93 protein-coding genes, 4 tRNA genes and 3 pseudogenes (2 of these 100 only partly in view) are annotated in these 115,343 nt (G+C 63.4%); 49 read left to right on the forward strand and 51 right to left on the reverse strand.

Translation table 11 applies throughout. The annotated features are described in order from the left end of the window. Window positions 1-869, reverse strand: the 5' portion of a protein-coding gene (gene tssC, locus OU800_RS11600; protein ID WP_268183953.1) for a type VI secretion system contractile sheath large subunit. 610 nt of this gene lie to the left of the window's left edge; 869 of the gene's 1,479 nt are visible here — the first part of the coding sequence; it begins with the start codon at window positions 867-869; its stop codon lies beyond the left edge, outside the window. Between the two features lie 29 nt (window positions 870-898). Continuing rightward, window positions 899-1,450, reverse strand: coding sequence for a type VI secretion system contractile sheath small subunit (gene tssB / locus OU800_RS11605; RefSeq protein WP_268183954.1), 552 nt, complete (start codon window positions 1,448-1,450; stop codon window positions 899-901). A gap of 206 nt (window positions 1,451-1,656) precedes the next feature. Between tssB and OU800_RS11610 the strand changes: the two genes are divergently transcribed. Genes OU800_RS11610 through tssA form a run of 5 tightly spaced genes read left to right on the forward strand, consistent with a single transcriptional unit; the run spans window position 1,657 to window position 9,166 of the window. Further along, the gene (locus tag OU800_RS11610) at window positions 1,657-2,130 is read left to right on the forward strand and encodes a type VI secretion protein (protein WP_268183957.1); all 474 of its coding nucleotides are present in this window, start codon (window positions 1,657-1,659) and stop codon (window positions 2,128-2,130) included. A 46-nt stretch (window positions 2,131-2,176) separates the two neighbouring features. Further along, entirely contained in the window at window positions 2,177-3,502 is a 1,326-nt protein-coding gene (gene tssK / locus OU800_RS11615) for a type VI secretion system baseplate subunit TssK (RefSeq protein WP_268183959.1), read from the forward strand. Between the two features lie 26 nt (window positions 3,503-3,528). Then, window positions 3,529-4,299 (forward strand): DotU family type IV/VI secretion system protein, encoded by a 771-nt coding sequence (locus OU800_RS11620; RefSeq protein ID WP_268183961.1) that lies wholly within the window; start codon window positions 3,529-3,531, stop codon window positions 4,297-4,299. Further along, window positions 4,296-8,108 (forward strand): type VI secretion system protein, encoded by a 3,813-nt coding sequence (locus OU800_RS11625; protein WP_268183962.1) that lies wholly within the window; start codon window positions 4,296-4,298, stop codon window positions 8,106-8,108. Before OU800_RS11620 ends, OU800_RS11625 begins: the two co-directional genes overlap by 4 nt. Next, window positions 8,105-9,166, forward strand: coding sequence for a type VI secretion system protein TssA (gene tssA / locus OU800_RS11630; protein WP_268183964.1), 1,062 nt, complete (start codon window positions 8,105-8,107; stop codon window positions 9,164-9,166). The genes OU800_RS11625 and tssA overlap by 4 nt, the downstream gene beginning before the upstream one ends. 489 nt (window positions 9,167-9,655) lie before the next feature. On the opposite strand, the gene OU800_RS11635 is transcribed toward tssA, so the two are convergent. Next, complete coding sequence (locus OU800_RS11635; protein ID WP_268179870.1) at window positions 9,656-10,630, reverse strand: IS110 family transposase; 975 nt, start codon at window positions 10,628-10,630, stop codon at window positions 9,656-9,658. A gap of 936 nt (window positions 10,631-11,566) precedes the next feature. Between OU800_RS11635 and OU800_RS11640 the strand changes: the two genes are divergently transcribed. Both OU800_RS11640 and galU (OU800_RS11645) read left to right on the forward strand, forming a co-directional pair. Next, the gene (locus tag OU800_RS11640) at window positions 11,567-12,928 is read left to right on the forward strand and encodes a UDP-glucose dehydrogenase family protein (RefSeq protein WP_268183965.1); all 1,362 of its coding nucleotides are present in this window, start codon (window positions 11,567-11,569) and stop codon (window positions 12,926-12,928) included. A gap of 108 nt (window positions 12,929-13,036) precedes the next feature. Continuing rightward, complete coding sequence (gene galU, locus OU800_RS11645) at window positions 13,037-13,876, forward strand: UTP--glucose-1-phosphate uridylyltransferase GalU (RefSeq protein WP_268183966.1); 840 nt, start codon at window positions 13,037-13,039, stop codon at window positions 13,874-13,876. Window positions 13,877-13,924: 48 nt separating this feature from the next. Here galU (OU800_RS11645) and OU800_RS11650 read toward each other — a convergent pair whose 3' ends face one another. Next, window positions 13,925-14,347: a VOC family protein gene (locus OU800_RS11650; RefSeq protein ID WP_268183968.1), complete on the reverse strand. Its 423-nt coding sequence runs from the start codon at window positions 14,345-14,347 to the stop codon at window positions 13,925-13,927. Window positions 14,348-14,427: 80 nt separating this feature from the next. Here OU800_RS11650 and gorA point away from each other — a divergent pair, with 80 nt between their 5' ends. Next, complete coding sequence (gene gorA, locus OU800_RS11655; protein ID WP_268183970.1) at window positions 14,428-15,783, forward strand: glutathione-disulfide reductase; 1,356 nt, start codon at window positions 14,428-14,430, stop codon at window positions 15,781-15,783. 9 nt (window positions 15,784-15,792) lie between these two features. After that, entirely contained in the window at window positions 15,793-16,416 is a 624-nt protein-coding gene (locus OU800_RS11660) for a trimeric intracellular cation channel family protein (protein ID WP_268183972.1), read from the forward strand. A 15-nt stretch (window positions 16,417-16,431) separates the two neighbouring features. On the opposite strand, the pseudogene OU800_RS11665 reads toward OU800_RS11660, so the two are convergent. Then, window positions 16,432-16,920: pseudogene (locus OU800_RS11665) on the reverse strand (hypothetical protein); the annotation flags it as partial. Between the two features lie 248 nt (window positions 16,921-17,168). Here OU800_RS11665 and OU800_RS11670 point away from each other — a divergent pair. From OU800_RS11670 to OU800_RS11700, 7 genes and pseudogenes are all read left to right on the forward strand, one after another. Then, window positions 17,169-17,660: a hypothetical protein gene (locus OU800_RS11670; protein WP_268183973.1), complete on the forward strand. Its 492-nt coding sequence runs from the start codon at window positions 17,169-17,171 to the stop codon at window positions 17,658-17,660. Window positions 17,661-17,670: 10 nt separating this feature from the next. Then, window positions 17,671-18,114, forward strand: a complete 444-nt coding sequence (locus tag OU800_RS11675; RefSeq protein ID WP_268183974.1) for a DUF421 domain-containing protein — start codon at window positions 17,671-17,673, stop codon at window positions 18,112-18,114. 146 nt (window positions 18,115-18,260) lie between these two features. Next, window positions 18,261-18,407 (forward strand): annotated as a pseudogene (locus OU800_RS11680) (general stress protein); the annotation flags it as partial. A 280-nt stretch (window positions 18,408-18,687) separates the two neighbouring features. Further along, window positions 18,688-19,551, forward strand: coding sequence for a UTP--glucose-1-phosphate uridylyltransferase GalU (galU, locus tag OU800_RS11685; RefSeq protein ID WP_268183975.1), 864 nt, complete (start codon window positions 18,688-18,690; stop codon window positions 19,549-19,551). A gap of 15 nt (window positions 19,552-19,566) precedes the next feature. Further along, a complete protein-coding gene (locus OU800_RS11690; RefSeq protein WP_268183977.1) occupies window positions 19,567-20,421 on the forward strand; it encodes an SDR family oxidoreductase in 855 nt (284 codons plus the stop codon). 343 nt (window positions 20,422-20,764) lie between these two features. Beyond that, window positions 20,765-20,935, forward strand: coding sequence for a general stress protein (locus tag OU800_RS11695; protein WP_268183978.1), 171 nt, complete (start codon window positions 20,765-20,767; stop codon window positions 20,933-20,935). A 92-nt stretch (window positions 20,936-21,027) separates the two neighbouring features. Next, on the forward strand, window positions 21,028-21,498 hold the full coding sequence (locus tag OU800_RS11700) for a hemerythrin domain-containing protein (protein ID WP_268183979.1): 471 nt from the start codon (window positions 21,028-21,030) through the stop codon (window positions 21,496-21,498). Between the two features lie 34 nt (window positions 21,499-21,532). Here the strand turns inward: OU800_RS11700 and OU800_RS11705 are convergent, their stop codons facing one another. Together OU800_RS11705 and OU800_RS11710 are read right to left on the reverse strand one after the other, a co-directional pair. Continuing rightward, complete coding sequence (locus OU800_RS11705; protein WP_268183980.1) at window positions 21,533-22,492, reverse strand: N5-glutamine methyltransferase family protein; 960 nt, start codon at window positions 22,490-22,492, stop codon at window positions 21,533-21,535. A gap of 14 nt (window positions 22,493-22,506) precedes the next feature. After that, window positions 22,507-23,892 carry an iron-containing redox enzyme family protein gene (locus OU800_RS11710; protein ID WP_268183981.1) on the reverse strand — a complete coding sequence of 462 codons (1,386 nt, stop codon included), beginning with the start codon at window positions 23,890-23,892 and terminating at the stop codon, window positions 22,507-22,509. Window positions 23,893-24,050: 158 nt separating this feature from the next. Between OU800_RS11710 and OU800_RS11715 the strand changes: the two genes are divergently transcribed. The 3 genes from OU800_RS11715 to OU800_RS11725 all read left to right on the forward strand — a co-directional run bounded on the left by OU800_RS11715 (window position 24,051) and on the right by OU800_RS11725 (window position 26,060). Beyond that, window positions 24,051-25,214: a carboxylate-amine ligase gene (locus tag OU800_RS11715; RefSeq protein WP_268183983.1), complete on the forward strand. Its 1,164-nt coding sequence runs from the start codon at window positions 24,051-24,053 to the stop codon at window positions 25,212-25,214. Window positions 25,215-25,289: 75 nt separating this feature from the next. Continuing rightward, the gene (locus OU800_RS11720; protein ID WP_268183984.1) at window positions 25,290-25,640 is read left to right on the forward strand and encodes a YgaP family membrane protein; all 351 of its coding nucleotides are present in this window, start codon (window positions 25,290-25,292) and stop codon (window positions 25,638-25,640) included. A 60-nt stretch (window positions 25,641-25,700) separates the two neighbouring features. Continuing rightward, window positions 25,701-26,060 (forward strand): hypothetical protein, encoded by a 360-nt coding sequence (locus OU800_RS11725; protein ID WP_268183985.1) that lies wholly within the window; start codon window positions 25,701-25,703, stop codon window positions 26,058-26,060. Between the two features lie 4 nt (window positions 26,061-26,064). On the opposite strand, the gene OU800_RS11730 is transcribed toward OU800_RS11725, so the two are convergent. Next, window positions 26,065-26,439: a Rho termination factor N-terminal domain-containing protein gene (locus OU800_RS11730; RefSeq protein WP_268183986.1), complete on the reverse strand. Its 375-nt coding sequence runs from the start codon at window positions 26,437-26,439 to the stop codon at window positions 26,065-26,067. Between the two features lie 155 nt (window positions 26,440-26,594). Between OU800_RS11730 and OU800_RS11735 the strand changes: the two genes are divergently transcribed. Further along, window positions 26,595-27,086 (forward strand): MgtC/SapB family protein, encoded by a 492-nt coding sequence (locus tag OU800_RS11735; RefSeq protein ID WP_268183988.1) that lies wholly within the window; start codon window positions 26,595-26,597, stop codon window positions 27,084-27,086. A 998-nt stretch (window positions 27,087-28,084) separates the two neighbouring features. Here the strand turns inward: OU800_RS11735 and OU800_RS11740 are convergent. Beyond that, window positions 28,085-29,455: a substrate-binding domain-containing protein gene (locus OU800_RS11740; protein ID WP_268183991.1), complete on the reverse strand. Its 1,371-nt coding sequence runs from the start codon at window positions 29,453-29,455 to the stop codon at window positions 28,085-28,087. A 251-nt stretch (window positions 29,456-29,706) separates the two neighbouring features. Then, window positions 29,707-30,519: an exodeoxyribonuclease III gene (gene xthA, locus OU800_RS11745; protein WP_268183993.1), complete on the reverse strand. Its 813-nt coding sequence runs from the start codon at window positions 30,517-30,519 to the stop codon at window positions 29,707-29,709. Window positions 30,520-30,682: 163 nt separating this feature from the next. Here xthA and OU800_RS11750 point away from each other — a divergent pair, with 163 nt between their 5' ends. The 8 genes from OU800_RS11750 (at window position 30,683) to OU800_RS11785 (ending at window position 47,441) form a co-directional block, all read left to right on the forward strand. Then, a complete protein-coding gene (locus OU800_RS11750; RefSeq protein ID WP_268183995.1) occupies window positions 30,683-31,327 on the forward strand; it encodes a GNAT family N-acetyltransferase in 645 nt (214 codons plus the stop codon). A 65-nt stretch (window positions 31,328-31,392) separates the two neighbouring features. After that, window positions 31,393-33,120, forward strand: a complete 1,728-nt coding sequence (locus tag OU800_RS11755) for an autotransporter assembly complex protein TamA (protein WP_268183998.1) — start codon at window positions 31,393-31,395, stop codon at window positions 33,118-33,120. A gap of 47 nt (window positions 33,121-33,167) precedes the next feature. Further along, window positions 33,168-36,797, forward strand: a complete 3,630-nt coding sequence (locus tag OU800_RS11760; RefSeq protein WP_268184289.1) for a translocation/assembly module TamB domain-containing protein — start codon at window positions 33,168-33,170, stop codon at window positions 36,795-36,797. A 1,015-nt stretch (window positions 36,798-37,812) separates the two neighbouring features. Beyond that, window positions 37,813-38,313 (forward strand): thiol peroxidase, encoded by a 501-nt coding sequence (tpx, locus tag OU800_RS11765; RefSeq protein ID WP_268184000.1) that lies wholly within the window; start codon window positions 37,813-37,815, stop codon window positions 38,311-38,313. Window positions 38,314-38,487: 174 nt separating this feature from the next. Further along, entirely contained in the window at window positions 38,488-39,714 is a 1,227-nt protein-coding gene (locus OU800_RS11770; RefSeq protein WP_268184002.1) for an MdtA/MuxA family multidrug efflux RND transporter periplasmic adaptor subunit, read from the forward strand. Next, window positions 39,711-42,803, forward strand: a complete 3,093-nt coding sequence (locus OU800_RS11775; RefSeq protein ID WP_268184004.1) for an MdtB/MuxB family multidrug efflux RND transporter permease subunit — start codon at window positions 39,711-39,713, stop codon at window positions 42,801-42,803. Before OU800_RS11770 ends, OU800_RS11775 begins: the two co-directional genes overlap by 4 nt. A gap of 94 nt (window positions 42,804-42,897) precedes the next feature. Then, window positions 42,898-46,002 (forward strand): multidrug efflux RND transporter permease subunit, encoded by a 3,105-nt coding sequence (locus tag OU800_RS11780; RefSeq protein WP_268184006.1) that lies wholly within the window; start codon window positions 42,898-42,900, stop codon window positions 46,000-46,002. Next, window positions 45,999-47,441 carry an efflux transporter outer membrane subunit gene (locus OU800_RS11785; RefSeq protein ID WP_268184009.1) on the forward strand — a complete coding sequence of 481 codons (1,443 nt, stop codon included), beginning with the start codon at window positions 45,999-46,001 and terminating at the stop codon, window positions 47,439-47,441. Before OU800_RS11780 ends, OU800_RS11785 begins: the two co-directional genes overlap by 4 nt. Window positions 47,442-47,481: 40 nt before the next feature. Here OU800_RS11785 and OU800_RS11790 read toward each other — a convergent pair whose 3' ends face one another. Next, window positions 47,482-48,489, reverse strand: a complete 1,008-nt coding sequence (locus OU800_RS11790; RefSeq protein WP_268184010.1) for a TRAP transporter substrate-binding protein — start codon at window positions 48,487-48,489, stop codon at window positions 47,482-47,484. 298 nt (window positions 48,490-48,787) lie between these two features. On the opposite strand from OU800_RS11790, the gene tam reads away from it, so the two are divergent. Together tam and OU800_RS11800 are read left to right on the forward strand one after the other, a co-directional pair. Next, entirely contained in the window at window positions 48,788-49,549 is a 762-nt protein-coding gene (gene tam, locus OU800_RS11795) for a trans-aconitate 2-methyltransferase (RefSeq protein WP_268184012.1), read from the forward strand. Window positions 49,550-49,606: 57 nt separating this feature from the next. Continuing rightward, the gene (locus OU800_RS11800) at window positions 49,607-50,638 is read left to right on the forward strand and encodes a GlxA family transcriptional regulator (RefSeq protein ID WP_268184014.1); all 1,032 of its coding nucleotides are present in this window, start codon (window positions 49,607-49,609) and stop codon (window positions 50,636-50,638) included. Between the two features lie 147 nt (window positions 50,639-50,785). On the opposite strand, the gene nuoN is transcribed toward OU800_RS11800, so the two are convergent. From nuoN to OU800_RS11925, 25 genes are all read right to left on the reverse strand, one after another. After that, window positions 50,786-52,270 carry an NADH-quinone oxidoreductase subunit NuoN gene (gene nuoN, locus OU800_RS11805; protein ID WP_268184017.1) on the reverse strand — a complete coding sequence of 495 codons (1,485 nt, stop codon included), beginning with the start codon at window positions 52,268-52,270 and terminating at the stop codon, window positions 50,786-50,788. Between the two features lie 19 nt (window positions 52,271-52,289). Beyond that, window positions 52,290-53,819 (reverse strand): NADH-quinone oxidoreductase subunit M, encoded by a 1,530-nt coding sequence (nuoM, locus tag OU800_RS11810; protein WP_268184019.1) that lies wholly within the window; start codon window positions 53,817-53,819, stop codon window positions 52,290-52,292. Between the two features lie 13 nt (window positions 53,820-53,832). Further along, window positions 53,833-55,683 (reverse strand): NADH-quinone oxidoreductase subunit L, encoded by a 1,851-nt coding sequence (gene nuoL, locus OU800_RS11815; protein ID WP_268184022.1) that lies wholly within the window; start codon window positions 55,681-55,683, stop codon window positions 53,833-53,835. Beyond that, window positions 55,680-55,988 carry an NADH-quinone oxidoreductase subunit NuoK gene (nuoK, locus tag OU800_RS11820; RefSeq protein ID WP_003460477.1) on the reverse strand — a complete coding sequence of 103 codons (309 nt, stop codon included), beginning with the start codon at window positions 55,986-55,988 and terminating at the stop codon, window positions 55,680-55,682. Before nuoK ends, nuoL begins: the two co-directional genes overlap by 4 nt. Then, window positions 55,985-56,494 (reverse strand): NADH-quinone oxidoreductase subunit J, encoded by a 510-nt coding sequence (gene nuoJ, locus OU800_RS11825; protein WP_017360843.1) that lies wholly within the window; start codon window positions 56,492-56,494, stop codon window positions 55,985-55,987. The genes nuoK and nuoJ overlap by 4 nt, the downstream gene beginning before the upstream one ends. A 67-nt stretch (window positions 56,495-56,561) precedes the next feature. Then, window positions 56,562-57,110: an NADH-quinone oxidoreductase subunit NuoI gene (nuoI, locus tag OU800_RS11830; RefSeq protein WP_017677093.1), complete on the reverse strand. Its 549-nt coding sequence runs from the start codon at window positions 57,108-57,110 to the stop codon at window positions 56,562-56,564. A gap of 11 nt (window positions 57,111-57,121) precedes the next feature. Then, complete coding sequence (gene nuoH, locus OU800_RS11835) at window positions 57,122-58,114, reverse strand: NADH-quinone oxidoreductase subunit NuoH (protein WP_100547129.1); 993 nt, start codon at window positions 58,112-58,114, stop codon at window positions 57,122-57,124. Continuing rightward, window positions 58,111-60,819, reverse strand: a complete 2,709-nt coding sequence (gene nuoG, locus OU800_RS11840; RefSeq protein ID WP_268184026.1) for an NADH-quinone oxidoreductase subunit NuoG — start codon at window positions 60,817-60,819, stop codon at window positions 58,111-58,113. The genes nuoH and nuoG overlap by 4 nt, the downstream gene beginning before the upstream one ends. A 58-nt stretch (window positions 60,820-60,877) precedes the next feature. Continuing rightward, entirely contained in the window at window positions 60,878-62,224 is a 1,347-nt protein-coding gene (gene nuoF, locus OU800_RS11845) for an NADH-quinone oxidoreductase subunit NuoF (RefSeq protein ID WP_268184291.1), read from the reverse strand. Window positions 62,225-62,238: 14 nt separating this feature from the next. Then, window positions 62,239-62,739, reverse strand: a complete 501-nt coding sequence (gene nuoE / locus OU800_RS11850) for an NADH-quinone oxidoreductase subunit NuoE (protein ID WP_268184297.1) — start codon at window positions 62,737-62,739, stop codon at window positions 62,239-62,241. Continuing rightward, the gene (nuoC, locus tag OU800_RS11855; protein ID WP_268184027.1) at window positions 62,736-64,517 is read right to left on the reverse strand and encodes an NADH-quinone oxidoreductase subunit C/D; all 1,782 of its coding nucleotides are present in this window, start codon (window positions 64,515-64,517) and stop codon (window positions 62,736-62,738) included. Before nuoC ends, nuoE begins: the two co-directional genes overlap by 4 nt. A 63-nt stretch (window positions 64,518-64,580) precedes the next feature. After that, the gene (locus OU800_RS11860; protein ID WP_268184028.1) at window positions 64,581-65,258 is read right to left on the reverse strand and encodes a NuoB/complex I 20 kDa subunit family protein; all 678 of its coding nucleotides are present in this window, start codon (window positions 65,256-65,258) and stop codon (window positions 64,581-64,583) included. 10 nt (window positions 65,259-65,268) lie between these two features. Further along, window positions 65,269-65,682, reverse strand: a complete 414-nt coding sequence (locus OU800_RS11865; protein ID WP_024308132.1) for an NADH-quinone oxidoreductase subunit A — start codon at window positions 65,680-65,682, stop codon at window positions 65,269-65,271. A 779-nt stretch (window positions 65,683-66,461) separates the two neighbouring features. Beyond that, the gene (locus OU800_RS11870; RefSeq protein WP_268184029.1) at window positions 66,462-68,465 is read right to left on the reverse strand and encodes a PhoX family protein; all 2,004 of its coding nucleotides are present in this window, start codon (window positions 68,463-68,465) and stop codon (window positions 66,462-66,464) included. Window positions 68,466-68,731: 266 nt separating this feature from the next. Next, a complete protein-coding gene (locus OU800_RS11875) occupies window positions 68,732-70,327 on the reverse strand; it encodes an isocitrate lyase (protein ID WP_268184031.1) in 1,596 nt (531 codons plus the stop codon). A 561-nt stretch (window positions 70,328-70,888) separates the two neighbouring features. Beyond that, window positions 70,889-71,698, reverse strand: a complete 810-nt coding sequence (locus OU800_RS11880; protein WP_268184032.1) for a secretin N-terminal domain-containing protein — start codon at window positions 71,696-71,698, stop codon at window positions 70,889-70,891. Further along, window positions 71,695-72,336 (reverse strand): DUF7931 domain-containing protein, encoded by a 642-nt coding sequence (locus OU800_RS11885; RefSeq protein ID WP_268184034.1) that lies wholly within the window; start codon window positions 72,334-72,336, stop codon window positions 71,695-71,697. Before OU800_RS11885 ends, OU800_RS11880 begins: the two co-directional genes overlap by 4 nt. A gap of 8 nt (window positions 72,337-72,344) precedes the next feature. Next, complete coding sequence (locus OU800_RS11890) at window positions 72,345-72,770, reverse strand: GNAT family N-acetyltransferase (protein ID WP_268184035.1); 426 nt, start codon at window positions 72,768-72,770, stop codon at window positions 72,345-72,347. Beyond that, on the reverse strand, window positions 72,763-73,929 hold the full coding sequence (locus OU800_RS11895) for a ribosomal protein uL16 3-hydroxylase (protein WP_268184038.1): 1,167 nt from the start codon (window positions 73,927-73,929) through the stop codon (window positions 72,763-72,765). Before OU800_RS11895 ends, OU800_RS11890 begins: the two co-directional genes overlap by 8 nt. Before the next feature lie 77 nt (window positions 73,930-74,006). After that, complete coding sequence (gene purB, locus OU800_RS11900; protein WP_268184040.1) at window positions 74,007-75,377, reverse strand: adenylosuccinate lyase; 1,371 nt, start codon at window positions 75,375-75,377, stop codon at window positions 74,007-74,009. Window positions 75,378-75,559: 182 nt separating this feature from the next. After that, a complete protein-coding gene (locus tag OU800_RS11905; RefSeq protein WP_268184043.1) occupies window positions 75,560-76,456 on the reverse strand; it encodes a DMT family transporter in 897 nt (298 codons plus the stop codon). Beyond that, window positions 76,457-77,077 (reverse strand): high frequency lysogenization protein HflD, encoded by a 621-nt coding sequence (gene hflD / locus OU800_RS11910; protein WP_268184045.1) that lies wholly within the window; start codon window positions 77,075-77,077, stop codon window positions 76,457-76,459. It lies immediately after the preceding gene. Beyond that, complete coding sequence (gene mnmA, locus OU800_RS11915) at window positions 77,074-78,186, reverse strand: tRNA 2-thiouridine(34) synthase MnmA (RefSeq protein WP_268184048.1); 1,113 nt, start codon at window positions 78,184-78,186, stop codon at window positions 77,074-77,076. Before mnmA ends, hflD begins: the two co-directional genes overlap by 4 nt. 187 nt (window positions 78,187-78,373) lie before the next feature. Next, entirely contained in the window at window positions 78,374-78,814 is a 441-nt protein-coding gene (locus OU800_RS11920) for an NUDIX hydrolase (protein ID WP_268184049.1), read from the reverse strand. 94 nt (window positions 78,815-78,908) lie between these two features. After that, window positions 78,909-81,137, reverse strand: coding sequence for an NADP-dependent isocitrate dehydrogenase (locus OU800_RS11925; RefSeq protein WP_268184051.1), 2,229 nt, complete (start codon window positions 81,135-81,137; stop codon window positions 78,909-78,911). A gap of 361 nt (window positions 81,138-81,498) precedes the next feature. On the opposite strand from OU800_RS11925, the gene icd reads away from it, so the two are divergent. Continuing rightward, the gene (gene icd / locus OU800_RS11930; protein ID WP_268184052.1) at window positions 81,499-82,755 is read left to right on the forward strand and encodes an NADP-dependent isocitrate dehydrogenase; all 1,257 of its coding nucleotides are present in this window, start codon (window positions 81,499-81,501) and stop codon (window positions 82,753-82,755) included. A 69-nt stretch (window positions 82,756-82,824) separates the two neighbouring features. Here icd and cspD read toward each other — a convergent pair whose 3' ends face one another. Then, window positions 82,825-83,094, reverse strand: coding sequence for a cold shock domain-containing protein CspD (cspD, locus tag OU800_RS11935; RefSeq protein ID WP_268184053.1), 270 nt, complete (start codon window positions 83,092-83,094; stop codon window positions 82,825-82,827). A 239-nt stretch (window positions 83,095-83,333) separates the two neighbouring features. On the opposite strand from cspD, the gene clpS reads away from it, so the two are divergent. After that, window positions 83,334-83,696: an ATP-dependent Clp protease adapter ClpS gene (gene clpS, locus OU800_RS11940; protein ID WP_268184055.1), complete on the forward strand. Its 363-nt coding sequence runs from the start codon at window positions 83,334-83,336 to the stop codon at window positions 83,694-83,696. Between the two features lie 29 nt (window positions 83,697-83,725). Then, window positions 83,726-85,996, forward strand: a complete 2,271-nt coding sequence (clpA, locus tag OU800_RS11945; protein ID WP_268184056.1) for an ATP-dependent Clp protease ATP-binding subunit ClpA — start codon at window positions 83,726-83,728, stop codon at window positions 85,994-85,996. 252 nt (window positions 85,997-86,248) lie between these two features. On the opposite strand, the gene infA is transcribed toward clpA, so the two are convergent. The 4 genes from infA to trxB all read right to left on the reverse strand — a co-directional run bounded on the left by infA (window position 86,249) and on the right by trxB (window position 89,167). Beyond that, window positions 86,249-86,467 carry a translation initiation factor IF-1 gene (gene infA, locus OU800_RS11950; protein ID WP_002553999.1) on the reverse strand — a complete coding sequence of 73 codons (219 nt, stop codon included), beginning with the start codon at window positions 86,465-86,467 and terminating at the stop codon, window positions 86,249-86,251. A gap of 191 nt (window positions 86,468-86,658) precedes the next feature. Further along, window positions 86,659-87,366 (reverse strand): arginyltransferase, encoded by a 708-nt coding sequence (locus OU800_RS11955; protein WP_268184058.1) that lies wholly within the window; start codon window positions 87,364-87,366, stop codon window positions 86,659-86,661. 114 nt (window positions 87,367-87,480) lie between these two features. Continuing rightward, window positions 87,481-88,161, reverse strand: a complete 681-nt coding sequence (gene aat, locus OU800_RS11960; protein WP_268184060.1) for a leucyl/phenylalanyl-tRNA--protein transferase — start codon at window positions 88,159-88,161, stop codon at window positions 87,481-87,483. 55 nt (window positions 88,162-88,216) lie between these two features. Further along, entirely contained in the window at window positions 88,217-89,167 is a 951-nt protein-coding gene (gene trxB / locus OU800_RS11965) for a thioredoxin-disulfide reductase (protein WP_268184062.1), read from the reverse strand. A gap of 203 nt (window positions 89,168-89,370) precedes the next feature. Here trxB and OU800_RS11970 point away from each other — a divergent pair, with 203 nt between their 5' ends. The 6 genes from OU800_RS11970 (at window position 89,371) to cysG (ending at window position 97,123) form a co-directional block, all read left to right on the forward strand. Continuing rightward, on the forward strand, window positions 89,371-91,782 hold the full coding sequence (locus OU800_RS11970) for a DNA translocase FtsK (RefSeq protein WP_268184063.1): 2,412 nt from the start codon (window positions 89,371-89,373) through the stop codon (window positions 91,780-91,782). Window positions 91,783-91,872: 90 nt separating this feature from the next. Further along, entirely contained in the window at window positions 91,873-92,499 is a 627-nt protein-coding gene (gene lolA, locus OU800_RS11975) for an outer membrane lipoprotein chaperone LolA (protein ID WP_268184064.1), read from the forward strand. Window positions 92,500-92,502: 3 nt separating this feature from the next. Then, window positions 92,503-93,828, forward strand: coding sequence for a replication-associated recombination protein A (locus tag OU800_RS11980; protein ID WP_268184065.1), 1,326 nt, complete (start codon window positions 92,503-92,505; stop codon window positions 93,826-93,828). Further along, window positions 93,825-94,205 (forward strand): fluoride efflux transporter CrcB, encoded by a 381-nt coding sequence (gene crcB, locus OU800_RS11985; RefSeq protein ID WP_268184066.1) that lies wholly within the window; start codon window positions 93,825-93,827, stop codon window positions 94,203-94,205. The genes OU800_RS11980 and crcB overlap by 4 nt, the downstream gene beginning before the upstream one ends. An 80-nt stretch (window positions 94,206-94,285) precedes the next feature. Next, a complete protein-coding gene (gene serS, locus OU800_RS11990; RefSeq protein ID WP_268184068.1) occupies window positions 94,286-95,566 on the forward strand; it encodes a serine--tRNA ligase in 1,281 nt (426 codons plus the stop codon). Window positions 95,567-95,734: 168 nt separating this feature from the next. Further along, the gene (gene cysG / locus OU800_RS11995; protein WP_268184070.1) at window positions 95,735-97,123 is read left to right on the forward strand and encodes a siroheme synthase CysG; all 1,389 of its coding nucleotides are present in this window, start codon (window positions 95,735-95,737) and stop codon (window positions 97,121-97,123) included. 50 nt (window positions 97,124-97,173) lie between these two features. Here the strand turns inward: cysG and OU800_RS12000 are convergent, their stop codons facing one another. The 7 genes from OU800_RS12000 to OU800_RS12030 all read right to left on the reverse strand — a co-directional run bounded on the left by OU800_RS12000 (window position 97,174) and on the right by OU800_RS12030 (window position 101,393). Continuing rightward, entirely contained in the window at window positions 97,174-98,172 is a 999-nt protein-coding gene (locus tag OU800_RS12000; protein ID WP_268184073.1) for a glutathione S-transferase family protein, read from the reverse strand. Window positions 98,173-98,259: 87 nt separating this feature from the next. Next, entirely contained in the window at window positions 98,260-99,243 is a 984-nt protein-coding gene (locus OU800_RS12005; protein WP_268184074.1) for a glycosyl transferase family protein, read from the reverse strand. Next, window positions 99,240-99,575 (reverse strand): TusE/DsrC/DsvC family sulfur relay protein, encoded by a 336-nt coding sequence (locus tag OU800_RS12010; RefSeq protein ID WP_268184076.1) that lies wholly within the window; start codon window positions 99,573-99,575, stop codon window positions 99,240-99,242. The genes OU800_RS12005 and OU800_RS12010 overlap by 4 nt, the downstream gene beginning before the upstream one ends. Further along, on the reverse strand, window positions 99,572-99,871 hold the full coding sequence (gene tusB, locus OU800_RS12015) for a sulfurtransferase complex subunit TusB (protein ID WP_268184078.1): 300 nt from the start codon (window positions 99,869-99,871) through the stop codon (window positions 99,572-99,574). Before tusB ends, OU800_RS12010 begins: the two co-directional genes overlap by 4 nt. Next, window positions 99,871-100,230 (reverse strand): sulfurtransferase complex subunit TusC, encoded by a 360-nt coding sequence (gene tusC / locus OU800_RS12020; protein ID WP_268184080.1) that lies wholly within the window; start codon window positions 100,228-100,230, stop codon window positions 99,871-99,873. The genes tusB and tusC overlap by 1 nt, the downstream gene beginning before the upstream one ends. Continuing rightward, a complete protein-coding gene (gene tusD / locus OU800_RS12025) occupies window positions 100,230-100,622 on the reverse strand; it encodes a sulfurtransferase complex subunit TusD (protein WP_268184081.1) in 393 nt (130 codons plus the stop codon). Before tusD ends, tusC begins: the two co-directional genes overlap by 1 nt. Window positions 100,623-100,724: 102 nt before the next feature. Beyond that, complete coding sequence (locus tag OU800_RS12030) at window positions 100,725-101,393, reverse strand: Bax inhibitor-1/YccA family protein (protein ID WP_268184083.1); 669 nt, start codon at window positions 101,391-101,393, stop codon at window positions 100,725-100,727. Between the two features lie 172 nt (window positions 101,394-101,565). Between OU800_RS12030 and OU800_RS12035 the strand changes: the two genes are divergently transcribed. From OU800_RS12035 to OU800_RS12065, 7 genes are all read left to right on the forward strand, one after another. Beyond that, a tRNA-Ser gene (locus OU800_RS12035) sits at window positions 101,566-101,653 on the forward strand. Window positions 101,654-101,813: 160 nt separating this feature from the next. Further along, window positions 101,814-102,458 carry a response regulator transcription factor GacA gene (gacA, locus tag OU800_RS12040; RefSeq protein WP_268184085.1) on the forward strand — a complete coding sequence of 215 codons (645 nt, stop codon included), beginning with the start codon at window positions 101,814-101,816 and terminating at the stop codon, window positions 102,456-102,458. A 2-nt stretch (window positions 102,459-102,460) separates the two neighbouring features. Beyond that, window positions 102,461-104,284: an excinuclease ABC subunit UvrC gene (uvrC, locus tag OU800_RS12045; protein ID WP_268184088.1), complete on the forward strand. Its 1,824-nt coding sequence runs from the start codon at window positions 102,461-102,463 to the stop codon at window positions 104,282-104,284. Window positions 104,285-104,317: 33 nt separating this feature from the next. Further along, window positions 104,318-104,878: a CDP-diacylglycerol--glycerol-3-phosphate 3-phosphatidyltransferase gene (pgsA, locus tag OU800_RS12050; RefSeq protein ID WP_268184091.1), complete on the forward strand. Its 561-nt coding sequence runs from the start codon at window positions 104,318-104,320 to the stop codon at window positions 104,876-104,878. 67 nt (window positions 104,879-104,945) lie between these two features. Further along, window positions 104,946-105,021 (forward strand) — tRNA-Gly (locus tag OU800_RS12055). Window positions 105,022-105,059: 38 nt separating this feature from the next. Beyond that, window positions 105,060-105,133 (forward strand) — tRNA-Cys (locus OU800_RS12060). A gap of 120 nt (window positions 105,134-105,253) precedes the next feature. After that, a tRNA-Leu gene (locus OU800_RS12065) sits at window positions 105,254-105,340 on the forward strand. Between the two features lie 128 nt (window positions 105,341-105,468). Here OU800_RS12065 and OU800_RS12070 read toward each other — a convergent pair. The 3 genes and pseudogenes from OU800_RS12070 to OU800_RS24365 form a co-directional block, all read right to left on the reverse strand. Then, window positions 105,469-107,265, reverse strand: a complete 1,797-nt coding sequence (locus OU800_RS12070; RefSeq protein WP_268184093.1) for a thiamine pyrophosphate-requiring protein — start codon at window positions 107,263-107,265, stop codon at window positions 105,469-105,471. 258 nt (window positions 107,266-107,523) lie between these two features. Further along, the gene (locus tag OU800_RS24360) at window positions 107,524-108,387 is read right to left on the reverse strand and encodes a methyl-accepting chemotaxis protein (protein WP_442964778.1); all 864 of its coding nucleotides are present in this window, start codon (window positions 108,385-108,387) and stop codon (window positions 107,524-107,526) included. Between the two features lie 39 nt (window positions 108,388-108,426). Continuing rightward, a pseudogene (locus OU800_RS24365) lies at window positions 108,427-109,131 on the reverse strand (MCP four helix bundle domain-containing protein); the annotation flags it as partial. A 1,297-nt stretch (window positions 109,132-110,428) separates the two neighbouring features. Between OU800_RS24365 and OU800_RS12080 the strand changes: the two are divergent. The 3 genes in view from OU800_RS12080 to OU800_RS12090 are tightly spaced (each overlapping or abutting the next) and all read left to right on the forward strand, a layout consistent with a single transcriptional unit that may run on beyond the window. Beyond that, on the forward strand, window positions 110,429-111,691 hold the full coding sequence (locus OU800_RS12080; RefSeq protein WP_003139513.1) for a TolC family protein: 1,263 nt from the start codon (window positions 110,429-110,431) through the stop codon (window positions 111,689-111,691). Beyond that, window positions 111,688-113,148, forward strand: a complete 1,461-nt coding sequence (locus OU800_RS12085) for an efflux RND transporter periplasmic adaptor subunit (RefSeq protein ID WP_061239417.1) — start codon at window positions 111,688-111,690, stop codon at window positions 113,146-113,148. Before OU800_RS12080 ends, OU800_RS12085 begins: the two co-directional genes overlap by 4 nt. Continuing rightward, a protein-coding gene (locus OU800_RS12090; RefSeq protein WP_059392067.1) for an efflux RND transporter permease subunit crosses the window boundary here: on the forward strand, window positions 113,145-115,343 show its 5' portion. The gene runs 951 nt beyond the window's last position; only the first 2,199 of its 3,150 coding nucleotides appear in the window; the start codon lies at window positions 113,145-113,147; its stop codon lies beyond the right edge, outside the window. The genes OU800_RS12085 and OU800_RS12090 overlap by 4 nt, the downstream gene beginning before the upstream one ends.

The raw sequence follows: 115,343 nt of genomic DNA on the forward strand, positions 1-115,343 counted from the left end.
GCGAAGGCCGTGGTGATGCGAATGGCCATCAGCCAGGCGGCGTTGCCCCAGAGATACTTGGAGTGGTCGGTGCCGTTGACGTCCTCGACGTAGTCCATGCCTTCCACCGGTTTGGTGTCCGGGCCGTAGGGCAGGCGCAGGAGGAAGTTCGGCAGCACCAGGGAGACGTAGCGCGAGTCTTCGCTCTCACGGAAGCTGCGCCACTTGATCAGCTCCAGGCTCTCGAAGATCTTGCTCAGGTCGCGCGGCACGGCCAGCTCGGTAAAGCTGTTCATGTCGAACAGTTTGGGGCTGGCGGCGGCGATGAAGGGGGCGTGGGCCGCAGCGGCAACGTTGGAGAGTTTCTCCAGCAACGCGACATCCTGTGGGTGGCGGCCGAAGTTGTAGTCGCCTACCAGCAGGCTGAAGGGATGGCCGCCGAAGGTGCCGTATTCCTCTTCGTAGATCTTCTTGAACAGCGCGCTCTGGTCGAATTCGACGGCTTTTTCCAGGTCGTTCTGCAGCTCCTTCTGGGTGACGTTGAGCAGGCGCAGCTTCAGACGGGTGCTGGTCTCGGTCTGATCCACCAGCATGTGCAGGCCGCGCCAGGAAGCTTCCAGCTTCTGCAGGTCGGGGTGGTGCAGCACCTCGTTGAGCTGGTCGCTGATCAGCTTGTCGATCTGGCTGATGCGGTCGTTGATCATGGCCACGGTGTCCTTGTCGATGGCCATGCCTTCGTCGAGCACCTGGGTGGCGAATTCCGCGAGCATGTCGCGGGCGTAGTCCTGCTGGCTCTCGTCATGAGCCATGCGGCCCTCGGCGATGATGCGGTCGAGCAGGGTCAGGGTCTGGGTCGTGCTCTCGCTGGATGCACCGGCTTCTGTTGCCATTTCGCTATCTCCGGAAATTCAGGAAGGGATCAGGCCTGGGGTTCGGCCGGTGCTTCGCCGTCATCGGCGGCTGCGGCTGGCGCTTCGTCTTCGGGGCGCGCCGACTTGATCTCCTGCAGCCCTTCGGTGTTGCTCACCACCTCCTGCAGCAACTGGTCGAGATCGTCGTTGCCATCCAGCTTGGTGAGCAGGTCGCGCAGGCGCTGGCGGGCTTCGTAGAGACGCCGCAGCGGGGTGATCTGCTTGACGATGTTGACCGGGTCGAAGTCGTCGAAGTGACGGAAGCGCAGCTCGACGTTGAGCTTGCTGCCGTCGCCGCTGATGGTGTTTTCCACCTGCAGGGTGCTGCGCGGTTCGATGGACGCCAGCACCTCGTTGAAGTTGTCGCGGTCGATTTCCGTGAAGCGACGCTCCAGCAGCTTGGGCAGGGGGTTTTCCGGCTTGCCGGAAAGGTCGGCGAGGATGCCGACCACGAGGGGCAGTTCCTTCTTCTCGATGGCGTTGCCGATCTCGACGTCGTAGGTGATCTGAACGCGGGGCGGACGGATGCGATCCAGTTTGTGTTGCGTACTTTCGGCCATGTCGGTTGAGCTCCGGGACGTTACCTGGAGCGCATGCAGCGGACGGATTCCGTGCTCGCACTCCCTTGCTGGATCACGGCTGGACAGTCTGACCGGGTGGCAACCCTGTCCCTGGCGATCCTTTCAGGTTCATCTACACGACGAACTTTCATAGACGCTAGAACAGGTCTATAAATTTGCAAATGCAAAATCTACGGTGGACTTTCATGACACAGGGACGTTCGATCCTGCGCTGTATTTCCCTCTTTTCGCTCATGAGCCTGACACTCATCGGCTGTTCTTTTTTCGGTGGCGAGAAGGTCAAGCTCGACAGTCTGGTGCTGGACGTGGCCGAAGGCGCCAATGACGACACACCTATCGCCGTGGACTTCGTGCTGGTCACCGACCCCGACCTGTTCAAGCTGCTGTCCGCGGTCAATGCCCGACAGTGGTTCAGCGAGCGCGAGCAGTACCGACGCGACTACCGTCAGCAGTTTTCAATCTGGAGCCTGGAGCTGGTGCCAGGGCAGTTTCGCGAGGTACGCGACTTCCCCTTCGATGGGCAGGAGGCGGCTGGACTTTTGGTATTCGCCGGCTATAACACTCCAGGCGCGCATCGTTTGCGCCTGAACGAGCCAGGCCGGGTGTGGCTGCGTTTCGATAGCAGGGAAATGCGTCTTCTGAGCGAACGAAGCCGTTGAAAACACCTGCAGTGCCAGACCAACAGCGGATGTCGAGGGGAGCGGTATGAAGGTTTTGCCGGACGCAGTCTGCTGGCACGAGGGCATGCAGTTGCTGCCGCAACACTTCCAGTTGCAGGCGCTACGCGCCGAGGTGTTGGCGGCTCATTTCGCCCAGGCGGGCAACCCCTGGTTCTGGGGCGTGAGCCAACTGGAGATCGACCCTGCCGCGCTCAGCGCAGGCCTGGTACGCATCCAGGCCCTGGAAGCCATATTGCCCGATGGCCTGCCGGTGAGCCTGCAGCCTGGCAGTGGCACGACCCTCGAACTGGATGTCGGCCCTGCCGCAGCAGCAGCGGCCAATGCCCAGGTGACCCTCTACCTGGCGGTCAATCCGCTCGGCCGCAGCGGCCAGGTGTTGCCGCTGCAGGGGCGCCTGCAATCGGTGGTAGGCGATGCGGTGCCGGATCTGGCCAGTGGCGAATACCCTGAACCCATACTGGTCTGGCGGCCGCACCTGCGCCTGGTGACCGAGAGCGAACGGGTCGATTCGGTCTGCCTGCCGCTGTTGCGCGTGGCCAAGGAAGCCGGTGGTTTCGTCCGCCAGCCATATGCCCCACCTGCGCCTCAGGTGCTGCCGCAATCCCTGCTTGGGCAGGCGGTCGCGGAGCTATGCGCCCGTGGCCGTGAAAAGTGCCAGTTTCTCGCCGGCCGTTTGCGCCAGGCCGAACAGGCCGGTAACGCCGATGACATCGAGGAGCTGCGGCGGCAACTGGCCGCGCTCTGGGCGCGGCTGCCCGAGGTGGAGGCCGCGCTGAATTCGCGCGTGGCCAGCCCGCAGACGCTGCATGGCTTGCTCGCCGGCATGGCCGGCACCTGGTGTGCGCTCGACGCGGCCAGCGGCGTTCCTCCCTTCGCCCCCCTGGATTACCTGGAACTCAAGCGCGGTTTCGACGAGGTCATCCAGTGGCTGCATCAGGCACTGGACAAGGTGCGGGTGGGCTATCGCTGCCTGCCGTTCGAGGCCATTGCCCAAGGTTTCGCCATTCGCTTGCCCGATACCCAGGCGCGTCGGCAGCGTCTGGTGGTTGGTCTGCGCATGCCGGCCGGTACCGGGCAGCAGGATGCGCAGGACTGGTTGAGCCATGCCGTTATCGCTTCCGAACCCCATGTCACCACCCTCAGCCGGCAACGCATGAACGGCCTGCCTTATCAGCCGATGAGCCGTAGCGAGCAAGTGGCCTATGGCCTGGGTGACGACACCCACCTGTTCGTGATCCAGGCGGCCGGCGAGTGGTTCGACCCCGAATTGCCGCTGTGCCTGGTGGGCTCCGCTCAGGCCGTGCAAGTCAGCCCCTGGCAGGTGGTGCTGTTCACCACCAACCCCGATTGAGTCTCTCCCCAGCCAAGGATGCGTAGATGTCTGCCAGGCCTATCAACCTGTATTCCCCCACATTCGGTGACGCGCCGTTGAGCCTGGCCTTCCGCCAGGCCTGGCTGGCCTGGTGCGACGCCCGGGAGGCCTTGACGGAAAGCACCCTGGGCGACGGCCAGTTGGTCGAGCGTATGGCGGAACTCGCAACGCGTACGGTGCGCCACCTGTGGCGCGATGCCTTCGCCAGCGTTGGCGCCTCTTCGCCGGATCAGGTCAAGGCCATGGTCTATGCCTTCGTCGCCTTGCTCGACGAACGCTTGCTGTTCGACGATTGGCAAGGCCGCATCGCCTGGCAGGCGCGCCCGCTGGAGGCCCGCCTGTATGGATCGCGCAGCGCCGGGGAGCGCGTGCCGAGGGCCATCGATCGACTGCTCAAGCTGCGTGCCCCGGCCACCCGTGACCTGGCCAACGTCTACCTGCAATGCCTGATGCTGGGATTCTATGGCGCCTTGCGCAGCGAGCGCGGGCGGGCCACCCATGCACGCTGGCTGCAGGCGCTGTTCACCTTCGCCTGGCAACGCGAGCCGAACATGAGTGGCGTCAGTGCCAGCCTGGCACGGCCAACGCGCACGCCGCCGCTGCGCCTGCCGTTGCGGCGCGCACTGCCGGATGGGCTGCGCCTGACCTTGGCCATCGCCGGCATGGCACTGCTGCTGACCGCCGTCGGGCATCTGATGTGGCGTGACATCCGTGCGGAACTGGAACCGGCGCTGTACTTGTTCAATGAGCAACAGGCCGAGAGCAGCACGCAATGAGTACCTTGACCATCGTGCTGTACGTACTCGGCGCCTTGCTCCTGCTGGCGCTTCTGGTCGTGGCGTTCTGGTGGTTGCGCACGCAATCGGGCACGGCCATCCGCAGCTTCTATGCCGCGGTGCGCAAGATGGAGCACGATCAGGGCATCGAGTCGCGCTACCAGACGCCCTGGCTGATGCTGCTGGGTGACCCCCGTGAGGGCAGCCAGCTCTGTGCCGATTGGCAGTTGACCCCGGTCGGGCGCGCGTCCTGGTTCGGCCGCTGGTGGGCCGACCCGGACGGCGCCGTGCTGGTGGTGCCGCAGGCCTTGTTCCTGCCGCAGGACAATGGCACGGCACCGACCTTCGTCTGGCGCAGGCTGCTGGGCATCCTGCAGCGCCTGCGTGGCCAGCGTCCGCTGGATGGCATCGTCTGGGTGATCCCGCTGGCGCAACTGCAGAACGAGGAGCTGCGTGCGGCGGACGTGCTGGTGATGCGCCGGCGCTTCACCGAACTGCTGCAACGCCTGGGCCTGAGCCTGCCGGTGCACGTGCTGATCAGTGGTCTTGAGGCGCTGCCCGGTTTTCAGGAACTGCTGGCCGTGCTGCCGGAGGAAAGCCGTGAGCAGACGCTGGGCTGGTCATCGCCTTACAGCCTCGACGCCAGTTGGCAGAGCTACTGGCTCGACGATGCTGGCGACCAACTGATCCAGGCCGTGCAGGCCGCCATCATGGAAGCGGCCGCTCTGAAGGGTGAAGTGGCCGAGGAGCTGTACCGCCTACCGGATCAACTGGCGGCGCTCAAGGACGATCTGCGCCTGTTGCTGGAGCCGGTTTTCCAGGGCAATGCCCAGGGCGAGGCGCCGCGTCTGCGAGGTATCTACCTCACCGCTGCCCAGGCCAGCGCTGCACAGGACGATGCCTTGAGCAGCGATGAACGCGCGCCAGCGCAGGGGGTATTCACCCAGCAGCTTTGGCAGCGCCGCCTGCTGGCCGAGCAGGGGCTCGCCCAGGCTGTGCCACGCATCCTCAACCTGCGCCGACGCTGGCAGAAGACGGTAGCCGGCATTGCCGGCGTCATCGGGCTTTGCTGGGCCGTGGCGATGCTCTGGATCTGGCAGCAAGGCGTGACCGATGCGCGCGTGCTGAGCCGCCTGCTGCAGGAAACCCATGGCAACCATCAGAGCATGAGCCAGACCTCGCCGGAGCGTAACCAGGCCTATGCACGGCAGAACGTCCAGGGGTTCTGGAACCTGCTGCAGCAGGCGCCACGCTGGCATTACGCGTCCCTGGTCTACCCCACGTCCTGGGGCACGGCACTGGACGATCAGCTCGATCTGCTGCTGAGGAACATGGCGCAGCGGTCGGTGGTTGCGCCGTTGCGGCAACTGCAGTTCGATGAACTGACCAGACTCCAGGCCATCCGTATCAGCGAACGTCGTACCGACGTGCAGGGCGCCGTACCCGATCAATGGCCGAGTTACGTCAAGGCACGCAGCCTGGCCGAGGGCGTGATCAACCTGGAACGACAGAACAAGCTGCTCAGGGAACTGCTGTCAGGCCAGCAGGGCGTGGTGGAGCCGATGGCGCAACTGGGCAACGACGCGCTGGGGCTGAACCTGGATCCCACCAGCCTGAACAAGCGCGCCTTCTATGACAGAACCCTGCGCGGCCTGGGCGTGCCGCGCCTGGCGCCCCCCGATCTGGAGGCCCAGCGCAAGGCACTGGCCAACCAGTTCCAGACGCTGATGAGGTTCTGGCTCACCCAGTATTTTCTTGCCGACAACTTCGTGCGGCCCGCCGGCTACCTCAAACGCTACCTGAACGACATGGAGTACGGTCGCGATGTGTCCTTGCAGCGCCTCGAGGAAATCAATGCCTACATCGGTCACCTCGAGGATCTGATCATCCTCACCAACTCCGCCTGGAGTCACGGCAGCAACGAGGATCTGACGCCGGGCTACCGCGACCTCATGAACAGCGTGCAGCAAAGCAGCGTATTCGGCCCGGCCGTGGTCAGTGCCCTGGACGACGAGGCCAAGCAGCTACGCCAGGATTTCCAGACGCAATGGATAGCCGGCTCCGCCAGCCAGGGCAGCCTGCTGCAACGCCAGGCGGGTGGCAGCCTGATGCTGCAGGAGCCAATCAGCAAGCTGTCGCGCAGCATCGATGACCTGCTCAAGCGTGACTTCGCCGTCGTCGCCCTGCGCGACCCCGATGCGCTGCTCAGGCCGCGTGCGCCGAGCCTGCCCAGCGAGCAACGCATGGCCCAGGCCCTGGCCTATCAGCAAAGCTATCGCGACTACGTGGATCAGGAACTGCCGCAGATCGCCCCCGACTATCGCACCGGCATGCTCAAGGTGGCCGGCGACACGGTGGCGCTGGCCATGTGGTCGGCGCTCTATCCTTCGGCGCGCCCCTCTGCCACGAGCACGGCGTACAGCAGCGCTTTCGGCGAGCAGGCCAGCCAGGTGATCCAGGGGTTCAAGGAACTGGGGCGTGGCGACCTGGCCGGTACGCTGCAAACGCAACTGACCTTGCAGGCCATGGCCAATGTCGACAAGGCGCTGGAGGTTATCGATGCGCTGGCGTTGTTCACCCAGCGCTACGATATTGCCGACTGGAATGGCGACCCCAACCTCGGGCTGCTGCTCTATCGCTCCAGTGACGTGCAGGATCTCAAGACCTTCCTGGCCGGTCAGTTCACCACGGTCAGCGCCAGCAGTGAGGCCGTCCTGCCCGAACTGAACTGGCTGCGTGCCCAGCCTGATCTGCCTCTGACCATGCAGAGCAAGGTTGCCCGATTGAGCGCGATGCACGATGAAGTGCTCAAGTACAAGGCGCAGAACCCCACCAGCGCACCGGCGCTGTTCGAGCAACTGGTCACCCGTGATCTGGTGGAGATGAACCTGGCCAATTGTGCCCAGGTGCTGACCACCGCCACCTTGCCCCAGGGCGCTGGTGACCTCGCTCAATACACCCGCTCCTTGAACGAGCAGGCCTACCGTCGCTGCCATCAGTTGCAGGTGCAGGATGCCGCCGAAGCCTGGCGGGCGCTGGCCGATTATTTCAACCAGTACCTGGCCGGGCGCTTTCCCTTCTCCTATAGCCTCGACAGCGCTGACGCCGATCCGGCGCGGGTGCGGCATCTGTTGGAGTTGATCGACACCCATCTGCCGACGGCCGAGAAGGGGCTGAGCCTGGCCAGCCCGGGCAACCGCCTGGCTGCCGAAGACTTCATCGCACGCATGAAACAGGCCCGTGTCTGGCTGGGCCCCTTGCTGATACGCGACCAGGCCGGCGTGCTGGGCATCGAACTGGACGTACGCTGGCGCACGGATCGGGAGCAGGAACAGGGTGCCGATCAGGTGATCACCTGGTCGTTGCACAGTGGTAACCAGCAGATCGCTCACCCAGGGGAGGCCGGGCAGCGCCTGCGCTGGAACCTGGGCGAGCCGCTGCAACTGGTGCTGCGCTGGGCGCGAGGCAGCCAGCAGCGCCCGGTCAGCGACCCCATGCAGCCGAGCATGGCCGTCAACGAACTGGAAGCCGGCTGGGAGTATCGCGGCCCCTGGGCCTTGCTGCGCCTGCTGCGTACTCATGTCATGCCGCCACTGCTGCCCAACGTGGACTACACCGACTTCCCCCTGACCCTGCAGGTGCCGGTGCATGGCATCTGGGACGCCACGCCGCAGGCGCAGATGTTCATGCGCGTATCCATGCTCAGCCAGGGCAGCAAGCTGCCGCTGGCCATTCCCCCTCTGCCGGTGAGCGCGCCCGGCATGCCCTTTGGCGAGCCCGTCATGGCCAACAACGAGCCGTTGCAATGACCACCATCGATATCACTCAATTGCTGGAGCCGATCCCCGGTGACGCCCCCTGCGGGCCCAGCCTGCGCCACGACCCGGCCTGGGATCGCCTGAAAGAGCTACGCCGCGAAGACGATGCCAGTCTGCCCGCGGGCGTCTGGCAGGCCGAGCTCAAACGGGGTGACTGGGCGGCGCTGGAACATCTGGCCGGCGAGCTGCTGCGCGAGCGCAGCAAGGATCTGATGATCGCGGCCTGGCTGGGGGAAGCCTGGCTGCATCGCTATGGCCTGCATGGCATCGCATCGGCACTGCAGCTTCTCGTCGAGTTGTGCGAGCGCTACCCCGATGAGCTGCACCCGCAGGCGGAGGAGGGCGATCGCTCCTGGCGCGTGCCCCCGCTGGAATGGATGGTGCGCCGTTACAGCCAGCTACTTCTGACCCAGGTGGCGGTGTTCGGTGGGGACAACGAGGAGGTGGCGCAGCTAACCCTGCACCAGTGGAAGTCTCTGCAGGCGCGTCAGGTTCAGGCCAGCGACAGCAAGCAGGACAAGGTCGCGGCGGAAAGCGCCAGGCTGGAACAGCGCAAGTACCTGGAGGCCATACGCCAGCTACCCGGCGAGCCGTTGCGCGGCAGGTTGCAGGTGCTCGATGACGGGCTCGTCGCGCTGCAACGTTTCGAGGCCTGGAGCGATGCCTGGCTCGCCGAGCAGGCGCCCAGCTTCGCGCCCTTGCGTCAGGTGCTAGAAGACATTCGTCATCTCGTGCAGGAGTTCGCCCCGATGAGCAGCGATACACCGACCATCTCGCCCGTGCCGGTCGAGGCCGCCCCGGCTGGCGCACCGCAGCAGGCCGCAGCGCCGTTACCCGGCGCAGTGCCGGGCAGCCGCGAGGAGGCCTACCGGCAATTGAGCCTGATCGCTGACTATCTGGCCCGCAGCGAACCGCACAGCCCGGTGCCCTATGTCATCCGCCGGGTGGTGGAGTGGGGCCAGCAACCCTTGAGCGAGCTGCTGGAGGAACTGCTTAGTAGCGATGCGGAATCGCGGCGTGTTTGGAAGTTGCTGGGGGTGTTGAAGTAAGGCGCCGTCAGCGACGCCATGCTGTTTGCTGACAGCGGACTGGCAAGGTTGTGTGTTGTTTGGTGTTCTGGACGCCGCTACGGTGTGTTCAGATAGTCCGGGTTTCGCCCCCTCGGGCGACTCACTTTTCTTTGAACTCGGATTGCCGCCCAGCGCAAAGAAAAGTAAGCAAAAGAAACGCACCCCCGCCATCCGGAACTAGGCGTCCCCGTCATGCTTCGCTCTACTCCCCTCACTCCGGCACCGCTCCGGGGTCGGCGTACATGGGCCATCCCTGGCCCATTACGCGGGGCCGCCATCGGTATCTCGCGGCATCCATGCCGCTTGCCCCCTGCGCAGTGCCTACGTTCGGCCTCCTGAAGGGGGAGTTAGCGCGCCTGAACGTACATCGGTTCCGGGTATACCCGGCGTGCTCTGGTAGCTGTGGAGCCGCGATTTGGCTGTCGAATTAAACCAAAACTTTCATTCGCGTAGATACCGTCTTACCCGTCATCTCGCAATGGCTAGCTGCGGGTCAAAGGGTTTGCCGGATTTGAGTACGCCGTAAGCGATGCAAAGCAGCTTGCGCATGGCCGCGCAGACGATCTGTTTGCCGGCCTTGCCTCGTGCCTTTAGCCGCTTGGCCATCGCTCGGATCGCGGCGTTGTGGGTCAGGGAGACTACTGCTGGCAGGTAAAGCCCTGCACGTAACACTGAAGAGCCCATCCGCGATATGCGCACATGCCCTTTGTGCTTCCCCGAGTCCTGCAGCTTAGGGTTCAAACCTGCAAAAGCCGTAACATCGCGACTGTCACCGAAACGTTGCATGTCGCCCAGCTCTGCCAGCAGCAACGTAGCGGTTCTGTCGGCAATGCCATCGATGCTTTTAAGCAAGTCGCGCTGGCCTCGTAGGTCATCGTTGTCATCGAAGTGCTGCTTGATCGCTTTCAGCGTCTCAGCGATCTGCTGGCGAATATGCTCAAGTACCGACCGAATCGACGCAGCGACTTTGACATCGCTGGTCACGTCCAGACGGTTCTGTTCCATGCGCTCCAACTCCTGAAGATCCTTCAGACGATGATTCAGGGCTTTGAGGCGCTTGATCTCCGGTTGCTCGGGCTTCCAGGCACGCAACTTATGCTGATGCAGATGGCCATAATCGGCAATCAGCTTGGCGTCCACCTTGTCGGTCTTCACGCGCTGCAACTGGCTGCGGGCATAAAGCGCAATCTGCGTCGGATTCAATACGCAGATCTTATAGTCATGCTCGTACAACCATTCAGCCAGCGCTTCGTGATAGATGCCGGTCGCCTCCATCACGATCCAAGCCTGCGGTTCAGCATGCTTGCCCAACCATTGCAGCAGAACTTTAAAGCCCTTCGGGTCGTTGCTCAGCTTGGCCTTGGTGCGATGCTTGCCATTGGCCTGAAGGGTCGCGATGTCGAAGGTGTGCTTGGCGATGTCGATACCCACAACTGTGCTCATCTCCTCCTCCTTTGGGTAGCTGATCGTCACTGCATCCGTCCAACCTTGTTTATGCGAGCTCGAGGCTCTGGATACCGTTCGGACTTACTGGATGAGTGCGGAGGAGCGCAGCGCAATCTACGTTACAGGCTCAAGGCTTCAGGGCGTACTCGGCTTGCAACTCCTCCCCCGATGATCAGTCGGGAACCATAGCCTCACTGAAAGGCTTTGGTCGAGATACAAGGGCGTACTCGCGAAGCAGTACGCCGTTGGTGGGAGTATTGAACGTAGGTTGTGGTGCCGAACTGGGCATGGCCCGGCGGACTGTTCGCTGGCGCTCCTGAGTCCGCCCTACGGCTGCTCCATGTTTAAACACTCCGTGCTACTTCTGGGTTACCTCGGGTTCAGGCGCGTGCAGAGCCCGCCCAGGAGGGTGAGCGGAATCGTCGTGGAAGAGGTTGAGCGACATGGATGTCGCGACGACTGCATGGATGCAGGAGGTAGAGCGACGCAGGATGCCAAAGCCGAGAGCCACGATGGCCGGGGCTGCCTAGGTAGGGATGGCCCACCGCGGCGGGCCTCTGGAGCGGCGATGGAGCGAACGAACCCTGGCGAAGCCAGGGCCGGATGATCGGGCGGAGGGTTTGGTTACTTTGCCCGCAAAGTGACTCGCCCAGGAGGGCGAAACGGGAGACATCAGCAGAACGCCGATAAGCAGCTTCGGTAGCCGCAAATAACCGCGCACTCACACAAACTTGCCACTCCGATAGCAAGCAAATAGCCCCATAAAAACCTGGCATCAGGTTTTAACGAAAGCCTCTGGTCTCAAATACTGAGCGAGCAGCATCTCCGTCAGCAGCGAGGCCCGTGCATCGCTGTCATACGGCATTCACCTAATCGCCATATCCCTGCCACCGCGTTTCGTTGCAATCACAGCGAAAACGGGGAGGAATGCTCATGCGAATCTGTGTGATCGGTGCAGGATATGTCGGTTTGGTCAGCGCGGCCTGCTTCGCTGAAATGGGCAATCGGGTGGTGTGCGTGGAGCGTGATCCGCTACGGGTGGCACGTCTGAGCAAGGGCGAGGTGCCCATTTACGAGCCCGGGCTCGAACCCATTCTCAAGGCGCAGACCAATAGTGGTCAGCTGAGTTTCACCACGCAACTGGCCGCCGGCATTCGCCAGGCGGAGATCATCTTCATCGCAGTCGGCACGCCCAGTGGCGAAGACGGTTCCGCCGACCTCAGCCATGTGCTCGCCGTGGCCGACGAGCTGGGCGAGCAGCTCGAGCACCCTTGCCTGGTGGTAGACAAGTCCACCGTGCCGGTCGGCACCGGCGAGCAGGTGGCGCGGCGCATCAACGCCGGCTTGGCCAGGCGGCAGCAGTGCGCGCGGGTGGTAGTGGCGAGCAACCCGGAGTTTCTCAAGGAAGGCTCGGCGGTCGAGGACTTCATGCGCCCTGACCGGGTCATCGTCGGCTGCGACGAAGAACGCGGCCGGGAAGTGCTACGCCGCCTTTACTCGCCGTTCCTGCGCAACCATGATCGCCTGCTGTGCATGAGCCTGCGCGCTGCGGAGTTCAGCAAGTACGCGGCCAACGCCTTTCTCGCCACCAAGATTTCCTTCATCAACGAAATGGCCGGCATCTGCGCGCGCCTGGGGGTGGACATCGAAGACGTGCGCCGTGGCATCGGCAGCGACAAGCGTATCGGCACCCACTTCATCTATGCCGGCTGCGGTTATGGTGGCTCGTGCTTTCCCAAGGACGTGCGCGCGTTGATCCGCACCGCCGAGCATGAGGGCATTGAACCTGGCATTCTGCGCGCGGTCGAAGCCCGCAATGCGTTGCAGAAAACGCTGTTGTTCCAGGCCATTCGCGAACATTTCAACGGCCACTTGCAAGGCCGTGTCGTGGCGCTGTGGGGGTTGTCGTTCAAACCGGGTACCGATGATCTGCGTGAAGCGCCGAGCCTGGTGCTGCTCGATGCTCTGCTCAATGCCGGGGCACGGGTGCAGGCTTGCGATCCTGCAGCCCTGGCCGGTGTGGCTCGGCGTTATGCGCAGGCCATCGAGAGCGGCCAACTGGCGCTGAGCGAGTCGCCTTACGTGGCCTGCCAGGGCGCAGATGCCCTGGTGCTGGTCACCGAGTGGAAGCAGTATCGCCAGCCTGACTTCGCTCGTATTCGCGGGGCCATGCGCATGCCGGTGCTGTTCGACGGGCGTAACATCTACGACTCGACGCAACTGGTGGAACAGGGTTTTCTGTACCGCGGTATCGGTAGGCCAGCAGCCGGGAGTTGTAAGGCTAGCGCGGCTTGATAGACTAAGGGCCGTTCACGATCCAGGATCCAGGCCCGCCGTTGCGGGCCCGATCATTCGTGAGCAAGGTCTACAGCGCGCAATCCACTCATCCCCATTGGGAGTCCCATGATCAAGAAATGCCTGTTCCCCGCTGCCGGTTACGGCACCCGCTTCCTGCCTGCGACCAAGGCAATGCCCAAGGAAATGTTGCCGGTGGTGAACAAGCCACTGATCCAGTACGGGGTTGAAGAAGCGCTCGAGGCCGGTCTCGACCAGATCTCCATCGTCACCGGGCGCGGCAAGCGTGCGCTGGAAGACCACTTCGACGTGAGCTACGAGCTGGAGCACCAGATCAAGGGCACCGACAAGGAGAAGTACCTGGTCGGCATCCGTCGTCTGATCGACGAGTGCAGCTTCTCCTACACCCGTCAGGTCGAGATGAAGGGCCTGGGCCACGCCATCCTCTGTGGCCAGCCGCTGATCGGCGACGAGCCGTTCGCCGTGGTACTGGCCGATGACCTGTGCCTGAACCTCGAAGGTGACAGCGTGCTGGCGCAGATGGTCAAGCTGTACAACCAGTTCCGTTGCTCCATCGTCGCGATTCAGGAAGTACCCAAGGACGAAACCTACAAGTACGGCGTGATCGACGGCGAGATGATCCGCGACGATATCTACCGCGTCAGCAACATGGTGGAAAAACCCAAGCCCGAAGACGCGCCGTCGAACCTGGCGATCATCGGCCGCTATATTCTCACCCCGGATATCTTCGACCTGATTCGCAGCACCCCGCCGGGCAAGGGTGGCGAAATCCAGATCACCGACGCCCTGATGCGCCAGGCCCAGCAAGGCTGCGTGATGGCGTATAAATTCAAGGGCCAGCGTTTCGATTGCGGTAGCGCCGAAGGTTACATCGACGCCACCAACTTCTGCTTCGAGCACCTGTACAAGACCGGCAAGGCGTTCTGATACGCCCTCAGGTCGACGAAACGCCACCCTCGGGTGGCGTTTTGCATTTCAGGGGATGGGCATCTCTTCGGAGCCAGGCCCTAATGGCTGGCCGTAGCTGAACTCCACGTAATTGCCGGCCGGGTCGCGCAGGCCGCAGTAATAGCCGACCGGGTAGGGCTCCTCGCGCGGCGGCCAGATCAGGCAACCCTGTTCCTCGGCCATCGCCGCGACACGGTCGACCTCGGCGCGGCTGGCCAGGGCGAAGCCGAAATGGCTGTAGTCATCCTCCGCCAGGTTGCGCTGCTGACCACCGGGAATGATGACGATGATGAACTGGTGTTCCTTGCCGGGCTCGGCCAGCCAGACGATGCGCTGGCTGTCACCGGGGCGCTGGTGGACGACCTGCATGCCGCAGAAGCGCTGATAGAAGGCTATGCAGGCATCCAGATCCGGAACGTGCAGGGCAAGGTGGGTCAGGGTAGGGCGCATCACTGTTCTCCTCCCGTGGCTATGACAGCCCCTGGCGTGGGGCTTTGCGGTATGCTCCTGGTCTGCCAAGGAGATACCTCATGAGTTACGACTTCGACCTTTTCGTGATCGGCGCCGGTTCCGGCGGTGTGCGTGCCGCGCGCTTCGCGGCGGGCTATGGTGCGCGTGTCGCGGTCGCCGAAAGCCGCTACCTGGGCGGCACCTGCGTCAACGTCGGCTGCGTGCCGAAGAAACTGCTGGTCTACGGCGCGCATTACGCCGAGGACATCGAGCAGGCCAGTGCCTTCGGCTGGTCGCTGGGCGAAGCGAACTTCGACTGGACGACCCTGATCAGCAACAAGAACCATGAAATCCAGCGCCTCAACGGTATCTATCGCAATCTGTTGACCAACAGCGGCGTGACTTTGTTCGAGGGCCATGCGCGAATCGTCGACGCCCACACCGTCGAGGTCAATGGCCAGCGGCACCGTTGCGAGCGCATTCTCATCGCCACCGGCGGCTGGCCGCAGATCCCCGATATTCCCGGCCGCGAGCTGGCCATCAGCTCCAACGAGGCCTTCTTCCTGCCCAGCTTGCCCAAGCGGGTGCTGGTGGTCGGCGGCGGTTACATCGCCGTGGAATTCGCCTCGATCTTCAACGGCCTGGGCGCGCAGACCAGCCTGCTCTATCGCGGTGACCTGTTCCTGCGTGGCTTTGACGGCGCCGTGCGCGAGCACCTGCGCGACGAGCTGAGCAAGAAGGGCGTCGACCTGCAGTTCAACGCCGACATCGCCCGTATCGAGCGCCAGGCTGACGGCTCGCTCGCGGCCACCCTCAAGGATGGCCGCGTGCTGCTCGCCGATTGCGTGTTCTACGCCACCGGGCGGCGGCCGATGCTCGACAACCTGGGCCTGGAGAACGTCGAGGTCAGGCTCGACGAGCGCGGTTTCATCGAGGTGGACGACCTTTACCAGAGCAGCACGCCGTCGATCCTTGCCATCGGCGATGTGATCGGCCGCGTGCAACTGACGCCCGTGGCCCTGGCCGAGGGCATGGCGGTGGCGCGGCGGTTGTTCAAGCCCGAGGAATATCGCCCGGTGGACTACCAGATGATCCCCACGGCGGTGTTCAGCCTGCCGAACATCGGCACCGTGGGCCTGAGCGAGGAACAGGCCATCGAGGCCGGGCACAAGGTGAAGATCTTCGAGAGCCGCTTCCGGCCGATGAAGCTGACCTTGACCGAGTGCCAGGAGCGCATCCTGATGAAGCTGGTGGTGGATGCCGACAGCGATCGGGTGCTGGGCTGCCACATGGTCGGCCCGGAGGCCGGCGAGATCATCCAGGGCCTGGCCATCGCGCTGAAGGCCGGCGCCACCAAGCAGGTCTTCGACGAGACCATCGGCGTGCACCCCAGCGCCGCCGAGGAATTCGTCACCTTGCGCACGGCGGTCAGGTAAGCATCCATCATGCAGCAACTGTTCTATTTCGCCGACCTGTTCGGCGTGGCCGTGTTCGCCATCACCGGCGCCCTGATGGCCGGGCGCAAAGCCATGGATCTGTTCGGGGTATTGGTCATGGCCATTGTCACGGCCCTGGGTGGCGGCACCCTGCGCGACCTGATCCTGGACAATCACCCGGTCAGCTGGATTCGCGACGACACCTACATCCTGGTGGCCTCACTGGCGGCGCTGGGTACCGTGGCCTGGGTGCGCATGACCCGGCCGATCCACGAGAAGGGCCTGCTGATCGCCGATGCCTTCGGCCTGGCCGTGTTCACCGTGTACGGTACCGAGCTGGCCTTGCAGAACGACACGCCGATCAGCACGGCGGTGATCATGGGGGTGATGACCGGCGTGGTCGGCGGGGTGATCCGCGACGTGCTGTGCAACGAGATACCGCTGATCTTCCAGAAGGAAATCTACGCCACGGCCTGCATCGCTGGGGCGCTGACCTTCATCGGTCTGCGCATGCTCGGCACCCCGCACTGGCTGGATACCGCTGCCGCCATGCTGGTGGTGCTGCTGGCGCGCCTGGCCGCGATCCATTGGCACCTGGCGCTGCCACGTTTCCATCTTCTCGATAAGCCCTGAGGACTGATCCGGCTGCAGTTGCAGCCAGAGCGTGAAGGCGCCCACACCGGCCCAGAACACGATGAACAGCCAGGGTGAGCGCAAGGAAAAGAGCAGCGACTTGTAGCCGCTATCCAGGCTCGACTCCTGCTCGCTGAATAGCGGGAAGTCATCGTAGGCATGGCCGAAGCCAGGGTCGCCGCGCAGCAGTTGTTCCTGCTTGTAATGCCAATGCCCGATGATCGCCGCCGACGCCTTGATGCCTGGCCAGGCATGCAGCGAACTGACCACCCCCAGCAGCGCCAGCAGGGTCGGGAAGACCAGGGTGAAGAGCTCGCCCCAGACGTCATTGCTGTTGGCCATCGAGGTGGCGTAGGCGATCACCAGGAAGGACTGCGCCGACAGATAGGCGTTGGTGCGCCCGGCCAGCAGGCTGGTTTCGTACTGGATCTCCCGGCGATAGAAGTCGAGCCGCTCCCTGGGGCTGCCGAAGAGCAGCGTCAGCGATGGATCATCCGGTTTCATCCAAACCTCTGCAGGCGTCTTTGCGCCATCGGTGCCTGGTTCTGGCTATCCCGGGCAGGTGTCCGGCAGGTCTTGCGTTTCATCCCATCTCCTCGTGTGCAGCGTTTCGGTGTTCACCTGCGTTGCAGGTGCACCTGTAAAGGGACTGGCATGATTGAACTAGGGTCGCCCAAACCGACGGACGGAAGCGTGATTCTTTCCTGACCTTTGCTGCGCCAAGCGGTCACAACAGGCAGGAGGAACCGTCCATGCACCAGTCCGAACGCAACAGCCGCCGTGTGCCGGTACGCGAGAACATGCCGCTGCAGATTCGTGGTTGGCAGATCGAGCGCGTGGGTTGGTATGGCCTGCTTCTGCTGGTTGCGCTGGCGTTGGCCGGTCTGTTCTCCAAGGGGCCGCTGAGCGATGCCCGTCTTGCCAGCCCCCGGGGTGAGCTGCAGGTGCACTATCAGCGCTTCATGCGCAACGGCGCTTCGTCATTGCTGCTGGTGAGGTTACCGCGCGCGGCTGCCCTGGAACTGGGCGGCGAGCTGCTGCAGGGCTTCTCCATCGAATCGATCCAGCCGCAGCCGGCCAGCAGCGTCAGCGACGGCCAGGGCGGGCTGGTCTTGCACTTCGGCAAGGGCGCGGCCATCACCGAGGTCAGCATCCAGCTCAAGGCCGACGGTGTCGGCGCCTATCGTTCGCACCTGCAAGCGGCTGGCCAGCGGGTCGAGATCAGCCAGTTCATCTACCCCTGAGGAGACTCCCATGGATGCCGTACTACGTGCGGGCGCCATCTATCTGGCGCTGCTGATCCTGTTCAAACTGGCTGGCCGGCGTTCGCTGGCGCAGCTTTCCACCTTCGACTTCGTGCTGCTGTTGATCATGGGCGAGGCGACCCAGCAGGCCCTGTTGGGCGAGGACTTTTCCGTTACCAACGCGGTGCTGGTGATTGTCACCCTGATCGTGTTGGATGTCGGCGCCTCGCTGCTCAAGCGCCGCAGCGAACGGCTGGCGCAGTTGCTCGACGGCACGCCGACCGTGGTGGTCGAGGATGGCGTGCCGCTGCAATGGCGCCTGGACAAAGCGCGCATGACGCTCGATGACGTCATGGAGTCGGCCCGCGAGAACGGGCTGGAGCGCCTGGAGCAGATTCGCTACGCGATCATCGAGCGTAACGGCAAGATCTCCATCATCCCGCAGGCAGACTGAGGCGCAGACAACCGCTCGTCCGCGGTGTCGCGGTACAGCGCAGAAAAAAGCTGAACATCCGCCGCAGGGGCTTTCTCCAAAACAGTGCAAGGGCATTGGTGCCCTGTCACTGAGGAGATACCGATATGACCACCAACAAGAACCCTGGCAACTTCGCCAACGACCGCGAGAAGGCCTCCGAGGCCGGCAAGAAAGGCGGACACAACAGCGGCGGCAACTTCGCCAATGACCGCGAGAAGGCCTCCGAGGCTGGCCGCAAAGGCGGGCAGAACAGCCACGGCGGTCGTAGTTGAGTCTTGCCACACCCCGAGGAGGCTCCTGGTGGGCCTCCTTCCTTCCAGCGATTCGCGCGACATTCGACAAGCGAGTCTGATGCCCTTCGCTGCATGCCGTGGGGCTGGCACGCATGCAGTTCGCCTTCAGCATGTCCTTCCGCTTGGAGTTGTCATCTGTTCCGCGGCACGGTGACACCCGAGCAGAGCTATCACTGAGCAGGGGGATGAAAAATTCTTGAACCGGGCGGCGCTCAGATGAGTCCTTTCCTAGTACCCACCCTCAGAACATTGGTGCCCCATGATCAAGAAATGTCTGTTTCCCGCTGCTGGTTACGGTACCCGCTTCCTGCCTGCGACCAAGTCGATGCCTAAGGAAATGCTGCCGGTGGTGGATACGCCGCTGATCCAGTATGGCGTCGAGGAAGCACTTGAGGCCGGGCTCAACCAGATCGCCATCGTCACCGGCCGGGGCAAACGTTCACTGGAGGATCACTTCGACATCAGCTACGAGCTTGAGCACGAGATCTCCAACACCAGCAAGGAAAAATCCCTCAACGGCATTCGCCACCTGATCGATTCCTGCACCTTTTCCTACACCCGCCAGGTGGAGATGAAGGGCCTCGGCCACGCCATCCTCACCGGCCGCCCGCTGATCGGTGACGAGGCCTTCGCCGTGGTGCTGGCCGATGACCTGTGCCTGAACGTCGACGGCGATGGCGTGCTGACGCAGATGGTCAGGCTCTACGAGCAGTTCCGCTGTTCCATCGTCGCCATCCAGGAGGTGCCGATGGAGGAGGTGTCGCGCTACGGCGTGATCGCCGGCGAGGCGCTGCGCGAGGACATCTTCCGCATCGAGCGCATGGTGGAAAAACCCAAACCCGAGGATGCCCCGTCGAACCTGGCGATCATCGGTCGCTACATCCTCACGCCGGACATCTTCGACCTGATCGAGCAGACCGAGCCGGGCAAGAGCGGCGAGATCCAGATCACCGATGCCCTGATGAAACAGGCCGAACAGGGCTGCGTGCTGGCCTACAAGTTCAAGGGCCAGCGCTTCGACTGCGGTTCGGCCGAAGGCTACGTGCAGGCCACCAACTTCTGTTTCGAGCACCGTCACAAGACCCACCCGGCAGCCGTGAGCCCACGCTTGCAGGCTGTCTGAACCAAGGAGCCCCGTATGAACGACAAGACATTGCCGCCCCAGCATCAGCAACGTCAGCCCGGCCTCGAGCATGCCATGCAGCCCGAGCCGATCTACCTCGACGAAGCCTATCGTCCTGCCGGCAAGCTGATCGACAAGGTGGCGATCATCACTGGCGGCGACAGTGGCATCGGCCGTGCCGTGGCCGTGCACTACGCCCTGGAAGGCGCCAAGGTGGCGCTGGTCTACCTGAACGAAGACGAGGATGCGCAGAAGACCGTGGACGAGGTCAAGCGTCACGGCGGCGAGGCCCTGGCCCTGGCTGGTGACGTCGGCGATGCGGGCTTCTGTCAGTGCGTGATCGATGCGGTGATCGGCAAATGGGGGCGCCTGGACATCCTCATCAACAATGCCGGTGAGCAGCACCCGCGCAAGGATCTGTCGGAGATGGACGAGGAGCAGTGGCAAAAGACCTTCCGCACCAACATCTTCGCCATGTTCCAGCTGACTCGCGCGGCGCTGCCGCACCTGCACAGCGGCGCCAGCATCATCAACACCAGCTCGGTCACCGCCTACAAGGGCAACCCGATGCTGATCGACTACTCCTCGACCAAGGGGGCGATCACCTCGTTCACTCGCTCGCTGTCGATCAATCTGGCGTCACGTGGAGTCCGGGTCAACGGCGTGGCCCCGGGTCCGATCTGGACGCCGCTGATTCCTTCCACCTTCAGTGCCGACAAGGTGGCCGAATTCGGCGCCGAAACGCCACTGGGGCGGCCGGGGCAGCCAGCCGAAGTGGCGCCGGCCTACGTCTACCTGGCCAGCAACGATGCTTCCTACGTCACCGGGCAGATGTTGCATGTCAACGGTGGGAGTGTGGTCAACGGCTGATCATTCCTACAAGAAGCTGTGAAGAACGCACGGGCATGCAGATGTTCGTGCGTTTTTTATTGGGGCTTCCTGGACTGGACATGGTGTGGGGTGCCGGGCCTGGCATGGACTAGCGGACTGTTCGCGAAGCAGTACGCCGAGTTCATCGGTGAGGGATCAAGCATGAAGTTTCCTGCGCATGAACAGCAAAAAAACAACCAGATTTTCTTCCATCGCCATCCTCGAAAAGAGCCGATATACGGCACTTAAAATAACCTGAACACCTCACCGTCTGGATTGCCTGAATAATTGCAAGGGCAATAAAGCCATTGCACGGAAATATCAAACTCAGGAGGGCCATGACATGGCTGCTAACAAGAATCCGGGAAACTTTGCAAACGACCGCGAAAAGGCTTCCGAAGCCGGGCGCAAGGGTGGCAAGAACAGCGGAGGCAACTTCGCCAATGACCGCCAGCGTGCCTCGGAAGCCGGACGCAAGGGAGGCCAGAACAGTCACGGCAGCCGTGACTCCTGAGCCGTCTGCAAGGCCCGATTTCTCGGGCCTTGCATTATTTCCCAAAGCTGCAAGACCGTGATTGAAAAAAGCCTGGATAAGGGAGAGAGACCATGAACGCCATCGATCTTTTGAAGCAGGATCATGAGACGGTAAAGGCACTGCTCGAACAACTGCAGGATACCAGCGAGCGCGCCGTGCAGACGCGCAAGAAACTGGTGGCGAAGATAGAGCAGGAATTACAGATTCATACCGCACTGGAAGAGCGCATCTTCTATCCGGCTTTCCGTGAGGCCGGCAAGAAAGAAGAAACCGTGATGACCAGTGAAGCCAAGGAAGAACACCGTGCCGTGGATTCTTTGGTATTGCCCGATATCAAGGAAACTTCACCCTCGACCCTGGAGTTCGCTGGGCGGGTGAAAGTGCTCAAGGAATTGCTCGAACACCATATCGAGGAAGAAGAGAGCGACATGTTTCCGCAAGCCAGCAAACTGCTCGGTAAACGCCGCCTGGAGGAACTGGGCGAGCAGATGCAGGCCATGCGCAAGACCCTCGAGAGCGAATCGAAAAAACGCGCCGCTTGAGCCAAGGCGGGGGCCCTGGGCTCCCGCCTCGTGCTCATTGCCGGCAGGTAAGACGCAGGGCCACGCAGGCGATGCGCTCCACCTCGGCGTAAGCCTGATTCTGCAACTCCTCGCCGAACACGTCCGGATCGATCTCTTCGTACTGCCAGTCCCAGCCCGTGTCGCGCAGCGACAGGGCGATGGCGTTGAACAGCGCATCCTCACCCTTGACGATCGCCACCCCACTGTACAGCAGCAGGGTGCCGCCCGGTGCCAGGCGCTCCATGGCGGTGTCGAAGATCGCCAGCGACAGCGCACTGCCATGGCGACCACCGCCATGGCGATAGGTGCGGCGCAGCGGATCGAGCATGTAGGGCGGGTTGGCGATGATCAGGTCGAATTGGCCGTCCACGTCGCGCAGCAGATCGCTGTGCCGGGCCTGCAGGTTGAACAGGCCGGCCAGGCGCGCGTTGACGGTGGTGAAGGCCAGCGCTTCGGGGTTGATGTCCAGGGCCAGCACTTCGGCCTGGGGCCGCGCCAGGGCAGTGCAGATGGCGCCGGCGCCACTGCCGCAACCGATGTCGGCGATACGCCGGATGGGCCGCCGTTCATGGGCCAGGTGCGCCTTGAGCAGGCGCACGAAACGGTAGGTGTCGGGACCGAAGAACACCGCATCGGCCTGCTCGGTGGGAAAACCGGCGTGCAGGTAGAGTTGTTCATCCAGGCTCGACCAGCGCACCCGGCTGCGCCAGAGATCCCCACAGGGTTGCAGCACCTCGGCGCCACGCATCGCCGTCATGATCGGCTCATCCAGCAGTTCCAGCGAGAAGGGACGGTTCCAGCCGAATACATCGCGCAGATCGCCAGCCAGGGCTGCATCCGCGCGGGCATTGACCCGTTCGTGGGTCAGTGGCGTGGGCGTGATGAAGTGGTAACCGCGTGCCCGCAGCAGGCTGCCCAGTTGCAGCAGGGCGATGTCGCGTTCGCAGGTCGGGGTCAGGCCGCTTTCGTGCATGGTGTTCTCCAGGTTCAACGGGCCTGTTGCAGCAGGTCGCTGAACAGCCGTGTGGCGGCCAGGCCGGCCACGCTGGGGTGGCGGGCCGGGGCCAGCAGTTCGATCAGACGCGCTTCGCGTTCGTCCGGTTGCAGTGCCCTGAGTTCGTCGCTCAGCGCCTGGCGTTCGGCCTCCTGCAGGGGGGCTTTGGCAGCGGCCGCCGGAAGGCTCAGCACCTCCTTGTGCGGGGGGCGGCGCAAGCTCAGGGTAGGGGCCTGGTCGCCAGCGATCCAGTCATGCAGCAACTGCCGCTCATAGGGGGTGAAAACGCCGAACATGGCTGCCCCTTCACCCTCCACCAGGCGCCAGAAGCGGCTATGGCTGGGGTCGCGATGGCGCCTGATCCAGCCATGACGCTGCAGGGCATCGAGAAAGGCCTCGATGCTTTCGGGCGCTGCCAGCCACTGGTTCACCGTGCGCCCGCCGATGCGGCAATGATCCGAGTGCGCCTGGGCGGCGAAGGGGCGTTTGCCTTCGAGCATGCGCACCAGCTCCTGTTGCAGGTCGAAACCTGCGATCACCGCGCACGAACCGCTGCCCAGATCGTTGAGGCGATAGCCGAGGCGCACGCGGCGGTAGAAGTCCTCGGCATCGCCCACCTGCGGCAGGTTGTCCAGCACGCTCTGCACCGCCTTGGCGGCATGGCCGCTGGCGGCGTTGTCGATGGTGACGTGGAGCTGGAAATAATAGGGGTCGATGCCCAGCTCCTTGAGCTCGTAGGCGCTGATCAGCAGGTGCAGCGGCAATTGTTCGTAGCCGAGGTTGTAGCCGATCACCTCCGGCAGGAAGGTCTCGGCCTGCAGGCCGAGCGCTAGCTGGATGGCGCCCTGGCGATAGAGCCCGTCGTCCAGGGCACTGGGCTGCTCGCAGCCTTGCGCCGCCAGCAGCCGACGGTACAGCAGTACGTGATTCTGCGCGGCCAGGCCGTCGCCCAGCTCTTCCAGATAGGTGCGCACCAGTGGTTGCAGGCGCAGGTCGCGCCAGTACGGCAGGCAGCCATAGAGCCAGGCGCCATCGACCTCCTTGGTCGGTGCCACTGCGCGCAGGAAGTACAGAGCCTGAGCGCGCCCGGCGAAGTACCGTCGGGGGCCACCGGCATGGCGTTCGGCGAGGTAGGCCGCGTATTCGGCGCCGACCTGTGCAGTGTGCAGGCGCGACCACTGGGGCAGCTCGGCGGGCACTTCGGGCAGGTCGCAGGGCAACTGCGCCGCGTCCTCCAGGCTCGCTTCGAGAACGGCCCGTGCCGCAGGCGCACCCGGTCGTGCCGCGAGCAACTGGCGGTAGCTGGCTTGCCAGGGGCCGCTCTCCGGGACTGGGCGCGCAAGCTTGGCGAGCGGCGTGGCGAGGCTGGCAATCGGCATGGATGGTTTCTCCTGTGGCAGGGCCATGTTCTGTCTAGGAGGGGCCGGTTCGGACAAAGATTCCACCTAAATCTCGGCCTGCGGGCGCTCCGTCCGATGGGTTGAACCTGGCAGCCTCGGAGCGGCTCCATCACTGCACCCACCCATGCGAGCAGGCCATGACAGACAGCAGTTTCGGCATCGAAGAGGAATTCTTCCTCACGGATCTGGCCACCAGGAAGGTGGCCCGCGATGGTCTCGACACCTTCGCCGCGACGTGCCGGCAGGCACTGGGGACAGGGTTCACCCGGGAGATGTTCGCCGCCCAGTTCGAGGTGGTGACGCCGGTTTTGCACGACCTCGCCGCAGCGCGCCAGTACCTGAGCCAGGCGCGCCGCTGCCTGGCCCGCCTGGCGCAACGCCAGGGCTGTGGCATCGTCGCCGCCGGCAGTCACCCGCTGGCTGACTGGCGGGATGTGCAGGCCACCGAGCTGGCCCGCTACCAGACGATCTTCGACGAGTACCGCCTGGTCGCCAGCCGCAGTGTGCTGGCGGGCTTGCACGTGCACGTCGGGGTGCCCGAGGGCGTCGACCGCATCCGCCTGATGAACCGGCTCATACCCTGGTTGCCGCTGCTGCTGGGCCTGAGCGCGTCATCACCCTTCTGGCAGGGGCAGGCGTCGGGCCTGATGAGCTATCGCCAGGCGGTGTGCGATGAGTGGCCACGCATGGGCATCCCTGATCACTTTCGCGACGAGCATGCCTACCAGCAGTATCTGCAGGTGATGACCGACACCGGCTGCATCGCTTCGGCGGCCAACCTGTGGTGGAACATCCGCCCCTCGCTGCGCTACCCGACCCTGGAGCTGCGCATCGCCGATGCCTGCCCCGACCTGGACGATGCGCTGTGCATCGCCGGGCTATTCCGCGCCATGCTCGAGCACCTGTTGGCCACGTCTCACCCGGCCTGGGTGGATGACCCGCTGACCCGCACCCTGACCCTGGAGAACCGCTGGCGGGCCAAGCGCCGTGGTGTGCGCGGTGACTTCATCGAGCCGGCCAGCCGCCGCAGCCTGCCATTCCAGGCCTGGTTGGAACGGGTGCTGGAGCAGATCGGCGAACGGGTGCCGGCCGCTGACCAATGGATACTGGCCCGCGCCCGCCGCCTGGCGCGCCAGGATGGCAGTGCCGAAGCGCAGTTGCGCAGCTACCGGCAGGCCCGTGCTGCCGGCCTGGGCCATGGCGAGGCGTTGTGCAGCCTGGTCGATGAGTTGATGGTGCAGAGCAGCCTGGCGCCATCCGGCGGGCTGGAACGCAATCCGGCCACTGGCCCGATTGTCTGAACCTTTGCTGGATGGTGGTGCTTCTAAAACACACAGGGGCTGTATCGGCTCCGTCACTGACCAGGAGAACATGCCATGTCATCACTCACTCATAACGTCCACCGTCTGGAGCGTGCGGTTTCCCTCGCCACTGGCCTCACCGCCATAGTCGCTGGCGTATCCCGTGGGGGCGCTGGGGGCGTGCTCAAGGCGCTGGGCGGTGCCGTGCTGGTGCAGCGCGGGCTGACCGGGCACTGCGTGGTCAAGGGGATGGTCAGCGATCCCAAGGCCGAGATCGAGTGCCTGCGCCAGCGCATCGCCGACATGCGGGCCGCACTGCCCAAGGTGCACGAGCAGAGTGCAGCGAGCAGGGCGCCCCACCAGGAGTCCAAGCTCGACCATGCCGTGGAGGAAACCTTTCCGGCCAGCGACCCGATTTCGCCCTGAGTCGAGGCGTCGAGCTAACGCGCGGCGGCTGTATGCCGCCGCCCGCACAGGAGATTTGCCATGCAAGACCGCAATGACAAACCACTGGATTTCCAGGACGACCAGCAAGCGCAGGACGAGCGCACTGCGGAGCGCCAGGCAGGGCTGACCGGCGCCGCCACCCAGGGGCAGAGCGAGCACGAGGACAACGTCAGCCTCGATGATCTCAGCCCGGACACCCTGATCGATGACAGCGGCGCTCGTTCCCCGCACGAGCCGGGCGGCGATCGGCCCATGGACGAGGAACTCAGCGTGGTGGACGAGACCGAGGTGGATCTGGGCATCGGTCTGGACGAAGCCGAACTGGCCCGCTCCGCGCCGCTCGACGGTGAGCCGTGGAGCGACGAGGTAGTCGAGGGCGATGGCGATGACCGCGAATGAATGCCTACATTTTGCGCAGCGCTTCCAGCAGTTCCTGCTTGCGCATGCGTGAACGGCCGGAGAGATCACGCTTGCGCGCCAATTCCATCAGTTCGTCACGGCTCATGGCCTCCAGCTTCTGCCCGGGGCGGGGCACGCCCTGACGCGATTTTGCCGCACGGCGCGCAGAGGATTCGCGCGCCGCTTTTTTCTCCGCACCGCTGGTGCTGCGGCCCGATCCGCCGGGCTTGTCGCCGCCACCGGACTGCTTGTTGACCGTGGCCCAGGCACGCGCTTCGGCTTCGTCCTCCGGCACGCCACGGGCTTTGTAACTGTCCTCGATATGCTCGGCCTTGCGTTTCTGCTTGTCGCTGTACTTGGCTTTGCTACCCCTTGGCATGGTGCTTTCCTCCAGGCGGTTTCGGCCGGATGGCCGATTTCCTAGCAGGAGAAACTCAGGGCAGCGGATTGGTTCCCCGCCCTGGACGAGCGGCCAGGCGAACCCTCGCCGGCCTTGGCGCTCAGACAAAGAAAACGACTTGAGGCGGGCGTGCGATGGATCTGGCTGAAACTCTGCTGGCCACCCTGAAACTGGAGCTGGCCGACCTGCTGCAGGTCGAGCACCTGCTACGCTCCAGCCTGCGCCTGTTGCTGGCCATGCTGCTGGGTGGCCTGCTCGGCTACGAGCGTGCGGTCACCGGCAAGGCCGCCGGGGTGCGCACGCACATGCTGGTGTGCCTGGGCGCGGCCATCTTCGTCATGGTGCTGGAGCAGGAAGGCGCCGCCAGCGATGCCATGAGCCGGGTGATCCAGGGTGTGGCCACTGGCATCGGTTTTCTCTGCGCTGGCACCATCCTCAAGGGCAACAGCCTGGCCGACGTGAAAGGCCTGACCACCGCCGCCGGGCTGTGGTCGTCGGCGGCCATCGGCGTGGCGGTCGGGGTTGGCAGCGAGGCCATCGCCGTGTTGGCGACGTTGCTGGTGTGGCTGGTGCTGCGGGTGATTCCGCAATGGGTGGATTCGCCGCACAGAAACGGCAACTCCTGAGCAAGATAAGGTTCTTTGCAGAGTCTCGGGAAAATCAGCATTGATACTGGACTGGCAAGTTTGTGTGTTGTTTTCGGTGTTCAAGCTGCTTATCGCGTTTAGCTGATGTCCTCTGTTTCGCCCCCCGGCGACCTTCTTTTGTCAAACGCCACAAAAGAAGGCAAAAAGGCCTGGCACCCCCGCCATCCGGGTCTCGCTGCGCTCGACTTCCCTCACTCCGGCACCGCTCCGGGGTCGGCTTACAAGGGCCATCCCTGGCCCTTTAAGCCTCTCGCGGCATCCATGCCGCTCGCCCCCTGCGCAGTGCCTACGTTCGGCCTCCTGAAGGGGGTATTTGCGCGTCTGAACGAACTTGTATGCCAGGTGTTGCACGCAGTGTTTTGGTAGTCGTGAAGTCGCTATGGGTCGTCGAGTTAAACCAATAGTTTCATTCGCGTAGTTTCATGCGCTTGGATAGCTTGCCGGCTTTCAGCCGGCATTCAGGTCAGCCCTTGGGCTGACCAATGTTCAAGCACTCCGCACTACTTCTGGGTTACCGCAGGTTCAGGCGCGTGCAGAGCCTGCCCAGGAGGGTGAACAGAGTCGTCGTGGAAGAGGTTGAGCGACATGGATGCAGGAGGTAGAGCGACGCAGGATGCCAAAGCCGAGAGCCGCGATGGGCCATGGATGGCCCACCGTCGGTGGGCCGCATCCGGTCGGGCCTCTGGAACGGCGATGGAGTGAGCGAACCCTCGCGCAGCAGGGCGGGGGCGCCTAGCTCGGATGACCGGGCGGAGGGTTTTGGTTACTTTTCCCGGGCCGGCCATCCGGGGCAAAAGTGACTCGCCTGGGAAGGCGAAATCAGAGACATCAGCAGAAACGCGGCAATCCGGAACAGGCACAAGAATAACCATCACAGGCCAACAAGATCACACACAAACTTGCCAGTCCAGTCTCAAGACAGACTTTCCCGAGATTCTGCGAAGAGCCTTATATTCGCTGGGCGCTGGTCAGGCGGGTCAGTAGACCCATACCTCGACACGGCGATTGCGGATACGCCCGCTGTCTTCGTCATTGGCGGCCACCGGCAGCTCGTCGCCCAGGCCGATGATGTCGCGAAACAGCACTCCCTGGCTGGCCAGTTCACGGCGTACCGCCATGGCGCGCAGCTTCGACAGCAGCTCGGCGCGTGAGGGCGCGCTCTTGGGGTCGCCGAAGCCTACCAGCACCGCCTTGTTCTGCATCTTGTCGTGGCCGCTGAGGTAGTCCAGCACCCGGTTCAGGTCACGCTGGGCCTTGTTGTCGAGGCTGGCGCTGCCTTCCTGGAAACGGAAATTGACCGACAGGCGCTGGGCCTTTGCGGCGAGTTCGCGGTACTCGGCGGGCATCTGCGCGGACGGGGCAACCTCGATGGCGCGTACCGTCTGTGCGATGAAGCCGCTGTCGGCGACGATCTTCTGCCCCTGGGGGCCATGGGCGAAATCGATCAGCGCGCGCACCCAGGTGTTGTTCGAGCGCGGTGGAGCGTAAAGGAACAGGCGGCGCGACAGCGGATAGTCCTCGGTGGCGATCAGGCTGGTGCTCGGCAACATGGGCTGCGAATCCCCGGAGGCGATGGCCACGGCCTTGGCCCGGCGGATGTAGGGCAGGCCGATGAAGCCGATGGCGTTGGCATCCTGACTCACCGCATCGGACAGCGCGGTACTGGACTCGAAGCGCTTGGCCTCGGCGGCCAGCTTGTGCGCGCCGGGGGCCAGTACCAGCTCCTTGAAGGTGTCATAGGTGCCGGAGTTGTCGTCGCGGGCATAGAGTGTCACCGTGCCGGGGCGGCCGCCGAGTTCGCGCCAATCGCGAATCTCCCCGGCGAACAGGCGGGCCAGTTGCTCGATGTCCAGGCGGGCCACGGGGTTGCTGGGGTTGACGATGATGGCCAGGCCGTCGATGGCGATGATCTGCTCGGCTGCCAGGCTACGCATGTCGCCCAGAGCGGCCAGCGCCTCGGCCTCGCTGTCCTTGATCGGGCGAGAGGCCGCTGCCAGATCGGCGCTGCCCTCTTCGAGGGCGACGAACCCCGTACCGGAACCATGGGCCGCCACCTCCGCTACCAGGGTGCGCCCATCAGCGCCCTTGGCGACAATGCGTTGCTCGTTGTCGGCCGCGCCCGGCACGATACGGATATCGCTCAGGCCCTGAGCGGCGAACAGGCCCTTGATCAGTTCCGGGCCTAATTTGGCGCCGATGGTATTGGAGCCCTGCACGCGCAGTACCGGGGCGTCATCTTGGGCGGCGAACACTGACAGAGGCAGGGCATAGCAGATGAAACCGAGCAGCAGCAGGGAAAGGGTACGGCTCCACAGTTCGTGGTCTTGGCTGGCTTGGGCGCGCGACATGCGGCAAACACCTTGTCTTGGGCACCTGCAGCAGGCCGTTGAAAAACGTAGGCGAGGCAGCCAGTGCAAGGCAAAAACAGCCGAAAAAGCGCAGTTTACGTGTTGTAAATGAGCATTTTGAGGCTGTTTTTAACGCAGCAATGGCAACGCAGGTAGTTTTTCAACCGCCTGTTAGAGGTGCTCTGGGGTTGGCTGGAAATGCCGCGCACATTAAGACGAAGAGATTGCAGGGATATGACGAACCCGTCTATTCAGGCCAGTTCCAGCCAGATTGGTGCGTGGTCGGAGGGTTTGTCCATGCCACGCAGTTCGTAGTCGATGCCGGCGTCCTTGAGGCGTGCCTGCAGCGGCTTGCTGGCGAGGATCACGTCGATGCGCAGGCCGCGCTTGGGCTCGTCTTCAAAGCCCCGGCTGCGGTAGTCGAACCAGCTGAAACGGTCGTTCACCTCGGGGTTGAGCTGCCGAAAGCTATCCACCAGGCCCCAGTCTTTGAGGGTGGCCAGCCACTCGCGCTCTTCCGGCAGGAAGCTGCACTTGCCGGTTTTCAGCCAGCGCAGGCGGTTGGGCTCGCCAATGCCGATATCGCAGTCCTCGGGGCTGATGTTGATATCGCCCATCACCACCAGCGCCTGTTGCGGGTCGAAGCGCTCCACCAGCAATTGCTGCAGGTCGGCGTAGAAGCGTTGCTTGGCCGGGAACTTCACCGGGTGGTCACGGCTCTCGCCCTGGGGGAAATAGCCATTCATCACGGTGATGGGGTTGCCCTGGGCATCGGCGAAGGTGCCATAGATGAAACGGCGCTGGGCCTCCTCGCCATCACCGGGAAAGCCCTTGTGCAGGCTCAGCGGCTCGTTGCGCGAGAGCAGGGCGACGCCGTAGTGGCCTTTCTGCCCGTGATAGTGCACGTGATAACCGAGCTGACGAATCTCCGCCTCGGGGAACTGTTCGTCGGCCACCTTGGTTTCCTGCAGGCCGATCACATCGGGCTGGTGCTTTTCGATCAGTGCCTGCAACTGGTGAGGACGGGCACGCAGGCCATTGATATTGAAGGAAACGATTTTCACGGGCGGTGATCCCTGAAGGCAAAAGGCGATGCTAGCCGACATGGGCCGTGGCGGCCAGCGCCTGGCGGTTGTGCTGGGTCGCTGCTAGCTTGCCAATAAAGAGCCTGTCCACGAACTGCAGTGCGTGAATGGGTTCCAAGACCCCAACCAGTAGAGGTCAGCCATGCCCCATGACACGCCTGCCGAAATTCGCCTGCTCGATGCCGGCTACGCCCGTGAAGTGCGCTCCGTGCTCTATCACGCCTACCGCCACGAACCTACCTTCGCCTACCTGTTCGAGGCCGAGCGGGCCGGCTTCGACCAGCGGGTGCGGGCCACGGTACGCGAGCTGGTCAAGCAGCACTTCGCCGAAGAACTGCCGGCCATCGGTCTGCTGCTCGATGAGCGGCTGATTGGCGCAGCGCTGATCGCGCCACCGCAACGGCGTCTGGACATCACCGAAAGCTGGCGCTGGCGCCTGGGCATGCTGCTGAGCACCGGCTTGCGCTGTACCCGACGCTACCTCGAATACCATGAGGCGGTGATCGCCTGCCTGCCGCCGGGGCCTTACCACGTGCTGCCGCTGATCGGCATTCATCCGGAGTTTCAGGGCCAGCACTACGGCGAGCAACTGCTCGCAGCCCTGCATAACTGGTGTGCCGAGGATACTGGCTCGCAGGGCGTGGTGCTGGATACCGGCAACGCTCGCTATCTGGATTTCTATCGGCGCCAGGGTTACGAGGAAATTGGCGAGCTGGCCATCGGTCCGGTGGTCGAGCATGTGTTCTTCCATCCCAACCCGCAAAGTCTGGTAGCGGCTCCAGCCTGAACGTCCAGCAACAGAGGGGCGAGTCGCGCTGGCGTGCGTGTTGTGACGTGTTAGCATCCGCCGCCATGAGTGCATGGATACAGGTTCGGCGTACCTTGCTGCTGATGCTCTTCAGCGCCTGCGCCACGGCTGCCACAGAGCTGGATGTGCGGGTCACGCCAGCCAACTCGGCCTTGAAGGCCAACATCGAAGGTTATGTCGGCACGCTACAGGGGCGGGATATCCAGGCCCTGCGGCGCGTGCGGCGCATCGCCGAGAACGAGGCGCAGAAAGCGGCGCAGGCGCTCGGCTATTACCAGGCGCGCATCCGCAGTCGGGTCGAGCCCGGTGAAACGCCGCGGCTGATCCTCGAGGTGGAGCCGGGCGAACGCGTGCGCCTGCGCAACGTCGACATTCGTATCGAAGGCCCGGCCAGCGAGCTGAGCGCGTTTCGCGTGCCCAGCAACAGTCGCCTGCATCCAGGGGCGGTGCTCAACCATGGGCGCTACGAAGATGCCAAGCGACTGATCCAGAACCAGGCCGCGCGTTACGGCTTTTTCGATGGCAGGTTCACCCAGCAGACGCTGCGTATCGATCCGGCCGCCGGAGTCGCCGACATCGAATTGGTCTATGTCAGTGGGCCGCGTTATCGCCTGGGGGATATTGCCTTCACCGGCAAGTTTCCCTTCGATGAGGAACTGCTGCGGCGCATGGTGCCGTTCAAGGCCGATACACCCTACGATTCGGCGCTGATCGCCGAGCTCTATCAGGCGTTACAGTCCAGCGGTTATTTCGAGTCGGTGCGGGTCGATGCCATTCCGGCCCAGGCCGAGCAGTTGCGCATTCCGGTCAGCATCGCCCTGCAGACCCGCGAGCCGCGTACCCTGGGCCTGGGGTTGGGATTCTCCACCGATGTGGGGCCACGGCTGCGTGCCAACTGGACCCGTCACTGGCGCAACCCGCAGGGGCACAGCTATGGGGTGGACATGGAGCTGTCCGCGCCGAGGCAGAACGTCGGCCTGTGGTACGACATTCCCGGCGACCCGCCCTTGACCGACAAACTGCGTATTGCTGGCGGCTACCAGTACGAGGAGCTGGCCAGTAGCGACAGCCTCAGCCGCCTGCTCACCTTTGGCCCGGAATGGCACAGCCAGCGCGAGGGCGGCTGGCAGCGCGTGCTGTCGGTCAAGGCCCAGCGCGAGGAATATCGCCTGGGCAATGACTCGGGGCTGAGCACCTTGCTGATGCCCGGTGCCAGTTATTCGTTGCTGCGCAGCGACAATCGCCTCGATCCCAATGAGGGCTATCGCCTGCAGTTCGAGTTGCGCGGCGCGGTGGATGGCGTGTTGTCCGATGCCAACGTGCTGCATGGCAATGTCATGCTCAAGGGCTTGACCACGGTTTTCGACAACCACCGTTTCCTCGGCCGGGTGCAGTTCGGTGGCACCGAGACCGATGGCTTTTCCGCCGTGCCGCCGTCGCTACGCTTCTTCGCCGGTGGCGATCAGAGCGTGCGTGGCTACGACTACCAGAGCCTGTCGCCGGAGAATGATCGCGGCGACAGGATAGGCGGGCGTTACCTGTTCGCCGCCAGCGCCGAATACCAGTACAGCCTCACGGACAAGTGGCGCCTGGCCACCTTCGTCGACCAGGGCAACGCGTTCAACTCGCTGGAGTTTCCCACCCTCAAGACCGGTGTGGGGGTCGGCATTCGCTGGATCTCGCCGGTGGGGCCGTTGCGCCTGGATCTGGCCCATGCGCTGGATGACGATGGCGGCATACGTCTGCATTTTTCCATGGGGCCGGAGCTGTGAGGCGCACCTGGGCATGGCTGGCCGGCGGCCTGTTGGGTCTGTTGCTGATGCTCGCCCTGGGTATTGGCGTGCTGCTGGGCAGCAGCGCGGGCAGCCGCTGGTTGCTGACGCAGGTGCCGGGCTTGCAGGTGCAGGGCTTCGACGGTCGTCTGGGCCGCGCCTGGCAAGCCGATAGCCTGATCTGGCAACAGGGCGATACGCGCCTGATGCTGCAAGGCCTGGACATGGCCTGGTCGCCGGCCTGCCTGCTGCGCCTGACCCTGTGCCTGGATCGTCTGCACGTGCAACAAGCCGGCCTCGACCTGCCTCCCTCCGCGTCCAGCGACAGCGCCCCCCTGAGCCTGCCGGCGCTCGATCTGCCGTTGCGCCTGCAACTGGGTGACGTGCAACTGGGCGAGCTGCGTATTGACGGCCAGTCGCAGGTGCAGGCGTTGAGCCTGATCGCCAACTGGGACGAGGGGGGTGTGCATCTGCAACGCCTGGCCGTGCAGCGCGATGAACTGGCCCTGGAGCTTAGCGGTGAACTGCAACCTCAAGGCGCCTGGCCGACCAGCCTGAGCGGGCGTGCCCGCCTGCCGTCCGTCGATGGCAAGCCCTGGACGCTAGCCCTGCAGGTCGGCGGTGAATTGCAGCACAGCCTCGAGGTGCAGGCCGACAGCAGTGGTTACCTCGAAGGCCGCCTGGTTGGCCAGGTGCAGGCCCTGGCCGAACACCTGCCGGTCGAGTTGCATCTGACCAGTCCGGCCTTCAGCGCCAGTGCCGAACTGCCTGCCACCTTGCAGTTGCAGCAAGTCGATCTGCGTGCCCAGGGCGATCTTGCCAGTGGCTACCGGGTCGAAGGCTCGGCCAGCCTACCTGCCGAGCAGGGGGCCATGGCCGTGACGCTCGCTGGTCGAGTCGATGCTCGCGGCGCGGATATCCAGCTACTGCGCATTCAGGCCGAGGGCGAGCAACACCTGCAACTGCAGGGCAAGCTTGACTGGCAGGCGGCCTTCATCGCCGATGCGCAACTGGCCTGGGAGGATTTCCCCTGGCAGCGCCTTTACCCCCTGGATGAGCCGCTGCCAGTGAGCCTGCAACGCTTGCAGGCCGAAATGAGCTACAGCGGCGGCAACTACCTGGGCAATGTCGACGCGCAACTGCAGGGGCCGGCCGGCGCCTTCAGCCTGATCAGCCCGTTCAGCGGAGACCTCGAGCAGGTGACCTTGCCCCAGATACAGCTACAAGCCGGCCAAGGGCGTGCCGAAGGGGTGCTCAAGCTGGGCTTCGCCGAGGTCATCGACTGGCAGGCCAGGCTCCAGCTCAGCGACCTCGACCCCGGTTACTGGCTGGCGCAGATGCCGGGCAACCTGGCGGGCCCGCTCAATACCTCGGGGCGTTTTGCCGCAGGCACCTTGCAGGCGCAGGCCGATATCGACCTCGCTGGCCGCCTGCGCGGGCAGCCGGCGCAATTGCAGGTCAAGGGCGGCGGAGCCGGGCAACAATGGCAACTGGAGCGCCTGCAGGTGCGCCTGGGCGATAACCGCGTCAGCGGCCAGGGGGCGTTGGATCAGCGCCTGCGCGGCCAGCTCGAACTCGCTTTGCCACGTCTGGGGCAGCTATGGCCGGGGCTGCAGGGACAACTGCAGGGGCAGGTCAGCCTGGCCGGCACCTTGCAGGCGCCGCAGGGCCAAGCGCAACTGAGTGGCGAGCGCCTGGCGTTCGGCGAGCCGAGCCTGCGCCGCCTGCAACTGCAGGGCAAGCTGGATGCGCGGCAACAGGCCCAGGTCAGTCTGGATCTGCACGGCATCCGTATCGACGACACCTTTCTCGGTCGTTTGCAGGCCCGGGGCCAGGGTGATATCCGCCGCCAGGCGTTGACCCTGAATCTGCAAGGGCCGCTGCTGAATCTGCAACTGGCGGCCGACGGCAGCCTGAACGAGCAGGGCGACTGGCGCGGACGTATCGCCAGCGGCCAGGTACACAGCGGCGGCCAGGATTGGCAGTTGCAGCAGCCGGCGGCCCTGGAGCGCCTGGCCGACGGCCGCCTGAGCCTGGGGGGGCACTGCTGGCGCTCTGGCCCGGCCAGCCTGTGTGGCGCGCAGCAACGTCTGGCGCCGCAACCGAGCCTGGACTGGACGCTGGAGAACTTCCCCCTGGCCAGCCTGCAACCCTGGCTGCCGGATGATTTCGCCTGGCAGGGCCAGCTCGATGCACGGCTCAAGGTGGAGCTGCCGACAAGCGGGCCCGATGGCCACATCCGGGTCGATGCCGGTGCTGGCACCCTGCGCATTCGCCAGGTGGATCAGCAGCAGTGGTTGGATTTTCCCTATGACAGCCTGCGTCTGGACAGCACCTTGCGTCCGCAGCGGGTGGACAGCGAACTGAGCCTGCGCAGCGAACGCCTGGGCGAGCTCTTGGTGCGCACGCAGCTCGATCCGCGCCCGCAGCGCAAGCCGTTGACGGGCGAGTTCCGCCTGAGCGGCTTCGACCTGGAAGTGCTGCGCCCCTTCGTGCCCATGGCCGAGCGCCTGCAAGGGCGTCTGCTGGGCAGCGGCAGCATTGGCGGGCATCTGCTGGAGCCGCAGGTCAACGGCCAATTGCGTCTGGAGAACGGCGAGCTGGCCGGTAGCGAGCTGCCCATCAGCCTGGAGAACCTGCAACTGCAGGCACGCATCGCTGGCGAGCAGATGCAGCTCGATGGCACCTGGAGCAGCGGCGAGGCGGGGCGCGGCAGCCTGCGCGGCGAATTGAGCTGGTTCGAGGGGCTGCAGGCCGATCTGAGCCTGCAGGGCCAGCGCCTGCCGCTGACGGTCGAGCCCTACGCGAAGATGGAGGTGGAGCCGGATCTGCGTCTGCAACTGCGCCAGGAGCAGTTGGCCATGAGTGGCAAGGTGGCCATCCCGCGCGGCAAGATCAGCGTGCGCGAGCTGCCGCCGTCGACGGTCAAGGTATCCGGCGATGCGCAGATCGTCGGCCAGGCACCGGCGAGCGAGCAGCAGCCCCTGGGTATCGCCATGGACGTCATGGTCGAGGTGGGCCAGGACAAGCTGGCCTTCAGCGGTTTCGGCCTCAGCGCCGACCTGCGCGGGCGTGTGCATATCGGCGATGACCTGGACACCCGTGGCGAGCTGGATCTGGTCAACGGTCGCTACCGCGCCTATGGCCAGCGCCTGACCATCCGCCGCGCCCGATTGCTGTTCGCCGGGCCGATCGACCAGCCCTTCCTCGATGTCGAGGCCATCCGCAAGGTCGACGATGTGGTGGCCGGGCTGCGCCTGTCCGGCAATGCCGAGCAACCCACTACCACCATCTTCTCCGAGCCTGCGATGAGCCAGGAGCAGGCCTTGTCCTATCTGGTGCTGGGCCGGCCGATGGGGCAGAGCAGCGGTGACAACAACATGCTCGGTCAGGCGGCCCTGGCTTTGGGGTTGGCTGGCAGCAGCTCGTTGACCAGCAGCCTGGCCAGCAGCCTGGGCATTCAGGACTTCCAGCTCGACACCCAGGGCAGTGGCATCACCACCAGCGTGGTGGCCAGCGGCGCCATCACCGACCGGCTGAGCCTGCGTTATGGGGTTGGGGTATTCGAGCCGGCCAGTACCATCGCCTTGCGTTACGAACTGACCAAGCGGCTTTATCTGGAGGCTGCCAGCGGCCTGGCCAGTTCGTTGGATCTGTTCTATCGGCGGGATTTTTGAGGGGGGTATTGTTGATACCGGACTGGCAAGTTTGTGTGTGATCTTGTTGGCCTGTGATGGTTATTCTTGTGCCTGTTCCGGATTGCCGCGTTTCTGCTGATGTCTCTGATTTCGCCTTCCCAGGCGAGTCACTTTTGTAGGGCAAAAGTAACCAAAACCCTCCGCCCGGTCATCCGGCCCTGGCTTCGCCAGGGTTCGCTCACTCCATCGCCGTTCCAGAGGCCCGCCACGGTGGGCCATCCCTGGCCCATCGCGGCTCTCGCGACATCCATGTCGCTCGACCTCTTCCACGACGATTGCGTTCGCCCTCCTGGGCGGGCTCTGCACGCGCCTGAACGCGAGGTAACCCAGAAGTAGTGCGCAGTGCTTGTACATGTGTCAGCCCTAGGGCTGACCGGGATGCCGGCTGAAAGCCGGCAAGCTATCCAGGCGAATGAACCTACGCGAATGAAAGTATTGGTTTAACTCGACGACCCAGTCGTGACTTCATGGCCACTAGAACACGCCGAGCAACCTATGGAGTGCCCATTCGCTCAGGCGCGCGAAAGCCCCCTTCAGGAGGGTGAGTGGAATCGTTGTGTAGAGGGTTGAGCGGCATGGATGCCGCGAGAGCCGCGACTGGCCAGGGATGGCCCTTCGCGGCGGGCCCTCGGAGCAATGATGGAACGAACGAACCCCGGCGCAGCCGGGGCCGGATGGCGGGGGTGCGTTTCTTTTGCTTACTTTTCTTTGCGCATTTCAAAGAAAAGTGAGTCGCCCGAGGGGGCGAAACCCGGAGTATCTGAAGACACCCAAAGCGGCGTCCAGAACACTCAACGAACCAACACACAAACTTGCCAGTCCGGTATCAATCAAGCCATCAAGGAGCCTCCCTGAAACCATCCTCAAACCCCCGCACTGCCGATGGTGTATCGGCCCTGGTTATGCGCTAGTCTGACACCCCACTGACAAAGCCCGAGCGAAACGCTCGGGCGACCGGTTTCCCGCAAAACCCACTGAAAAAAGGAACGTTCCAATGGCGCAAGTCACTCTCAAAGGCAACCCGGTGCAGGTCGAGGGGCAACTGCCGCAGGTCGGTCAGCAAGCTCCGGCGTTCAGCCTGGTCGGCGGCGATCTGAGCGACGTCACCCTGGCCAGCCTGGCTGGCAAGCGCAAGGTGCTGAACATCTTCCCGAGCGTCGACACCCCGACCTGCGCAACCTCTGTGCGCAAGTTCAACGGTGAGGCCAGCCAACTGGCCAACACTCTGGTGCTGTGCATCTCCGCCGATCTGCCGTTCGCTCAGGCCCGTTTTTGCGGCGCCGAAGGTCTGGAAAACGTGATCAACCTGTCCACCCTGCGTGGTGCCGACTTCCTCAAGAACTACGGCGTGGCCATCGCCAGCGGCCCGCTGACCGGCCTGGCCGCGCGTGCCGTGGTGGTGCTGGACGAGCAGGACAAGGTGCTGCACAGCGAGCTGGTGAGCGAGATCGCCAACGAGCCGGACTACAGCGCTGCGCTGGCCGTGCTCAAGTAAGCGGCGTACGTGCACTGAAAACGGCCTGCCTTGCAGGCCGTTTTCATTTGCGCAAGCAGAACGTGCAAACAGTTGGTTACGTAAGCGCAGGGTAAAAAACGGGTAAATGGGCTTTGCTTGCCGTCGCCCAGTGCTTATCGTTCCGGCTCCTACAGAAGTGATCCCGCGCTCTCCATGTCCAATACCCCCCAGGCTTCCACGAAATCCTCTCGCCAATGGCTGATCGCTCTGGTGCTGCTCGCCGCGCTGCTCCTGCTGCTGTGGTGGTTCTGGCCGAGCAAGACGCCCGCGCCAACGATGGGGCTGGGGCGCTTCGGTGACAGGGGGCCGGTGCCGGTGCGTCTGGCCGAGGTGCAGCGGGGGGAATTCGCCATCGAACTCAAGGCCCTGGGCACGGTGACCGCCTACAACACGGTGAACGTGCGTTCGCGGGTCGACGGCGAGCTGGTCAAGGTATTGTTCGAGGAAGGGCAGAAGGTCGAGGCCGGTGAGTTGCTGGCGGTGATCGACCCCCGTCCCTATCGGGCGGCGCTGCAGCAGGCGCAAGGCACGCTGCAGGAGAACCAGGCGCAACTGCGCAATGCCGAGCTGGATCTGCAGCGCTACAAGGGCCTGTACGCCGAGGACAGCATCGCCAAGCAGACCCTGGATACCCAGCAGGCGCTGGTGGGCCAGTACCGTGGCACGCTGCAGAGCAACCAGGCGGATGTAGCCAAGGCCAAGCTCGATCTCGATTTCACCCAGATTCGCGCGCCGATTGCCGGGCGCCTGGGCCTGCGCCAACTGGACGTCGGCAATCTGGTCAGCAGTGGCGATACCACGCCGCTGGTGGTGATCACCCAGACCGATCCGATCGCCGTGGTCTTCACCATTGCCGAGCAGGATCTGCCGCAGGTGCTGCAGCGTCGCCGTGAGGGTGCCACCCTGAAGGTGGAGGCCTGGGATCGCGGCGAACGCCACAAGCTGGCCGAAGGCGTGCTGGAGAGCCTGGACAACCAGATCGACACCGCCACCGGCACGGTGAAGCTCAAGGCACGCTTCGACAACGCCGAGCAGATGCTCTTCCCCAACCAGTTCGTCAACGTGCGCCTGCGCGTGGATGACCGTCAGGGCGTCACCATCGTGCCCTCGGCGGCGGTGCAGTTCGGCAGTCAGGGTACCTTCGTCTACGTGGTTGATGGCGACAACAAGGTCAGCCTGCGTCCGCTGCAGATCCTCGCCAGCGCCGGCGAACGCAGCCTGGTGGGCAATGGCGTGCAGCCTGGCGAAAGGGTGGTGCTGGAAGGCACCGACAGCCTGCGTGACGGCTCCCAGGTGGAAGTGGTCGAAGCGGTACCGGCCGAAACCAGTGTGCCGCCGCGTGACGCGCCCGGAGCAGGGGCAGCACGGAAGGATCCATGAACATCTCCCACCCGTTCATCCTGCGGCCGGTCGCCACCACGCTGCTGATGGTGGCGATCTTCCTCGGCGGCCTGATTGCCTACCGCCTGCTGCCGGTATCGGCGTTGCCGGAGGTGGATTACCCCACCATCCGCGTGCTGACGCTCTACCCGGGCGCCAGCCCGGACGTGATGACCAGCGCCGTGACCGCACCGCTGGAACGCCAGTTCGGGCAGATGGCCGGGCTCAAGCAGATGTCGTCGAGCAGCTCCGGTGGCGCCTCGGTGATCACCTTGCGCTTCAATCTGGAGATTTCCCTGGCGGTGGCCGAGCAGGAGGTGCAGGCGGCGATCAATGCGGCGAGCAATCTGCTGCCGGAGGATCTGCCGGCCCCGCCGGTGTACAACAAGGTCAACCCGGCCGACACCCCGGTGCTGACCCTGGCGGTGACCTCCAAGTCCTTGCCGCTGCCGCAGGTCAACGACCTGGTGGATACCCGCCTGGCGCAGAAACTGGCGCAGACCAGCGGCGTCGGCCTGGTCACTCTGGCCGGTGGCCAGCGCCCGGCCGTGCGCATTCGCGTCAACCCCGAGGCGCTGGCGGCCTATGGCCTGAGCCTGGCCGACGTGCGCAGCCTGATCACCCGCAGCAACGTCAACCAGCCCAAGGGCAATTTCGACGGCCCGACTCGGGTTTCCCAGCTCGATGCCAACGACCAGCTCAAGTCGGTCGAGCAATACCGTGAACTGATCCTGACCTACAAGGACGGCGCGGCCCTGCGCCTGGAGGATGTCGCCGAGATCATCGACGGCGCCGAGAACGAGCGCCTGGCGGCTTGGGCCGACCGCAACCAGGCAGTGCTGGTCAACGTCCAGCGCCAGCCGGGGGCCAACGTCATCGACGTGGTCGAGCGCATCCAGACACTGCTGCCGCAACTGACCAGCACCTTGCCGGCCAGCGTCGAGGTCAGGGTACTTACCGACCGCACCCAGACCATCCGCGCGGCCGTGCGCGACGTGCAGCACGAATTGCTGCTGGCCATCGCCCTGGTGGTGATGGTGACCTTCCTGTTCCTGCGCAAGTTGTCGGCCACCCTGATCCCCTCGGTGGTGGTGCCGCTGTCGCTGATCGGCACCTTCGCCGTGATGTACCTGGCCGGCTTCACCATCAATAACCTGACGCTGATGGCGCTGACCATCGCCACCGGCTTCGTGGTGGACGATGCCATCGTCATGCTGGAGAACATCGCCCGCCACCTGGAGGAGGGCGAGACGCCGCTGAACGCCGCGCTCAAGGGCGCGAGGCAGATCGGCTTCACCCTGGTGTCGTTGACCCTGTCGCTGATCGCCGTGCTGATTCCGTTGCTGTTCATGGCCGACGTGGTGGGTCGTCTGTTCCGCGAGTTCGCCATCACCCTGGCGGTGGCCATCCTGATTTCCCTGGTGGTGTCGCTGACCCTGACGCCAATGATGTGTGCGCGCCTGCTCAAGGTCGAAGGCGCCGCAGAGCAGGGGCGTTTTCACCAGGTTGCAGGGCGCTTCATCGACGCCATGATCGAGCGTTATGGCGTCGGCCTGAACTGGGTGCTGCGTCACCAGGCGCTGACCCTGCTGGTGGCCGTGGCCACACTGGGCCTGACCGTGTTGCTCTATGTGCTGGTGCCCAAGGGCTTCTTTCCGGTGCAGGACACCGGGGTGATCCAGGGCATTTCCGAAGCGCCGCAGTCGATTTCCTTCACCGCCATGAGCGAACGTCAGCAGCGTCTCACCGAGGTGATCCTGAAGGATCCGGCGGTGGCCAGCCTGTCGTCCTCAATCGGTGTCGATGGCAACAACCTGACGCTCAACACCGGTCGCCTGCTGATCAACCTCAAGCCCCATGCCGAGCGCGACGTCACCGCCAGCGAGGTGATCGAGCGTCTGCGCCCCGAGTTGGCCAAGGTGCCGGGCATCGAGCTGTTCATGCAGCCGGTGCAGGATCTGACCATCGAGGATCGCATCAGTCGCACCCAGTTCCAGTTCAGCCTGGAATCGCCCGATGGACAGTTGCTGGAAAGCTGGACGCCGCGCCTGGTCGAGGCGCTGCGCCGGCAGCCGCAGCTCACCGATGTGGCCAGCGACCTGCAGAACCGTGGCTTGCAGGTGTATCTGCATATCGACCGCGACGCCGCCGCGCGCCTGGGCATCAGGGTCAGTGCCATCGACGACGCCTTGTACGATGCCTTCGGCCAGCGCCAGATCAGCACCATCTACACCCAGGCCAGCCAGTACCGGGTGGTGCTGGAAAGCCGCGACGGCGGGCGCATCGGCCCGGCGGCATTGGGTCAGATTCATGTCGCCACGGGCGACGGCGAGCAGGTGCCGCTGTCCTCGCTGGCACGTGTCGAGCAGCGCCCGGCCAGCCTGCTGGTGAACCATATCGGCCAGTTCCCGGCGGTGACCCTGTCGTTCAACCTGGCACCGGGGGTGTCGCTGGGCGAGGCGGTGGCGGTAATCGAGCGGGTCGAGCAGGACATCGGCCTGCCTGCCGCCATCGACAGCCAGTTCCAGGGCGCTGCCGAGGCCTTCCGCGCGTCGCTGTCGTCGACCTTGCTGCTGATCCTGGCGGCCATCGTCACCATGTACATCGTGCTCGGCGTGCTCTACGAGAGCTACATCCACCCGATCACCATTCTTTCCACGCTGCCTTCGGCGGGCGTCGGCGCCTTGCTGGCGCTACTGTTGACCGGCAACGATCTGGGCCTGATCGCCATCATCGGCATCATCCTGCTCATTGGCATCGTCAAGAAGAACGCCATCATGATGATCGACTTCGCTCTGGAGGCCGAGCGGCATCAGGGCATGACCCCGGAAGCGGCGATCTACCAGGCAGCACTGCTGCGCTTCCGGCCGATCCTGATGACCACCCTGGCCGCGCTGTTCGGCGCCATTCCGCTGATGCTGGCCTCTGGCTCTGGCGCCGAACTGCGCCAGCCGCTGGGCCTGGTGATGGTTGGCGGCCTGCTGGTCAGCCAGGTGCTGACACTGTTCACCACGCCGGTGATCTACCTGTACTTCGATCGCCTGTCGCGACGGGTTACGGGGCGTAGTGCGGCGGGGGTAGGGGTATGAGCGGCAAGCTGCAAGCGACAAGCCGCAAGTTGAAGGCAGTCCGCTGCCGGGCTTCTGCTGCTCGCTTGCAGCTTGAAGCTTGTGGCTTGCCGCTATGAACTTGTCCGCTCCCTTTATCCGTCGCCCAGTGGCAACCCTGCTGCTGAGCCTGGCGATCATGCTGCTGGGCGGGGTGAGCTTCGGCCTGCTGCCGGTGGCGCCGCTGCCGCAGATGGATTTTCCCACCATCACCGTGCAGGCCAGCCTGCCCGGCGCCAGCCCGCAGATCATGGCGGCCACCGTGGCCACGCCGTTGGAACGCTCGCTCGGCAGCATCTCCGGCATCAGCCAGATGAACAGCCGCAGCAGCCAGGGCAATACGCGGATCATGGTGCAGTTCGACCTGGACAAGGACATCAACACCGCTGCCCGTGAGGTGCAGGCAGCGATCAATGCCGCCCGCGAGCTGCTACCCAGCGGCATGCGCAGCATGCCCAGCTACCGCAAGATCAATCCGTCGCAGGCGCCGATCATGGTGCTATCGCTGACCAGCAAGACCCTGGACAAGGGCCAGCTATACGATGTGGCCTCCACCATCCTGGCGCAGAAGCTGGCCCAGGTCGGTGGCGTCGGCGAGGTGCAGGTCGGCGGCAGCTCGCTGCCGGCGGTGCGCGTGGCGCTGGAGCCGCGCCTGCTCGATCACTACGGCATCGCCCTGGACGAGGTGCGCCAGGCCATCGCCGCGAGCAACGTGTTGCGCCCCAAGGGGGCGGTAGAGGATGGCCAGCGGCGCTGGCAGGTGCAGGCCAGTGACCAGCTAGCCAGCGCCGCCGACTACCTGCCGATGATCATTCGCTACCAGGACGGCGCTGCGGTGCGCCTCGGTGACGTGGCCAGCGTCACCGACGGCGTGGAGGATCGCTACAACAGCGGTTTCTACAATGACAAGGAGTCGGTGCTGCTGGTGATCAACCGCCAGAGCGGGGCGAACATCCTGCAGACCATCGACGACATTCGCGCCGCGCTGCCAGCCCTACGCGAAGTGATTCCGGCCAGCGTCGAGCTGCAGGTGGCGATGGATCGCTCGCCGGTGATCCGCGCCACCTTGCATGAGGCGGAGCAGACCCTACTGATCGCCGTGGCCCTGGTGATCCTGGTGGTGCTGGCGTTTCTCGGGAGCTGGCGGGCAGCGTTGATTCCGGCGCTGGCGGTGCCGGTATCGCTGATCGGCAGCTTCGCCGCCATGTACCTGCTGGGCTTTTCCCTCAACAATCTGTCGCTGATGGCGCTGATCATCGCCACCGGCCTGGTGGTGGACGATGCCATCGTGGTGCTGGAGAACATCGCCCGGCACATCCACAACGGCGAGAAACCGCTGCAGGCCGCCTTCAAGGGCACGCGCGAGGTGGGTTTCACCCTGCTGTCGATGAACCTGTCGCTGGTGGCGGTGTTCATTTCCATCCTGTTCATGGGCGGCATCGTCGAGCGCCTGTTCCGCGAGTTCTCGCTGACCCTGGCAGTGGCCATCGTGATTTCCCTGCTGGTGTCGCTGACCCTGACGCCGATGCTCTGCGCGCGCTGGCTCAAGGCCGAGGAGCAGCAGCCAGGCGGGCGCCTGCAGCAGTGGGGTGAACGCTTGCAGACCCGGGTGCTGGGTTTCTACGGGCGCAGCCTGGATTGGGCCCTGCGCCACTCGCTGCTGATGCTGCTGAGCCTGCTGGCGACCATCGCGCTGAACCTCTACCTGTTCGTCAGCGTGCCCAAGACCTTCATGCCACAGCAGGACACCGGCCAGTTGATCGGCTTCATTCGCGGTGACGACGGCCTGTCGTTCCAGGTCATGCAGCCGAAGATGGAGGCCTTTCGCAAGGCGCTGCTGGCCGACCCTGCGGTACACAGCGTGGCCGGCTTCATCGGCGGTGCCAGCGGCATCAACAATGCCTTCATGATCGTGCGCCTCAAGCCCATCGAAGAACGCAAACTGTCGGCACAGGCGGTGATCAACCGTCTGCGCCACGAAGTGCCCAAGGTGCCCGGCGGGCGCATGTTCCTAATGCCCGATCAGGATCTGCAGTTCGGTGGCCGCGAGGGGCGCAGCTCGGACACCGAGTACCTGCTGCTCTCCGATGACCTCGACGCCCTGCGCCAGTGGCTGCCGAAGGTACGCGAGGCCCTGCGCGCCTTGCCCGAAATCACCGATATCGACGCCAAGGAGAACGAAGGCGCACAGCAGATCCGCCTGGTGGTCGATCGCGAGACGGCCAGCCGTCTGGGCGTGGACATGAGCATGATCACCGCGGTGCTCAACAATGCCTTCAGTCAGCGTCAGGTATCGACCATCTACGAGGCGCTGAACCAGTACAGCGTGGTCATGGAGATCGACCCGCAGTACGCCCAGTACCCGGAATCCCTGGGGCAGATCCAGGTGATCAGCGCCGACGGCGCGCGCGTGCCGCTGTCCACCTTCGCCCGCTGGGAGCTGAGTCTGGAAGAGGATCGGGTGCAGCACCAGGGCCAGTTTGCCGCCGAGAACATCGGCTTCTCCCTGGCTGAGGGAGTAAGCCTGGAGCAGGCCACCGAGGCCATCGAACGAGCCGTGGCCAGGCTGAACCTGCCCACCGAAGTACAGGGCATGATGGGCGGCACCGGCGCGGCCTTCCAGCAGATGCAGGGCAACCAGCCGCTGATGATCCTGCTGGCGCTGGTGGTGGTGTATATCGTCCTTGGCGTGCTCTACGAGAGCTACGTGCACCCGCTGACCATTCTCTCCACGCTGCCTTCGGCCGGTGTCGGCGCTTTGCTGGCGTTGCAACTGGTGGGCATGGAGTTCAGCCTGATCTCGCTACTGGGTCTGTTCCTGCTCATCGGTATCGTCAAGAAGAACGCCATCATGATGGTCGACCTGGCCCTGCAACTGGAGCGCGGCCAACGGCTCAGCCCGCAGGAGTCGATCCGACAGGCCTGCCTGCTGCGTTTCCGCCCGATTCTGATGACCACCCTGGCCGCCATCCTCGGTGCTCTGCCGTTGGTGCTGGGCAATGCCGCCGGGGCGGAAATGCGCCAGCCGCTGGGTGTGACCATCGTCGGCGGGTTGCTGCTCAGCCAACTGCTGACGCTCTATACCACTCCGGTGGTGTACCTCTATTTCGACCGCTTGCGGCATCGCGTCAATCGTTGGCGTGGCGTGCGCAGCGACGCTTCGCTGGAAAATCCGCTATGAACCGAGCTCCCTTCTCACGAACCTTCGTCTCCTTGCTGTTGGCTGGCATGCTCGGTGGCTGTGCCCTGGGGCCGGACTATCAGCGCCCCGAGCTGGCCGTGCCGGCGCAGTTCAAACAGGTTGAAGGCTGGAAGACGGCCAGCCCCGCCGACGCCCTGGAACGGGGCGCCTGGTGGCAGCTATACGGGGATGCCGAACTCGATGCCCTGGTCGAGCGTCTGCAGGTGTCCAATCAGAACCTGGCGGCCGCCGAGGCGCAGTACCGCCAGGCGCGGGCCCTGGTGCGCAGTGCCCGCGCCAGCTTCGTGCCGACGCTATCCGGTAGTGCCGGGGTAACGCGCAGCGGGCAGGGCGAGGGCAGCGATTCGCGCTTCGCAGGCTCGTCGGTCGTCAGTGGTTCGAGCGTGTCCAAGAGCTATGACCTGAGTCTGAGCGCGGCGTGGGAGCTGGATCTGTGGGGCAAGCTGCGGCGCAATCTGGAGGCCAGCCAGGCGGACTACGCCGCCAGCGCGGCGGACCTGGCCGCCGTGCGCCTGAGCCTGCAGAGCGAGCTGGTGCAGAACTACCTGCAACTGCGCGTGCTCGACGAGCAGAAGCGCCTGCTCGATGCCACGGTGGCGGCCTATGCGCGCTCGCTGCGCCTGACCGAGAACCAGTACCGCGCCGGCATCGTACCCAGGTCTGACGTGTCCCAGGCCACCACGCAGCTCAAGAGCACCCAGGCCCAGGCCATCGACCTGAACTGGCAGCGCGCCCAGCTCGAACACGCCATTGCCGTGCTGGTGGGAGTCAGCCCGGCCGAACTGAGCATCGCACCACGGGCGAGCGTGCCGACCCTGCCGGCGGTGCCGGTGGCACTGCCTTCGCAATTGCTCGAGCGGCGCCCGGACGTCGCCGCCGCCGAGCGCCGGGTGATGGCCGCCAACGCCCGCATCGGCGTGGCCGAAGCCGCCTGGTTCCCCGACCTGAGCATCAGCGCCAGCGGTGGCTATCGAGGCAGCAGCTTCGCCGACTGGATCGAGGTGCCCAACCGTTTCTGGTCGCTGGGCCCACAACTGGCCCTCACCCTGTTCGATGGCGGCGCACGCAGCGCCGAGCTGCAGCGCACCCAGGCGGTGTATGACCAGACCGTGGCGCAATATCGCCAGGCGGTGCTGGACAGCTTCCGCGAAGTGGAGGATTACCTGGTGCAGTTGCGCGTGCTGGAGCAGGAAAGCAGCGTGCAGCGGGAGGCGCTGGATGCCGCACGCGAGTCGTTGCGCCTGATCGAGAACCAGTACCGCGCCGGTACCGTCGACTACAACGCCGTGGTCAACGTGCAGGCCACGGCGCTGAACAACGAGCGCTCCAACCTGACGCTGCTGGGCAATCGCCTGCTGGCCAGCGTGCAACTGATCGCGGCATTGGGGGGCGGTTGGCAGGGCGAGGCGTCCGAGTAGCGCGCACGCGTGGCGATTTCCCGCCACGCGTCGGGAAGGTTCAATCGCGGTGCTTACGGTTGACCGTCTGCGCCGCCTTGAGCACGTCCGCGCCGATCTGCTGCTCGAACTGCGCCCACACCGGGCGCATGGCGTCGCGCCAGGCCTGGCGCTGTTCAGGGGTGAGGCTGATGACCTGGCTGCGGCCGGAGTCGATGATGCGTTGGCGGTCGGCCAGGTTGTCGGCCTCGGCCTGCTTGTTCACCGCATAGGTGACTTCGTCGATGATGGCTTCAAGCTCGGTGCGGATATGGTGCGGAATGCTGTACCAGAAGCGCGAGTTGCTCACCAGCATGTAGTCCAGCACGCCGTGGTTGGTTTCAGTGATGAAGGGTTGCACTTCATGCAGCTTCTTGCTGTAGATATTCGACCAGGGGTTCTCGGCGCCTTGCACCTGGCCGCTCTTGAGGGCGTTGAAGACTTCGGAAAAGGGCAGTTTCTGACTATTTGCGCCAATCGCGCCGAACTGCGCTTCCAGTACCGCCGAGGGCTGGATGCGGAAGCTCAGGCCCTTGGCGTCGGCGGGGACATGCAGCGCGCGAGTGGCGGACAACTGCTTCATGCCGTTGTGCCAGTAGGCCAGGCCGACGATGTCGTGATCTTCCATCGAGCGCAGCAACTGACGGCCCTTGGCGCGCTTCTGGAAGCGGTTGACCGCCTCCAGATCATCGAACAGGAAGGGCAGGTCGAATACCTGCAGTTGCTTGGTGTACTGCTCGAACTTGGCCAGGGAGGGCGCCAGTAGCTGCACCTCGTTCTTGTTCAGTGCTTCCAGCTCGTTGGCATCGCCGTAAAGGCTGGAGTTGGGGTAGACCTCGACCTTGACCTTGCCCCCCAGGCGCTGTTCCACCAGTCGCTTGAACAGCAATGCGCCCTGGCCCTTGGGGGTGCTGTCGGCCACCACGTGAGAGAACTTGATCAGGATAGGTTCATCGGCCAGCGCCACCTGGCAACTGAGGGCGGCCAGCGCCAGGGCACCGGTAGCCAGGGCTCGGAGGATGTCGAACATACTGCTTCCTTTTCTTCTTGTCGGTGGTGTGAGCGCTCGTGGGTGGCGCTCTGTGTTGGTCGCTCGGGCCCGTTGCGATGTTCACGGCAGTGTATTGTTGGGCAACGGGCGTGCCCTCCAATCGCAAGGCTCGTGCCATTGTGGCGAATTTCCGCCAGGGCGCTGGCTTGCGTAACAGGGCTGTGACCCAGTTCACGCAGCATGGCGGCTTTCCGCCAGTGATGCCGTGGCGGGGAGCGGAAAACTGCCGGCGCGCCCTGTTATTCTGCCGCTGCGAGTGAAATGAAGGAGTCTGACAATGGCCTGGTCTGCTCAGCAATATTCCCTGTTCGAGCGTCAGCGCACCCGACCTGTCCACGATCTTCTGGCGGCGGTGCCGCATCAGGGCATCGAACGGGCCGTGGATCTGGGCTGTGGCCCCGGCAATTCCACCGCTGTATTGCAGGCCCACGCGCCAGAGGCGCAGGTGATGGGTATCGACAGCAGCGAGGACATGTTGCGCGCGGCGCGTGAGCGGCTGCCGCAGGTGAACTTCCAGTTGGCGGATATCCAGCACTGGCAGGCCGAGGTCGCGCCGCAACTGATCCTGGCCAATGCCTCGCTGCAATGGCTGCCGGATCACGCGCAACTCTATCCGCGTCTGTTGGCGCAACTCTCGCCTGGCGGTTGGCTGGCGATCCAGACGCCGGACAACCTGAATGAGCCGGCGCACCGTCTGGCCCGCGAAGTGGCGGCAGACGGCCCGTGGGCGGCGCGCATCGGCGAGGTGCGTCATGCCGAGCGGCATAGCGCGCAGACCTATTACGACATTCTCAGCCCTCATGCCAGCGAGCTGGATATCTGGCGCACCACCTATTTCCATGTATTGAAGAATGCAGCAGCGGTGGTGGAGTGGTTCAAGTCCACAGCGCTGTTGCCATTCCTGCAACCGCTGGATGCCGGGCAGCAGGCTGCATTCCTGGCGCGCTACCAGGCAGCGATCGCCGAGGCCTATGCGCAGCAGGGCGATGGTCGGGTATTGCTGCCGTTTCCACGCTTGTTCGTGGTCGCACGGCGTTAGTCGCTGGCCTCGTGCACAGGCTAAGGTCAATAACCTTCGCCAGGAGTCCTCTGCTCAGTGAAAACATCGTTCGAGAGTGTTCTGAAAGACAAGAATCGTATGCACCTGGAACCCAAGCCAGGTGACACACGGCCCGCCGCTGTTTTTCCAGTGGCGTTCGTGTTGCTGGAAAACTTCTCGATGATGGCGTTCACCGGCGCAGTGGATGCCTTGGTCACCACCAATCTCATGAACGGCACGCCTCTTTACCAGGTACTCGTGGTGGGGGAACAGGACGTGGTGGTCAGCGACCTGGGGATCTCCATCGCGGTCGACTGCCGGCTCGCCGATCTGAATGGGCGCGGCATGTACATGGTCGTGGTGTGCGGTGGTTTCCGTACCCATCTGCACGCCATACCGTTGCTAAGAAGCAAGTTGCGTCAGGCCGACGCTGGCGGGGCCTTGCTTGGCGGACTGTGGAACGGCGCCTACTTTCTCGCTGAAGCGGGATTGATGGATGGCCATGAGTGCGCTTTTCACCCGGAAGGGCGGGTGATGATGGCCGAGCTCTTCCCCAGGGTGAAGGTGACGACTCACTCCTATGTAGTCGATCGCAAGCGAATCAGCTGCGCTGGGGCAAACAGCTCGCTGAACATGATGCTGGAGGTCGTGCGCAAGACTGCGGATGCCGGGTTGATCGGTTCGGTCGAAGAGGTGCTGAGCTGCGACAGGATGGGGCAGACCTATGATGTGTCCGTCGCCTCGATCGATCTCGATACAACCTTGCCGAACCCGCTCAGGACAGCGCTCGAGCTGATGCACAGCAACATAGAAGACCCCATCGAAATCGATGAGATCGCACGCTACTCAGGCATTTCGCGTCGTCATCTCGAGCGCCTGTTCTGCCGTCATATGAAAGCGACCCCGCCGCGCTATTACCTGGAGCTGCGTCTTTCCAGGGCGAGGCAATTGCTGCAGTACACCAACAAGTCTTTGCTCGAGGTCGCGGTGGCTTGCGGTTTCGTCACCCTCTCGCATTTTCAGCGGCGTTTTCGGGAAATGTTCGGTGTCGCCCCCGGGCGCTTCCGTAAGCGGCGCAATGCGCAATGAGGCGCAGGGGTTATACGACTACTCGACGCTGATCAGGCACTGATTTCCTCGCCGGGGTTCAGAGACGCCGTTGGGCCCTGGAGCTTTCTCACAGGCGTTGAGCGCGACCCTCAAAAGAACAAGCCCCGCATCGGCGGGGCTTGTCGTTTACTGCGCCAGGGCGACCAGTCCGGCTTGCTGAACCAGTTCCAGCAGCGGTTGCGGGTACACGCCGAGGAAGAAGGCGAGCAGGGCGACCACCAGCAGCATGATGCCGCCGGCACGCTGGCCCCAGTCGAAGGGCGCATCGTGGCGATGCAGGTTGGGTTCGCGCATGAACAGGGTGACCATCACCCGCAGGTAATAGAACACGCCGATGGCGCTGCCCAGCACCATGGCGCCGAGCAACCACCAGAGTTGCGCCTCGACACCGGCAGCGATCACGTAGAACTTGCCGATGAAGCCTGCGGTCAGCGGAATGCCGGCCAGCGACAGCATCATTACCGTGAGCACGGCGGTCAGGTACGGACGGCGCCAGAACAGCCCACGGTACTCGTACAGCGCATCGGCATCGCGGCCGTTGTAGGGCGTCGACATCAGGGTGATCACGCCGAAGGCGCCGAGGCTGGTCAGCACGTAGGTGGCCAGGTAGACGCCGACGGCTTCCTCGGCCAGGCCCTTGCTGGCGATCAGCGCCACCAGCAGGTAGCCGAAGTGGGCGATGGAGGAGTAACCCAGCAGGCGTTTGAGGTTGTTCTGCAGCAGGGCCAACAGGTTGCCGAACAGGATCGAGGCAATGGCGATCAGGGTCAGCAGCTCGTTCAGCCAGCCACCGCTCATGGCCGGAGACATCTGGTACAGACGCAACAGCACGGCGAACACAGCCACCTTGCTGGCTGTCGCCAGGAAGGCCGCCACCGGCGCCGGCGCGCCTTCGTAGACATCCGGTGTCCACAGGTGGAAGGGTACCAGCGACAGCTTGAAGGCCAGGCCAATGAGCATCATGCCGATGCCGATCTGCATCAGTTGGCTGCTCTCGCGCATCAGGCTGATGCCGATATCGGCGAAGGCCAGGTTGCCGGAGTCGGCGTACAGCAGCGCCATGCCGAACAGCAGGAAGGCACTGCCCGCAGCCGACAGCACCATGTATTTGATGCCGGCCTCCAGCGAGCGTTTGTTGAAGAAGGCATAGGCGATCATGCCGTAGGTAGGCACCGACAGCAGTTCCAGGCCGATGAACAGGCTGGCCAGGTGCTGCGCGCTGACCAGTACCAGACCGCCAGCGGCGGACAGCAATACCAGCAGGTACAGCTCCTCGCGGTTGCCGGGGTAGCCCTTGCCCGAATCGCCGCCCAGGTAGGCGTGGATCAGGGTGATACAGGCCAGGCTGGCGGCCAGCACCAGGGCCATGTAGTAGCAGGCGAACTTGTCGATCAGCAGCAGCGGGGTGACCTCGAACGGTGCCACTTCCAGCGCAGGAATGAGCGACAACAGCGCCAGGTTCAGGCCCACCACCGAGAGGATGAAGGTCACCGTGTGATTACGCTTGGCGGCGATGGCCAGCATCACCACGACAGCGGTGAGGCTGGTCACCAGCAGTGGCAGCAGGGCGATCAGGTGTTGCAGGGTGAAGTCGACAGCGTGATGTTCCATGAGTCTCTAATCCTTACCCTTACCGGCCCGAGGCGAGTTGATCGAGGGCGCCAGCCATCCACTGCTGCACGCCATGCATGCTGGCAGCGGAGGTGTCGAGCACCGGTTGCGGGTAAACGCCAAGCAGAATCAGCAGGATGCCGAGGCCGAGTACCATGGCCAGTTCGCGGGCTTTCAGGCCCGGTAGCGGCGCGTCCTGTTGCACCGGGCCGAAGTAGGCACGGTGGATCATCGCCAGGGCGTATACCGAGCCCAGCACCAGGCCGCTGGCGGCGATCACCACGACCCAGGGTGCCCCGGGGAAGCTGCCGATCAGGATGAGGAACTCGCCGACGAAGTTGCCGGTGCCGGGCAGGCCTAGCGCGGCGGCGGCAAAGAACAGGCTGATGGCCGGCAGCCAGGGCATGCGCGCCCAGATCCCGCCCATCTGGCGAAGGTCACGGGTGTGCAGGCGCTCGTAGAGCTGGCCGCAGAGGATAAACAGCGCAGCAGCGGACAGGCCGTGGGCGACCATCTGCACCACCGCGCCCTGCAGGGCGATCTGGCTGCCGGAATAGATGGCGATCAGCACGAAGCCCATGTGCGACACGCTGGAGTAGGCCACCAGGCGCTTGATGTCGGTCTGCGCGAAGGACAGCAGCGCGCCGTAGAGGATGGCGAACACGCCGAGCCACTGGGCGATGGGGGCGAACTCCGCCGAGGCGTTGGGGAACAGTGGCAGGGCGAAGCGCAGCAGGCCGTAGGCGGCGGTCTTCAGCAGGATGCCGGCCAGATCCACCGAGCCGGCAGTCGGCGCCTGGGCATGGGCGTCAGGCAGCCAGGAGTGCACCGGCACCACCGGGAACTTCACCGCGAAGGCGACGAAGAAACCGAGCATCAACAGGTATTCGGTGCCCGGTGCCAGTTGGGTCTTCAGCAGATCGGCGTAGTTGAAGCTGAGCACGCCGGTCTGGTTGAAGTGCACGAACACCAGGGCCAGGATCGACACCAGCATGATCAGGCCGCTGGCCTGGGTGAAGATGAAGAACTTGGTGGCGGCGGTGATGCGGGTGCGCCCGTCGCTGCCGCTATGACCCCAGAGCGCGATGAGGAAGTACATCGGCACCAGCATCATTTCCCAGAAGAAGAAGAACAGGAACAGATCGACCGCGAGGAACACACCGACCACGCCGCCGAGAATCCACATCAGGTTGAGGTGGAAGAAGCCGACGCGGTTCTGGATCTCGTTCCACGAGCAGAGCACAGAGAGCACACCGAGCAGGCCGGTGAGCACCACCATCAGCACCGACAGGCCGTCCATTGCCAGGTGAATGGTGATGCCCAGACGCGGGATCCAGTCGATGACGAACTCGTGGGCCCAGCGCGGGCCGCCGTCCGGGGCTGGCGCCAGGGTGAAGTCGCCGCTGACCCACAGCCACAGGCTCAGGCCGAACAGCAGGCTCATGGTGATCAGGGCGATCCAGCGCGGCAGGACGTGGCCGAAGCGCTCGCCTTGCCAGCACAGCAGGCCGCCGATGAAGGGAATCAGGATTAGCCAGGGCAGAATCATCAGGCTGTTTTCCTTAACTCAGAAAGAGGATGGCGGCGAGCACCAGTACGGCGCCCCCGGCGATCGAAGCGGCGTACCAGCGCACCTGGCCGTTTTCGCTGCGCACCAGTGCGGCGTTGCCGCCACGCGCGAGCAGCGGGATGAGGCCGATGCCGCGGTCGATGGGGTCGCGGCGCAGCAGGTGGCAGAGCAGCAGATAGGGGCGCACGAACAGCTTGTCGTACAGCCAGTCGAAGCCCCAGGCGGCGAACCACAGGGCGCTCAGCAGGCGGCCCGGCGCGCTCTGCGCTACGGCGGAGGCGACGCGGCGCCGGCCTAGGAAGAGCAGGGCGGCGATGACGATGCCGCTCACCGCGATCAGCCCCGACAGCAGCTCCAGGCTGTGCTTGGCCTCGCCCCCGGCATGCCCGGCGCTTTGCGGCAGCACACCGGCCAGCGGCGGGGTGATCCAGGCACCGATAAAGGTGGACAGCACGATCAGCACCAGCAGCGGCAGGTTGTGGGCGATGCCATGGCCTGCATGAGCCTCGGTCTTCTGCTCGCCGTGGAAGGCAATGAAGATCAGGCGGAAGGTGTAGATCGAAGTCAGGAAGGCGCCGAGCAGGCCGGCATAGAGCAGCTCGCTGTGGCCGCTGGCGAAGGCTTCCCAGAGGATTTCGTCCTTGGAATAGAAACCGGCGGTCAGCAGCGGCAGGGCAGCCAGCGCGGAACCACCGACGACGAAGCTGGCGTAGGCCAGCGGCAGCTTCTTCCACAGCCCGCCCATCTTGAAAATGTTCTGCTCGTGGTGGCAGGCGTGGATCACCGCACCGGAGGCAAGGAACAGCAGGGCCTTGAAGAAGGCGTGGGTCATCAGGTGAAAGATCGCCGCATCCCAGGCGCCGACGCCCAGGGCGAGGAACATGTAGCCGATCTGGCTCATGGTCGAGTAGGCGAGGATGCGCTTGATGTCGGTCTGCACTAGGGCGGCGAAGCCGGCCAGCACCAGGGTCACGCCGCCGACGATACCGACCAGCTCGAGAATTTCCGGGGTCAGCAGGAACAGGCCGTGGGTACGGGCGATCAGGTATACGCCGGCGGTGACCATGGTCGCCGCGTGGATCAGCGCCGACACCGGGGTCGGGCCAGCCATGGCGTCGGCCAGCCAGGTCTGCAACGGCAACTGGGCGGATTTACCGACCGCGCCGCCCAGCAGCATCAGCGTGGCGAGCCACAGCCAGGTGTCGCCGGCCGCGTATTGCTGCGGCGCCAGCACCATCAGCTCCTGGATGTTCAGGGTGCCGAGGTTGATGAACAGCAGGAACATGCCGATCATCAGGAACACGTCGCCGACGCGAGTGACAATGAAGGCCTTGAGCGCTGCGTTACCGTTGGGCACGTGCTTGTAGTAGAAGCCGATCAGCAGGTACGAGCACAGGCCCACGCCTTCCCAGCCGAAGAACAGCACCAGCAGGTTGTCGCCCAATACCAGCAGCAACATGCTGAAGATGAACAGGTTGGTGTAGGCGAAGAAGCGTGAATAGCCTTCTTCACCGCGCATGTACCAGCTAGCGAACAGGTGAATCAGGAAACCCACGCCGGTGACCACACCGAGCATGGTGGCCGACAGGCCATCCAGATGCAGGGTGAAGCTCGGCGCCAGGCCTTCGACGCTCATCCACTGCCACAGGGTGAGGCTGTAGGCGCCGCCGGCCGGCGGGTTGCCGAGGAACGCGGCGATGACCCAGGCAGCGCTGGCGGCGGCCAGGCCGATGGAGCCGACACCGATCAGCGCGCTGGTGTTTTCCGAGAAGCGTCCGCGCGAGAAGGCCAGCAGCAGCCAGCCGAGCAGCGGGAAGAATAGAGTCAGGGCTAGAAGGTTCATCCGCGCATCTCGCTGGCAGCGTCGATATCCAGGGTGTTGAAGCGGCGATACAGCTGCAGCAGGATCGCCAGGCCGATGCTGGCCTCGGCGGCTGCCAGGGTGATCACCAGAATGAACATCACCTGGCCGTCAGCCGCGCCCCAACGGGCGCCAGCGACGACGAAGGCCAGTGCAGCGGCGTTCATCATCACTTCCAGGCTCATCAGGATGAACAGGATGTTGCGCCGCACCATCAGGCCGACCAGGCCGATGCAGAACAGCACGCCGGCCAGGGCCAGGCCGTGTTCGAGTGGGATTCCAGTCATGCGGTGGGCTCCTTGGCGTCGTGGCGGCCCAGGTGGTAGGCGGCGACCAGTGCGGCGAGCAACAGCATGGAGGCCAGCTCTACCGCCAGCAGATAAGGCCCGAACAGGCTGATACCGACTGCCTTGGCTTCCACCGTGGTGTGGCCGATATGGGCGTCGCTGACGTGATTGAGCAGCACATAGAGCAACTGGCCGAGCAGCAGGGCGCTGAGAATCGCCGGGCCGACCCAGATACCGGGCGTCAGCCACTTGCGCTCCTGCTCGGCGGCAGCCGGGCCGAGGTTGAGCATCATCACCACGAAGACGAACAGCACCATGATGGCGCCGGCGTAGACGATGATTTCCAGCGCGCCGGCGAAGGGCGCACCGAGGGCGAAGAACACCATCGACACCGCCAGCAGCGAGACGATGAGATAGAGCAGGGCATGTACCGGGTTGGTGTTGGTAACCACCCCGACCGTCGCTGCCACCGCCACACCGGCGGCGAAGTAGAACGCGAATTCCATCAGAAGCTCCTCATTGCTCCCCTCTCCCGCGTGCGGGAGAGGGGCTGGGGGAGAGGGTAAGAACGAGTCATGGCAGCAGGCCCTTGACGTTGATCGGCTCGGCCTCGTTCTGCGCGGCGCCCTTGGGCTTGCCGGCGATGGCCATACCGGCAACGCGGTAGAAGTTGTAGTCCGGGTTCTTGCCGGGGCCGCTGATCAGCAGGTCTTCCTTCTCGTACACCAGATCCTGGCGCTTGAACTCGCCCATCTCGAAATCGGGGGTGAGCTGGATCGCGGTGGTCGGGCAGGCTTCCTCGCACAGGCCGCAGAAGATGCAGCGCGAGAAGTTGATGCGGAAGAACTCCGGGTACCAGCGCCCGTCGTCGGTCTCGGCCTTCTGCAGCGAGATGCAGCCCACCGGGCAGGCCACGGCGCACAGGTTGCAGGCCACGCAGCGTTCCTCGCCGTCGGGGTCGCGGGTCAGGACGATGCGGCCACGGTAGCGCGGCGGCAGGTAGACCGGTTCTTCCGGGTATTGCAGGGTGTCGCGCTTGCGAAAGCCATGGCTGAACACCATGACCAGGCTGCGCAGTTGGGTGCCGGTACCGACCAGCACGTCCCAGATGTACTTGAACATTGCTTTTCTCCTTACTGGGCCGTGGCCAGCACGACGGCGCCGGTCACCAGCAGGTTGATCAGGGTCAGCGGCAGGCAGAACTTCCAGCTAAAGGCCATGACCTGGTCATAGCGCGGGCGTGGGATCGACGCGCGCAGCAGGATGAAGATCATGATGAAGAAGGCCGTTTTCAGCGCGAACCAGAAGAACGGAATCTGCGGCAGGATGCCGAACGGGCCATGCCAGCCACCGAAGAACAGGGTTACCAGCAGCGCCGACACGGTGACGATGGCCACGTATTCGCCGACGAAGAACATGCCCCATTTCATGCCGGCATATTCGATGTGGTAACCATCGGCCAGCTCCTGCTCGGCTTCCGGCTGGTCGAACGGGTGACGGTGGGTCACGGCGACGGCGGCGATGAAGAAGGTACAGAAACCGAAGAACTGCGGAATGATGAACCACAGGTTCTGCGCCTGGTAGTCGACTATGTCGCGCATGTTGAACGAGCCGACCTGCGCCACTACGCCCATCAGCGCCAGGGCCAGGAACACCTCGTAGGAGATGGTCTGGGCCGAGGCACGCAGGCTGCCGAGCAGGGCGAACTTGTTGTTGCTCGACCAGCCGGCGAACAGCACGGCATAGACCGAAAGACCCGCCATGGCGAAGAAGAACAGGATGCCGATGTTCAGATCCGCCACGCCCCAGGTCGGGGTGATGGGGATGATGGCGAAGGCCATCAGCATCGCCGAGAAGGCGATCATCGGCGCCAGGATGAAGATGAACTTGTCGGCGAACGGCGGCGTCCAGTCCTCCTTGAAGAACATCTTGATCATGTCGGCGGCGATCTGGAACATGCCGAACGGCCCCACACGGTTGGGGCCGTAGCGATCCTGCCACCAGCCGAGCAGACGGCGCTCGATGAAGCTCAGCAGCGCGCCGCAGACCACCACCACCAGCAGGATGACGATGGCCTTGAGTACCGCGATGACGATCTCGATCAGTTCGGGCGTCAGCCAACTCATTGCGCGGCCTCCTGCAGCAGGGTCACGCTGGCACCGGCGAGCGTCGCGGCAATGCCCGGCAAGCCGACCGGTAGGCCGACCAGGCCAATGGCCAGGTCATCACGCACCTGCAGCGGCAGGCGCAGGGCCTGGCCGTTGACGCGCAGGGCCAGCAGCGCGCCGTCATTCACCCCCAGGCGTGCCGCTTCATCGCGGGCCAGGGCCACATAGGGCTCGGGCATGCGTTCCTGAATCGGTTTGGCGCGCGCGGAGTTTTCCTCGCTGCCGAACAGGTGGTGCAGCGGCGCCACCTGCCAGGTGCCGGCTGCCGGGTTGAACGCGGCGTTCACGGCGAACCAGGGCAGGGCGTTGCCGGCAGCTTCGAGCAGGCGTACGCCGGGGTCGCCAGCGCGCAGATGACCACCGACCTCGTCCTGGAATTTGTTCCAGGCCTGCGGCGAGTTCCAGCCCGGCGACCAGGCGAACGGAATCTGTTGCCGATCTTCCTTGCTGCCGGCGTAGCCTTCCATGGAGAAGGCGAAGGCGGTGTCCTGATCTTGCGGCTGACGCGGCTCGTGCACGCTGATATTAGCGCGCATGGCGGTACGACCACTGTAGCGGTGCGGCTCGCGAGCGAGCTTGAGGCCCTTGATGCGGAACGAGGCGCTAGGCGCGGCGTCCTTGATGCCGGCCAGCAGCGGGTTGCTGGCGGCGCAGGCCTCGGTGACCTGATCCAGTTGCGTCCAGTCCACGGCCTTGCCTTGCAGGGTGCTGTGCAGCGCGTGCAGCCAGCGCCAGCCTTCGCGGATCAGAATATTGCTGTCGTAGTAGCTCGGCTCATAGACCTGGAAGAAGCGCTGGGCGCGGCCTTCGAGGCTGACCAGGGTGCCGTCGCCTTCGGCGAAGCTGGCCGCCGGCAGCAGCAGGTGGGCGCGTTCGCTGGTGGCGGTGCGCTGGTGATCGGCGACGATCAGCGTCTGTGCTGCGCTGAGTGCGGCATCGACCTTGGCGGCATCGGCGCGGCGGTACAGGTCGTTTTCCAGCACGATCACGGCATCGGCCTGGCCGTTGCTCAGAGCATCGAGTGCGGCATCGACGGAGTCGCCACCGAGCAGGGCCAGCCCCAGGCTGTTGGCCTCGGGCACCACCAGGCTCAGCGAGCCGTTCTTCTCGCGGTTCTTCAGCGCGTTGGCGACATTGGCGGCGGCTTCGATCAGGGCTTTATCGCCCAGGGAGGCGCCGGAAACGATCAGTGGGCGCTTGGCATTGATCAGGGCATCGGCGATGCGCTGCACCAGTTCGCCGGCTTCGGCGTCCAGGCCGTCGACGGCCGGTGCGCTCGGGTCGATGGCGTGGGCCACGGCGAAACCGATACGGGCCAGGTCGGCCGGCGCGGCGTGCACGCACTGCTCGGCGATATCGTCGAGGCGGGTTTCAGCGACGCTGGCGATGAACAGCGGGTGCAGAGCGTGTTGAGCGACGTTCTGCACCGCCGCCATGTGCCAGTCCTGAATACGCGCACCGGCAGCGATTTCGGTGGCCTTGCCCTTGACCGCCTGGCGCAGGGCCAGGGCCAGGCGTGCGGCGGTCTGGGTCAGGTCTTCGCCGAGGACGAAAATGGCGTCGTGCAGCTCGACATCGCGCAGGGTCGGGGTCGGCAGCGGGCCGTTTTGCAGGATGTCGCGGATCAGGCGGATATTGGCCAGTTCGCCAGCGGCGATGCCGCTATAGAAGTTGTTGGCGCCCACCAGTTCGCGCAGGGCGAAGTTGGCTTCGAGGCTGGCGCGCGGCGAGCCAATGCCGATCACACGCTTGCCCTTGAGCAGCTCGGCGGCCTTGTCCAGCGCGGCATCGATACCGATGGCCTGGCCGGCCAGCAGTGGCTGACGCGGGCGATCTTCGCGGTTGACGTAGCCATAGCCGAAGCGGCCACGGTCGCAGAGGAAGTACTGGTTGACCGAGCCGTTGAAGCGGTTCTCGATACGGCGCAGCTCGCCGTAGCGCTCACCGGGGCTGATGTTGCAGCCGCTGGAGCAGCCATGGCAGATGCTCGGGGCGAACTGCATGTCCCACTTGCGGTTGTAGCGCTCGGAGTGGGTCTTGTCGGTGAACACACCGGTCGGGCAGACCTCGACCAGGTTGCCGGAGAACTCGCTTTCCAGCGTGCCGTCCTCGACGCGGCCGAAGTACACGTTGTCGTGCGCGCCGTAGACGCCCAGGTCGGTGCCGCCGGCGTAGTCCTTGTAGTAGCGCACGCAGCGGTAGCAGGCGATGCAGCGGTTCATCTCATGAGCGATAAAGGGGCCCAACTCTTGGTTTTGATGAGTCCGCTTGGTAAAGCGATAGCGACGGGCGTTGTGCCCGGTCATCACCGTCATGTCCTGCAGGTGGCAGTGGCCGCCTTCCTCGCACACCGGGCAGTCGTGCGGGTGGTTGGTCATCAGCCATTCGACGACGCTGGCGCGAAATTGCTTGGCTTCTTCGTCGTCAATGGAAATCCAGGTGTTGTCGGTGGCGGGTGTCATGCAGGACATGACCAGACGACCACGGGTGTCGTTCTCGTCGTTGTACTGCTTGACCGCGCACTGGCGGCACGCCCCAACGCTGCCAAGCGCCGGGTGCCAGCAGAAGTAGGGGATATCGAGTCCGAGGGACAGGCAGGCCTGCAGGAGGTTGTCTGCACCATCGACTTCGAAATCTTTGCCGTCTACGTGGATAGTGGCCATTTCTTTAAGTCTTCGTTTACCCGCTGGTTAAAGCGGCTGGCTAAGGGAATTCGTCTGTTCAGCTCGCGGTCGCCGGCGTGCGGGGCGTGGTCGCCACCTGGGCCACACCGGCCTCGAACTCTTCACGGAAATACTTGATCGCGCTGCCCAGCGGCTCTACGGCGCCTGGTGCGTGCGCGCAGAAAGTCTTGCCCGGGCCGAGGAAGTTGACCAGGCCGAGCAGGGTTTCGATGTCCTCGCGGCTGCCTTGCTTGCGCTCCAGGGCACGGAGAATCTTCACGCTCCACGGCAGGCCGTCGCGGCACGGCGTACACCAGCCACAGGACTCGCGAGCGAAGAACTCTTCCATGTTGCGCAGCAGGGACACCATGTTGATCGAGTCGTCCACTGCCAGTGCCAGGCCGGTGCCCATGCGCGTGCCGACCTTGGCGATGCCGCCGGCGTACATCTGCGCCTCGAGGTGCTCGGGCAGCAGGAAACCGGTGCCGGCACCGCCAGGCTGCCAGCACTTGAGCCTGTAGCCGTCGCGCATGCCGCCGGCATGGTCCTCGAACAGCTCGCGCGCTGTGACGCCGAACGGCAGTTCCCACAGGCCGGGGTTCTTCACCTTGCCGGAGAAGCCCATCAGCTTGGTGCCGTGGTCTTCGCTGCCGGGGCGTGCGAGGCCCTTGTACCAGTCCACGCCCTGGCCGACGATGGCCGGCACGTTGCACAGGGTCTCGACGTTGTTGACGCAGGTGGGCTTGCCCCAGACGCCGACGGCAGCGGGGAAGGGCGGCTTGGCGCGCGGGTTGGCGCGGCGGCCTTCCAGCGAGTTGATCAGCGCGGTTTCCTCGCCGCAGATGTAGCGGCCGGCGCCGGTATGCACGAACAGCTCGAAGTCGAAGCCGCTGCCAAAGATGTTCTTGCCGAGCAGGCCGGCAGCCTTGGCTTCCTCGATGGCGCGATTGAGGTTGGCGGCGGCGTCGACGTATTCGCCACGCAGGAAGATGTAGCCGCGGTAGGCCTTGAGCGCACGCGCCGAGATCAGCATGCCTTCCACCAGCAGGTGCGGCAGTTGCTCCATCAGCAGGCGGTCTTTCCAGGTGTTGGGCTCCATTTCGTCCGCATTGCACAGCAGGTAGCGGATGTTCATGGATTCGTCGGCCGGCATCAGGCCCCACTTCACCCCGGTGGGGAAGCCGGCGCCGCCACGGCCCTTGAGGCCGGATTCCTTGACGGTCTGCACGATGTCGGCCTGGGCCATCTCGGTCAGTGCCTTGCGCGCGGCCGTGTAGCCGTTCTTCTGCTGGTACTCCTGCAGCCATACCGGCTGGGCGTCGTCACGCAGACGCCAGGTCAGCGGGTGGGTTTCTTCGCTGCGGGCGATGCGGTTGGCCGGGCCGATGGAGGTCAGGATCTTCATAGCGGTGCGCCGACTCATGGATAGTCCTCCAGCAGCTTGGCGACGCCGTCAGGTTGGACGTCGCCGAAGGTGTCGTCGTCGATCATCAGCGCAGGAGCCTTGTCGCAGTTGCCCAGGCAACACACCGGCAGCAGGGTGAAGCGATTGTCGCTGGTGGTCTGGCCAAGGCCGATGCCGAGCTGCTTCTGCATCTCACTGACCACCGATTCATGGCCGCCGATGTAGCAGGTCATGCTGTCGCACACGCGGATCACGTGGCGGCCCACCGGCTGGCGGAAGATCTGGCTGTAGAAAGTGGCCACGCCCTCGACGTCGCTGGCCGGGATGCCGAGAATTTCGCCAATGGCGTCAGCGGCACCGTCCGGCACCCAGCCGCGTGCCTTCTGCACGATCTTCAGCGCCTCGATGCTGGCGGCGCGCGGGTCTTCGTAGTGATGCATCTCGTGCTCGATGGCCGAGCGCTCGGTTTCGCTGAGGGTGAAACGGTCGGTCTGAATTAGCGTGCTCATGATCAGCGGTCCACGTCGGCCATGACGAAGTCGATACTGCCAAGATAGGCGATCAGATCCGCCACCATGCTGCCGCGGATCACCGAGGGGATCTGCTGCAGGTGGGCGAAGCTGGGGGTGCGAATCCGGGTGCGGTAGCTCATGGTGCTGCCGTCGCTCGTCAGGTAGTAGCTGTTGATGCCCTTGGTCGCCTCGATCATCTGGAAGGCTTCGTTGGCCGGCATGACCGGGCCCCAGGAAACCTGCAGGAAGTGGGTGATCAGGGTTTCGATGTGCTGCAGCGTGCGCTCTTTCGGCGGCGGCGTGGTCAGCGGGTGATCGGCCTTGTACGGGCCTTCCGGCATGTTCTTCAGGCACTGATCGATGATGCGGATGCTCTGGCGCATCTCCTCCACCCGCACCATGCAGCGGTCATAGGCATCGCCATTGGCCGCCAGCGGCACCTCGAACTCGAAGTGCTCGTAGCCGGAGTAGGGGCGTGCCTTGCGCAGGTCGAAGTCGCAACCGGTAGCGCGCAAGCCGGCACCGGTGGTGCCCCATTCCAGCGCTTCCTTGGTGTTGTATTGCGCCACGCCTATGGTACGGGCCTTGAGGATGCTGTTCTTCAGCGCCGCCTTCTCGTATTCGTCGAGGCGTTTGGGCAGCCAGTCGACGAATTCCTTGACCAGCTTGTCCCAGCCGCGCGGCAGGTCGTGGGCGACGCCGCCGATGCGGTACCAGGCCGGGTGCAGGCGGAAGCCGGTGATGGCTTCGATCACCTTGTAGGCGCGTTGGCGGTCGGTGAAGGTGAAGAACACCGGGGTCATTGCGCCAACGTCCTGGATGTAGGTACCGAGGAACAGCAAATGGCTGGTGATGCGGAAGAACTCGGCGAGCATCACGCGGATGAAGTCGACACGGGCCGGCACCTTGATGCCGGCCAGCTTCTCCACCGAAAGCACGTAGGGCAGGTTGTTCATCACCCCGCCGAGGTAGTCGATGCGGTCTGTGTAGGGGATGAAGCTGTGCCAGCTCTGCCGTTCGGCCATCTTTTCGGCGCCACGGTGGTGGTAGCCGATCTCCGGCACGCAATCGACGATCTCTTCGCCGTCGAGCTGCAGGATGATGCGGAAGGCACCATGCGCCGATGGGTGGTTGGGGCCGAGGTTGAGGAACATGTAGTCCTCGTGCTCACCGCCGCGTTTCATGCCCCAGTCTTCAGGGCGGAAGCGCGCAGCTTCTTCCTCAAGCTGTTGCTTGGCCAGGGTCAGGCTGAACGGATCGAATTCGGTGGCGCGCGCCGGGTAGTCCTTGCGCAGCGGGTGACCTTCCCAGGTCGGCGGCATCATGATGCGGCTCAGGTGTGGGTGGCCGCTGAAGGTGATGCCGTACAGATCCCAGACTTCGCGCTCGTACCAGTTGGCGTTGGGCCAGATGCCGGTGGCGCTGGGCAGGTTGAGGTCGCGCTCGGACAAGGCGACCTTGATCATCACGTCACTGTTACGCTCCAGCGACATCAGGTGATAGAACACCGTGAAGTCGGCGTCCGGCAGGCCGCGACGCTGGGTGCGCAGGCGCTCGTCGATGCCATGCAGGTCATAGAGCATCACGTAGGGGCGCGGCAGGTTGCGCAGGCAGGTGAGCACGTCGATGAGGCGCTCACGGGCGACCCAGAGTACCGGCATGCCGGTGCGCGTCGCTTGCAGGGTGAAGCTGTCTTCGCCAAAGCGGGCTTGAAGTTCGGTGACGACGTCCTGGTCGTCAGCCTTGTAAGGCGGTATGGACACAACGGTGTCTTGAGTCATGGTCTCGGTCGCTGTCGATCAACGTAGAAAGTGGGCATGACGCTTGCGCAGGCAAGCATCGGCTCAGACTTCGTCGGGGCTACGCAGGTTGGTAACGGCGATTCGCTGCTCGCGGCGCTGTTCCTTCTGCGAAGGCATTTCGGCACGGTAGATGCCTTGATCGCCAACGACCCAGGATAGCGGGCGGCGCTCCTGGCCGATGGATTCCTGCAGCAGCATCAAGCCTTGCAGGAACGCCTCCGGACGGGGCGGGCAGCCGGGAATGTAGACGTCCACGGGGAGGAACTTGTCCACGCCCTGAACGACCGAGTAGATGTCGTACATGCCGCCGGAGTTGGCGCATGAACCCATGGAGATGACCCACTTGGGTTCCAGCATCTGCTCGTAGAGACGCTGGATGACCGGCGCCATCTTGATGAAGCAGGTGCCGGCGATGACCATGAAGTCGGCCTGGCGGGGGGATGCGCGAATGACTTCCGCACCGAAACGCGCGATGTCGTGCGGGGCGGTGAAGGCGGTGGTCATTTCCACATAGCAGCAGGACAGGCCGAAGTTGTACGGCCACAAGGAATTCTTGCGCCCCCAGTTGACCGCGCCGTTAAGCACGTCCGAGAGCTTGCCCATGTAGATGTTCTTGTGAACCTGATCCTCTAGCAGCGGGTCGGAGACGACCTCCCGCTGGCCGATCGGATACGCCTCATTGGGCGCATTCGGGTCGACCCGAGTAAGTTTGTATTGCATCGCCAAAGCCTCATTGTTTTAGCTTCGCCTGCCGTTCACGACGTCCCTGCGGTGCCCAATCGAGCGCCCCGATACGCCAAAGATAGACAAGACCTGCCAACAGAATTGCTATGAAAACTGTAGCTTCGATCAGGCCCGCCCAGCCGCTTTCGCGCACCGAGACTGCCCAAGCGAAGAGATAGAGGGCTTCAACGTCGAAGATCACGAAGAGCATCGCGACCAGATAGAACTTGGCTGACAGGCGCAGACGCGCGCTGCCGGTAGGAAGCATGCCCGACTCGAAAGGCTCGTTCTTGCTACGTCCCCAGGCCTTGCTGCCGAGCAGACTGGAAAGGCCGAGCATGAAGGCAATGAGCCCGCAGACACCCAGCAAGAAGACAGCGAAAGCCCAGTTCTGGGACATGGTCGTTACCGCATCAGGCATGCCGGTACCCCTTGGTAAAGAGACGGCTTCTATTATTCATGATGGAGCCGCGCAGGCTGCACGGGCTCTGAAAAATCCTGAAAACAATTCTATGCCCGATGAACGGCATAAGTAAATTTCCAGCGTCAAATAAATTCGGTCTTCTTTGTGTCAAAACCCTTGCCCTGTGGCTCGCTTGCAGCCAAGCGCTCATCACAAGGAGCCTGATGTTGCAGATTGGCGCGCGGCGGATAGGTTCATTGTTTTACGCACCTGCATTGCCTCGTTGCACCCATGCAACACTCTGTCGCGTTCACCGCTCTGAATCGGGGGCGTGCTGCACTGGTAACGCCGCTCGAAGGGCTTAACGGTCAGTATTGTCCGAGACTTGGCGGCGGCGCGCGAGCATACTTTGGAAGCAATACCGATGGACGAACGAAACTTTCGCAGCAAAATCCGCACTGCTCCTAGGATTAAAGGTAGCAGAAGAAAAATTGCGCGGACGAATGCTAATAAAACCCTTTCGTTCGTGTTGAGACTCGCTCTCTGCAAGGAGATGGCAGGCGGCATTTTTAATGCATTAAGTGCATTAATAGCTTTTTTATATAAGAAAAAGTAATTTTTCTGTCATGACGACAGGAAGGTTAGGGTGATGGGTGCGGTCGCAATGACCGTCCAGGCGTGTGCTCGTTTTAGCTGTTCAAGCCGCTTGCCGCGTTCTGCAGTCGGTTGTTTTCAGCCTGTCGGCGGCACAGAGGAGGCCCCCTCGCCCTGCACGGGAGAGGGGGCCTGCGACAGGCTTAGAACAGCGGCTTACCGTCTTCGCGCGTGACGATCACTGTGGCCGAGCGTGGGCGACGGCCGGGGCCGTCCGGCCAGGTGCTGCGGAAATTCGTTGGTGTGGAGCCTTCACCCGGATGCTGGATATTGACGAACAGCGTGCGGAAGTCCGGCGTGGCAGTGATACCGGTGACCTCACAACCCACGGGGCCAACCAGGAAGCGCTTCATCTCACCGGTGGTCGGTTCGGCCACCAGCATCTGGTTGTTGCCGAATGGCCCGCTGGCGAGCTGGCTGCCGCTCATGTCGGTCTGAATCCACAGGCGACCGTCCTCATCGAACCACAGGCCATCCGGGCTGGCCAGGCGATTGTCGGCGGTCAGCGGCTTGCCGTTGAGGTCGAGGCTGTCGTTCTCTGGGCCTGCCAGCAGGAACAGGCTCCAGACGAACTCGCGGCCGGCATAGTCGCGGCTCTGCTCGCGCCAGCGGATGATGTGGCCATAGGCATTGGCCGGACGCGGGTTGGCTGCATCGACCACGGTGCGCGAACTGTTGTTGGTGAGGGTGAAGTAGACGTCGCCGTTGTTCGGGTTCACCGCGCCCCATTCCGGGCGATCCATCTTGGTGGCGCCGACGATGTCGGCAGCCAGGCGGGTGTTGATCAGCACTTCGCCCTGGTCGGCGAAGCTTACCCCGGCGGCCTCGCAGGCGGCCTGGAAAGCCTTGTTCTTGATATCCAGTGCCAGCCACTCGCCCTTGCCGTTGGCCTTGAAGCGCGCCACGTAAAGAGTGCCCTCGTCGAGCAGGCTGCCGTTGCTGCGACCCGGTATGTACCTGCCGCGACTGACGAACTTGTAGATGTACTCGTTCTGCGAGTCGTCGCCGGAATAGCAGACCACCGGACGGCCCGGCTTGACCGGCGCGAACACCAGGCCCTCGTGGGCGAAACGTCCCAGGGCGGTACGCTTGACCGGGGCGGATTCCGGTGCGAAGGGGTCGATCTCGACGATCCAGCCGAAGTGATTCGGCTCGTTGCGATAGTCGCCATTGGCATCGGCGGCCAGGCGGGTGGCATTGAAACGCTGGAATTCGTCACCGGCCAGGTGATCCCAGCCGTAGCGGCTGGCGCTGCCCACGCCGTAGCGGGTCATCTCGCGCGGGCGATCTGCGTCGCCACTGGCGAAATAGCCGGCCCAGTTTTCCTCGCAGGTCAGGTAGGTACCCCAGGGCGTGAAGCCATTGGCACAGTTGTTCAGTGTGCCGCGAGTGGCAGTGCCGTCAGGGCTGTAGCGGGTCCTGAGCAGGGCGTGACCGCGTGCGGGGCCGCTGATCTGCATCGGTGTAGCGCCCGTGATGCGACGGTTGCGCGCGCTGGGCAGCACCTCCCACTGGCCGCGCGTGCGGCGCACCTCAACCACTGAAACGCCATGGGCGTTGATTTCCTTGCGCACTTCATCGGCGTTGCTGCGCATGCCGCCGACCAGCGTCGGGCCGTTGGGGTGCAGAAGTTGGGCATCGATATATTCGTGGTTAAGCACCAACAGACCGTGGTCGCTCTTGTGGCCGCCACCGCGCTGACCATCGATGGGGAAGAAGTGCATGCCGTCATGGTGCATGCCGGTCTGGTCGGCCTGATCGGCGGCACTGTTGCCGGCGTTTTCGAGAAATGCCGGGAAGCTGCCACGAATTGGCGTGCCCCAGGGGATGAAAGCACTAGCCCGGTAACCGGCTGGCACGGTGATGGTATCCGCTCGGGTAACCGCCACCGGATCGAATGGCAGACGCTTGTTGCGCTTTTTCAGGCGTTCGAGCAGATCCTTGAGCGGATTGCTGGCGGCCTCGGCGCTGCCGGGCAGGGCAACACCGAGAAAACCCATGACGCCGAGCGCAGCACCGCCGGCTACCACCTGGCGGCGGCTCAGACCGGCTTCGATGAGGTCATGGATATGGGGGTTATCGGACGTATTGCTAAGCGGTTCATCACCATTGCCGAATAGCACGTCTTGCTCTTTTTGATTACGCACGGAGGGCTCCTGGTTAGGCTGATCGACGGAGCCATGACGCTAACCAAGTAAAGCGACGGAATAGTGACAGACGCTGTGCGCTGCTGCACAAAAAAGCATGGAGAAGGGGGGCAATAAACCACTGGGTTGGTACTGCTTCTTTGGGGGCGCCGAAGGACGCCGGCAGAGACGTTTGCGATACCGCCAGGCATAAAAAAGCCCCGGCAAGCCGGGGCGGATTAGGCAAAAGGCGCAGCGGGTGCGTGGCCCGCTGCGGGGAACCGTTCTTAATGGAACTGGTTCATGGTGTTGTCTTTACCACTGGCTTTCAGAGCAGCTTCGCCAGCGAAGTACTCCTTGTGGTTGTCGCCGATGTCGGAGCCAGCCATGTTCTGGTGCTTGACGCAGGCGATGCCCTGACGGATTTCCTGACGCTGCACGCCCTTGACGTAGGCCAGCATGCCCTGGTCGGCGAAGTAGCCCTTGGCCAGGTTGTCGGTGGACAGAGCCGCAGTGTGGTAGGTCGGCAGGGTGATCAGGTGGTGGAAGATGCCGGCATGGGCCGAACCGTCGCGCTGGAAGGTACGGATCTTCTCGTCGGCCAGCTTGGCCAGTTCGGTCTCGTCGTATTCCACGCTCATCAGCTTGGCGCGGTCGTAGGCGGACACGTCCTTGCCTTCGGCAACCATGGTGTCGAACACCTGCTGACGGAAGTTCAGGGTCCAGTTGAAGGACGGGCTGTTGTTATAGACCAGCTTGGCGTTCGGGATGACTTCGCGGATGCGATCAACCATGCCCTTGATCTGGCCAACGTGCGGCTTCTCGGTCTCGATCCACAGCAGGTCGGCGCCGTTCTGCAGACTGGTGATGCAGTCCAGTACGCAGCGATCTTCGCCAGTGCCCTTGCGGAACTGGAACAGGTTGGACGGCAGGCGCTTGGGACGCAGCAGTTTGCCTTCGCGCTTGATCACGACGTCGCCGTTGCCCAGCTCGGCTTCGGAGATTTCTTCGCAATCGAGGAAGGAGTTGTACAGGTCGCCCAGGTCGCCCGGCTTGTTGGTGACGGCGATCTGCTTGGTCAGGCCGGCGCCCAGGGAGTCGGTACGGGCGACGATCACGCCGTTGTCGATGCCCAGCTCGAGGAAGGCATAGCGAACGGCAGCGATCTTGGCGAGGAAGTCGGCGTGGGGAACGGTCACTTTACCGTCCTGGTGACCGCACTGTTTCTCGTCGGAAACCTGGTTCTCGATCTGGATGCAGCAGGCACCGGCTTCGATCATGCGCTTGGCCAGCAGGTAGGTGGCTTCCGGGTTACCGAAGCCCGCGTCGATGTCGGCAATGATCGGGACGATATGGGTCTCGAAGTTGTCGATCTGGTTCTGGATCTCGGCAGCCTTGGCCTGGTCGCCGGCTTCGCGAGCGGCATCCAGCGCGGTGAACAGCAGATCCAGCTCGCGGCTGTCGGCCTGACGCAGGAAGGTGTACAGCTCTTCGATCAGGTCGGAGACGGCGGTCTTCTCGTGCATCGACTGATCCGGCAGCGGGCCGAAGTCCGAGCGCAGGGCGGCGACCATCCAGCCGGACAGGTACAGGTATTTCTTGTTGGTGGTCTTCAGGTGCTTCTTGATCGAAATCAGCTTCTGCTGACCGATGAAGCCGTGCCAGCAGCCCAGGGACTGGGTGTAGAGGGAGGAGTCGGCGTCGTACTCTTCCATGTCCTTGCGCATGATGTCAGCGGTGTACTGAGCGATTTCCAGACCAGTCTTGAAGCGGTTCTGGGCGCGCATACGGGCGACGGACTCGGGGTTGATAGCGCTCCAGCTGCTGCCGAACTTCTCTTTCAGAGCGGCTACAGCCTTGATGTCGTTTTGATATGCGGACATGGTCAATCCTTCAAAGAATGTGTTGTTTGAGCACCAACTACCCACTCTAGACGCGCATGAATGCGACGGCTGCGGGCGGCTACCACTTCGACGGCGAGAAAACGGCTGAAAGGCGAGGTTGTACTGCGAGGAGGGGGGGCAGGCGAGCAGGTCGCAGGTTGCTACAGGCTTCGGGCTCGTGGAAACCCTTGGCGCAGTGCTGAGCCTGGCGATCTGTCTGTTACTTGACGCTTCCCCGTCCCTCAGGACAACTTCGTTCCAGTCGCAACCTCGTCGTACGGCCTTGTGGGCTGTTGGGACACGGACCGCTACGAAGTGCTTCGTTGGCGATCTGGAGATCCTTTTCAGGACCCCTGGCTAGCGGGAGCGAAGCCATCATGCCTCTCGTCAGGTGCTTCGTCAAACGTTTTGTAGTGCTTTTTTCGGACTACTACATATTCAGTAGACGACTGGTCGGTCACGCACCGCGCCGCATGGGGCGGGCGTTTCAGGGCTTTCAGGGGTTGCGCGACTTGTCCATGCTTCCAGAGGGGCAGGGGCATTGGACTTTGGTCGGAGATATCAGTCGAGGGCTTCGACCTTGATGCGCAGGGACATGTCTTCACGCCCTTGGGTGCTGTAGCGGCGCAGGACGTCGCTCTCGCCGGAGCTGCTTTGCTCGCTGACGCCGCCCAGGGTCATCCACTCGCCGAGACGGCCGCTGACACGGGTATCGGTGCTCTGCACGTCGATCGCGCCCGGCCGGCTGTTGCTGAGCCGATCACGCTGACTGCTGATGGTGAGGTGTACCAGTTCGCCGGAGAGGCTTGCTGTCACGTAGAAGCCGCGGGTCACGTCGCGATACTGAGTGTCCTGATAGACCTGGCCGTAGGGGCCGGTGCGGGTGCTGGTCAAGGGCACGCTCTGGCCCACCTGGATCAGCGCCGGATAGCCTTCGGTGGCCTGCACCTGCTGGGTGCCACCGCCACGGCTGTCGGTGCTGCGGCGGATGATGCGGACTTGGTCACGGCCGTTGACTTCGCCACGGCCGATCTGCACCTCGGCGTTACCGGCACTGAGGCTGCCGTCGACGCCATAGCCGCGGTCGTTCTGCTGGCTGCTATCGGCGCTTTCCACGGTGATCAGCAGGCGCCGTGGGCGGGTATCGAGCTGCTGTAGCAGTACGCGTACTTCGCCGATCTTGGCCGGCGGCGCATTGACGATCAGTTGGTTGCCATAGGCGCTGACCTTGCCCTCGCTGCCGAGCATCGACTGCACCACGCCGAGCACCTCGTCGGCGGTGCGGTAGTTCAGCGGAATCACCTCCGTGGCCGCCTGCAGGGGCAGGCACAGGCAGAGCAGCAGGGCAGTGAGCAGCTTACGCAGGGTCATAGCAGGAAGCTCCGCAGATCGGGGTCGGTAATGCTGGTGTCCCAGGCCTGGTCGAACTGGGTCCGATGTTGACGCACGCGCGCCGGATCGGCGTAGACGGCGTAACCGGCATGCTGATCGAGTTCTGGGCGCAGCAGCAAACCGCTGTCGTCAGCAATCAGATAGCTTTGCTCGAGACTGGGGTAATCAGGATTGAGCTTGCGGATATGCAGGTTGGAAGACAGTCGCCGCGATAGGGCGAGCAGGCGATGGCCTTCCTTCACGGCGCGGCTCGTATCGCGCAACAGGATGCGCAGGCGTGCCCGCGGGCTTGCCAGCAGAAAGCGACTGCAGGCTTGCTGCACACTGCCATGGTTGTAGAGCCAGGGCTCCAGGTCGTCGCTGTACAGGCACAGGCTGCGTTGCGCCTGCTGCATCAGTGCCAGAACGTGGGCGCAAGCTTCCGGCGGCTGGCTGAAACGCTCCAGGCGCTCATGCTGACCAAGGATGAAGGGAGCAGCATCCCACTGCCTCGCCTCTGGCGTGACGGGCTCTGGATTGTGCACGGCAAAACGCCCCGGCGACTGAAATTCGATGGCCGCCATTTCCATGGATTCTGGCGTATCGATTGTGTCGGCCGGGACGTGTTTGTCGTTCATCTGCTTCTCTATTGGCTGGTGCGCACCATATCGACGTGCGGTATGCCGGCGTCGAGGTACTCGTCGCTGACAATCCTGAAGCCTAGCCTTTCATAGAACGGCGTGGCGTGCACCTGAGCGGTGAGCATTTGCTGATGCAGGCCGCGTTTTTCCGCTTCGGCGATCACCGCCTGCATCAGCGTCTCGCCAACCTTGAGGCCGCGCCAGTCCTTGAGTACCGAGACACGACCGATATGTCCATCCGGTAGCAGACGCGCGGTGCCCACGGCGTAATCACCTTCCTCGGCGAGGAAGTGCACCGCTTCGGCATCCTCGGCGTCCCATTCCAGCTCGGGCGGTACCGATTGCTCGGCGACGAAGACGGTGTCGCGGATACGGCGGAGTTCGGCGCTGTCTCGGTACCAATCCGCCACGCGAACGGTGATCTCACTCATCGGCAAACCCCAGGCTGCCCTGTTTGACCAGTTCCCACAGCAGGGTACGCCCCTCGTCGTCGGCCAGCCAGGCGCCGAGGTTTTCCACATGTAACGCATCGGCGCTGCAGATCAGCTTCAGCAGCTCGCGCAGGTTGGTCGAAACCAAGCGGCTCTGGCCGCTGGCGAACAGCACCAGGTCTTCACCCACTTCCGACCACGCCATGCGCGCGCTGGGGTTGCGGATGAGGATCGCGCCGTCTTCCAAGGCGCCGAGGAAGTCTTCCTCCTCGATCTCGATGCCGGCGACCAGCTCCGGATACTTGGGTTCGGTCATGAACTGGCCGAACCAGGTCATCAGCAGACGCTCGTCGCTCATGTGTTCGTTGAGCAAGGCCTTGAGACGCTCCAGGGCGTCGCGCTGGATCTGGTTGGGATCCTCGCTGGGCTGGATGTCGGCATCGCTGTAGCGCTCTTCGTCGGGCAGGAACTGGCCGAGGAAGTCAGTGAAATGGGTCAGTACTTCGGCGGCGCTTGGCGCGCGGAAGCCCACGGAATAGGTCATGCAATCATCCTCAGCGGTGCCACAGTGGGCGAGGCAGGGCGGCAGGTAGAGCATGTCGCCGGGTGCCAGCACCCATTCATCGGTTGGGTCGAATTGAGCCAGGATCTTCAGATCGGCGTGGGGGAGCAGCGGGCTGTCGGCATCGCACATCTGGCCAATCTGCCAGCGGCGATGGCCGTGAGCCTGCAGCAGGAATACGTCGTAGTTGTCGAAATGCGGGCCGACGCCGCCACCAGGGGCGGCGAAACTGATCATCAGGTCGTCGATGCGCCACTTGGGCAGGAACTTGAAGTCTTCCAGCAGTTCGGCCACTTCCGGGACGAACTGGTCGACGGCTTGCACCAGCAGGGTCCAGTCACGCTCGGGCAGCGTCTGGAAGGTGTCTTCGTTGAATGGGCCGCGCTGCAGCTCCCAGGGGCGCTCGCCATGCTCGATCACCAGGCGCGACTCGACTTCTTCTTCCAGCGCCAGGCCGGCCAGTTCGTCCGGGCTGATCGGACTCTCGAAGTCAGGAATGGCCTGGCGCACCAGCAGCGGCTTCTTCTGCCAGTAGTCACGCAGGAATTCACGGGCTGTGAGGCCACCCAGCAACTGCAGCGGAGTATCAGGATTCATCGATAAGCCCTTGAAATGGATAAAAACCTTTAAACAAAAACGCCCGGCTCAGCCGGGCGTCCTCGAGGCTGGTGTACTCAGATACGCTTGGCCTGAGCCACGGCGTTACCGATATAGCGCGCCGGAGTCAGTTGCTTGAGCTCTTCCTTGGCGGCGGTCGGCATGTCCAGACCGTCGATGAAAGCTTGCAGCGCTTCGGCGCTGATGCCCTTGCCGCGGGTCAATTCCTTGAGCTTTTCATAGGGGTTCTCAATGGCGTAGCGGCGCATCACGGTCTGGATCGGCTCGGCGAGCACTTCCCAGCAGGCATCCAGATCTTCAGCAATTCGCTGAGCATTGAGCTCCAACTTGCTGATTCCCTTGAGGCTTGCCTCATAGGCGATGACGCTGTGAGCGAAGCCGACACCCAGGTTGCGCAGCACGGTGGAGTCGGTCAGATCGCGCTGCCAGCGGGATATCGGCAACTTGCTGGCCAGGTGCTGGAAGATGGCGTTGGCGATGCCCAGATTACCTTCGGAGTTCTCGAAGTCGATCGGGTTGACCTTGTGCGGCATGGTCGAGGAGCCGATCTCGCCGGCCACGGTCTTCTGCTTGAAGTAACCGAGGGAAATGTAGCCCCAGACGTCGCGATCGAAGTCGATGAGGATGGTGTTGAAGCGGGCGATGGCGTCGAACAGCTCGGCGATGTAGTCGTGCGGCTCGATCTGGGTGGTGTAGGGGTTCCAGGAGAGGCCCAGGTCGTTTTCGATGAACTGACGGGCATTGGCCTCCCAGTCGATGCTCGGGTAGGCCGACAGGTGGGCGTTGTAGTTGCCCACGGCGCCGTTGATCTTGCCCAGCAACGGCACGGCGGCGACCTGGGCGATCTGCCGCTCCAGGCGGTAGACGACGTTGGCCAGTTCTTTGCCCAGAGTGGTGGGCGAGGCTGGCTGGCCGTGGGTGCGCGAGAGCATCGGCACGTCAGCGAATTTGACGGCCAGTTCACGAATGGCACCTGCCAGTTGCTTCATCAGCGGCAGCAGCACGCTGTCACGGCCTTCGCGCAGCATCAGGGCGTGGGACAGGTTGTTGATGTCCTCGCTGGTGCAGGCGAAGTGGATGAACTCGCTGACCTTGTCCAGTTCCGGCAGCTTGGCGGCCTGCTCCTTGAGCAGGTACTCCACGGCCTTGACGTCGTGGTTGGTGGTGCGCTCGATTTCCTTGACGCGCTCGGCGTGCTCGACGGCGAAGTTCTCTGCCAGCTCGTTGAGCAGGGCGTTGGCTTCGGCGGAGAAGGGCGCGACTTCCGGGATGCCTTCGTGGGCGGCCAGGCGCTGCAGCCAGCGCACTTCGACCAGGACGCGGCTACGGATCAGGCCGTATTCGCTGAAGATGGGGCGCAGGGCGCTGGTTTTGCCGGCGTAGCGGCCGTCGACGGGGGAAACCGCGGTGAGCGAGGAAAGCTGCATGTGGGCGTTCTCGGGCTGTCGGGCTGATAGGTCATCCGAGGCTCTGCGCATGACGCCTGCCTCATTGAAGCGGGCTCTAGCTCAGGCGCCTGGATGGCCTCTGACGAAAAGGGCGCATATTGTACATGAAAGAGCAGCCGCAAGCTTCAAGCTTCAAGCTTCAAGCGGCAAGTAGAACCCGCTCAGGAAATGCTGCGGTTCTTGCTGTTACTTGCAGCTTGTCGCTTGCGGCTGATGGGAAGCAGGCTGGCGGCGAAGATGAATGCCGCGCCGAGCAGCGAGAGGTTGTCCGGCGTCTCGCCCCACAATAGCCAGGCGATGAGGCCGGCGAAGACGATGGCCAGGTAGGCGACTGGGCCGATCAGCCCAGGCGGTGCCAGGCCATAGGCGCGCGACATGATCACCTGGCTGGCGGTGGCCAGTAGGCCAATGCCCAGCAGCCAACCAAGCTGGTTGGCATCCAGTGGTTGCCAACTCCAAGACAAGGGAATGGCGGAAAACAGCGCACTGAACAGCGAGAAATAGAAGACGATGCGCGTGGCTGGCTCGCTGTCGCTCATCTCGCGGATGGACACGAAAGCGAAGGCGGCCAGCAGGCTGGCGGCCAGGCCGACCAATGCTTCGCCCTCGAACAGAGCGGCGCTGGGTTTGGCCACCAGGGCCACACCGCACAGACCGATCAGGCTGCTGATGAGCATGCGTCGAGTCAGCGGCTCCTTGAGCCAGAAATGAGCGATCAGCGGAGTGAACACCGGTGCCGAGTAGGTGAACAGCATGGCGTCGGCCAGCGGCAGGTGGGCGATGGCGTAGAAGAAGCAGTACATCGCCGCCAGGCCGTAGGTGGTGCGCCACAGGTGAGATTTCAGACGAGTGGTGCGCAGTGGCCTGACCCCGCGCACCAACAGCAGTGGCAGAAAGAACAGCACGCCCACCAGATTGCGGAAGAACACCACCGACTCGTTGTTGACGCTGGCGGAAATCTCGCGGATGCCGACGCCGGTAAAGGCGAACAGCAGGGCGGATATGGCCAGCAGGAGGGCGCCCTGCAGCGGTCTGCTGCTGCGAGTCGGGGCGCTCATTCAGGCGCGCATCAGGGCGTAGAGTTCCTTGAGCAACTTGCCGCGACTGAATACCAGTTGCCAGCGATGCCCACCGAGTTGGCGCCACAGGCGGGCCGAACGAATGCCGGCAAGCAGCAGGGCGCGGATCTTCGCGGCGTTGTTCGGCTGCTGCAGGAAACGCATGTCGCCATGCACCTGAATGCGCTGGCGGAAGGTGCTGATGGTGTCCTGGTACAGGCCACCACAAGCCGCGATAACGTTGTCATGCACCAGGCCGAAGTGCTCGACCTGTTGCTGGATCTGATCCAGGCGGCTGCCCATGATTTCCAGCATGTCGCTGCGTTTGTCCAGTTGTCGCTCCAGGCCGATCAGCGCCAGGGAATAGCGCAGTGGTTCGCGCTGCAGGGCCGACGGGTTGCGTTCCAGGGCGCTGATCAGAGCGCGATAGCCGTCACGCAGGTTGAGGTCGTCGCCACCGTAGACGTCCAGTGTGCTTTGCGGATCACGGACGAGAAGGCTGCCGAGCATGCAGCCCAGCGACGCTTCGCTGATCTGGCCGGTGCGGGCGATCCGGTCCGCCAGCACGGCGGCCTCGAAGACGGCGCCGAGGGCGACCAATTGCTCCTGAATCGGGGTCATCGAGCACCCTCTTGGCAAGCTTCGGCGGTTTCGATCACACCGCCACCCAGGCACACCTCGCCGTCGTAGAACACCACGGACTGGCCCGGGGTAACGGCGCGCTGGGGCTCGTCGAACAGGGCGCGATAGCCGTTCTCGGTTCTCTCCAGGGTACAGTTCTGATCGCTCTGGCGATAACGCACCTTTGCGCTCAGGCGCCGCGGGGTGCTCAGATCCACCGGGTTGACCCAGTAGATGTCCGAGGCGAGCAGGGCGCGGGAGAACAGCCAGGGGTGCTCGTTGCCTTGGCCGACGATCAGCACGTTGCGGGTCAGATCCTTGCGCAGTACGTACCAGGGCTCGTCGCCGGCATCCTTCATGCCGCCAATACCCAGGCCTTGGCGTTGACCGATGGTGTGGTACATCAGGCCATGATGACGGCCGATGACCTGGCCATCGGTGGTCTCGATGTCGCCCGGTTGGGCCGGCAGGTACTGCTTGAGGAAGTCGCTGAAACGGCGTTCGCCGATGAAGCAGATGCCGGTGGAGTCCTTCTTCTTCGCCGTGGCCAGCTCGTATTTCTCGGCGATTGCCCGCACTTGCGGCTTTTCCAGTTCCCCGACCGGGAACAGGGTCTTGGCGATCTGCTCGCCGCCGACGGCGTGCAGGAAGTAGCTCTGATCCTTGTTCGGATCCAGCCCCTTGAGCAGTTCGGTACGGCCCTCGATGTCGCGGCGGCGCACGTAGTGGCCGGTGGCAATCAGGTCAGCGCCCAGGCTCAGGGCGTAGTCGAGGAAGGCCTTGAACTTGATTTCGCGGTTGCAGAGGATGTCCGGGTTAGGCGTGCGTCCGGCCTTGTATTCGGCCAGGAAGTGCTCGAACACGTTGTCCCAGTATTCGGCGGCGAAGTTGGCGGTATGCAGCTTGATGCCGATGCGGTCGCATACGGCCTGGGCGTCGGCCAGGTCATCCATGGCGGTGCAGTATTCGGTGCCGTCGTCTTCGTCCCAGTTCTTCATGAACAGGCCTTCGACCTGGTAACCCTGCTCCAACAGTAGCAGGGCGGAAACGGACGAATCGACGCCGCCGGACATGCCGACGATCACGCGTTGGGTGCTAGGTGCTTGCATGGGAGTCTGCGAGTGAAGCCTGAAAAACTGACGAGTCTACCAGAAAGCCTGCCCCCATAGCCCGGATGAAATCCAGGGTGATCGAGGCGGGTGCCCTTGCGCCGTAGGGTGCGCCGTGCGCACCAAGTAGGCATTGCGCTATTTCGTGGTGCGCGCAGCGCACCCTACGCGAGGCGCGCGCTGACGATCAATCGCGCACCAGCTCCAGAGAACCTCGGATGCCGGCCAGATAATCGTCCACGCAGCGCAGTACCAGTTCGCTGCGCCAGCGTTCGGGCTGGGCGGCCAGCTCGTCGCGGGTCAGCCAGGTGATGCCGCTGATGTCGGCGTCCAGCTCGCGCTCGGGGTCGTGGCGCAACGGGCGGGCGCTGAAGCACACGCGCTGGTAGGTCACGCCGTTGCTCGGCGCGGTGTAGAGATAGATGCCGGTCAGGCCGGTCAGCTCCACGTCCCAGCCGGTTTCTTCGAGGGTTTCGCGCAGCGCGGCCTGGCGCAGCGATTCGTTGGCTTCTAGGTGCCCGGCAGGCTGGTTGAGTACCAGGCGACCGGCCTTGAGTTCCTCGACGAAGAGGAAGCGGCCCTGGTCTTCGATGACCGTGGCCACGGTGATATGGGGTTGCCACTGCATTTCGCTTGCTCCAGATGGAAGTGGGGATTTTCGACATCGCGCCATAAAAAAGAACCCCGGCACAAGGCCGGGGTTCTTTCACACTCAGGCCTTATCAGGCATTTAGTGCAGCCAGAGCAGCATTGAAGGTTGCACTGGGGCGCATCACCTTGCTGGTCAGTTCGGGGTTGGAGCGGTAGTAGCCGCCGATGTCGGCCGGCTTGCCCTGTACGGCAGCCAGTTCGGCAACGATGGTGGCTTCCTGCTCGGTCAGTTGCTTGGCCAGCGGGGTGAAGTGAGCCTTCAGCTCGGCATCGTCGTTCTGCTCGGCCAGGGCTTGCGCCCAGTACAGCGCCAGGTAGAAGTGGCTGCCGCGGTTGTCGATCTCGCCCACCTTGCGCGCCGGGGACTTGTTGTTGTCCAGCAGCTTGCCGGTGGCCTGATCCAGGGTCTTGCCCAGCACCTTGGCCTTGGCGTTGTCGGTCTTGATGCCGGTTTCTTCCAGCGACACGGCCAGGGCCAGGAACTCGCCAAGCGAATCCCAGCGCAGGTAGTTCTCTTCCACCAGTTGCTGCACGTGCTTGGGCGCGGAACCGCCGGCGCCGGTTTCGTACATGCCGCCACCCGCCATCAGCGGCACGATGGACAGCATCTTGGCCGAGGTGCCCAGCTCCATGATCGGGAACAGGTCGGTCAGGTAGTCACGCAGTACGTTGCCGGTTACCGAGATGGTGTCCTGGCCACGGATCATGCGCTCCATGGATACGCGGATGGCCTCGTTGTAGCCCATCATGCGGATGTCCAGACCAGTCAGGTCGTGGTCCTTGAGGTACAGCTCGACCTTCTTCTGCAGCTCGCGGTCGTGGGCACGCTCAGGATCCAGCCAGAAGATGGCCGGGGTATTGGACTGACGGGCGCGGGTAACAGCCAGCTTGACCCAGTCGCGGATCGGCGCGTCCTTGGTCTGGCAGGCGCGCCAGATGTCGCCGGCTTCGACTTCGTGCTGCATCAGTACGGTACCGTCGGCGGCCACGACGCGCATGGTGCCATCGGCGGTCATCTCGAAGGTCTTGTCGTGAGAACCGTATTCTTCGGCCTTCTGCGCCATCAGGCCGACGTTCGGCACGCTGCCCATGGTGGTCGGGTCGAAGGCACCGTTGGTTTTGCAGAAGTTGATCATTTCCTGGTAAATGCGAGCGTAGGTGCTCTCAGGCATGACGGCCTTGGTGTCTTTCTGCTTGCCGTCCTTGCCCCACATCTGACCGGAGTTGCGGATCATCGCCGGCATCGAGGCGTCAACGATGACGTCGCTCGGGATGTGCAGGTTGGTGATGCCCTTGACCGAGTCGACCATGGCCATTTCCGGGCGATGGGCGTAGACCTCGTGGATGTCGTGGAGAATTTCTTCCTGCTGCGAAGCCGGCAGCGCCTTGATCTTGTCGTAGACGCTGCTGATGCCGTTGTTCGGGTTGACGCCCAGTTCCTTGAACAGCGCGCCGTACTTGTCGAACACGTCCTTGTAGTAGACGCTGACGGCGTGACCGAAGACGATCGGGTGGGAGACCTTCATCATGGTTGCCTTGACGTGCAGGGACCACATCACGCCGGTTTCCTTGCAGTCCTGCAGGGTCTTCTCGAAGAAGTCACGCAGCTTGCGGCAGCTCATGAACATGCTGTCGAACACTTCGCCTTCCTGCAGGGCGAGTTGCTTCTTGACCTCGACCTTGCCGTCCTTGCCGACGAACTCGATGCGCACGTCGCCGGCCTTGGCCATGGTGATCGATTGCTCACTGGAGAAGAAGTCGCCGCCGCGCATGTAGTCGGCGTGGGACTGCGAGGCCATGCTCCACTTGCCCATGCTGTGCGGGTGCTTGCGGGCGTAGGCCTTGACCGCGGCCGGGGCGCGACGGTCGGAGTTGCCTTCGCGCAGCACCGGGTTCACCGCGCTGCCGAGGATCTTGGCGTAACGGGCGCGCACTTCCTTGTCTTCCTCGCTCTGCGGGTCTTCCGGGAAGTTGGGGATGTTGTAGCCCTGGGCCTGCAGCTCGGCGATGGCAGCTTTGAGCTGGGGTACGGAGGCGCTGATGTTGGGCAGCTTGATGATGTTGGCGTCCGGCTGCAGGGTCAGCTCGGCCAGTTTGGCCAGGTCGTCGTCGATGCGCTTGTCGGCATCCAGGCGGTCGGCAAAGCTTGCCAGGATGCGCCCGGCAAGAGAGATGTCGCGGGTTTCAACGGCGATATTGGCCGATGCGGCGAAGGCTTCCACGATGGGCAGAAGCGAATAGGTAGCAAGGGCCGGAGCTTCGTCGGTGAAGGTGTAGATGATCTTCGAGGGGGTGGACATTTAGCGTTAACTCTCTTCTTTGCTGAGCGCGCATAGAAACTCGACCTGCGCTGGTAAGCGCTTGAGCCCCCTGGTGGTGGGGCCGGGTCGAGGACTCGCCGCGGTGATGTTGGATGCACCCGTAGAGTGTCGAGCGTTTCGAGCCTGTGGCCGGTGGTGGCCTGCCACAGGTTTCAAGAGGCTGCCATCCGGTTCCAGACGGGCCACCCCTTATGACTCGTTAGTCACCTAAGCAGTATATCACTGCGTCGACGCGTCGCAGAATGCCCAGTTGCATAAGACCTTTGCATGCGTGTCTGAATCTTCTCTTTGCGCTACTCTCGGGAGTGCACACTGTCTAACCATGAGATGGAGTCCAGCAATGGGATACCAAAAGATCCAGGTGCCAGCCAAGGGTGACAAAATCACCGTCAATGCCGATATGTCGCTGAATGTGCCGAACAACCCGATCATCCCCTACATCGAGGGCGATGGTATCGGCGTGGATATTTCCCCGGTGATGCTCAAGGTGGTCGATGCCGCAGTCGAGAAGGCCTATGGCGGCGCCCGCAAGATTTCCTGGATGGAGGTTTACGCCGGCGAGAAGGCCACCCAAGTCTATGACCAGGACACTTGGCTGCCGAAGGAAACCCTCGAGGCCGTGCGTGATTACGTGGTCTCGATCAAGGGGCCGCTGACCACTCCGGTGGGCGGCGGCATTCGCTCGCTCAACGTGGCGCTGCGTCAGGAGCTCGACCTGTACGTCTGTCAGCGCCCGGTACGCTGGTTCGAGGGCGTGCCCAGCCCGGTCAAGAAACCGGGTGACGTGGACATGGTGATCTTCCGCGAGAACTCCGAGGACATCTATGCCGGCGTCGAATGGAAAGCCGGCAGTCCCGAGGCGGAGAAGGTCATCAAGTTCCTCACCGAAGAGATGGGGGTCAAGAAGATCCGCTTCACCGACATGTGCGGCATCGGCATCAAGCCGGTTTCCGAGGCTGGCACCAAGCGCCTGGTGCGCAAGGCTCTGCAGTACGCGGTGGACAACGATCGCAGCTCGGTGACCCTGGTGCACAAGGGCAACATCATGAAATTCACCGAAGGTGCCTTCAAGGAGTGGGGCTATGAGCTCGCTCGCGAGGAATTCGGTGCCGAGCTGCTCGATGGTGGCCCCTGGATGCAGTTCAAGAACCCGCGCACCGGCAAGAACATCGTGGTCAAGGACGTAATCGCCGACGCCATGCTGCAGCAGATTCTGTTGCGTCCGGCCGAGTATGACGTAATCGCCACCCTCAACCTCAATGGCGATTACCTGTCCGATGCGCTGGCGGCGGAAGTGGGCGGCATCGGTATCGCGCCGGGCGCCAACTTGTCGGATTCGGTGGCCATGTTCGAGGCGACCCACGGTACCGCGCCGAAATACGCTGGCCAGGACAAGGTCAACCCGGGCTCGGTGATCCTCTCGGCCGAGATGATGCTGCGCCATATGGGCTGGACCGAAGCGGCCGACCTGATCATCAAGGGCACCAATGGCGCCATCGCTGCCAAGACCGTCACCTATGACTTCGAGCGTTTGATGGATGGGGCGAAGCTGCTGTCCTGCTCCGAGTTCGGCGACGCCATGATCTCGCACATGTAATGCCAGGCTGTAGATAAAGAAAAGGCCAGTCACATGACTGGCCTTTTCTCTTGGTGGATCAGGGAAGTATCAGGCGTCGACGGGGCTCTCACTGCTGGCCGTGTGTGGCGCGCTGACAGTGGCGTCCGTTGCCGTGGTGGCGGCGCTGATGTTGACAGCGTGCAAGCCCTTGGGCCCTTGCACGATGTCGAAGCGAACCGCCTGACCTGCCTTGAGTGTCTTGTAACCCTCCATCTGAATGGCCGAGTAGTGGGCGAACAGGTCCTCATCTCGACCATCGGCCAGGATGAATCCATAGCCTTTGGCGTTGTTGAACCACTTGACCTTACCGCTGAGCATGCTCACATCCCTCTGCAAAGAACCCCATCTCTGGAGTATCATCCACTTCGATTCCGCGCGTTAACCGATCCGGCTGGGCGACGGCGCGGAATCCCTGAAACCCTGAAATTGAAAGGGTATTTATTGGTTGTAACACCCTTTTGCCGATAGTCAAGTTGGCACGGCAATGGGTTGAGAAGTCAGTCAAACTCCTTCAAGCATCCCCCCCGTTCGTCCAGCCGAGAACCTTTGATTCCAACATGCATGCAAGTAGCCAGATTCGACTAACATTCAATCAGGATCACCCGGCAGAGCATGAGGACGACTCCTCTGGCGTCGCGATCCAGGAATCCAAGCCAGCGCTCAAGGCACCACCGCTGTACAAGGTTGTCCTATTCAACGATGACTACACCCCGATGGATTTCGTCGTCGAAGTGCTTGAAACCTTCTTCGGCATGAATCGGGAGCTGGCGACCAAGATCATGTTGGCCGTCCATACAGAAGGACGTGCGGTATGCGGCGTCTACACCCGTGACATTGCGGAGACCAAGGCCATGCAGGTCAATCAGTACGCACGGGAGAGCCAGCATCCGCTACTCTGTGAAATAGAGAAGGACGGCTAACGCCGGCCACTTGGGTATGAGGTGAAGCTATGTTGAACCGAGAGCTCGAAGTCACCCTCAATCTGGCCTTCAAAGAGGCTCGCGCCAAGCGTCATGAGTTCATGACGGTCGAGCACCTGCTGTTGGCCTTGCTCGACAACGAGGCGGCAGCCAGCGTGCTGCGTGCCTGTGGAGCCAATCTCGACAAGCTGCGCCATGACCTGCAGGAGTTCATCGACTCCACCACGCCATTGATTCCCCAGCATGACGAAGACCGCGAAACCCAGCCGACCCTGGGCTTCCAGCGCGTGCTGCAGCGCGCGGTGTTCCATGTGCAAAGCTCCGGCAAGCGCGAGGTGACCGGCGCCAATGTGCTGGTGGCGATTTTCAGCGAGCAGGAAAGCCAGGCGGTATTCCTGCTCAAGCAACAGAGCGTGGCCCGTATCGACGTGGTCAACTACATTGCTCATGGCATTTCCAAGGTGCCGGGCCATGGTGATCAGCATGAGCATGACCCGGAGATGCAGGACGAGGAGGGTGGCGAAGCTTCCGCCTCTGGCAATCCGCTCGATGCCTATGCCAGCAACCTGAACGAGCTGGCCCGTCAGGGCCGCATCGATCCGCTGGTCGGTCGTGAGCATGAAGTCGAGCGCGTGGCGCAGATTCTCGCTCGTCGGCGCAAGAACAACCCGTTGCTGGTCGGCGAGGCTGGCGTCGGCAAGACCGCCATCGCCGAAGGCCTGGCCAAGCGCATCGTCGACGAACAAGTGCCCGACCTGCTGGCCGACAGCGTGGTCTACTCGCTGGATCTCGGTGCCTTGCTGGCCGGCACCAAGTACCGTGGCGACTTCGAGAAGCGCTTCAAGGCGCTGCTCAACGAGCTGCGCAAGCGCCCGCACGCGATCCTGTTCATCGATGAGATCCACACCATCATCGGTGCCGGGGCTGCCTCGGGCGGAGTGATGGATGCCTCCAACCTGCTCAAGCCGCTGTTGTCCTCCGGCGAGATCCGCTGCATCGGCTCCACCACTTTCCAGGAATTTCGTGGCATCTTCGAGAAGGATCGCGCCCTGGCACGTCGCTTCCAGAAGGTCGACGTGGTCGAGCCCTCGGTCGAGGATACCGTCGGCATCCTCAAGGGGCTCAAGGCACGTTTCGAGCAACACCACCACATCGAATACAGCGACGAGGCTCTGCGCGCCGCTGCCGAACTGGCCGCGCGCTACATCAATGACCGGCATATGCCGGACAAGGCCATCGATGTGATCGACGAGGCCGGCGCCTATCAGCGCCTGCAGCCGGAAGACAAGCGCGTGGCGCGTATCGATGTGGCCCAGGTCGAGGACATCGTCGCCAAGATCGCGCGAATTCCGCCGAAGCATGTCTCCAGCTCCGACAAGGAACTGCTGCGCAATCTGGAGCGCGACCTCAAGCTCACCGTCTTCGGCCAGGACGCCGCCATCGATTCGCTGGCCACAGCTATCAAGCTGTCGCGCGCCGGGCTCAAGGCGCCGGACAAGCCGGTGGGCTCGTTCCTCTTCGCCGGCCCCACCGGTGTCGGCAAGACCGAGGCGGCGCGGCAACTGGCCAAAGCGCTGGGGATCGAGCTGGTGCGCTTCGACATGTCCGAGTACATGGAACGCCATACCGTGTCGCGCCTGATCGGTGCGCCGCCCGGCTACGTGGGTTTCGACCAGGGCGGTCTGCTCACCGAGGCCATCACCAAGCAGCCGCACTGCGTGCTGCTGCTCGATGAGATCGAGAAGGCTCACCCGGAAGTCTTCAACCTGCTGCTGCAGGTGATGGATCACGGCACCCTGACCGACAACAACGGGCGCAAGGCGGACTTCCGTAACGTGATCCTGATCATGACCACCAACGCCGGTGCGGAAACCGCGTCGCGGGCGTCGATCGGCTTCACCCAGCAGGATCACTCCACCGATGCCATGGAAGTCATCAAGAAGAGCTTCACCCCGGAGTTCCGCAACCGTCTGGATACCATCATCCAGTTTGGCCGCCTGAGTCACGAAGTGATCAAGAGCATCGTCGACAAGTTCCTCACCGAACTGCAGGCGCAGCTTGAGGACAAGCATGTCACGCTGGAGGTCAGCGATGCGGCGCGCGGTTGGCTGGCCGAACGTGGCTACGACGTGCAGATGGGCGCCAGGCCGATGGCACGCCTGATCCAAGACAAGATCAAGCGTCCGTTGGCGGAGGAAATCCTCTTTGGCGAACTGGCCGAGCACGGCGGCGTGGTCTATATCGACATCAAGGATGGCGAGCCGAGCTTCGAGTTCGAGACGGCGGCGGAGGTCGCCTGATCGCCACGCAGGTTGCAGCGGCTTCGGCCGCTGCGCTTCTAGGGCGCCTCTAAAAACGTAAGCGAGGCAGTCAGCGCAATACCGATGGCGGCCCCGCAAAAACAGGCGAAAAAGCGCAGTTTACGTGTTGTAAATGAGCATTTTGAGCCTGTTTTTAACGCGGCGATGGCAACGCAGGTAGTTTTTAGAGTTGCCCTTAGGGGGCAACGAAAACGCCCGGCAGATGCCGGGCGTTTTCGTTTGGTGCTTGGCTTAACGGGCGCGGTAGGTGATGCGGCCCTTGCTCAAGTCATAAGGTGTCAGTTCGACGCGCACCTTGTCACCAGTGAGAATGCGGATGTAGTTCTTGCGCATCTTGCCGGAGATGTGCGCGGTAACGACGTGCCCGTTTTCCAACTCCACGCGGAACATGGTGTTGGGCAGGGTGTCGACGACAGTGCCTTCCATTTCGAAGCTGTCTTCTTTCGACATGCAGTAAAGCCCTCGGTATCCAGAAAATGGCCCGGTGCAACTGGCGCCAGGCAAAAGCGGCGTGCATTGTGCCCGAAAACAGAGGGCTACGCCAAGTGGCTTGGATTGTCGAGAGGGCTTGGAAGGTTGATGGAGGGCGCTAGGGTCTGTTGACGCTTCGGCGCGAACCGCGAGCGAAACGTCAACAGACCCTAGGTCAGCAGCGTCCAGCGTTGATTGACGAAGAGCTCGATGGGGCGGTACTGGGTCTTGTAGTTCATCTTGCGGCAGTTCTTGATCCAGTAGCCCAGGTAAACGGCTTGCAGGCCCAGGCGCTCGGTTTCGCCGATCTGCCAGAGAATGGCGAAGCGGCCGAGGCTGCGTCGCTCCTCGTCGGGGTCATAGAAGGTGTAGACCGCCGAAAGGCCATTGGGTAGCACGTCGGTGACGGCGATGGCCAGCAGGCGATCTTGCAGGCGGAACTCGTAGAAGCGAGAGAACTGCAGGTCGCGCACCAGGAAGGTGGCGAACTGATCGCGACTGGGTGGGTACATGTCGCCATCGGCATGGCGCTGCTCGATGTAGCGCACGTACAGATCGTAGTACTCCTCGGTGAATGCCGGACGTACCGAGCGCACGTGGATGTCTTCGTTGCGCTTGAGAATGCGGCGTTGCTGGCGATTGGGGATGAACAGCGCGGCGGGAATGCGCGCCGGAATGCAGGCCGTGCATTGCTGGCAGTGCGGGCGATAGAGATGGTCGCCGCTACGGCGAAAGCCCATGTCGGAAAGTTCGGCATACACCTGTACATCCATGGGCTGACTGGGATCGAGAAACAGGGTGGTGGCCTGTTCGTCGGGCAGGTAGCTGCATGGATGGGGCTGGGTGGCGTAGAACTTCAGGCGAGCCAGCTCGGTCATGGTGGTACCTCGTTAAAGCCTTGCCTCTAGAGTGTAAGCCAGGGTTTTGAGGCCTACCACACGCGTTGGGCAATATCTGTCGAGGTCACAAGCTGTCGGCATTCGCCCGCTGAGTCATGGATGCCAGTCGGCTGTACTGGGCTCGTCCAGATAACGCTGTAGATACTCGGCGAAGGTGGCGCGCGGTATGGCTCTGGCGCCGAAGCTATGCAGGTGTTGCGTGGGCATCTGGCAGTCGATGAGGGTGAAGCCCCATTGCTGCAGTTTGCCTACCAGCGTGACGAAACCCACCTTGGACGCGTTGTCGGTACGGCTGAACATGGATTCGCCGAAGAACAGGCGACCCATGGCCAGGCCATACAGGCCGCCGACCAGTTCCTCGTCCTGCCAGACCTCCACCGAGTGGGCGAGGCCGCGCTCATGCAGGCGCAGATAGGCTTGCTGCATGCCGTGGGTAATCCAGGTGCCATCGGCGTAATCCCGCGGCGCAGCGCAGGCAGCGATGACGGCAGCGAAGTCCTGGTCGAAGCTGACGCGAAAGCGCTGCTGGCGCAACAGCTTGGCCAGGCTGCGGGAAACGTGAAGCTCCTCGGGGAACAGCACCGTGCGTGGATCCGGTGACCACCAGAGGATCGGCTGGCCGTCCTGAAACCAGGGAAAACAGCCGTGGCGGTAGGCGCTGATCAGACGTTCGGCGCTGAGGTCGCCGCCGGCTGCCAGCAGGCCATTGGGCTCGCGCATGGCCTTGTCGAGTGGCGGGAATTGCAATGAGTCACGTTGCAGCCAGGTCAGCATGCGCAGTTTTCCGGCAGGGCAGGGGAGGGCAAGCGTGGCGGCTCGCCCTTGTCCGTCAGTTGTTGTCGAGGAACTTCTCGACATCCAGTGCGGCCATGCAGCCCGCGCCGGCCGAGGTGATGGCCTGGCGGTAGACGTGGTCGGCCACGTCACCGGCGGCGAACACGCCTTCGATGCTGGTGGCGGTGGCATTGCCTTCGCTGCCGCCCTTGATCTTCAGGTAGCCGTCGTGCATGTCCAGTTGGCCGATGAACAGCTCGGTATTGGGCTTGTGGCCGATGGCGATGAACACACCCGCCAGCTCCAGTTCCTGGGTGCTGCCGTCGAGGGTGTTTTTCAGGCGCACGCCGGTGACACCCGTCTGGTCGCCGAGTACTTCATCCAGGGTGTGGTTCCAGTGCAGGCGCATGTTGCCGTTCTCGGCCTTGTCGAACAGCTTGTCCTGCAGGATCTTCTCCGCGCGCAGCTTGTCGCGGCGATGCACCAGGTGCACTTCCTTGGCGATGTTGGAGAGATACAGCGCTTCTTCCACGGCGGTATTGCCGCCACCGATCACGGCCACCACCTGGTTGCGATAGAAGAAGCCATCGCAAGTGGCGCAGGCCGAAACACCCTTGCCGGAGAAGGCCTCTTCCGACGGCAGGCCGAGGTACTGGGCGCTGGCGCCGGTGGCGATGATCAGCGCATCGCAGCTATAGGTGCCACTATCGCCCTTGAGCACGAAGGGGCGGCTCTGCAACTCGGCGGTGTGGATGTGGTCGTAGATGATCTCGGTGTCGAAGCGCTCGGCATGCTTCTGCATGCGCTCCATCAGGGCGGGGCCGGTGAGGCCTTCGACGTCACCGGGCCAGTTGTCCACTTCGGTGGTGGTGGTGAGCTGACCTCCAGGCTGGATGCCGGTGATGATCACGGGCTTGAGATTGGCGCGCGCAGCGTAGACGGCAGCGCTGTAACCGGCAGGGCCGGAACCCAGGATGATCAGGCGTGAATGCTTGACTTCGCTCATAAAAAAACCCCATAAGCCTTTGTCACAAAAGAGAATGCATGCTCCAATTGAGCCGCATGGAATCTGCTGGCGGCTATGCTACACCGAAGCATTGCTGCTGCGGGAGCGCCGTCTGATTGCTCAGGTTATGACGATAGGCGGGCAAAGCCGTACAATGTCTCCTTTTGCGGCAATTACCGATGGACGCGCCTAGCGCGCAGGATATGGCTGTTTTGAAGAATTCCACCTCGCAGACTCTGGATTGGCGCCTGAAACTTCAGTACCGGCTGAAGGAAGGCGCTCTGATCGCCCTGGCAGCACTCTGTGTGTACGTGCTGATGACGCTGCTCACCTATAGCGCTTCGGATCCTGCTTGGGACAACAGCGTTCAGGTACAGCGCATTGCCAATGCCGGCGGCAGCATCGGTGCCTGGCTGTCCAGTGCGCTATTCGGCGCGCTGGGCTATTTCGCCTACATCTTCCCGCTGCTGCTGGGGGTCAAGACCCTGCAGGTGTTTCGCACGCGCAATCAACCCTGGCACTTCAATGGCTGGATGTTTTCCTGGCACAGCATTGGCCTGGTGTTCCTGATTCTCTCGGGTGTGGCGCTGGGCGACATCCATTTCGCCGCCGGCCCCGGCATGCAGGGTTCCGGCGGCGGCATGCTCGGTGCCAGCCTGGGCGACCTGGCGGTACACGCGCTGAACGTGCAGGGCAGTACCTTGCTGTTCCTGGCGCTGTTTCTCTTCGGGCTGACCGTGTTCACCGACCTGTCCTGGTTCCGCGTGATGGATCTGACCGGCAAGATCACCCTCGATCTGATCGAGCTGATCTACGGTGCCATCAGTGGCTGGTGGAGCGCGCGCAGTCAGCGCAAGCAGATGGTCGCGCAATTGCGCGAGCTGGACGAGCGGGTCAACGAAGTGGCCGCGCCGGTCATCGCCGACCGCCGCGAACAGGCCAGGGTCAAGGAGCGCATGCTTGAGCGCGAGGAATCGCTGAGCAAGCACATGAGCGAGCGCGAAAAGCGCCCGGCTCCGGTCATCGCCACGCCGCCGCCCACCAAGGCGCCGGAGCCGAGCAAACGCGTACAGAAGGAAAAGCAGGCGCCGCTGTTCGTTGACAGCGCCGTGGAAGGCACCTTGCCACCGATCTCGCTGCTCGACCCGGCCGAGGCGAAGAAGGTCGAGTATTCGCCGGAATCGCTAGCCGGCGTCGGCCATTTGCTGGAAATCAAGCTCAAGGAGTTCGGCGTCGAGGTGGCGGTGGATTCGATTCACCCGGGCCCGGTGATCACCCGCTACGAAATCCAGCCGGCCGCTGGGGTCAAGGTCAGCCGTATCGCCAACCTGGCCAAGGATCTGGCCCGTTCGCTGGCGGTGACCAGTGTGCGCGTGGTCGAGGTGATCCCAGGCAAGACCACCGTAGGCATCGAGATTCCCAACGAGAATCGGCAGATCGTGCGCTTTTCCGAAGTGCTGTCGACGCCGGAGTACGACGAAGCCAAGTCGCCGGTGACCCTGGCCCTGGGACATGACATCGGCGGCAAGCCGGTGATCACCGATCTGGCCAAGATGCCACACTTGCTGGTGGCCGGTACCACCGGCTCGGGTAAGTCGGTGGGGGTCAACGCCATGATCCTGTCGATCCTGTTCAAGTCGAGCCCGGAAGATGCGCGGCTGATCATGATCGACCCGAAGATGCTCGAATTGTCGATCTACGAAGGCATTCCGCACCTGTTGTGCCCCGTGGTCACCGACATGAAGGAGGCGGCCAACGCCCTGCGCTGGAGCGTGGCCGAGATGGAGCGGCGCTACAAGCTGATGTCGAAGATGGGCGTGCGCAACCTGGCGGGCTTCAACCGCAAGGTCAAGGATGCCATCGAAGCGGGCGAACCCATCCCGGATCCCCTGTTCCGCCGCGAGAACATGGATGACGAGGCGCCGCTACTCAAACCCTTGCCGACCATCGTCGTGGTGGTGGACGAATTCGCCGACATGATGATGATCGTCGGCAAGAAGGTGGAAGAGCTCATCGCTCGTATCGCCCAGAAGGCGCGGGCAGCCGGCATTCACCTGATTCTTGCCACGCAGCGTCCCTCGGTGGACGTGATCACCGGCCTGATCAAGGCCAACATCCCGACGCGCATGGCCTTCCAGGTGTCGAGCAAGATCGACTCACGCACCATCATCGATCAGGGTGGCGCCGAGCAACTGTTGGGCCACGGTGACATGCTCTATATGCCGCCCGGCACCAGTCTGCCCATCCGTGTGCATGGCGCCTTCGTTTCCGATGACGAGGTGCACCGCGTGGTCGAGGCGTGGAAGCTGCGCGGCGCGCCGGATTACAACGAGGACATCCTTGCCGGTGTCGACGAAGGCGGCAGTGCGGGCTTCGAGGGCGGCGGTGGCGAAGGGGGCGGTGAGGGCAGCGAGGAAGACCCGCTGTACGACGAGGCCGTCAACTTCGTGCTGGAAAGCCGCAGAGCCTCCATTTCCGCCGTGCAGCGCAAGCTGAAGATCGGCTACAACCGCGCCGCGCGGATGATCGAGGCGATGGAAATGGCAGGGGTGGTGACCGCGATGAACACCAACGGCTCGCGCGAGGTCATCGCGCCCGGGCCGTCACGCGACTGACAGCCCGGCACCGGCTGCTGGGCTTGCGGTCTAGATATTTCGAGGCGGCTCCGGCTGCCGGCAATCCTTACACGGACTCAAGGGGTTCATATGCGCTTTATCCGCCTGCTGTTGCTGGCTGCTCTGAGTTTCACCTGGCTCACCGCTCATGCCGACGAGGACGCGGCCGTCAAGCGTCTGACCGAATTGCTCAACCAGGCGCAGACCATCAGCGCCCGTTTTTCCCAACTGACCCTCGATGCCAGCGGCACGCAGTTGCAGGAAAGCGCCGGGCAACTGGTGCTCAAGCGCCCGGGGCTGTTCCGCTGGCATACCGACCAGCCCATGGAGCAGTTGCTGGTCTCCAACGGCCAGAAGGTCTGGCTGTACGACCCGGATCTGGAGCAGGTAACCATCCAGACCCTCGATCAGCGTCTGACCCATACCCCGGCGCTGCTGCTCTCCGGTGACGTGTCGCAGATTCGCGAGAACTTCGGGATCGACTACAAGGAAGGCGGCAGCGTGGTCGACTTCATCCTCAAGCCCAAGGCCAAGGACAGCCTGTTCGACAGCCTGCGCCTGTCCTTCCGCAACCGCGTGCTCAACGACATGCAGTTGATCGACAGCATCGGCCAGCGCACCAATATCCTGTTCCTCAACGTGAAGATGAACGAGCCGGTCGACGACAGCCTGTTCAGCTTCGACATCCCCGACGGCGCGGACGTCATCCAGGAGTAAGCCGTGGATCTGTTCGGCCGCCAACCCGTCGCGCAGCCACTGGCTGCGCGTTTGCGTGCCACCAGCCTGGACGAGTACGTCGGCCAGGAGCACGTGCTGGGGCCGGGCAAGCCGCTACGCGAGGCGCTGGAGCAGGGCGCCTTGCATTCGATGATCTTCTGGGGCCCGCCTGGGGTGGGCAAGACCACCCTGGCGCGGCTGCTGGCCAAGGTCACCGACGCGCATTTCGAGACCATTTCCGCCGTGCTCTCGGGGGTCAAGGAAATCCGCCAGGCCGTGGAGGTGGCCCAGCAGCACGCGGCGCAGTATGGGCGGCGTACCATCCTCTTCGTCGATGAAGTGCATCGCTTCAACAAGAGCCAGCAGGACGCCTTCCTGCCCTACGTGGAAGACGGCACGCTGATCTTCATCGGCGCCACCACGGAAAACCCCTCGTTCGAGCTGAACAATGCACTGCTGTCGCGGGCCCGCGTCTATGTGCTGAAAAGCCTCGACGAAGCGGCCATGCGCAAGTTGGTCAATCGCGCCCTGAACGACCCGAAAGGCCTGGGCGAGCGCCAGTTGAGCCTGCCGGACGAGGCCTTCCAGATTCTTCTGGCTGCTGCCGATGGCGATGGCCGGCGCCTGCTCAACTTTCTCGAGAATGCCGCCGACCTGGCCGAGGACGGCGGCGAGATCGATGTCGAACTGCTGCAGAACTTGCTGGGTGACAGCCGCCGGCGTTTCGACAAGGGCGGCGAGGCCTTCTACGACCAGATTTCCGCGCTGCACAAGTCGGTGCGCGGCTCCAGCCCCGACGGCGCGCTGTACTGGTACGCGCGCATGCTCGACGGCGGCTGCGACCCGCTGTACATCGCCCGCCGTGTGGTACGCATGGCCAGCGAGGATATCGGCAATGCCGATCCACGCGCCCTGACCCTGTGTCTCAATGCCTGGGACGTGCAGGAGCGCCTGGGCAGTCCGGAGGGTGAGTTGGCGGTGGCCCAGGCCATCGTCTACCTGGCCTGCGCGCCCAAGAGCAACGCGGTGTACACGGCCTTCAAGGCAGCGATGCGCGATGCCGCCGAACAGGGCTCGCAGGAAGTGCCGCTGCACCTGCGCAACGCACCGACCAAGCTGATGAAGCAGCTCGGCTATGGCGACGAGTATCGCTATGCCCACGACGAGCCGGACGCCTACGCCGCAGGTGAGGATTACTTCCCCGAAGCCCTCGAACCACGCCAGTATTACGATCCGGTGCCGCGTGGGCTGGAACTGAAGATTCGCGACAAGCTGCAGCATCTGCGTCAACTGGATGCCAGCAGCCCAAGGCAGAGGAGAAAACCATGATCCGCGTAGCCCTTGCTGTTGCCGTGGGAGGCGCGGCGGGTTCCGTGCTGCGCTTTCTGGTGGCGGGTTGGGTTGCTGGCAACTGGCCACGGCATTTCTACCTCGGCACCCTTGCCGTCAACATCGTCGGCTGCCTGCTGATCGGCCTGCTCTCGGGCCTGTTCCTGACGCGCACCGATCTGCCTCTGGAGCTGCGCACCGGCCTGGTCACGGGCGTGCTGGGCGGTTTCACCACCTTTTCCTCGTTCAGCCTGGAAATCATGAAACTGCTGGAGGGCGGGCGTGCCCCGGAGGCCATCGGCTACCTGGCACTCAGTATCCTGGGTGGTCTGCTGGCGGCCTGGGCCGGTCTGAGCCTGGCTCGATTGGCGTCCTGACCCGCTAAAGCTTTACACTCCACCACCCGCGTCACGCTGGTGGCCGTCACCTTATTTCGCCGATGTATTGAGACCCGAACATGCTCGATTCCAAACTCGTCCGCACGCAACTCACCGAAATCGCCGAGCGCCTCGCCACCCGAGGCTTCGTCCTCGACGTCGCCCGCTTCGAGGCCCTGGAGAGTCAGCGCAAGTCGGTGCAGGTGCGCACCGAGCAGTTGCAGGCCGAGCGCAACAGCCGCTCCAAGTCCATCGGCCAGGCCAAGGCGCGTGGCGAGGACATCGCACCGCTGCTGGCCGACGTCGATCGCATGGGCAATGAACTGGACGAGGCCAAGCGTGAGCTGGATGGCATCCAGGCCGAACTCGATCACCTGCTGCTGACCATTCCCAACCTGCCGCACGAGTCGGTGCCGGTAGGGGCGGATGAAGAGGGCAACGTCGAAGTGCGTCGCTGGGGCACCCCGCGTGCCTTCGATTTCGAGATCAAGGATCACGTCGCCCTTGGCGAGCAGCATGGCTGGCTGGATTTCGAGACCGCGGCCAAGCTGTCCGGCGCCCGTTTCGCCCTGCTGCGCGGGCCCATCGCCCGCCTGCACCGAGCCCTGGCGCAGTTCATGATCAACCTGCACACCGCCGAGCATGGCTACGAAGAGGCCTATACGCCTTATCTGGTGCAGGCGCCGGCTCTGCAGGGCACCGGCCAGTTGCCCAAGTTCGAGGAAGACCTGTTCAAGATCACCCGTGAGGGCGAGGCCGACTTCTACCTGATCCCCACCGCCGAGGTGTCGCTGACCAATATCGTGGCCGGCGAGATTCTCGATGCCAAGCAACTGCCGCTGAAGTTCGTCGCCCATACCCCGTGCTTCCGCAGCGAAGCGGGTGCCTCCGGGCGCGATACCCGTGGCATGATCCGCCAGCACCAGTTCGACAAGGTGGAGATGGTGCAGATCGTCGAGCCGAGCACGTCCTACGAGGCGCTGGAAAGCCTGACCGCCAACGCCGAGCGCGTGCTGCAGGCGCTGGAGTTGCCTTACCGGGTGCTGGCCCTGTGCACGGGCGACATGGGCTTCGGTGCCACCAAGACCTACGACCTGGAAGTCTGGGTGCCGAGCCAGGACAAGTATCGCGAGATTTCCTCCTGCTCCAACTGCGGCGACTTCCAGGCGCGCCGCATGCAGGCGCGCTACCGTAACCCGGAAACCGGCAAGACCGAATTGGTGCACACCCTCAACGGCTCCGGCCTGGCGGTGGGGCGCACCCTGGTCGCGGTACTGGAAAACTACCAGCAGGCCGACGGCAGTATTCGCGTGCCCGAAGTGCTCAAGCCCTATATGGGCGGTATCGAGGTGATCGGCTAAGCCGGTTCAGCGGGGTGGCACGGCCGCCTCGTTTCCAAACGGCACGCCTGACGATGGTCGCCGCGCGTAGGGTGTGCTGTGCGCACCAAGGTCTTTCCGCGTAGTTCGGTGCGCACGGCGCACCCTACGAGCCGCCGTTCGTCTTCCCACCTCATGCGAGGCTGATTTATGCAATTCCTTCCGCTGTTCCACAAGCTGCAGGGCCGCCCAGTGCTGGTCGTTGGCGGTGGTGAGGTGGCGCTGCGCAAGGCGCGTCTGCTGGCCGAGGCCGGGGCGCGCCTGCATGTGGTGGCTCCGGAGATCCGCAGCGAACTGCAGGCCATGGCCGGCGAGGCTGGCGTGTTTCTGCGCGGTTACGCCCGCGGCGACCTGCAGGGCGTCGGGCTGGTGATCGCCGCCACCGACGACGAGCCGCTCAATGCGCGCATTTCTGCCGAGGCGCAAGCGCTGGGCATCCCGGTCAACGTGGTGGATGCGCCGGCGCTGTGCAGCGTGATCTTCCCGGCCATCGTCGACCGCTCGCCGCTGATCGTCGCGGTCAGCAGTGGCGGGGATGCCCCCGTGCTGGCCAGGTTGATTCGCGCCAAGATCGAAACCTGGATTCCGGCCACCTATGGCCAATTGGCCAACCTCGGCAAGCGCTTCCGTGATCGGGTCAAGCAGCTATTCCCGGATGTGCAGCAGCGCCGGGTGTTCTGGGAGGACGTGTTCCAGGGGCAGATCGCCGAGAGTGTATTCGCCGGCAAGCCGGAGGAAGGTGAACGCCTGCTGGAAGAACGCCTGGCCGGTGCCGCCCCGCGCGCGCTGGGTGAGGTGTATCTGGTCGGCGCCGGCCCTGGCGACCCCGACCTGCTGACCTTCCGTGCCCTGCGCCTGATGCAGCAGGCCGACGTGGTGCTGTATGACCGCCTGGTGGCCCCGGCGATCATCGACCTGTGTCGCCGCGATGCCGAGCGCATCTATGTGGGCAAGCGCCGCGCCGAGCACGCCGTGCCGCAGGAGCAGATCAATCAGCTACTGATCGACCTGGCGCGTGAAGGCAAGCGGGTGCTGCGTCTGAAAGGCGGCGACCCCTTCATCTTCGGCCGTGGTGGCGAAGAGATCGAGCAACTGGCGGGCGAGGGCATTCCCTTCCAGGTGGTACCCGGCATCACCGCCGCCTCGGGCTGCGCCGCCTACGCCGGTATCCCGCTGACCCACCGCGACCATGCGCAGTCGGTGCGCTTCGTCACCGGCCATCTCAAGGACGGCAGCAGCAACCTGCCCTGGAAGGATCTAGTGGCGCCAGGGCAAACCCTGGTGTTCTACATGGGCCTGGTCGGCCTGCCAGACATTTGCGCGCAACTGGTCGCGCACGGCCGTGCAGCCAACACGCCGGCGGCCCTGGTGCAGCAGGGCACCACGCAGAGCCAGCGGGTATTTACCGGCACGCTGGAGAGTTTGCCGCAGCTGGTGGCCGAGCACGAAGTGCACGCACCGACGTTGGTGATCGTCGGTGAGGTGGTCACCCTGCGTGACAAGCTGGCCTGGTTCGAGGGCGCGCAGCGCGGGCTCTGATGCCTGAGCGAAGCAGGGGGAATCAATAAGATCCGCCCAACACAATCGGCCTACGGGTGATATACACCCTTGCCTGGCAAGCGCTCGCGATCATGCGCCAGGCTGAAATCCTGCTGCGGCCCTTTGGGAATCACCCCGGTCGGGTTGATGGTGGCGTGGCTGGCGTAGTAGTGCGACTTGATATGGGTGAAGTCCACCGTTTCGGCGACGCCCGGCCACTGGTACAGCTCGCGCAGCCAGTTGGAGAGGTTCGGGTAGTCGAGGATGCGCCGCAGGTTGCACTTGAAGTGCCCGTGGTAGACGGCATCGAAGCGAATCAGGGTGGTGAACAGGCGGATATCGGCTTCGGTCAGGTACTCGCCGGCCAGGTAGCGCCGTTCGCCCAGCAGGGCTTCCAGTTCGTCGAGCGTGGTGAACAGCTCCTCGAAAGCCTCTTCGTAGGCCTCCTGGGTGGTGGCGAAGCCAGCGCGGTAGACGCCGTTGTTCACCGCCGGATAGATGCCATCGTTGAGCCGATCGATGCGCTCGCGTAGCGGCTGCGGATAGAAGTCCAGGTCGTTGCCGGTCAAGCCATCGAAGGCGCTGTTGAACATGCGGATGATTTCGGCCGACTCGTTGCTGACGATGCGCTGCTGCTGTTTGTCCCACAACAGCGGCACGGTAACGCGGCCCGTATATTGGGCGTCATCGGCGGTATAACGCTGATACAGGTATTCCAGGCCGTCGAGCTTGTCACCGCTGGAGCCGTGCTGAGGGTCGAAGGTCCAGCCGTGATCGCCCATCAGCCAACTGACCACCGATACCTCGATCAGATCTTCCAGGCCCTTGAGCTTGCGCAGAAGGAGGGTGCGATGTGCCCAGGGGCAGGCCAGGGAAACGTACAGGTGGTAACGCCCGGCCTCCGCCTTGAAGCCTGACTCGCCGCTGGGGCCGGCGCTACCGTCGGCGGTGATCCAGTGACGGCGTTGCGCTTCCTCGCGCTGGAAGCGGCCGCTCTTGCCGGTGTCGTACCATTGATCGTGCCAGGTGCCTTCGATCAGCAAACCCATTCGGCCTACCTCTTGTGTGCGAATGAGCCTGCAGTCTATCGCGGTTGCTTCGATAGAAAGATGGAAAAACCTGGATCCGCCTATCGGTCAGCTCGATAAGTGGCGAGCATTCCAGCGTCTTTCCGCCTCGCTGAAGGCTGCGTCGCGATCCAGGCCCAGGCCACGCAAGGCCAGGGCCATGGTCGCCAGAATGGCCTGGCGGGCATAGTCATCTTCGGCCTCGCCGCGCCAGACAGCCAGCAGGTGCTCGGCATCCAGGCGCTCGGGTTTGACGTGGCGCTGCGCCGACAGCGCTGGCCACTCTTCGTCCCAGGCCTCGCCATCGCGCGTCCCGTACAGATGGCAGGCGACGTCCGGGTTGACCTCGATCTCGCCGCCTTCGCCCTTGATGACAATGGCATGGTCGCCCAACAGGCGGCTGGCCTCGCGGTGCACGGCCTGATAGCCGGGGTGGAAGATGCTTTGCAGGCCGCAGCGGGCCGCAAGTGGGTTGATCACTCGCGCCAGGGAGTGGATCGGCGAGCGCAGGCCGAGGGTGTTGCGCAGGTCGATCATGCGCTGCAGGGGCGCCATCCAGTCGCCCAGATAGGCGAAGACCAGGTTGTGCTGGTCGAGGCTGTCTGTCACTGCCTGCCAATCCTGGCAACGCGGGATATCCAGGCACGCGAGTAGTTGTTCGGTATACAGGCGCCCGGCCGTATGGGCGCCGCCGCCGTGCATGAAGATGCGCACGCCGCTGGCGGCCAGGGCCTTGGCCGCCAACAGATACCAGGGGAGATGGCGTTTCTTGCCGGCATAGCTCGGCCAGTCCAGATCGACCTGGGCGACCGGTGCGGGCAGACGCTGGCGGATCGCTTCGGTGAAACCGGCCAACTCCTCAGCACTTTCTTCCTTGTGCCGCAGCAGCATCAGAAAGGCGCCGAGCTGGGTGTCTTCGACCTTGCCATCGAGCAGCATGCCCATGGCTTCTCGGGCCTCCTCGCGGGTCAGGCCGCGTGCGCCACGTTTGCCCTTGCCGAGAATGCGCACGAACTGGGCGAAAGGGTGTTCGGCGGGAGTGAGCAGATTCATAGGCAATTGGTCGGTTTCGGCAGGCCAGCGAGCTTGGCCGCGAGTTTGGCGGGCGTGCCCTTGAACAGGCGATTGAGGTGCAGGCTGTTGCCTTTTTCCGCACCCAGTTTCAACGCCACGTATTTGATCAGCGGGCGATTGGCTGGCGAGAGCTGGAATTCGGCATAGAAGTCGCGCAATAGCTGGAGGATCTCCCAGTGCTCATCGCTCAGTTGCAGGTCTTCGCCGATGGCCAGTGCCTCGGCGACAGGGCGTGACCAGTCCTGCAGGTCGACCAAGTAGCCGTCCTTGTCCAGGGCGATTTCGCGTCCACCGACGTTCAGCGAGCTCATAACCAGCTATTGACCTTGGCATAGCGGGTGCAGAGTTCTACGAACCCGGGGTAGTCCACTGGCTGCACCCGCTCCGGTGCTTGCAGGCCACGGGCGGTGAGGTCTTCGTCCAGGGCATGCAGGGCAATGCTGGCCGGCATCAGTTGCAGCGCCTGCAGATTGGCCGTGCCGGGTTGCAGCGCGTAAACCGCATCGCCGCTGAGCAGCAGGGCGTCACCTGCACCGAGCAGACGCAGGCAACTGGCCAGACGGCTGTCGGCGAATGGCGAATGGGAAAGAATATGCAGGGTGGCCATCAGAGGGTGATCACCTGGTCGTAGCGGTCGAGAAGGGCGGTCAGCGCGCTGTCGTCCAGGCGCTGCACCTCGAGGTTCAGTTCGGCCTCGCCGAGGCCGCGCTCGTTCAGGCTGCGCTGGCTGGCATACAGCGCCTCGACGCCGAACATCGGCAAGGCCTGCAGATTGGCGCCGAGATCCTTCTGTTGCAGCGCGCCAGGCTGCTGGCTAGTGCTCAGTTGCAGCACGCCATCGTCGAGAAACAGCATGCCGATGGGCAGGTCGAAGGCGCCGCCGGCCAGGGCGATATCCAGTGCCTCGCGAGCGCCGGGGCCGCTCCAGGGGGGCTGACGGCTGATGATCAACAGCGATTTGCTCATCAGTGGCCTCCGAAGCAGATCAGGCGGTCGGCCTGTTGCGCCGCCTCGTGCAACTGACCCAGCCCGGACAGCTCCCAGGGCGCCTGCAGGTTGGCGGCCGGGCGGGCGTAACGCTGTGCCTCTGCCTCATCCAGCACGCCACGGCGCAGCGCCGCCGCGATGCATACCACGGCGTCCAGGCCGTTGGCCGTGACGAACTCGCGCCACTCCCTGGGCATATCCAGCTCATCCTGCGGGGTGACCACGTTGCTGGCGGCGCTGTGCACGCCGTCCTGGTAGAAGAACAGGCGGACGATTTCGTGACCGCCGGCCAATGCCGCCTGGGCGAAGCGCAGGGCGCGGCGCGAGGCGGGCAGGTGGGGGGCGGCGAACAGGGCGATGGCAAACTTCATGGGGCGTCCGACAGCTCAAAACTGCGGCAATGATAAGGCCAGGTGGTGCTGCGCACAAAAAGAAAAGCCCGCCGAGGCGGGCTCAGAGGGGGACGAAACCTATCAGTCGTCACCACCCATGATGCCGAAGATCTGCAGCAAGCTGATGAACAGGTTGTAGATCGACACATAGAGGCTGATGGTGGCCATGATGTAGTTGCGCTCGCCACCGTGGATGATGGCACTGGTCTGGAACAGGATGCACGCCGAGGAGAACAGCACGAAACCGGCGCTAATCGCCAGTTGCAGGCCGCTGATCTGGAAGAAGAAGCTGGCCAGCATCGCGCCGATCAGCACGAAGAAGCCGGCGGTGATGAAGCCGCTGAGGAAGCTCATGTCCTTGCGGGTGGTGAGCACGTAGGCGGACAGGCCGAAGAACACCAGCGCGGTCATGGAGAACGCCGAGGTGATCACTTGCGCGCCGTTGGCCATGCCCAGATAGAGGTTGAGGATCGGGCCGAGGGTATAGCCCATGAAACCGGTCAGGGCGAGGGTGGAGACCAGGCCCCAGGCCGAATCACGCAGCTTATAGGTGAGGAAGAACAGGCCATAGAAGCCGATCAGTACCACGAAGAAGTTTGGGTACGGCAGGTTGGCGCGCTGGCTGAGAAAGGCTACCAGACCGCTGAAGGCCAGGGTAATGGCCAGCAGGCTGTAAGTGTTGCGCAGCACGCGGCTGACCTCGAGCTGGTCGGCCTGCGAGTGGTTGAGTACATAATCTTGCTCTTGCATGGCGACACTCCTGGTAAGTACGAGGGGATCCGTAATCCGATTGTTCAGGATCATAACAGAGCTTACCCGAGTGCCAAGACAGAGAGTTTGACAGTGTGTTGCGTTCCGGTAAGATTGCCGCCCGCAGCGCTGCGCAGGCATGCAACATCCCTGGCCTGCGCACTACGAATACGGAAGCGTGGCCGAGTGGTTTAAGGCAACGGTCTTGAAAACCGTCGATGGGCAACTATCCGTGAGTTCGAATCTCACCGCTTCCGCCAATTTCTCTTTTGCCTTGTGCAACGCCTTACCTTAATCTGACGCTTAATTTTTGACTGCCATGCGCCAAGCTGGGCCTTCATCAGCCTGCCTGCTATGGTGCTCGGCAAGTAGAATTTCACCGTCGTGCGTGGTGGCTGACAATGGGCAATGAGGTGGCGAGTGATTAGGGTGCTGGTAGTCGACGACCACGATCTGGTTCGCACGGGTATTACCCGCATGCTCGCCGATATCGATGGCCTACAAGTGGTCGGCGAAGCCTGCACCGGGGAGGAATCCCTGCTCAAGGTTCGCGAACTCAAACCCGACGTGGTTCTGATGGACGTGAAGATGCCTGGCATCGGCGGCCTGGAGGCTACCCGCAAGCTGATGCGCAGCCATCCCGACATCAAGGTCGTTGCCGTCACCGTGTGCGAGGAAGACCCGTTCCCCACGCGCCTGCTACAGGCCGGTGCCGCCGGTTATCTGACCAAGGGTGCCGCGCTGGATGAAATGGTGCAGGCCATTCGCCTGGTGTTCGCCGGGCAGCGTTACATCGACCCGCAGATCGCGCAGCAACTGGCGCTGAAATCCTTCCAGCCGCAGACCAGCGGCTCGCCGTTCGACCTGCTCTCCGAGCGGGAAATCCAGATCGCCCTGATGATCGCCAACTGTCACAAGGTGCAGACCATCTCCGACAAGCTGTGCCTGTCGCCGAAAACGGTCAACACCTACCGTTATCGCATCTTCGAGAAGCTTTCCATCACCAGCGACGTCGAACTGGCTCTGCTCGCGGTACGCCACGGCATGGTCGACGCCGTCAACTGAAGATGTCCGCTGCGTTCGATTCCAGTGCCTTCCTGGCGACCTGCAGTGGCCGCCCCGGCGTCTATCGCATGTTCGATGGCGAGGGCCGACTGCTCTACGTGGGTAAGGCGAAGAACCTCAAGAAGCGCCTCGCCAGCTACTTCCGCAAGACCGGGCAGGCGCCCAAGACCGCCGCGCTGGTGGCGCGCATCACGCAGATCGAGACCACCATCACCGGCAACGAGACGGAGGCGCTGCTGCTCGAGCAGACGCTGATCAAGGAATGGCGGCCGCCCTACAACATCCTGTTGCGCGACGACAAATCCTATCCTTACGTGTTTCTCTCCGATGGCGAGTTTCCCCGTCTCGGTATCCACCGTGGTGCGAAGAAGGCCAAGGGACGCTATTTCGGCCCTTATCCCAGTGCGCTGGCGATTCGTGAGAGCCTTGCGCTGTTGCAGAAGACCTTTCTCGTTCGCCAGTGCGAAGACAGCTATTACCGCAACCGCACGCGGCCGTGCCTGCAATACCAGATCAAGCGCTGCAAGGGGCCCTGTGTCGGCCTGGTCGATGCCCAGGAGTACGCCGAGGACGTGCGCCACTCGGTGATGTTCCTCGACGGTCGCAGCAACGCCCTGAGCGAAGAGCTTTCCGCCAGCATGGAAAAGGCCGCCATGGCTCTGGAGTTCGAGCGGGCTGCCGAGCTGCGCGACCAGATAGCCATGCTCCGCCGCGTGCAGGATCAGCAGAGCATGGAAGGCGGTACAGGCGATGTCGACGTGGTGGCGGTGATGCTCACCCCGGGCGGCGCCTGCGTGCACCTGATCAGCGTGCGCGGTGGGCGTGTGCTGGGCAGCAAGAACTTCTTCCCGCAGGTGGCCATCGAGGAGGAGGGCGGCGATGTGCTGATGGCCTTCCTCGCCCAGTACTACCTGGGTAATGTCGAGCGCGACCTGCCCAGCGAGCTGATCGTCAACGTGCAGCATGAAGACTTCGCCACGCTGATCGAAGCCATCGAATCACTGCGCGGCCGCAGCCTGAGCATCAGCTTGCGCGTGCGCGGCACCCGTGCTCGTTGGCAGCAGCTCGCCGTGACCAATGCCGAACAGGCGCTGGCCGCGCGCCTGGCCAATCGGCAACACCTGGCCGAGCGCTTCGAGGCCCTGGCCAACGTGTTGCAAATGGACGAGCCACCGCAGCGCATGGAGTGCTTCGATATCAGCCACTCCAGCGGCGAGGCGACGGTCGCCTCCTGCGTGGTGTTCGGCCCCGAAGGCCCGCTCAAGTCCGATTACCGCCGCTTCAATATCGAAGGGGTCACTGCCGGCGACGACTACGCCGCCATGCATCAGGCGCTGACCCGACGTTTCAGCAAGATCAAGGAGGGTGAGGGCAAGTTGCCCGACGTGCTGCTGGTGGACGGCGGCAAGGGGCAACTGGCCATGGCCCGCGAAGTGCTGCAGGAACTGGCCGTGCCCGACCTGATCCTGCTCGGCGTGGCCAAGGGCACGACGCGCAAGCCCGGCCTCGAAGTGCTGTATCTGAATGACGCCGAGCACGAATTCACCTTGCCCGGCAATTCACCGGCGTTGCACCTGATCCAGCAGATCCGCGACGAATCGCACCGTTTCGCGATCACTGGGCACCGTGCGCGGCGGGGCAAGACGCGGCGTACCTCGACGCTGGAAGAAGTGCCTGGCATCGGCCCCAAGAGGCGGCGTGAACTGCTCAATCACTTCGGTGGGCTGCAGGAGCTGTCCCGTGCCAGCGCCGAGGAGATCGCCAAAGCGCCCGGAATCAGTAAAAAGCTCGCTGAGTCGATTTATGACACTCTGCACAGCGAGTAGAATGCCCGTTCACCTCGCAGCCTAGTTGTGCCGATGAATATCCCCAACTTGCTTACCTTGCTCCGGGTCGCGCTGATACCGGTCTTCATACTGCTGTTCTATCTGCCGTTCTCCTGGAGTTACTGGGCGGCCAGTGGGGTCTTCGCCATTGCGGCCGTAACCGACTGGCTCGATGGCTATCTGGCACGCCGCTGGGAGCAGGGCACGCCTTTCGGCGCCTTCCTCGACCCGGTCGCGGACAAGCTGATGGTGGCGGTGGCGCTGGTGCTGCTGGTGGCCGAGCACTCCAACCTCTGGCTGACCCTGGCAGCGGCCACCATCATCGGCCGCGAGATCGTGGTCTCCGCGCTGCGGGAATGGATGGCCGAGCTGGGTGCGCGGGCGCACGTGGCCGTGTCCAATCTGGGTAAGTGGAAAACCGCGGCGCAGATGGTCGCCCTGGTCATCCTGCTGGGCAATCCACCGGTTTTCACCTTCTGGGTGGTGCTCGGCTATGTGCTGCTGGTGGTCGCTGCGGTACTGACCCTGTGGTCGATGTTGCACTACCTGTTGGCCGCCTGGCCGCACCTCAGCACCACCACGGAAAAGAAATAAGTATTTTTGAATCAAAGGCTTGACGGCACCATTCGATTCTATAGAATGGCGCCCGTCGACAAGACAAGCGGGAATAGCTCAGTTGGTAGAGCACGACCTTGCCAAGGTCGGGGTCGCGAGTTCGAGTCTCGTTTCCCGCTCCAGTTTTACACGAGTCGCCAAGGCGACTCGTTCGTTTCAAGGCTGAGTTGCAGAGTGGTTATGCACCGGATTGCAAATCCGTGAACGCCGGTTCGATTCCGACCTCAGCCTCCAATTCAAAAGGCCTCGTAGATCGATGATTTACGAGGCCTTTTTCATTCCCCAAGGCGTGCTTTGCATGCCTTGCTAGGAGGCGGAGGGCTGTATATAGTCCGCCCTTCGCACAGCGCTACCGCCCGAATGGCGAAATCGGTAGACGCAGGAGACTTAAAATCTCTCGCCAGCAATGGCGTGCCGGTTCGAGTCCGGCTTCGGGCACCATCTAGCAATCTATAGCCATAGCAGATTCAAGCTCTCTGGTCGCTCAGCACCAGGGTGCTGGCCTTCCTCCGGCGCATCGGTCGGCACACGAAAGGCCCTGACGCGCAGTTGGCTGATGGGCGGCACCATCACTTGTCCTTGTGCTGGCCCGGCAGTAGCGAGCCGAACACCTGCTTGGCAGTCTGGGCGAGAATGCCGCGCTGCTCGGGATCGACATGGAGGAGGGTGCTGGCGAACTTCTTCGCCTGCTCCAAGCTGATGTGCGGTGGCAGCGGCGGTACGTCCGGGTCGGTTCGGAACTCCAGCAACACCGGCCGTTCGGCGGCCAGGGCGCGTTCCCAGGCCGGGCCGACGTCCTCTTCGCGTTCGATGAGGATGCCCTGCAGGCCGATGGATTCGGCGAAGGCGTGGTAGGGCACGTCAGGAATGTTCTGCGAGGCCTCGAACTTGGGATCGCCTTCCATGACGCGCTGCTCCCAGGTGACCTGATTCAGATCCTGGTTGTTGAACACTGCCATGATCCAGCGCGGATCCTCCCACTCACGCCAGTACTTGGCCACGGTGATCAGCTCGGCCATGTTGTTCATCTGCATCGCGCCGTCGCCGACCAGGCCCAGCACCGGTCGATCCGGGTGGGCGAACTTGGCAGCGATGGCATAGGGCACCGCCGCGCCCATGGAGGCCAGACCGCCGGATAGCGAGCAGAGCATGCCACGGCGAATCTTCAGGTCGCGGGCATACCAGTTGGCGCAGGAGCCTGAGTCGCAGGTGACGATGGCGCGATCCGGCAAACGGGGCGACAGCTCGTAGACCACCCGCTGCGGGTTGATCGGCTTGGCCGAGACCAGGGCACGCTCCTCCAGGGTCTGCTCCCAGTCGCTGCGCCAGTTTTCGATGCTGGTGCGCCAGCTACGCTCCTGTTTGTCCTCCAGTAGCGGCAGCAGCGCACGTAGGGTCTCGGCGGCGTCGCCAGCGAGATTGACCTCCATGGGGTAGCGCAGGCCGAGCATGTCCGGCTGCAGGTCGATCTGTACGCCGCGAGCCTGGCCTTCCTCGGGCAGGAATTCGGAATAGGGGAAGCCGGAACCGACCATCAGCAGGGTGTCGCATTCTTCCATCATCTTGTAGCTCGGCACCGTGCCGAGCAGGCCGATGGAGCCGGTGACCCAGGGCAGTTCGTCCGGCAGCACGGCCTTGCCGAGCAGCGCCTTGGCCACGCCGGCGCCGAGCTTCTCGGCCACCTGGAATACCTCGTCACTGGCCTTCAGTGCGCCGGCTCCCACCAGCATGGCCACCTTCTTGCCGCTATTGAGCACCTCGGCAGCGCGGCGCAGATCTTCGTCATAGGGCAACACTCTTGGCCGCGTGTAGCCGACACCACTGTGCAGCGTGCCGTGCTTGCGCGGTGGCTCGGCGTACTCGGCCTCCTGCAGGTCGTTGGGCAGGATGATCGCGGTCACCCGCCGCTCGCCGAGCGCGGTGCGGATCGCGCGATCCACCAGGTGGCGCACCTGTGCCGGCGCACTGGCCTGCTGAACGAAGGCGCCGGCGACATCCTTGAACAGCGATAGCAGATCCACTTCCTGCTGGTAGTGGCCGCCGAGCGCGGTGCGCGCTTGCTGGCCGGCGATGGCAAGCACCGGCATGTGATCCATACGCGCATCGTAGAGGCCGGTGAGCAAATGGGCGGCTCCCGGTCCGGAGGTGGCGATGCATACGCCTAGCTGGCCGGAGAATTTGGCGTCCGCTGCGGCCATGAAGGCAGCCATTTCCTCATGCCTGGCCTGGATGAAGCGGATCTTGCCGTTGGCGCGGTTGAGCGCGCCGAATACCCCGTTGATGCCGTCCCCAGGGTAGCCATAGATGCGCCGTACACCCCACTGATAAAGGCGCTCGACGATGAAGTCACCGACTGTCGTGGCCATGGAAGTCCTCCCTTGTAATCGCAACGTGGGCCAGACAAGACAGTGGCTTGACGAACGAGCCGCAGCGGGTCGCTACCGTCCTGCATGGCTGGTGGAGTAGGGTGGACTGGGGCAGGCGCTGGGAAGTTTCTACTGATTGATCTGTGTTCAGGCGGGGTGCAGGTCGCTTGTATGGATAAAGGAGGGACGCAAGGCGGCAGCAGACCTTGGAAGCCCGACGGCGATAGGGTGAGCAACAGTGCCGTTTCGAGTCCGGCTTCAGGTTTGGAAGCGCTGCACCGCGCCTTGCATGCCCTGAGCCACCTTATCCAGATTTTGCGCTGCCGCTGCCAGCTCGTTAGCGGTCTGGGTATTGTGCTGCGACATCTGGGCGATGTGATCGATGCGCTGTGCCACTTCGTTGCTGGCCTTGCTCTGCTCGTCGATGTTGTGCGAGATCTCCTCGACCACCTGGGCGGCTCGCTGCGTGCCGCTGCGTATCTCGTTGATCGAGTCGCCGGCCTGACGCGCCAGGGCCACACCTTCGCCAACGCTGTCGACGCCGGTTTGCATGCTGGCCACTGCGTCTGCCGTGCTGTTACGGATGCGCTCGATCATGGCGGTGATTTCCTGGGTCGATTGGGCGGTACGGGCCGCCAGGCCTCGTACTTCATCCGCCACCACGGCGAAACCACGCCCAGCCTCGCCGGCGCGGGCGGCCTCGATGGCAGCATTGAGCGCGAGCAGGTTGGTTTGCTCGGCGATGCCCTTGATGACCTGAATGATCGAATGGATTTCCTCGGAGGACTGGCCCAGGGCCGTGATGGTGGTCGAGGATTCGTTGACCGCAGCGGCAATGCGGTTCATGCCTTCGACCACGTCGAGGATGACCTGGCCACCGCTGTCGGCCATGCGCTCGGAATGAGCGGAGATGCTCTGCGCATCGCGGGTGTGGTTGGCGATCTGGGCGATGTTCTGGATCATCTGCTCCATGGCGGCCGCAATGCTGGTGGCGCCCTCCGATTGCTCGCCAGTGGCTTGCAGGATGTCCCGAGAGGTGCCGTTGAGGGTGTTAACGGTCTGCTGTAGCTGTTCGCTCTGCTGGCGGATGCTGTCGATCATCTGGCGCAGGTTGCTCTGCATGTCAGCCAGTGCGCGTTGCAGTTGGCCACTCTCGTCATCGCTGTCGATGTCGATCCGTTCGCGCAGGTTGCCTTTAGCGATGGCGCGAGCAGCGATCACGGATTTGTCCAGGGGCCGCAGAACGCTGCGCATCAGATGCCAGGTGATCAGGCCGAGGAGGGCGCAGGTCAGGGTGATACCCAGCACCAACATGATCGCAGCCTGGTTCACGGCGGCCTGGCCGGCATCGCGTGACCGAGCACTGTGGGCTTCGATCAGGCTGCTGAGGGCCTCGTTCTTTTCTTCCAACGCAGTGAAACTGTCGCGAAATACCGGCATCTCGGCTTCGGCCGCGCGAGGATCGGTCAGGGCCTTGTCAACGATACTCTTGGCCTGGGTGATGTAAGCGGCCAGGGCCGGTTGCGACTGATCGATGGCACTGCGGATGTCTGCAGGCAGCGGCAGTTTGGCATTGGCGTCCATGGCTTTCTGGAACCAGGCGCTGTGTTCGGCCAGGTCGTCACGCACCTGTTGCACGGCGGCTTCGTCACCTGGCCTGGTGGTGAAGGCAGCGAGCACATCGGCACGCAGAGCGTCATGCATCATGTCGCCCTCAAGGTGGTTACGCAGCGCGGTGACGCTCAACTCATTTTCTTCCAAGGCCGCAGCCAGACGAGTCTGTCCCCAGAAACCAACACCGCCCAAGAGCGCAGCGCTGAGGATACTGATCAAGCCACTGGCGATCATCTTGTGTCGAATCTTCATGAATTCACTCGAGTTCAGATGGCATTTGGTGATCAGTCTAGACGAAGCCTCTGGAAATGATCCTACCCATATGTTGGTGGTTGATTGTAATGGTCATGTCGTTAATTCGCATAATGTATATTATGTTAAATATGGTAGATGCTACCAGCGTAACCCCTAGGAGACAAACAGCCTCCCTCGCGGCAACTGACCAAAGCTTGTGATCGGGTGAATTTGAAACAGAAAGCACCTGAACACCTCTCTCGTGAGCGGTTTGGAAGCAAAATTTGAAACTTCATCTTCTGTGAATCGACAAATTTGAGACTCCAAGGAGACACCTTCAGGGTATGACACACGGGCCGCGTGGATGCGAACTGCTCTTTGACAGCATTGGAAAGCAATGTGGGGCTCCACCTGTTTGTTGGAAGTCAATTTGGAACTTTGCTCCTGGTCTCTTCTATGAATAGTAACGGCTTGAATCGGCTTTTTAGGCAGCGCCGGGCGCTCTAGAATCTGGTTTATAGTCGATTATAAAGTGATTATAGAGCGATTATAGAATTCGCTTTTGGTGCCTGATTGGGCCTACTCGAAGCAGGCAGCCCCTGCATCTCGCCTAAGCAACAGTATGTTTGACCAGGCCCCCAATTCCTACTTGGGGCTCGACTGAACGGCTAGCGAGGCCGGTCTTGTGCTAGCGCGCCTAGCGGGTGGTGCGAACCCTACGAGCTTGAGAAATCCGGTTAAACGGAGCTACCAGTTGAGCCCGATTGATACCCTGCATGACACTCTATTTGATCCAAATCAACACTATTGCCAAAAGGAGCGTTCATGCCTCGGGGCAATCTGCTATCGTCGCCCTATCGCCCGCCTGGTGAATTGCTGTGCGTCGAATTGGATTGATCCTGGTAATGATTGCTAGCCTCGTGCTGCCGACCTTCGGCGGTGTGGCTTTCAGCATGCCGGCACAACCTTGCCCGATGCAGAGCGCCGATCATCAGGGCCATGCAATGGCCGATGCTCCGTGCTGCGAGCAAATGGACAAGTCTGATGGGGTGGCCAAGAAGTCCCCTTGCAAACCCGGCCAGGAATGCAAGACCGGAGGACTTCTCCAGACCACCGTGATCAAGAGCATATCCCCTCTCCCCTCACGCCCCGAGATATTGCTGACCCAGTCGGTGATTAAGCGAGAGCCCGCAGGACTCTGGCGCCCTCCTCGTTTCGTCTAATGCAGTGATCATCCCGCGCCTTACAGTCAGGCGCATCGTCGCGGTCACGTTTCGTAGTCGCGACTTCGATCAATCGCATTGGAGGCGAAAGCATGTCCGCTTTCCTTTTTCCACGCCGTGGCTTTCTCGGTGTGTTGGCTGCCGCATTCTGGGCAGCTCCCTGGCTTGCCGCGCAGGCGCAGCCCCTAACTTTCGAACGAGCCCAAGCTCTGGCCGAGCAGAGTGCCCCTGAGAACCTCGCGCGCCAGGCGCAGGTGGCATCGGCACAGCAGGCTGTCGAGCCCGCAGACGCCCTGCCCGATCCCAAGCTGATTCTAGGCATCGACAACCTGCCGATCGAAGGCCCTGACCGTTACACGCTTAATCGTGACTCCATGACCATGCGCCGCATTGGGTTCATGCAGGAAGTCCCCAACAGTGACAAGCGTCAGGCTCGGCGCCAGTTGGCCGAGGCTTCAGTAGGCCGAGCCGAGGCCGAGCAGCGTGCCATGCAGTTGGAGATCAAGCGCCAGACGGCAGTGAGCTGGCTGGATGTGTACTACGCCGAACGCAGTGTTGGCCTCTTCGATCAACTGGACCGTCAGATCGAGATGCTCCGCTCGACCGTGCAATCGCTGATTGCCGGCGGTAGTGCTCAGCCTGGCGAGCTGTTGCAGGCCGACCAGGAAGCTTTGGCGTTACAAGATCGGCGAGATGAACTGAATCGCGATGTGGCAGTAGCTCGTGCCAAGCTGCGCCGCTGGATAGGCAACGAGGCTGACCAGCCTTTGCAAGGAGGTGTTCCCAGTCTGAACCTGGTGGCACCGCACCTGCAGCAACGCATTGCCTCACACCCTGAGTTGCGCGCTGCCTCCGCCCGAGTCGGCGAGGCTAGCGCCGAGCTGAACGAGGCCATCGCCGAGAAGACCCCCGACTGGGGTGTTGAGTTTGCCTACAACAATCGCGACAACCAGTTCGGCGATATGGTGATGGTGCAATTTACCTTCGACCTGCCGTTGTTCGTAGGCACACGTCAGGGGCCCAAGATCAACGCCAGACAACAAAGCGTGTCGCAGATGGAAGCCGAGCAGGAAGCATTACTGCGCGCCCATCAGGCTGAGCTGGAAGGCGGTATTGCCGAGCTTGAGCAACTGCGCAGGACCTTGTCACGCACCGAAAAAACCTTGATCCCGCTTGCAAGCAAACGTGCCGATCTCGAACTGGCCGCCTACCAAGCCGGTAACAGCCAGCTCACATCCGTTATTACTGCCCAGCGCGACCTGATTGATGCGCAACTGCGGCAGATTGAACAACAGCGCAAGTTGAGCCAGCTCTCCGCAAGCCTGTACTACGCCTATGTGGAGGGCCTGAAATGAAGATATCGACATTTGGTTTTGCGGTCGCCGTGCTGACCGTGGGCATTGGCGCGGCGGGCGGTGGCTACTGGCTGGCCCAGCGGCAAGCCAAACACGAGCTACTGCCTAGCTCCGCACCGACGGACGAGCGCAAAGTGCTCTATTGGTACGACCCGATGCAGCCTGAGCAGCGCTTCGATAAACCGGGCAAGTCACCTTTCATGGATATGGAGCTTGTCCCTAAATACGCAGGATCCGAGCAAGATCCGTCTGTCCTGAGCGTCCCCGCTCAAGCCGTGCAGAACCTCGGAATGCGGACCTCGAAGGTGATCCGCGGTGTACTGCCCTCGGATATCGAGGTGGTCGGCTCCCTGGCCTATAACCAGCGAGAGGTAGCGAACCTCCAGGCCCGCGCTGGCGGATTCGTCGAGCGGGTTTACGGGCGTGCCCCTGGCGATGTACTGCCAGCTGGAACACCCTTGGTCGACCTGCTGATTCCCGAGTGGTCCGCCGCGCAGTTGGAGTTCCTCGCGGTACTGCGTACCGGTGACGCCCGCTTGATCACTGCGGCCCAAGAGCGCCTCCGCCTGCTCGGCATGCCACAAGCTTTGATAGAGCAGGTTCGCCGCAGCGGCAAACCGCGGGCAGTGCAAACCCTCACCACACCTATCAGCGGCGAGCTCCAAGCCTTGCAGGTACGCGCCGGGATGACCGTTGAAGCCGGGCAGGATCTGGCGTTGATCAACGGGCTGTCCAGTGTCTGGCTCGATGCGGCGATACCCGAGGCCATGGCCGGAAGTATCCAGGTCGGGGACGAGATCCGCGCCAACCTGACGGCCTTTCCTGATCGACCGCTGCTGGGCCGCGTCATAGCCTTGCTGCCGAGTGCCGATCCGCAAACGCGCACGCTCACGGTACGCAGCGAGCTACCCAACCCTGCCGGTAAGTTGCGCCCCGGCATGTTCGCCGCCGTACGCCTGAACAGTGCCGTCGAACAATCCACGCTTCTTGTGCCGAGTGAAGCCGTGATTCGCACCGGGAAGCGTGCATTGGTGATGCTGGCCGAAGGCGACGGACGCTACCGTCCCCAGGAAATCACCTTGGGCCGCGAGGCCGATGGGCGTCTGGAGGTGTTTTCCGGTCTTGAGGAAGGTCAGGCGGTCGTTACCTCCGGCCAGTTCCTCATCGATTCGGAAGCCAGCCTGCAGGGCATCCTGGCCGGCAATGCAGAACAGGACAGCACGGAGGGGCTGCATGTGTCTCACGGCGTTATTCGCGCACTGGACGGGAAACAAGTCACCCTGGAGCATGGCCCCTTCGAGAGCCTGAATATGCCAGGTATGACCATGGCTTTTCCTCTGGTCAGCTCCGAAGTAGCTGTGGGACTTAAGCCAGGAGATCACGTACGCATCGCCGCACGTCAGACAAACTCCGGCCTGCTGATCGAGCAGCTCCGCAAGGAAGGAGACCAGCCATGATCGCGCGCCTGATCCATTGGTCGATCGGCAACCGCTTCCTGGTACTGCTGGCCACCCTGTTCATCACCGCCCTGGGCCTCTGGTCGCTGCGCAACACGCCGTTGGATGCACTGCCGGACCTATCTGACACCCAGGTCATCATCAGAACCAGCTTTCCCGGACAGGCACCGCAGATCGTCGAGAACCAGGTGACCTACCCACTGGCCACAACCATGCTCTCGGTACCGGGGGCGAAGACGGTGCGCGGCTACTCGTTCTTCGGCGACTCCTTCGTCTACGTGCTGTTCGAGGACGACACCGACCTCTACTGGGCGCGCTCGCGGGTGCTGGAGTACCTCAACCAGGCGCAGGAACGCCTGCCCGAGGGTGTTACCACCACCCTTGGGCCGGATGCCACCGGCGTGGGCTGGATCTACCAGTACGCCTTGGTCGACCGCAGCGGCCAACATGATCTTGCGCAGCTACGGGCGCTGCAGGACTGGTTCCTCAAGTACGAGCTCAAGAGCCTACCCAACGTGGCCGAAGTGGCTACCCTCGGGGGCATGGTCAAGCAGTATCAGGTGCTGCTCGATCCGCAAAAGCTGGTGGCTTATGGGGTAACTCAGCAGGAGGTCGAAGCGGCGCTGAAGAGCGCCAATCAGGAAACCGGCGGCGCCATCCTGGAGCTGGCGGAGCGCGAGTACATGGTGCGGGCTTCAGGCTATCTAGAGAGCCTGGAGGATTTCCGCAATGTGCCGCTGCGGGCTTCGGCCAGCGGAGTTCCGGTGCTGCTGGGTCAGGTGGCCACCATTCAGCTGGGGCCAGAGATGCGGCGTGGCATTGCCGAGCTGGATGGCCAGGGTGAAGTGGTAGGCGGCGTGGTCATCCTACGCTCCGGAAAGAATGCCCGCGATGCCATCGCTGCGGTGAAGACCAAGCTGGACAGCCTGAAGGGCAGCCTGCCGGCCGGCGTCGAGGTGGTCACCACCTATGACCGCTCGCAACTGATCGACCGCGCCATCGATAACCTCAGCTACAAGCTGCTGGAAGAGTTCGTGGTGGTGGCCTTGGTTTGCCTGCTCTTCCTCTGGCACCTGCGCTCGTCGCTGGTCGCGATCATCACCCTGCCCCTGGGCATCCTCATGGCCTTCATCGTCATGCGCTACCAGGGCGTCAATGCCAACATCATGTCGCTCGGCGGGATCGCCATCGCCATCGGCGCCATGGTCGACGCCGCCGTGGTGATGATCGAGAACGCGCACAAGCACATCGAAACCTGGAAGGCTCGACACCCTGGTGAGCAGCTACAGGGCGAGGCGCACTGGCGGGTGATCGGCGAAGCCGCGGTCGAGGTCGGGCCGGCGCTGTTCTTCAGCCTGCTGATCATCACCCTGTCCTTCCTCCCGGTCTTCACCCTGGAGGCCCAGGAAGGCCGCCTGTTCGGCCCGCTGGCCTTCACCAAGACCTATGCCATGGCGGCTGCCGCCGGACTCTCGGTCACCTTGGTACCGGTGCTGATGGGCTACTGGATTCGCGGGCATATCCCCAGCGAACAACAGAACCCCTTGAACCGCTGGCTGATCGGCGCATACCGGCCGGTACTGGAGTGGGTGCTGGCTTGGCCAAAAGTGACCCTGGCGCTGGCCGTGCTGGTCTTTTTGTCCAGCCTCTGGCCCCTCAGCAGACTCGGAGGAGAGTTTCTGCCGCCCATGGACGAGGGCGACCTGTTGTACATGCCCTCGGCCCTGCCCGGCTTGCCGGCGAGCAAGGCGACCCAACTGCTGCAGCAGACCAACCGGATGATCCTCACGGTGCCGGAAGTGGCGCGGGTGTTCGGCAAGGCCGGGCGAGCGGAGACGGCCACCGACCCGGCGCCGCTGGAAATGTTCGAGACCACGGTGCAGTTCAAGCCGCGCGAGCAATGGCGTGCGGGCATGACGCCGGAAAAGCTGATCGAGGAGCTGGACCGCGCGGTGAAGGTCCCCGGGCTGTCCAATATCTGGGTGCCGCCCATCCGCAACCGCATCGACATGCTGGCGACGGGGATCAAGAGCCCCATTGGGGTGAAGGTCTCCGGAACCTCCTTGGTCGACATCGAGCGCATAACGCGCGATATCGAGGCCGTGGCCAAAGAGGTGCCTGGGGTGAGTTCGGCCTTGGCAGAACGCCTGACCGGAGGTCGCTATGTGGATATCCAGATCGATCGGCTGGCCGCG

Source organism: Pseudomonas sp. GOM7 (assembly GCF_026723825.1).
Classification (GTDB): Bacteria; Pseudomonadota; Gammaproteobacteria; order Pseudomonadales; family Pseudomonadaceae; genus Aquipseudomonas.

Coding starts and splice junctions, on each gene's coding strand:
- tssB (WP_268183954.1), bottom strand. CDS start 1,450: ATGGCCGAAAGTACGCAACACAAACTGGATCGCATCCGTCCGCCCCGC.
- OU800_RS11610 (WP_268183957.1), top strand. CDS start 1,657: ATGACACAGGGACGTTCGATCCTGCGCTGTATTTCCCTCTTTTCGCTC.
- tssK (WP_268183959.1), top strand. CDS start 2,177: ATGAAGGTTTTGCCGGACGCAGTCTGCTGGCACGAGGGCATGCAGTTG.
- OU800_RS11620 (WP_268183961.1), top strand. CDS start 3,529: ATGTCTGCCAGGCCTATCAACCTGTATTCCCCCACATTCGGTGACGCG.
- OU800_RS11625 (WP_268183962.1), top strand. CDS start 4,296: ATGAGTACCTTGACCATCGTGCTGTACGTACTCGGCGCCTTGCTCCTG.
- tssA (WP_268183964.1), top strand. CDS start 8,105: ATGACCACCATCGATATCACTCAATTGCTGGAGCCGATCCCCGGTGAC.
- OU800_RS11635 (WP_268179870.1), bottom strand. CDS start 10,630: ATGAGCACAGTTGTGGGTATCGACATCGCCAAGCACACCTTCGACATC.
- OU800_RS11640 (WP_268183965.1), top strand. CDS start 11,567: ATGCGAATCTGTGTGATCGGTGCAGGATATGTCGGTTTGGTCAGCGCG.
- galU (WP_268183966.1), top strand. CDS start 13,037: ATGATCAAGAAATGCCTGTTCCCCGCTGCCGGTTACGGCACCCGCTTC.
- OU800_RS11650 (WP_268183968.1), bottom strand. CDS start 14,347: ATGCGCCCTACCCTGACCCACCTTGCCCTGCACGTTCCGGATCTGGAT.
- gorA (WP_268183970.1), top strand. CDS start 14,428: ATGAGTTACGACTTCGACCTTTTCGTGATCGGCGCCGGTTCCGGCGGT.
- OU800_RS11660 (WP_268183972.1), top strand. CDS start 15,793: ATGCAGCAACTGTTCTATTTCGCCGACCTGTTCGGCGTGGCCGTGTTC.
- OU800_RS11670 (WP_268183973.1), top strand. CDS start 17,169: ATGCACCAGTCCGAACGCAACAGCCGCCGTGTGCCGGTACGCGAGAAC.
- OU800_RS11675 (WP_268183974.1), top strand. CDS start 17,671: ATGGATGCCGTACTACGTGCGGGCGCCATCTATCTGGCGCTGCTGATC.
- galU (WP_268183975.1), top strand. CDS start 18,688: ATGATCAAGAAATGTCTGTTTCCCGCTGCTGGTTACGGTACCCGCTTC.
- OU800_RS11690 (WP_268183977.1), top strand. CDS start 19,567: ATGAACGACAAGACATTGCCGCCCCAGCATCAGCAACGTCAGCCCGGC.
- OU800_RS11695 (WP_268183978.1), top strand. CDS start 20,765: ATGGCTGCTAACAAGAATCCGGGAAACTTTGCAAACGACCGCGAAAAG.
- OU800_RS11700 (WP_268183979.1), top strand. CDS start 21,028: ATGAACGCCATCGATCTTTTGAAGCAGGATCATGAGACGGTAAAGGCA.
- OU800_RS11705 (WP_268183980.1), bottom strand. CDS start 22,492: ATGCACGAAAGCGGCCTGACCCCGACCTGCGAACGCGACATCGCCCTG.
- OU800_RS11710 (WP_268183981.1), bottom strand. CDS start 23,892: ATGCCGATTGCCAGCCTCGCCACGCCGCTCGCCAAGCTTGCGCGCCCA.
- OU800_RS11715 (WP_268183983.1), top strand. CDS start 24,051: ATGACAGACAGCAGTTTCGGCATCGAAGAGGAATTCTTCCTCACGGAT.
- OU800_RS11720 (WP_268183984.1), top strand. CDS start 25,290: ATGTCATCACTCACTCATAACGTCCACCGTCTGGAGCGTGCGGTTTCC.
- OU800_RS11725 (WP_268183985.1), top strand. CDS start 25,701: ATGCAAGACCGCAATGACAAACCACTGGATTTCCAGGACGACCAGCAA.
- OU800_RS11730 (WP_268183986.1), bottom strand. CDS start 26,439: ATGCCAAGGGGTAGCAAAGCCAAGTACAGCGACAAGCAGAAACGCAAG.
- OU800_RS11735 (WP_268183988.1), top strand. CDS start 26,595: ATGGATCTGGCTGAAACTCTGCTGGCCACCCTGAAACTGGAGCTGGCC.
- OU800_RS11740 (WP_268183991.1), bottom strand. CDS start 29,455: ATGTCGCGCGCCCAAGCCAGCCAAGACCACGAACTGTGGAGCCGTACC.
- OU800_RS11750 (WP_268183995.1), top strand. CDS start 30,683: ATGCCCCATGACACGCCTGCCGAAATTCGCCTGCTCGATGCCGGCTAC.
- OU800_RS11755 (WP_268183998.1), top strand. CDS start 31,393: ATGAGTGCATGGATACAGGTTCGGCGTACCTTGCTGCTGATGCTCTTC.
- OU800_RS11760 (WP_268184289.1), top strand. CDS start 33,168: ATGCTCGCCCTGGGTATTGGCGTGCTGCTGGGCAGCAGCGCGGGCAGC.
- tpx (WP_268184000.1), top strand. CDS start 37,813: ATGGCGCAAGTCACTCTCAAAGGCAACCCGGTGCAGGTCGAGGGGCAA.
- OU800_RS11770 (WP_268184002.1), top strand. CDS start 38,488: ATGTCCAATACCCCCCAGGCTTCCACGAAATCCTCTCGCCAATGGCTG.
- OU800_RS11775 (WP_268184004.1), top strand. CDS start 39,711: ATGAACATCTCCCACCCGTTCATCCTGCGGCCGGTCGCCACCACGCTG.
- OU800_RS11780 (WP_268184006.1), top strand. CDS start 42,898: ATGAACTTGTCCGCTCCCTTTATCCGTCGCCCAGTGGCAACCCTGCTG.
- OU800_RS11785 (WP_268184009.1), top strand. CDS start 45,999: ATGAACCGAGCTCCCTTCTCACGAACCTTCGTCTCCTTGCTGTTGGCT.
- OU800_RS11790 (WP_268184010.1), bottom strand. CDS start 48,489: ATGTTCGACATCCTCCGAGCCCTGGCTACCGGTGCCCTGGCGCTGGCC.
- tam (WP_268184012.1), top strand. CDS start 48,788: ATGGCCTGGTCTGCTCAGCAATATTCCCTGTTCGAGCGTCAGCGCACC.
- nuoN (WP_268184017.1), bottom strand. CDS start 52,270: ATGGAACATCACGCTGTCGACTTCACCCTGCAACACCTGATCGCCCTG.
- nuoM (WP_268184019.1), bottom strand. CDS start 53,819: ATGATTCTGCCCTGGCTAATCCTGATTCCCTTCATCGGCGGCCTGCTG.
- nuoL (WP_268184022.1), bottom strand. CDS start 55,683: ATGAACCTTCTAGCCCTGACTCTATTCTTCCCGCTGCTCGGCTGGCTG.
- nuoK (WP_003460477.1), bottom strand. CDS start 55,988: ATGACTGGAATCCCACTCGAACACGGCCTGGCCCTGGCCGGCGTGCTG.
- nuoJ (WP_017360843.1), bottom strand. CDS start 56,494: ATGGAATTCGCGTTCTACTTCGCCGCCGGTGTGGCGGTGGCAGCGACG.
- nuoI (WP_017677093.1), bottom strand. CDS start 57,110: ATGTTCAAGTACATCTGGGACGTGCTGGTCGGTACCGGCACCCAACTG.
- nuoH (WP_100547129.1), bottom strand. CDS start 58,114: ATGAGTTGGCTGACGCCCGAACTGATCGAGATCGTCATCGCGGTACTC.
- nuoG (WP_268184026.1), bottom strand. CDS start 60,819: ATGGCCACTATCCACGTAGACGGCAAAGATTTCGAAGTCGATGGTGCA.
- nuoF (WP_268184291.1), bottom strand. CDS start 62,224: ATGAAGATCCTGACCTCCATCGGCCCGGCCAACCGCATCGCCCGCAGC.
- nuoC (WP_268184027.1), bottom strand. CDS start 64,517: ATGACTCAAGACACCGTTGTGTCCATACCGCCTTACAAGGCTGACGAC.
- OU800_RS11860 (WP_268184028.1), bottom strand. CDS start 65,258: ATGCAATACAAACTTACTCGGGTCGACCCGAATGCGCCCAATGAGGCG.
- OU800_RS11865 (WP_024308132.1), bottom strand. CDS start 65,682: ATGCCTGATGCGGTAACGACCATGTCCCAGAACTGGGCTTTCGCTGTC.
- OU800_RS11875 (WP_268184031.1), bottom strand. CDS start 70,327: ATGTCCGCATATCAAAACGACATCAAGGCTGTAGCCGCTCTGAAAGAG.
- OU800_RS11880 (WP_268184032.1), bottom strand. CDS start 71,698: ATGACCCTGCGTAAGCTGCTCACTGCCCTGCTGCTCTGCCTGTGCCTG.
- OU800_RS11885 (WP_268184034.1), bottom strand. CDS start 72,336: ATGAACGACAAACACGTCCCGGCCGACACAATCGATACGCCAGAATCC.
- OU800_RS11890 (WP_268184035.1), bottom strand. CDS start 72,770: ATGAGTGAGATCACCGTTCGCGTGGCGGATTGGTACCGAGACAGCGCC.
- OU800_RS11895 (WP_268184038.1), bottom strand. CDS start 73,929: ATGAATCCTGATACTCCGCTGCAGTTGCTGGGTGGCCTCACAGCCCGT.
- purB (WP_268184040.1), bottom strand. CDS start 75,377: ATGCAGCTTTCCTCGCTCACCGCGGTTTCCCCCGTCGACGGCCGCTAC.
- OU800_RS11905 (WP_268184043.1), bottom strand. CDS start 76,456: ATGAGCGCCCCGACTCGCAGCAGCAGACCGCTGCAGGGCGCCCTCCTG.
- hflD (WP_268184045.1), bottom strand. CDS start 77,077: ATGACCCCGATTCAGGAGCAATTGGTCGCCCTCGGCGCCGTCTTCGAG.
- mnmA (WP_268184048.1), bottom strand. CDS start 78,186: ATGCAAGCACCTAGCACCCAACGCGTGATCGTCGGCATGTCCGGCGGC.
- OU800_RS11920 (WP_268184049.1), bottom strand. CDS start 78,814: ATGCAGTGGCAACCCCATATCACCGTGGCCACGGTCATCGAAGACCAG.
- OU800_RS11925 (WP_268184051.1), bottom strand. CDS start 81,137: ATGTCCACCCCCTCGAAGATCATCTACACCTTCACCGACGAAGCTCCG.
- icd (WP_268184052.1), top strand. CDS start 81,499: ATGGGATACCAAAAGATCCAGGTGCCAGCCAAGGGTGACAAAATCACC.
- cspD (WP_268184053.1), bottom strand. CDS start 83,094: ATGCTCAGCGGTAAGGTCAAGTGGTTCAACAACGCCAAAGGCTATGGA.
- clpS (WP_268184055.1), top strand. CDS start 83,334: ATGCATGCAAGTAGCCAGATTCGACTAACATTCAATCAGGATCACCCG.
- clpA (WP_268184056.1), top strand. CDS start 83,726: ATGTTGAACCGAGAGCTCGAAGTCACCCTCAATCTGGCCTTCAAAGAG.
- infA (WP_002553999.1), bottom strand. CDS start 86,467: ATGTCGAAAGAAGACAGCTTCGAAATGGAAGGCACTGTCGTCGACACC.
- OU800_RS11955 (WP_268184058.1), bottom strand. CDS start 87,366: ATGACCGAGCTGGCTCGCCTGAAGTTCTACGCCACCCAGCCCCATCCA.
- aat (WP_268184060.1), bottom strand. CDS start 88,161: ATGCTGACCTGGCTGCAACGTGACTCATTGCAATTCCCGCCACTCGAC.
- trxB (WP_268184062.1), bottom strand. CDS start 89,167: ATGAGCGAAGTCAAGCATTCACGCCTGATCATCCTGGGTTCCGGCCCT.
- OU800_RS11970 (WP_268184063.1), top strand. CDS start 89,371: ATGGCTGTTTTGAAGAATTCCACCTCGCAGACTCTGGATTGGCGCCTG.
- lolA (WP_268184064.1), top strand. CDS start 91,873: ATGCGCTTTATCCGCCTGCTGTTGCTGGCTGCTCTGAGTTTCACCTGG.
- crcB (WP_268184066.1), top strand. CDS start 93,825: ATGATCCGCGTAGCCCTTGCTGTTGCCGTGGGAGGCGCGGCGGGTTCC.
- serS (WP_268184068.1), top strand. CDS start 94,286: ATGCTCGATTCCAAACTCGTCCGCACGCAACTCACCGAAATCGCCGAG.
- cysG (WP_268184070.1), top strand. CDS start 95,735: ATGCAATTCCTTCCGCTGTTCCACAAGCTGCAGGGCCGCCCAGTGCTG.
- OU800_RS12000 (WP_268184073.1), bottom strand. CDS start 98,172: ATGGGTTTGCTGATCGAAGGCACCTGGCACGATCAATGGTACGACACC.
- OU800_RS12005 (WP_268184074.1), bottom strand. CDS start 99,243: ATGAATCTGCTCACTCCCGCCGAACACCCTTTCGCCCAGTTCGTGCGC.
- OU800_RS12010 (WP_268184076.1), bottom strand. CDS start 99,575: ATGAGCTCGCTGAACGTCGGTGGACGCGAAATCGCCCTGGACAAGGAC.
- tusB (WP_268184078.1), bottom strand. CDS start 99,871: ATGGCCACCCTGCATATTCTTTCCCATTCGCCATTCGCCGACAGCCGT.
- tusC (WP_268184080.1), bottom strand. CDS start 100,230: ATGAGCAAATCGCTGTTGATCATCAGCCGTCAGCCCCCCTGGAGCGGC.
- tusD (WP_268184081.1), bottom strand. CDS start 100,622: ATGAAGTTTGCCATCGCCCTGTTCGCCGCCCCCCACCTGCCCGCCTCG.
- OU800_RS12030 (WP_268184083.1), bottom strand. CDS start 101,393: ATGCAAGAGCAAGATTATGTACTCAACCACTCGCAGGCCGACCAGCTC.
- uvrC (WP_268184088.1), top strand. CDS start 102,461: ATGTCCGCTGCGTTCGATTCCAGTGCCTTCCTGGCGACCTGCAGTGGC.
- pgsA (WP_268184091.1), top strand. CDS start 104,318: ATGAATATCCCCAACTTGCTTACCTTGCTCCGGGTCGCGCTGATACCG.
- OU800_RS12070 (WP_268184093.1), bottom strand. CDS start 107,265: ATGGCCACGACAGTCGGTGACTTCATCGTCGAGCGCCTTTATCAGTGG.
- OU800_RS24360 (WP_442964778.1), bottom strand. CDS start 108,387: ATGCAGAGCAACCTGCGCCAGATGATCGACAGCATCCGCCAGCAGAGC.
- OU800_RS12080 (WP_003139513.1), top strand. CDS start 110,429: ATGTCCGCTTTCCTTTTTCCACGCCGTGGCTTTCTCGGTGTGTTGGCT.
- OU800_RS12085 (WP_061239417.1), top strand. CDS start 111,688: ATGAAGATATCGACATTTGGTTTTGCGGTCGCCGTGCTGACCGTGGGC.